102 protein-coding genes (1 of these 102 cut by a window edge) are annotated in these 115,343 nt (G+C 64.4%); 60 read left to right on the top strand and 42 right to left on the bottom strand.

Annotation, left to right across the window (positions count from 1 at the left end; all coding sequences use genetic code 11):
* The 10 genes from AC56LG_RS03675 to ftsZ all read left to right on the top strand — a co-directional run.
* On the top strand, positions 1–1,180 hold the 3' portion of the coding sequence (locus tag AC56LG_RS03675; RefSeq protein WP_497164772.1) for a UDP-N-acetylmuramoyl-tripeptide--D-alanyl-D-alanine ligase. 191 nt of this gene lie to the left of the window's left edge; 1,180 of the gene's 1,371 nt are visible here — the last part of the coding sequence; the start codon falls outside the window, past its left edge; it ends in the stop codon at positions 1,178–1,180.
* Positions 1,180–2,349, top strand: coding sequence for a phospho-N-acetylmuramoyl-pentapeptide-transferase (gene mraY / locus AC56LG_RS03670; protein WP_497164771.1), 1,170 nt, complete (start codon positions 1,180–1,182; stop codon positions 2,347–2,349). The genes AC56LG_RS03675 and mraY overlap by 1 nt, the downstream gene beginning before the upstream one ends.
* A complete protein-coding gene (murD, locus tag AC56LG_RS03665; RefSeq protein ID WP_497164770.1) occupies positions 2,349–3,845 on the top strand; it encodes a UDP-N-acetylmuramoyl-L-alanine--D-glutamate ligase in 1,497 nt (498 codons plus the stop codon). The genes mraY and murD overlap by 1 nt, the downstream gene beginning before the upstream one ends.
* Positions 3,845–5,065 (top strand): putative lipid II flippase FtsW, encoded by a 1,221-nt coding sequence (gene ftsW / locus AC56LG_RS03660; RefSeq protein WP_497164769.1) that lies wholly within the window; start codon positions 3,845–3,847, stop codon positions 5,063–5,065. The genes murD and ftsW overlap by 1 nt, the downstream gene beginning before the upstream one ends.
* Positions 5,062–6,144: an undecaprenyldiphospho-muramoylpentapeptide beta-N-acetylglucosaminyltransferase gene (gene murG / locus AC56LG_RS03655; protein WP_497164768.1), complete on the top strand. Its 1,083-nt coding sequence runs from the start codon at positions 5,062–5,064 to the stop codon at positions 6,142–6,144. The genes ftsW and murG overlap by 4 nt, the downstream gene beginning before the upstream one ends.
* 9 nt (positions 6,145–6,153) lie before the next feature.
* Positions 6,154–7,551: a UDP-N-acetylmuramate--L-alanine ligase gene (murC, locus tag AC56LG_RS03650; protein WP_497164767.1), complete on the top strand. Its 1,398-nt coding sequence runs from the start codon at positions 6,154–6,156 to the stop codon at positions 7,549–7,551.
* Positions 7,548–8,504 carry a D-alanine--D-alanine ligase gene (locus AC56LG_RS03645; protein WP_497164766.1) on the top strand — a complete coding sequence of 319 codons (957 nt, stop codon included), beginning with the start codon at positions 7,548–7,550 and terminating at the stop codon, positions 8,502–8,504. The genes murC and AC56LG_RS03645 overlap by 4 nt, the downstream gene beginning before the upstream one ends.
* A 3-nt stretch (positions 8,505–8,507) precedes the next feature.
* Entirely contained in the window at positions 8,508–9,335 is an 828-nt protein-coding gene (locus AC56LG_RS03640) for a cell division protein FtsQ/DivIB (protein WP_497164765.1), read from the top strand.
* An 11-nt stretch (positions 9,336–9,346) separates the two neighbouring features.
* On the top strand, positions 9,347–10,579 hold the full coding sequence (ftsA, locus tag AC56LG_RS03635; protein ID WP_192049809.1) for a cell division protein FtsA: 1,233 nt from the start codon (positions 9,347–9,349) through the stop codon (positions 10,577–10,579).
* Positions 10,580–10,726: 147 nt separating this feature from the next.
* Entirely contained in the window at positions 10,727–11,926 is a 1,200-nt protein-coding gene (ftsZ, locus tag AC56LG_RS03630) for a cell division protein FtsZ (RefSeq protein ID WP_497164764.1), read from the top strand.
* Positions 11,927–12,073: 147 nt separating this feature from the next.
* Here ftsZ and AC56LG_RS03625 read toward each other — a convergent pair whose 3' ends face one another.
* Positions 12,074–13,402: a class I SAM-dependent methyltransferase gene (locus AC56LG_RS03625; RefSeq protein ID WP_497164763.1), complete on the bottom strand. Its 1,329-nt coding sequence runs from the start codon at positions 13,400–13,402 to the stop codon at positions 12,074–12,076.
* Positions 13,403–13,521: 119 nt separating this feature from the next.
* Here AC56LG_RS03625 and AC56LG_RS03620 point away from each other — a divergent pair, with 119 nt between their 5' ends.
* The 3 genes from AC56LG_RS03620 (at position 13,522) to lpxC (ending at position 15,998) form a co-directional block, all read left to right on the top strand.
* A complete protein-coding gene (locus tag AC56LG_RS03620) occupies positions 13,522–14,025 on the top strand; it encodes a peroxiredoxin (RefSeq protein ID WP_497164762.1) in 504 nt (167 codons plus the stop codon).
* Positions 14,026–14,158: 133 nt separating this feature from the next.
* On the top strand, positions 14,159–15,001 hold the full coding sequence (locus AC56LG_RS03615; RefSeq protein ID WP_497165014.1) for a DMT family transporter: 843 nt from the start codon (positions 14,159–14,161) through the stop codon (positions 14,999–15,001).
* A gap of 61 nt (positions 15,002–15,062) precedes the next feature.
* Positions 15,063–15,998 (top strand): UDP-3-O-acyl-N-acetylglucosamine deacetylase, encoded by a 936-nt coding sequence (gene lpxC, locus AC56LG_RS03610; protein WP_497164761.1) that lies wholly within the window; start codon positions 15,063–15,065, stop codon positions 15,996–15,998.
* Positions 15,999–16,119: 121 nt separating this feature from the next.
* On the opposite strand, the gene AC56LG_RS03605 is transcribed toward lpxC, so the two are convergent.
* Positions 16,120–16,587 (bottom strand): DciA family protein, encoded by a 468-nt coding sequence (locus AC56LG_RS03605; protein ID WP_497164760.1) that lies wholly within the window; start codon positions 16,585–16,587, stop codon positions 16,120–16,122.
* A 320-nt stretch (positions 16,588–16,907) separates the two neighbouring features.
* Between AC56LG_RS03605 and secA the strand changes: the two genes are divergently transcribed.
* A complete protein-coding gene (gene secA, locus AC56LG_RS03600) occupies positions 16,908–19,688 on the top strand; it encodes a preprotein translocase subunit SecA (RefSeq protein ID WP_497164759.1) in 2,781 nt (926 codons plus the stop codon).
* A 45-nt stretch (positions 19,689–19,733) separates the two neighbouring features.
* On the opposite strand, the gene AC56LG_RS03595 is transcribed toward secA, so the two are convergent.
* Positions 19,734–19,913: a hypothetical protein gene (locus AC56LG_RS03595; RefSeq protein WP_497164758.1), complete on the bottom strand. Its 180-nt coding sequence runs from the start codon at positions 19,911–19,913 to the stop codon at positions 19,734–19,736.
* 1 nt (position 19,914) lies between these two features.
* Between AC56LG_RS03595 and AC56LG_RS03590 the strand changes: the two genes are divergently transcribed.
* A complete protein-coding gene (locus tag AC56LG_RS03590; RefSeq protein ID WP_497164757.1) occupies positions 19,915–20,838 on the top strand; it encodes an OmpA family protein in 924 nt (307 codons plus the stop codon).
* Between the two features lie 288 nt (positions 20,839–21,126).
* On the opposite strand, the gene AC56LG_RS03585 is transcribed toward AC56LG_RS03590, so the two are convergent.
* The 4 genes from AC56LG_RS03585 to AC56LG_RS03570 all read right to left on the bottom strand — a co-directional run bounded on the left by AC56LG_RS03585 (position 21,127) and on the right by AC56LG_RS03570 (position 25,520).
* Positions 21,127–22,149: a peptidoglycan recognition protein family protein gene (locus AC56LG_RS03585; protein ID WP_497164756.1), complete on the bottom strand. Its 1,023-nt coding sequence runs from the start codon at positions 22,147–22,149 to the stop codon at positions 21,127–21,129.
* Positions 22,150–22,160: 11 nt separating this feature from the next.
* Entirely contained in the window at positions 22,161–22,895 is a 735-nt protein-coding gene (locus AC56LG_RS03580; protein WP_497164755.1) for a hypothetical protein, read from the bottom strand.
* 202 nt (positions 22,896–23,097) lie between these two features.
* Positions 23,098–24,312 (bottom strand): glycosyltransferase family 87 protein, encoded by a 1,215-nt coding sequence (locus tag AC56LG_RS03575; protein ID WP_497164754.1) that lies wholly within the window; start codon positions 24,310–24,312, stop codon positions 23,098–23,100.
* Positions 24,309–25,520 (bottom strand): glycosyltransferase family 87 protein, encoded by a 1,212-nt coding sequence (locus tag AC56LG_RS03570; RefSeq protein WP_497164753.1) that lies wholly within the window; start codon positions 25,518–25,520, stop codon positions 24,309–24,311. The genes AC56LG_RS03575 and AC56LG_RS03570 overlap by 4 nt, the downstream gene beginning before the upstream one ends.
* 296 nt (positions 25,521–25,816) lie before the next feature.
* Between AC56LG_RS03570 and argJ the strand changes: the two genes are divergently transcribed.
* The 4 genes from argJ (at position 25,817) to AC56LG_RS03550 (ending at position 29,953) form a co-directional block, all read left to right on the top strand.
* Positions 25,817–27,055, top strand: coding sequence for a bifunctional glutamate N-acetyltransferase/amino-acid acetyltransferase ArgJ (gene argJ / locus AC56LG_RS03565; protein WP_497164752.1), 1,239 nt, complete (start codon positions 25,817–25,819; stop codon positions 27,053–27,055).
* A gap of 12 nt (positions 27,056–27,067) precedes the next feature.
* Positions 27,068–27,955 carry an ATP-binding protein gene (locus AC56LG_RS03560; RefSeq protein WP_497164751.1) on the top strand — a complete coding sequence of 296 codons (888 nt, stop codon included), beginning with the start codon at positions 27,068–27,070 and terminating at the stop codon, positions 27,953–27,955.
* A 252-nt stretch (positions 27,956–28,207) separates the two neighbouring features.
* Positions 28,208–28,618: an NUDIX domain-containing protein gene (locus AC56LG_RS03555; RefSeq protein WP_497164750.1), complete on the top strand. Its 411-nt coding sequence runs from the start codon at positions 28,208–28,210 to the stop codon at positions 28,616–28,618.
* A gap of 33 nt (positions 28,619–28,651) precedes the next feature.
* Positions 28,652–29,953: a D-amino acid dehydrogenase gene (locus AC56LG_RS03550; RefSeq protein WP_497164749.1), complete on the top strand. Its 1,302-nt coding sequence runs from the start codon at positions 28,652–28,654 to the stop codon at positions 29,951–29,953.
* 154 nt (positions 29,954–30,107) lie between these two features.
* Here the strand turns inward: AC56LG_RS03550 and AC56LG_RS03545 are convergent, their stop codons facing one another.
* From AC56LG_RS03545 to AC56LG_RS03520, 6 genes are all read right to left on the bottom strand, one after another.
* Entirely contained in the window at positions 30,108–30,296 is a 189-nt protein-coding gene (locus AC56LG_RS03545) for a DNA gyrase inhibitor YacG (RefSeq protein WP_497164748.1), read from the bottom strand.
* An 18-nt stretch (positions 30,297–30,314) separates the two neighbouring features.
* Positions 30,315–31,070, bottom strand: a complete 756-nt coding sequence (gene zapD / locus AC56LG_RS03540; protein ID WP_497164747.1) for a cell division protein ZapD — start codon at positions 31,068–31,070, stop codon at positions 30,315–30,317.
* Between the two features lie 64 nt (positions 31,071–31,134).
* Positions 31,135–31,782: a dephospho-CoA kinase gene (gene coaE, locus AC56LG_RS03535; RefSeq protein WP_497164746.1), complete on the bottom strand. Its 648-nt coding sequence runs from the start codon at positions 31,780–31,782 to the stop codon at positions 31,135–31,137.
* A gap of 4 nt (positions 31,783–31,786) precedes the next feature.
* Positions 31,787–32,653 carry a prepilin peptidase gene (locus AC56LG_RS03530; RefSeq protein WP_497164745.1) on the bottom strand — a complete coding sequence of 289 codons (867 nt, stop codon included), beginning with the start codon at positions 32,651–32,653 and terminating at the stop codon, positions 31,787–31,789.
* A 107-nt stretch (positions 32,654–32,760) separates the two neighbouring features.
* Complete coding sequence (locus AC56LG_RS03525) at positions 32,761–33,432, bottom strand: RES family NAD+ phosphorylase (protein ID WP_497164744.1); 672 nt, start codon at positions 33,430–33,432, stop codon at positions 32,761–32,763.
* Positions 33,425–34,147, bottom strand: a complete 723-nt coding sequence (locus AC56LG_RS03520) for a hypothetical protein (protein WP_497164743.1) — start codon at positions 34,145–34,147, stop codon at positions 33,425–33,427. The genes AC56LG_RS03525 and AC56LG_RS03520 overlap by 8 nt, the downstream gene beginning before the upstream one ends.
* 236 nt (positions 34,148–34,383) lie before the next feature.
* On the opposite strand from AC56LG_RS03520, the gene AC56LG_RS03515 reads away from it, so the two are divergent.
* Positions 34,384–35,058, top strand: a complete 675-nt coding sequence (locus AC56LG_RS03515) for a hypothetical protein (RefSeq protein ID WP_497164742.1) — start codon at positions 34,384–34,386, stop codon at positions 35,056–35,058.
* Complete coding sequence (locus AC56LG_RS03510) at positions 35,051–35,737, top strand: RES family NAD+ phosphorylase (RefSeq protein WP_497164741.1); 687 nt, start codon at positions 35,051–35,053, stop codon at positions 35,735–35,737. Before AC56LG_RS03515 ends, AC56LG_RS03510 begins: the two co-directional genes overlap by 8 nt.
* Positions 35,738–35,767: 30 nt before the next feature.
* Here AC56LG_RS03510 and AC56LG_RS03505 read toward each other — a convergent pair whose 3' ends face one another.
* Both AC56LG_RS03505 and AC56LG_RS03500 read right to left on the bottom strand, forming a co-directional pair.
* Positions 35,768–36,091, bottom strand: a complete 324-nt coding sequence (locus AC56LG_RS03505; RefSeq protein WP_497164740.1) for a helix-turn-helix domain-containing protein — start codon at positions 36,089–36,091, stop codon at positions 35,768–35,770.
* Positions 36,092–36,251: 160 nt separating this feature from the next.
* Positions 36,252–36,533, bottom strand: a complete 282-nt coding sequence (locus AC56LG_RS03500; protein WP_497164739.1) for a type II toxin-antitoxin system RelE/ParE family toxin — start codon at positions 36,531–36,533, stop codon at positions 36,252–36,254.
* 87 nt (positions 36,534–36,620) lie between these two features.
* On the opposite strand from AC56LG_RS03500, the gene AC56LG_RS03495 reads away from it, so the two are divergent.
* Positions 36,621–37,796, top strand: coding sequence for a pyridoxal phosphate-dependent aminotransferase (locus AC56LG_RS03495; protein ID WP_497164738.1), 1,176 nt, complete (start codon positions 36,621–36,623; stop codon positions 37,794–37,796).
* A gap of 10 nt (positions 37,797–37,806) precedes the next feature.
* On the opposite strand, the gene bdcA is transcribed toward AC56LG_RS03495, so the two are convergent.
* Positions 37,807–38,520: an SDR family oxidoreductase gene (bdcA, locus tag AC56LG_RS03490; RefSeq protein WP_497164737.1), complete on the bottom strand. Its 714-nt coding sequence runs from the start codon at positions 38,518–38,520 to the stop codon at positions 37,807–37,809.
* 75 nt (positions 38,521–38,595) lie between these two features.
* Between bdcA and AC56LG_RS03485 the strand changes: the two genes are divergently transcribed.
* Entirely contained in the window at positions 38,596–39,183 is a 588-nt protein-coding gene (locus AC56LG_RS03485; protein WP_497164736.1) for a TetR/AcrR family transcriptional regulator, read from the top strand.
* A 10-nt stretch (positions 39,184–39,193) separates the two neighbouring features.
* On the opposite strand, the gene AC56LG_RS03480 is transcribed toward AC56LG_RS03485, so the two are convergent.
* Positions 39,194–40,906 carry a M1 family metallopeptidase gene (locus AC56LG_RS03480; RefSeq protein ID WP_497164735.1) on the bottom strand — a complete coding sequence of 571 codons (1,713 nt, stop codon included), beginning with the start codon at positions 40,904–40,906 and terminating at the stop codon, positions 39,194–39,196.
* Positions 40,907–41,074: 168 nt separating this feature from the next.
* Between AC56LG_RS03480 and AC56LG_RS03475 the strand changes: the two genes are divergently transcribed.
* Together AC56LG_RS03475 and AC56LG_RS03470 are read left to right on the top strand one after the other, a co-directional pair.
* The gene (locus tag AC56LG_RS03475) at positions 41,075–42,052 is read left to right on the top strand and encodes a hypothetical protein (RefSeq protein ID WP_497164734.1); all 978 of its coding nucleotides are present in this window, start codon (positions 41,075–41,077) and stop codon (positions 42,050–42,052) included.
* 7 nt (positions 42,053–42,059) lie between these two features.
* A complete protein-coding gene (locus AC56LG_RS03470) occupies positions 42,060–42,458 on the top strand; it encodes an antibiotic biosynthesis monooxygenase family protein (RefSeq protein WP_497164733.1) in 399 nt (132 codons plus the stop codon).
* 61 nt (positions 42,459–42,519) lie between these two features.
* Here the strand turns inward: AC56LG_RS03470 and AC56LG_RS03465 are convergent, their stop codons facing one another.
* The 7 genes from AC56LG_RS03465 to uraH all read right to left on the bottom strand — a co-directional run bounded on the left by AC56LG_RS03465 (position 42,520) and on the right by uraH (position 50,395).
* The gene (locus AC56LG_RS03465; RefSeq protein ID WP_497164732.1) at positions 42,520–43,755 is read right to left on the bottom strand and encodes a type II secretion system F family protein; all 1,236 of its coding nucleotides are present in this window, start codon (positions 43,753–43,755) and stop codon (positions 42,520–42,522) included.
* Between the two features lie 10 nt (positions 43,756–43,765).
* Positions 43,766–45,451 carry a type IV-A pilus assembly ATPase PilB gene (gene pilB, locus AC56LG_RS03460; protein ID WP_497164731.1) on the bottom strand — a complete coding sequence of 562 codons (1,686 nt, stop codon included), beginning with the start codon at positions 45,449–45,451 and terminating at the stop codon, positions 43,766–43,768.
* Between the two features lie 372 nt (positions 45,452–45,823).
* On the bottom strand, positions 45,824–47,392 hold the full coding sequence (locus AC56LG_RS03455) for a methyl-accepting chemotaxis protein (protein ID WP_497164730.1): 1,569 nt from the start codon (positions 47,390–47,392) through the stop codon (positions 45,824–45,826).
* Positions 47,393–47,510: 118 nt separating this feature from the next.
* A complete protein-coding gene (locus AC56LG_RS03450; RefSeq protein WP_497164729.1) occupies positions 47,511–47,918 on the bottom strand; it encodes a hypothetical protein in 408 nt (135 codons plus the stop codon).
* A gap of 9 nt (positions 47,919–47,927) precedes the next feature.
* Entirely contained in the window at positions 47,928–49,181 is a 1,254-nt protein-coding gene (locus AC56LG_RS03445) for a porin (protein ID WP_497164728.1), read from the bottom strand.
* Positions 49,182–49,413: 232 nt separating this feature from the next.
* On the bottom strand, positions 49,414–49,971 hold the full coding sequence (locus AC56LG_RS03440) for a ClpP family protease (protein ID WP_497164727.1): 558 nt from the start codon (positions 49,969–49,971) through the stop codon (positions 49,414–49,416).
* A 70-nt stretch (positions 49,972–50,041) separates the two neighbouring features.
* Positions 50,042–50,395 carry a hydroxyisourate hydrolase gene (gene uraH / locus AC56LG_RS03435; protein ID WP_497164726.1) on the bottom strand — a complete coding sequence of 118 codons (354 nt, stop codon included), beginning with the start codon at positions 50,393–50,395 and terminating at the stop codon, positions 50,042–50,044.
* A 107-nt stretch (positions 50,396–50,502) separates the two neighbouring features.
* Between uraH and puuE the strand changes: the two genes are divergently transcribed.
* From puuE to AC56LG_RS03380, 11 genes are all read left to right on the top strand, one after another.
* Positions 50,503–51,450, top strand: a complete 948-nt coding sequence (gene puuE / locus AC56LG_RS03430; protein ID WP_497164725.1) for an allantoinase PuuE — start codon at positions 50,503–50,505, stop codon at positions 51,448–51,450.
* Between the two features lie 96 nt (positions 51,451–51,546).
* A complete protein-coding gene (gene xdhA / locus AC56LG_RS03425; protein ID WP_497164724.1) occupies positions 51,547–53,013 on the top strand; it encodes a xanthine dehydrogenase small subunit in 1,467 nt (488 codons plus the stop codon).
* A 10-nt stretch (positions 53,014–53,023) separates the two neighbouring features.
* Positions 53,024–55,363 (top strand): xanthine dehydrogenase molybdopterin binding subunit, encoded by a 2,340-nt coding sequence (gene xdhB, locus AC56LG_RS03420; RefSeq protein WP_497164723.1) that lies wholly within the window; start codon positions 53,024–53,026, stop codon positions 55,361–55,363.
* Positions 55,363–56,460 (top strand): xanthine dehydrogenase accessory protein XdhC, encoded by a 1,098-nt coding sequence (gene xdhC / locus AC56LG_RS03415; protein ID WP_497164722.1) that lies wholly within the window; start codon positions 55,363–55,365, stop codon positions 56,458–56,460. Before xdhB ends, xdhC begins: the two co-directional genes overlap by 1 nt.
* The gene (guaD, locus tag AC56LG_RS03410) at positions 56,460–57,767 is read left to right on the top strand and encodes a guanine deaminase (protein ID WP_497164721.1); all 1,308 of its coding nucleotides are present in this window, start codon (positions 56,460–56,462) and stop codon (positions 57,765–57,767) included. The genes xdhC and guaD overlap by 1 nt, the downstream gene beginning before the upstream one ends.
* A gap of 227 nt (positions 57,768–57,994) precedes the next feature.
* A complete protein-coding gene (locus tag AC56LG_RS03405; protein ID WP_497164720.1) occupies positions 57,995–59,512 on the top strand; it encodes an adenosine deaminase in 1,518 nt (505 codons plus the stop codon).
* Positions 59,513–60,049: 537 nt separating this feature from the next.
* Entirely contained in the window at positions 60,050–63,460 is a 3,411-nt protein-coding gene (locus AC56LG_RS03400; protein ID WP_497164719.1) for a TonB-dependent receptor, read from the top strand.
* 172 nt (positions 63,461–63,632) lie between these two features.
* Positions 63,633–65,336 (top strand): bifunctional metallophosphatase/5'-nucleotidase, encoded by a 1,704-nt coding sequence (locus AC56LG_RS03395; RefSeq protein ID WP_497164718.1) that lies wholly within the window; start codon positions 63,633–63,635, stop codon positions 65,334–65,336.
* Positions 65,337–65,379: 43 nt separating this feature from the next.
* The gene (locus tag AC56LG_RS03390) at positions 65,380–66,432 is read left to right on the top strand and encodes a S1/P1 nuclease (protein WP_497164717.1); all 1,053 of its coding nucleotides are present in this window, start codon (positions 65,380–65,382) and stop codon (positions 66,430–66,432) included.
* A gap of 173 nt (positions 66,433–66,605) precedes the next feature.
* Entirely contained in the window at positions 66,606–67,436 is an 831-nt protein-coding gene (locus tag AC56LG_RS03385) for a MipA/OmpV family protein (protein ID WP_497164716.1), read from the top strand.
* 289 nt (positions 67,437–67,725) lie between these two features.
* A complete protein-coding gene (locus AC56LG_RS03380; protein WP_497164715.1) occupies positions 67,726–69,099 on the top strand; it encodes a hypothetical protein in 1,374 nt (457 codons plus the stop codon).
* A gap of 466 nt (positions 69,100–69,565) precedes the next feature.
* Here the strand turns inward: AC56LG_RS03380 and AC56LG_RS03375 are convergent, their stop codons facing one another.
* The 5 genes from AC56LG_RS03375 to AC56LG_RS03355 form a co-directional block, all read right to left on the bottom strand.
* Positions 69,566–70,531, bottom strand: coding sequence for an ABC transporter permease (locus tag AC56LG_RS03375; RefSeq protein WP_497164714.1), 966 nt, complete (start codon positions 70,529–70,531; stop codon positions 69,566–69,568).
* A gap of 2 nt (positions 70,532–70,533) precedes the next feature.
* On the bottom strand, positions 70,534–71,619 hold the full coding sequence (locus AC56LG_RS03370) for an ABC transporter permease (RefSeq protein WP_497165013.1): 1,086 nt from the start codon (positions 71,617–71,619) through the stop codon (positions 70,534–70,536).
* Positions 71,620–71,624: 5 nt separating this feature from the next.
* Positions 71,625–73,154 (bottom strand): ABC transporter ATP-binding protein, encoded by a 1,530-nt coding sequence (locus AC56LG_RS03365; RefSeq protein WP_497164713.1) that lies wholly within the window; start codon positions 73,152–73,154, stop codon positions 71,625–71,627.
* Positions 73,155–73,244: 90 nt separating this feature from the next.
* Complete coding sequence (locus AC56LG_RS03360) at positions 73,245–74,252, bottom strand: BMP family lipoprotein (protein WP_497164712.1); 1,008 nt, start codon at positions 74,250–74,252, stop codon at positions 73,245–73,247.
* A gap of 379 nt (positions 74,253–74,631) precedes the next feature.
* Complete coding sequence (locus AC56LG_RS03355) at positions 74,632–75,501, bottom strand: alpha/beta hydrolase (protein WP_497164711.1); 870 nt, start codon at positions 75,499–75,501, stop codon at positions 74,632–74,634.
* A gap of 278 nt (positions 75,502–75,779) precedes the next feature.
* Between AC56LG_RS03355 and AC56LG_RS03350 the strand changes: the two genes are divergently transcribed.
* Positions 75,780–76,082 carry a YciI-like protein gene (locus tag AC56LG_RS03350; RefSeq protein WP_497164710.1) on the top strand — a complete coding sequence of 101 codons (303 nt, stop codon included), beginning with the start codon at positions 75,780–75,782 and terminating at the stop codon, positions 76,080–76,082.
* Positions 76,083–76,095: 13 nt separating this feature from the next.
* On the opposite strand, the gene AC56LG_RS03345 is transcribed toward AC56LG_RS03350, so the two are convergent.
* Positions 76,096–77,286 carry an NHL domain-containing protein gene (locus AC56LG_RS03345; protein WP_497164709.1) on the bottom strand — a complete coding sequence of 397 codons (1,191 nt, stop codon included), beginning with the start codon at positions 77,284–77,286 and terminating at the stop codon, positions 76,096–76,098.
* Between the two features lie 228 nt (positions 77,287–77,514).
* On the opposite strand from AC56LG_RS03345, the gene AC56LG_RS03340 reads away from it, so the two are divergent.
* The 3 genes from AC56LG_RS03340 to pcp are packed head-to-tail and all read left to right on the top strand — an operon-like array spanning position 77,515 to position 79,822.
* On the top strand, positions 77,515–78,207 hold the full coding sequence (locus AC56LG_RS03340) for a DUF969 domain-containing protein (protein WP_497164708.1): 693 nt from the start codon (positions 77,515–77,517) through the stop codon (positions 78,205–78,207).
* Positions 78,204–79,163, top strand: a complete 960-nt coding sequence (locus AC56LG_RS03335; protein ID WP_497164707.1) for a DUF979 domain-containing protein — start codon at positions 78,204–78,206, stop codon at positions 79,161–79,163. Before AC56LG_RS03340 ends, AC56LG_RS03335 begins: the two co-directional genes overlap by 4 nt.
* A 14-nt stretch (positions 79,164–79,177) precedes the next feature.
* A complete protein-coding gene (gene pcp / locus AC56LG_RS03330) occupies positions 79,178–79,822 on the top strand; it encodes a pyroglutamyl-peptidase I (protein ID WP_497164706.1) in 645 nt (214 codons plus the stop codon).
* 181 nt (positions 79,823–80,003) lie between these two features.
* Here pcp and AC56LG_RS03325 read toward each other — a convergent pair whose 3' ends face one another.
* The 3 genes from AC56LG_RS03325 to AC56LG_RS03315 are packed head-to-tail and all read right to left on the bottom strand — an operon-like array spanning position 80,004 to position 82,938.
* On the bottom strand, positions 80,004–80,909 hold the full coding sequence (locus AC56LG_RS03325; RefSeq protein ID WP_497164705.1) for a LysR family transcriptional regulator: 906 nt from the start codon (positions 80,907–80,909) through the stop codon (positions 80,004–80,006).
* An 11-nt stretch (positions 80,910–80,920) separates the two neighbouring features.
* Complete coding sequence (locus AC56LG_RS03320; RefSeq protein WP_497164704.1) at positions 80,921–81,829, bottom strand: pseudouridine-5'-phosphate glycosidase; 909 nt, start codon at positions 81,827–81,829, stop codon at positions 80,921–80,923.
* A gap of 11 nt (positions 81,830–81,840) precedes the next feature.
* Positions 81,841–82,938, bottom strand: coding sequence for a carbohydrate kinase (locus AC56LG_RS03315; RefSeq protein WP_497165012.1), 1,098 nt, complete (start codon positions 82,936–82,938; stop codon positions 81,841–81,843).
* Positions 82,939–83,227: 289 nt separating this feature from the next.
* Between AC56LG_RS03315 and xapA the strand changes: the two genes are divergently transcribed.
* From xapA to AC56LG_RS03265, 10 genes are all read left to right on the top strand, one after another.
* Positions 83,228–84,070, top strand: coding sequence for a xanthosine phosphorylase (xapA, locus tag AC56LG_RS03310; protein ID WP_497164703.1), 843 nt, complete (start codon positions 83,228–83,230; stop codon positions 84,068–84,070).
* 18 nt (positions 84,071–84,088) lie between these two features.
* Positions 84,089–85,282, top strand: coding sequence for a phosphopentomutase (locus AC56LG_RS03305; RefSeq protein WP_497164702.1), 1,194 nt, complete (start codon positions 84,089–84,091; stop codon positions 85,280–85,282).
* Positions 85,279–86,235, top strand: a complete 957-nt coding sequence (gene deoC, locus AC56LG_RS03300; RefSeq protein ID WP_497164701.1) for a deoxyribose-phosphate aldolase — start codon at positions 85,279–85,281, stop codon at positions 86,233–86,235. Before AC56LG_RS03305 ends, deoC begins: the two co-directional genes overlap by 4 nt.
* A gap of 18 nt (positions 86,236–86,253) precedes the next feature.
* On the top strand, positions 86,254–88,632 hold the full coding sequence (locus AC56LG_RS03295; RefSeq protein WP_497164700.1) for an aldehyde dehydrogenase family protein: 2,379 nt from the start codon (positions 86,254–86,256) through the stop codon (positions 88,630–88,632).
* A 181-nt stretch (positions 88,633–88,813) separates the two neighbouring features.
* A complete protein-coding gene (deoA, locus tag AC56LG_RS03290; protein ID WP_497164699.1) occupies positions 88,814–90,139 on the top strand; it encodes a thymidine phosphorylase in 1,326 nt (441 codons plus the stop codon).
* An 8-nt stretch (positions 90,140–90,147) separates the two neighbouring features.
* Positions 90,148–90,552, top strand: coding sequence for a cytidine deaminase (locus AC56LG_RS03285; protein ID WP_497164698.1), 405 nt, complete (start codon positions 90,148–90,150; stop codon positions 90,550–90,552).
* Positions 90,553–90,829: 277 nt separating this feature from the next.
* Positions 90,830–93,748 (top strand): type VI secretion system Vgr family protein, encoded by a 2,919-nt coding sequence (locus AC56LG_RS03280; protein ID WP_497164697.1) that lies wholly within the window; start codon positions 90,830–90,832, stop codon positions 93,746–93,748.
* Positions 93,749–93,759: 11 nt separating this feature from the next.
* A complete protein-coding gene (locus tag AC56LG_RS03275; RefSeq protein ID WP_497164696.1) occupies positions 93,760–94,575 on the top strand; it encodes a hypothetical protein in 816 nt (271 codons plus the stop codon).
* A gap of 117 nt (positions 94,576–94,692) precedes the next feature.
* Complete coding sequence (locus tag AC56LG_RS03270) at positions 94,693–95,169, top strand: hypothetical protein (protein ID WP_497164695.1); 477 nt, start codon at positions 94,693–94,695, stop codon at positions 95,167–95,169.
* Position 95,170: 1 nt separating this feature from the next.
* On the top strand, positions 95,171–95,902 hold the full coding sequence (locus tag AC56LG_RS03265) for a hypothetical protein (RefSeq protein ID WP_497164694.1): 732 nt from the start codon (positions 95,171–95,173) through the stop codon (positions 95,900–95,902).
* Between the two features lie 88 nt (positions 95,903–95,990).
* Here AC56LG_RS03265 and AC56LG_RS03260 read toward each other — a convergent pair whose 3' ends face one another.
* The 6 genes from AC56LG_RS03260 to AC56LG_RS03235 form a co-directional block, all read right to left on the bottom strand.
* Positions 95,991–96,377, bottom strand: coding sequence for a VOC family protein (locus AC56LG_RS03260; protein ID WP_497164693.1), 387 nt, complete (start codon positions 96,375–96,377; stop codon positions 95,991–95,993).
* 43 nt (positions 96,378–96,420) lie between these two features.
* Positions 96,421–96,840, bottom strand: coding sequence for a VOC family protein (locus AC56LG_RS03255; RefSeq protein WP_497164692.1), 420 nt, complete (start codon positions 96,838–96,840; stop codon positions 96,421–96,423).
* Positions 96,841–96,895: 55 nt separating this feature from the next.
* Positions 96,896–97,660, bottom strand: a complete 765-nt coding sequence (locus tag AC56LG_RS03250) for a LytR/AlgR family response regulator transcription factor (RefSeq protein WP_497164691.1) — start codon at positions 97,658–97,660, stop codon at positions 96,896–96,898.
* Positions 97,660–98,550 carry a sensor histidine kinase gene (locus AC56LG_RS03245; protein ID WP_497164690.1) on the bottom strand — a complete coding sequence of 297 codons (891 nt, stop codon included), beginning with the start codon at positions 98,548–98,550 and terminating at the stop codon, positions 97,660–97,662. The genes AC56LG_RS03250 and AC56LG_RS03245 overlap by 1 nt, the downstream gene beginning before the upstream one ends.
* A 2-nt stretch (positions 98,551–98,552) precedes the next feature.
* Positions 98,553–98,804 carry a hypothetical protein gene (locus AC56LG_RS03240; protein WP_497164689.1) on the bottom strand — a complete coding sequence of 84 codons (252 nt, stop codon included), beginning with the start codon at positions 98,802–98,804 and terminating at the stop codon, positions 98,553–98,555.
* Positions 98,805–98,897: 93 nt separating this feature from the next.
* The gene (locus AC56LG_RS03235) at positions 98,898–99,485 is read right to left on the bottom strand and encodes a GNAT family N-acetyltransferase (RefSeq protein ID WP_497164688.1); all 588 of its coding nucleotides are present in this window, start codon (positions 99,483–99,485) and stop codon (positions 98,898–98,900) included.
* A 315-nt stretch (positions 99,486–99,800) separates the two neighbouring features.
* Between AC56LG_RS03235 and aptA the strand changes: the two genes are divergently transcribed.
* From aptA to AC56LG_RS03190, 9 genes are all read left to right on the top strand, one after another.
* Complete coding sequence (gene aptA / locus AC56LG_RS03230; RefSeq protein WP_497164687.1) at positions 99,801–101,117, top strand: omega-aminotransferase AptA; 1,317 nt, start codon at positions 99,801–99,803, stop codon at positions 101,115–101,117.
* Between the two features lie 12 nt (positions 101,118–101,129).
* Positions 101,130–102,632, top strand: coding sequence for a CoA-acylating methylmalonate-semialdehyde dehydrogenase (locus AC56LG_RS03225; protein ID WP_497164686.1), 1,503 nt, complete (start codon positions 101,130–101,132; stop codon positions 102,630–102,632).
* A 227-nt stretch (positions 102,633–102,859) separates the two neighbouring features.
* Complete coding sequence (locus tag AC56LG_RS03220) at positions 102,860–104,230, top strand: NAD(P)-dependent oxidoreductase (protein ID WP_497164685.1); 1,371 nt, start codon at positions 102,860–102,862, stop codon at positions 104,228–104,230.
* On the top strand, positions 104,218–105,552 hold the full coding sequence (gene preA, locus AC56LG_RS03215; protein WP_497164684.1) for an NAD-dependent dihydropyrimidine dehydrogenase subunit PreA: 1,335 nt from the start codon (positions 104,218–104,220) through the stop codon (positions 105,550–105,552). Before AC56LG_RS03220 ends, preA begins: the two co-directional genes overlap by 13 nt.
* 107 nt (positions 105,553–105,659) lie before the next feature.
* Positions 105,660–107,147 (top strand): NCS1 family nucleobase:cation symporter-1, encoded by a 1,488-nt coding sequence (locus tag AC56LG_RS03210; RefSeq protein WP_497164683.1) that lies wholly within the window; start codon positions 105,660–105,662, stop codon positions 107,145–107,147.
* A 13-nt stretch (positions 107,148–107,160) separates the two neighbouring features.
* Entirely contained in the window at positions 107,161–108,552 is a 1,392-nt protein-coding gene (gene hydA / locus AC56LG_RS03205; protein ID WP_497164682.1) for a dihydropyrimidinase, read from the top strand.
* Between the two features lie 159 nt (positions 108,553–108,711).
* Entirely contained in the window at positions 108,712–109,998 is a 1,287-nt protein-coding gene (locus AC56LG_RS03200) for a Zn-dependent hydrolase (protein WP_497164681.1), read from the top strand.
* A 68-nt stretch (positions 109,999–110,066) separates the two neighbouring features.
* Positions 110,067–110,396: a hypothetical protein gene (locus AC56LG_RS03195; protein WP_497164680.1), complete on the top strand. Its 330-nt coding sequence runs from the start codon at positions 110,067–110,069 to the stop codon at positions 110,394–110,396.
* 59 nt (positions 110,397–110,455) lie between these two features.
* Positions 110,456–111,331 carry a DMT family transporter gene (locus AC56LG_RS03190; RefSeq protein WP_497164679.1) on the top strand — a complete coding sequence of 292 codons (876 nt, stop codon included), beginning with the start codon at positions 110,456–110,458 and terminating at the stop codon, positions 111,329–111,331.
* A gap of 322 nt (positions 111,332–111,653) precedes the next feature.
* Here the strand turns inward: AC56LG_RS03190 and AC56LG_RS03185 are convergent, their stop codons facing one another.
* Positions 111,654–112,124 (bottom strand): GNAT family N-acetyltransferase, encoded by a 471-nt coding sequence (locus AC56LG_RS03185; protein WP_497164678.1) that lies wholly within the window; start codon positions 112,122–112,124, stop codon positions 111,654–111,656.
* A gap of 92 nt (positions 112,125–112,216) precedes the next feature.
* Here AC56LG_RS03185 and AC56LG_RS03180 point away from each other — a divergent pair, with 92 nt between their 5' ends.
* Positions 112,217–112,495, top strand: coding sequence for a hypothetical protein (locus AC56LG_RS03180; protein WP_497164677.1), 279 nt, complete (start codon positions 112,217–112,219; stop codon positions 112,493–112,495).
* On the opposite strand, the gene AC56LG_RS03175 is transcribed toward AC56LG_RS03180, so the two are convergent.
* Positions 112,492–114,240 carry an allantoate amidohydrolase gene (locus AC56LG_RS03175; RefSeq protein ID WP_497164676.1) on the bottom strand — a complete coding sequence of 583 codons (1,749 nt, stop codon included), beginning with the start codon at positions 114,238–114,240 and terminating at the stop codon, positions 112,492–112,494. The two genes, AC56LG_RS03180 and AC56LG_RS03175, sit on opposite strands and share 4 nt — an antisense overlap.
* Before the next feature lie 85 nt (positions 114,241–114,325).
* Entirely contained in the window at positions 114,326–115,264 is a 939-nt protein-coding gene (locus AC56LG_RS03170) for a LysR substrate-binding domain-containing protein (protein ID WP_497164675.1), read from the bottom strand.
* Positions 115,265–115,343: the final 79 nt, after the last annotated feature.

Below are 115,343 nucleotides of genomic sequence, written 5' to 3'. Positions count from 1 at the left end.
GGTTGCCGAGCGCCTGCCGGAAGGCTGGACCCTGCCGGCGATCGTGGTGCCGGACACCCTGGTGGCCTTGGGCCAGATCGCCAACAGTTGGCGCCGGCAGTATGCGATTCCGGTGATCGGCGTCACCGGCAGCAACGGCAAGACGACCGTCAAGGAAATGATCGCGTCCATCCTGGCCGCCGTATTCGGCGAACAGGCGCGCCTGGCCACGCAGGGAAACCTGAACAACGAGATCGGCGTGCCGCTGACGCTGATGCGCCTGGACGCCGCGCACCGCGCCGCCGTGGTCGAACTGGGCATGAACCATCCGGGAGAAATCGCACGGCTGGCGGCGATCGCCCAGCCGACGGTCGCCATGGTCAACAACGCCCAGCGCGAGCACCAGGAATTCATGCACACGGTGGAAGCGGTGGCGCAGGAAAACGGTTCGGTGTTCGCCGCCTTGCCGGCGGACGGCGTCGCCGTCTATCCGGGCGACGACACGTATACGGCGCTGTGGCAGGGGCTAGCGTCGCACTGCCGCAGCATCACCTTCGGCCTGTCGGACGCCTGCGACGTGCGCGCGTTGTACGTCAGCAGCGGATTCGGTAACAATTTGAAAGTGACAGTCCCGGGCGGCGCGTTTGACCTGACACTGGCGGCGGCGGGCGAGCACAATGTGCGCAACGCGCTGGCGGCGATTGCCTGCGCGCTGGCGGCGGGCATCGAACACGGCACGATCGTGCGCGGCCTGGAAGCCTTTGCACCGGTGGGCGGCCGCCTGCAGCGCAAGCAGGCCGCCAACGGCGCGCTGGTAATCGACGACACCTATAACGCCAACCCGGATTCGATGCGCGCCGCGATCGACGTGCTGGCGAGTTATCCGGCGCCGCGCATCCTGGTGGTGGGCGACATGGGCGAAGTCGGCACGCAGGGACGCGAGTTCCACGAAGAGATTGGCGCGTATGCGCATAGCCGCGGCATCGAGACGGTGCTGGCGACGGGTGAACTGTCGCGCTACCTGACGGCGCACGGGGCACAACATTTTGAGCAGTTCGAGGACGTATTGGCAGCACTGGACAAGGCACTGGGCGGCAATTCTGATGCAACTGTGTTGGTGAAAGGCTCGCGCTTCATGAAGATGGAACGCGTCGTCGCTCACCTGATCGGATCCACACACACTGGCAAGGACGCCCACTAATGCTTCTCTGGCTCGCACAATACCTGCAGGACTACATCGGTCCGATGCGCGTCTTTAACTTCATTACCTTCCGCGCGGTGTTCGCCACGATCACCGCGACCGCGCTCGGCCTGTTTACGGGCCCGGCCGTCATCCGCAAGCTGACCGAGATGAAGGTCGGCCAGGCGGTGCGCACGCAAGGCCCGCAAACCCACCTGAAAAAACACGGCACCCCGACCATGGGCGGCGTGCTGATCCTCATTTCGATCGCGATTTCCACGCTCCTGTGGTGCGACCTGTCGAACCGCCTGATCTGGCCGGTGCTGATCGTCACGCTCGGCTTTGGCGCCGTCGGCTGGGTCGACGATTACCGCAAGGTGGTCTACCAGGACCCGGAAGGCATGCGCTCGCGCGAAAAATACTTCTGGATGTCGCTGATCGGCATCGCCGCCTCGCTGTACCTGGCGTTCTCGGTCTCGGCGCCGACGCCATGGCAGGTCGGCCAGCTGTTCTGGGCCTGGGTGCAGTCGGGCTTCTCGCTCGACCTGCCGCCCAAGGCCGACCTGATCGTCCCGTTCTTCAAGACCATCAGCTATCCGCTGGGCGTCTGGGGCTTCATCGCGCTGACTTATTGCGTGATCGTCGGCACCTCGAACGCTGTGAATTTCACCGACGGCCTCGATGGCCTGGCCATCATGCCGACCGTGATGGTGGGCGGCGCGCTGGGACTGTTCGCTTACCTCACCGGTAACGTCACCTATTCGAAGTACCTGTTCATCCCGCACATCGCCGGCGCCGGCGAACTCCTGATTTTCTGCGGCGCGATGGCAGGGGCGGGCCTGGCCTTCCTCTGGTATAACGCGCACCCGGCGCAGATGTTCATGGGCGACGTCGGCGCGCTGGCCCTGGGCGGCGCGCTCGGCACCATCGCCGTCATCGTGCGCCAGGAAATCGTCCTGTTCATCATGGGCGGCGTGTTCGTCGCCGAAACGCTGTCGGTGATCATCCAGGTCTCGTGGTTCAAGTTCACGAAAAAGCGCTACGGTACCGGACGCCGCGTGTTCCTGATGGCGCCGCTGCACCACCATTTCGAACAAAAGGGCTGGAAGGAGACCAAGGTCGTGGTCCGCTTCTGGATTATCACGATGGTGCTGGTCCTGGTCGGTCTGTCCACTTTGAAGCTGCGTTGATGAACTACGAAGGCAAACTCGCCCTGGTCTTGGGGCTCGGCGAATCCGGGCTCGCGATGGCGCAATGGTTATATCGTTGCGGCGCGCGCGTGCGCGTGGCCGATACGCGCGGCGAACCGCAGCGCTTGCCGGCCCTGCGCGCCGCCGTGGCGGATGCCGAATTTATTGGCGGCGAATTCACCGCCGCCTTGGTCGATGGCGTCGACTTCGTCGCCGTCAGCCCGGGCCTGGCGCCGAACAAGGAACTGGCCGCGATCGTGCCGGCCGCGCAGGCAGGGAACATCCCCGTCTGGGGCGAGATCGAACTGTTCGCGCAAGCGCTGGCCGCGCTGAAGGCGGAACGTGGCTATGCGCCGAAAGTCATCGCCATTACCGGCACCAACGGCAAGACCACGGTGACCAGTCTCACCGGCCTGCTGTGCCGCCGCGCCGGTTTCGACACGCGCGTGGCCGGCAACATCAGCCCGGCGGCGCTGGACGTGCTGCGCGAAGCCCTCGCCGAAGACAAACTGCCGCAAGCCTGGGTGCTGGAACTGTCCAGCTTCCAGCTGCACACGACCTTCAGCCTGAATGCCGATGCGGCGACGGTACTGAACATCACCCAGGACCACCTTGACTGGCATGGCGACATGACGGCGTACGCGGCGGACAAGGCGCGCATCTTCGGCCAGGACACCACCCGCGTGCTGAACCGCGACGACGCCATCGTCATGGGCATGGCCGCGCCGGGCGTCGCGCAGATCACTTTCGGCACCGGCGAACCGCAGGAGGCGGGCAGCTTCGGCCTCGTCAACGAGCGCGGCGTGCTGTGGCTGGCGAATGCGGTTGCCGGCGAGGCGAGCGAAAAGAAACTGAAAAAAGGGGAGATGGCGGAGCCGGTCGAGATCACGGTCAGCCGCCTGATGCCGGCTGATGCCCTGAAAATCCGCGGCCTGCACAACGCCTCCAACGCGCTGGCTGCGCTGGCCCTGTGCCGCGCCGCCGGCCTGCCGCTCGCGCCCTTGCTGCACGGCTTGCGCGACTACGCGGGCGAACCGCACCGCGTCGAATTGGTTGCGACCATCGACGGCATCGATTACTACGACGACAGCAAGGGTACCAACGTCGGCGCCACCGTCGCCGCGCTGCAGGGCCTCGGCAAAGCCTTCACGGGCGAAGACCAGCAGATCCTGCTGATCGCCGGCGGCGACGGCAAGGGCCAGGATTTCAGTCCGCTGGCCGAGCCGGTGTCGCGCTACGTGCGCGCCGTGCTGCTGATCGGGAAGGATGCGCCGGCCCTGAAAGCGGCGATCGAACCGTCCGGCGTGCCGTGCTTCGACCTCGATGACCTGCCGCGCGCCGTGCGCCGCGCGGCAGGCCTGGCGCGTGCCGGCGACAGCGTGCTGCTGTCGCCCGCCTGCGCCAGCCTCGACATGTTCACCAACTACGCGCACCGCGCGCAGGTGTTCGTCGACACCGTGCGCGAGATCGCATTGGATAAAGGGATGGAGCTCTGATGGCCTTCCAGATCCCTTTTAAATTTTCGCCATCGAAGGACAAGGACGCCGTCGCCGAGCGCGCGCGTCCCTCGAAGATGATGGACTACGACCAGCCGCTGGTCTGGGTCACGCTGATCCTGATGCTGTTCGGGATGGTGATGGTGTATTCGGCCTCGATCGCGCTGCCCGATTCGCCCAAGTTCTCTTACCTGGAAGGGCGCCACGAATACTTCCTGTTCCGCCAGATGGCCTTTATCGGCGCCGCGATCCTGGCCGGTTACGTCACCTTCCGCGTCCCCGTCGCCACGCTGCAAAAGCTGGCGCCGCTGATGTTCGTCGGCACCCTGATCCTGCTGATCCTGGTGCTGATTCCCGGCGTGGGCGTGGTGGTGAACGGCGCGCGGCGCTGGTTGTCTTTAAAGGTGTTCAACCTGCAGCCGTCCGAGATGATGAAGATCGTCGCGGTGCTGTACGCGGCCGACTTCACGGTGCGCAAGCAGCAGTACATGCACAAGCTGACCAAGGGCTTCATGCCGATGGCGGCGGCGATCGGCGTGGTCGGCATGCTGCTGCTGCTCGAACCCGACCTGGGCGCCTTCGGCGTCATCGTCTGCATCGCCATGGGCATCCTGTTCCTCGGCGGCTTCAACATGATCTGGTTCGGCGGCATCGGCGCGATCCTGGTGGTCATCTTCACTTCGATCATCGCGCTGTCGCCATTCCGCCGCGCGCGCATGTTCGCCTACCTCGACCCGTGGCAGGAAGACAATGCGCTGGACAAGGCCTACCAGTTGACGCACTCGCTGATCGCCTTTGGCCGCGGCGAGATCGCCGGCGTGGGACTGGGTAACAGCGTGGAAAAACTGCACTACCTGCCGGAAGCGCATACCGACTTCATCATGGCCGTGATCGGCGAGGAACTCGGCCTGGTCGGCGTGCTGGTGACGCTGGCGCTGTTCTACTGGCTCGTAAAACGCGCCTTTGATATCGGCCGCCAGGCCATCGCGCTCGACCAGTTCTTCGCCGGCCTCGCCGCCAAGGGCATCGGCATCTGGATCGGCGTGCAGACCTTCATCAACATGGGCGTGAACCTGGGCCTGCTGCCGACCAAGGGCCTGACCCTGCCGCTGATGAGCTATGGCGGTTCGGGCGTGGTCATCAACTGCATCGGCCTGGCGATCTTGCTGCGCATCGATTACGAGAACCGCATCCAGATGCGCGGAGGGCGGACCAAATGACGGCGCCAAAACAGCTGATGATCATGGCCGCCGGCACCGGCGGCCACATCTTCCCCGGCGTGGCGATCGCCCAGACCATGCGCGAGCGCGGCTGGACCGTCACCTGGCTCGGCACCGCGCACGGCATGGAGCGCGAGTTCGTGCCGAAACACGGCATCGAGATGGACACCATCGACTTCGCCGGCCTGCGCGGCAAGGGTATCAAGCACACGATCACCGGTGCCTTCAAGATGGCGGCCTCGTTCGCGGCCTGCCTGCGCTACCTCGGCAAGAGAAAGCCCGACGTCGTGCTGGGCATGGGCGGCTACGTCACGGTGCCGGGCGGGATGATGGCGCGCACGCGCGGCATTCCGCTGGCGCTGGTGAATGCCGACGCGGCGCTGCTGTTGTCGAACAAGACCTTGACCCCGCTGGCCAGCCGCGTGCTGTTCGGCTTCCCGGCCGACTTCGGCAATGCCGCGGGCAAGGCGGTCGTCACCGGCAATCCGGTGCGCCAGGCGATCCTCGACCTGCCGTTGCCCGCCGAGCGTTTCGCCGGCCGCAGCGGCCCCTTGCGGGTGCTGGTCGTGGGCGGCAGCCTGGGTGCGAAGGTGCTGAACGACAGCGTGCCGGCGGCATTGGCGCTGATCGATGCCAACGTGCGTCCAGTCGTGACGCACCAGTCGGGCAAGAAGAACATCGACGCCTTGCGCATGGCTTATAAGCAGGCCGGCGTGGAAGCGAACGTGGTCGACTTCATCGACGACATGGCGGCGGCGTATGCGCAGGCCGACCTGGTCATCTGCCGCGCCGGTGCGATCACCGTGTCGGAACTGACGGCGGCCGGCGTGGCCAGCGTGCTGGTGCCGTTCGTCGCCAGCACCACCAGTCACCAGCGCGACAACGCGGTCTGGATGGACAAACAACAAGCGGCGATCCACCTGGCGCAGGGCGAACTGTCGGCGCAGCGCGTGGCGCAGCTGCTGCAAACGACGAGCCGCGCCGATTGCCTGGCGATGGCGCAGGCGGCGCATGGCGTGGGCAAGCGCAACGCCAATCAGGAAATCGCGGACGTGCTCGAACAACTGGCAAAGAAATAAACAAGAACAATGAAACACAAGATCAAGCATATTCACTTCGTCGGCATCGGCGGCAGCGGCATGAGCGGCATCGCCGAGGTGCTGCTCAACCTCGGCTATAAAGTCTCGGGTTCGGACCTGGGCAGCAATGCGGCCAGCCACCGTTTGAAAGACCTGGGCGCGCGCGTCTATCTCGGCCACCATGCCGACAACATCCTCGGCGCCGACGCGGTCGTGACCTCGACCGCCGTCAATGAAGCGAATCCCGAAGTGATGGCCGCGCGGGGCGCGCAGATTCCGGTGGTGCCGCGCGCAATCATGCTGGGCGAACTGATGCGCCTGAAGCGCGGCATCGCGATCGCCGGCACCCACGGCAAGACCACCACCACCAGCCTGGTGGCGTCGGTGCTGGCCCAGGGCGGGCTGGACCCGACCTTCGTCATCGGCGGAAAACTCAACAGCGCCGGCGCGAATGCGAAGCTGGGCACCGGCGACTACATCGTGGCCGAAGCCGACGAGTCGGATGCATCGTTCCTGAACCTGACGCCGATGATCGAGGTGATCACCAACATCGACGCCGACCACATGGAAACCTACGAGCACGACTTCGAAAAGCTCAAGGCGGCGTTCGTCAATTTCACCCACCGCCTGCCGTTCTACGGCCGCGTGATGCTGTGCATCGACGACAAGCACGTGCGCTCGATCCTGCCGCAGGTGACGAAACCGGTCACCACCTACGGCTTCGCGGAAGACGCGCAAGTGCGCGCGCTGGACGCCTATGCCGACGGCGTGCACATGCATTTCACGGTGCGCCAGGATGGCTATCCGGACACCAAATTCGTGCTCAACCAGCCTGGCATGCACAACGTGTTGAATGCCTGTTCGGCGATTGCGATCGCACGCGAGATCGGCATCGACGACGCCGCCACCGCGCAGGGTTTATTGGAATTCCGCGGCGTCGGCCGCCGCTTCACGCGCTATGGCGAGGTGGCGATCGAGGGCGGGGGCAGCTTTACCCTGGTCGACGACTTCGGCCACCACCCGGTCGAGACCGAGGTCACGCTGGCGGCGGCGCGCGCTGCGTACCCGGGCCGGCGCCTGGTGCTGGCCTTCCAGCCGCACCGCTACAGCCGCACGCGCGACCTGTTCGAAGACTTCGTCAAGGTGCTCTCGAGCCCCGACGTGCTGCTGCTGGCCGAAGTCTATCCGGCCGGCGAAGCGCCGATCGTCGCCGCCGACGGCCGCGCACTGGCGCGTTCGTTGCGCGCCGGCGGCAAGATCGAACCGATTTTCGTGGAAACGATCGCCGAGATGCCGGCCGCGATCCTGCAGGCGGTCAAGGACGGCGACGTCGTGCTGACCATGGGTGCTGGCTCGATCAGCGGTGTACCAAATCTCCTGACATCTGAACAAAAGGTTCCATCGTGAGCGACACCATTACCAATTTCGGCAAGGTCGGCGTGCTGTTCGGCGGCCGTTCGGCCGAGCGCGACGTTTCCATCATGTCCGGCACCGGCGTGCTGCAAGCCCTCAAAAGCCGCGGCATCGACGCCCACGGTTTCGATCCGGCCGAACGTTCGCTGGCCGAGCTGGCCGCCGAAGAATTCGACTGCGTCTTCATCGCGCTGCACGGCCGCTACGGCGAAGACGGCAGCCTGCAGGGCGCCCTCGAACAGCTCGGCATTCCCTATACCGGCAGCGGCGTCATGGCCTCGTCGGTCGGCATGGACAAGATCACCACCAAGATCATCTGGCTGTCGAAAAATATCCCGACCCCGCGCTACGCCACCGTGACGCCGGGCGACGACCTCGACGCCATCGTGGCCGAACTCGGTCTGCCATTGATCGTCAAGCCGCCGCTCGAAGGCTCGACCATCGGCATCACCAAGGTGGAACAGGCGGAAGAGTTCGAAGCGGCTGTTGCCCTGGCCGCCGGTTTCGATGAGGTCATCCTGGCCGAGGAATTCGTCACCGGCCGCGAGTTCACCGTCGCCGTGCTCGGCAGCGGCAAGAATGCGCGCGCGCTGCCGATCGTCGAGATCGTCGCCCCGCAAGGCAACTACGACTACCAGAACAAGTATTTTACGGACGACACCCGGTACCACTGCCCGGCGGACTTGCCGGCCGAGCTGACGGCCGAAATCCAGAAGCACGCGGTGGACGCCTACCGCGCGCTCGGCTGCGAAGGCTGGGGAAGGGTCGACGTGCTGGTGCGCGAGCGCGACATGCGCCCGTTCCTGTTGGAGGTAAATACCTCGCCCGGCATGACGAGCCACTCGCTGGTGCCGATGGCGGCGCGCGCGGAAGGCATCAGCTACGAAGAACTGTGCGTCGAGATCCTGCGTTCGGCGCGCTGCAAGATGGTGAAGGCACAAGGCTGACCTATGTGGCATGACGCACGCGCCCTCAACGCCACCGCCAGCACGCTGCTGGCGGCGACGCTGCTCGCCGCTATTGCGTCGGGCGTGTGGTGGCTGTCGCAGCGGCCGATGTTCACCTTGCGCGAAGTGCGCATCGAGAGCATCTACCGTATCGACCTCAAGCACGTGAACGAACTGACGGTACGGAACAGCGTATTGGGCAAGATCCGCGGTAACTTCTTCACCACCGACCTGGAACAGGTGCGCAGCACCTTCGAGGCGGTGCCGTGGGTGCGCCGCGCAACGGTGCGGCGCGAGTGGCCCAACGGCCTGATCGTGGAAGTCGAAGAACACGAAGCGCTCGGCACCTGGAACGAAGGACGCCTGCTGTCCGTGAAAGGCGATGTCTTCACCGCCAACCTGGCCGAGGCCGACGACGACCACGAGCTGCCGGCCTTTGTCGGGCCGGCCGGCAGCGAGAAGGACGTGCTGGCGCGCTTCTCGGAACTGCGTTCCTGGTTCGCGCCGGTGAAGCTGGTGCCGCAGGAACTGCTGCTGTCCTCGCGCTATGCCTGGACCGTCAAGCTGGACAACGGCATGAGCGTGGAGCTCGGCCGCGAGCACGACAAACATGCGGTCAAGGCGCGCGTGCAGCGCCTGGTCGGGGTCTATCCGCAGCTGGTCGCCCGGTTGCAGGAAGGCCGCATCGATACGATCGACATGCGCTATCCGAACGGACTGGCGCTGTCTTCCGCGGCCTTGAGTGTGCCGGCGGACGCCACCAAGCCTGTGAAGGCGGCGGCAAAGAAGAAAACAAAAACTCCGACTAACAAGACAACAAAGAACATCTAAGCAGGCGAGCAATGACAAAAGACGCGAAAAACCTGATCGTCGGCCTCGACATCGGCACCTCGAAGGTGGTGGCGGTGGTGGCCGAAGTGATGTCCGACGGACGCCACGAGGTGATCGGCCTCGGTCAGCACGAGTCGAAGGGATTGAAGAAGGGCGTTGTGGTCAACATCGAGGCCACCGTCGAGTCGATCCAGCGCGCGCTCGAGGAGGCCGAGCTGATGGCCGACTGCAAGATCCGGAATGTCTACGCGGGCATCGCCGGCAGCCATATCCGCTCCTTCAACTCGAGCGGCATGGTCGCGATCAAGGACAAGGAAGTCACCGCCACCGACGTCGCGCGCGTGATCGAGACGGCCAAGGCGGTCAACATCCCGACCGACCAGCAGCTGCTGCACACGGTGCCGCAGGAGTTCATCGTCGACAACCAGGAAGACGTGCGCGAGCCGATCGGCATGAGCGGCATCCGCCTGGAAGTGCGCGTGCACATCGTCACCGGCGCGGTGTCGGCGGTGCAGAACATCGTCAAGTGCGTGCGCCGCTGCGGCCTGGAAGTGTCGGACCTGATCCTGCAGCCGATGGCCTCGGCCGACGCGGTGCTGACCAACGACGAAAAGGAACTCGGCGTCGTCATCATCGACATCGGCGGCGGCACCACCGACATCGCGGTGTTCTCCGACGGCGCGATCCGCCACACGGCGGTGATCCCGATCGCCGGCGACCAGATCACCAGCGACATCGCGATGGCGCTGCGCACCCCGACCGGCGAAGCCGAGGAAATCAAGCTGCGCTACGGCGTGGCCAAGCAGGTGCTGGCCGATCCGGGCGAAACGCTGGAAGTGCCGGGGCTGGGCGACCGCGGTCCGCGCGCATTGTCGCGCCAGTCGCTGGCCGCCGTCATCGAGCCGCGCGTGGAAGAGCTGTTCGCGATGGTGCACCAGGTGGTGCGCGAGTCCGGCTACGAAGGCGTGCTGTCGTCGGGCATCGTGCTGACCGGCGGCACCTCGATGATGCCGGGGATGATCGAGATGGCCGAAGACATGTTCCTGAAACCGACGCGCCTGGGCACGCCGGATTATCGCGGCCAGCTCGCCGACGTGGTGCGCAGCCCGCGCTACGCGACCGTGCTCGGCCTGTTGATGGAAGCGAAAAAGCAGTATTTGCGGGGCCATATCGTGACGCGTCAGGATGGCTCGGTAAAGGCAGTCTGGCAGCGAATGAAGGAATGGTTCTTAGGGAATTTCTGAGTAGCAACGAGCGCGTTCAATAAACGTCTTTGATTCGGTACAAAACACAATTTTTTATAAATACTTAGCAGTATCCAAGCGCCAGGCCTGATAACCTTGTGAGGTTTGGTGCATGGATAGTGCAATTTGAAAAATAGGAGTCACATCATGGAGTTCGATATGGTCGATAACGCAGCACTGGGAACGGTGATCAAGGTCGTCGGCGTGGGTGGTGCGGGCGGCAACGCGGTGCAGCACATGATCAACAAAGGCGTGTCGGGCGTCGAGTTCATCGCCGCCAACACCGATGCCCAGGCGCTTGCGGTATCGAGTGCGGACAACATCATCCAGATCGGCGAATCGGGCCTCGGCGCCGGCATGCGTCCTGAAGTCGGCCGCCAGCTGGCCGAGCAGACCCGTTCGCGCATCGAAGACTCGCTGCGCGGCGCGCACATGGTCTTCATCGCCGCCGGCATGGGCGGCGGCACCGGCACCGGCGCCGCACCGATCGTGGCCGAAGTGGCCAAGACGATGGGCGCGCTGACGGTGGCCGTGGTTTCCAAGCCGTTCTCGTACGAAGGCAAGAAGTGCATGGACGTGGCCGAAGCCGGCCTGGAAGAACTGTCGAAGCACGTCGACTCCCTGATCATCATCCTCAACGAAAAGCTCGAAGACATCTACGAAGACGAATCGATGCTCGACTGGATGAAGCACGCCGACGACGTCCTGAACAACGCCGTCGCCGGTATCGCCGAGATCATCAACGTCCCGGGCCACATTAACGTCGACTTCAACGACGTCAAGACGATCATGAGCGAGCAGGGCAAGGCCATGATGGGCACCGCGACCGCTTCCGGCGTGGACCGCGCGCGCCTGGCCGCCGAACAGGCCGTCGCCTCGCCGCTGCTCGACGGTATCGACCTGTCCGGCGCCAAGGGCGTGCTGGTCAACGTCACCGCATCGCGTGGCCTGAAGGGTAAGGAAATCAAGGAAGTCATGGCCGCCGTGCGCGCCTTTGCCGCCCCTGACGCATCGATCGCGCAAGGCATCGCCTACGACGACGCGATGGGCGACGAGATCCGCGTGACCGTGGTCGCGACCGGCCTGGGCAAGGCGCAGAAGATGCAGCTGGTGCAGCCGCAGCAGGTGCTGCGCACCGGTACCTACAATGCGCCGATGATGGCCGGCACCGCGGCGGTCACCGCCGGCGTCCACATGGGCCACGCCGCCACCACCGGCAACGACGTCGGCATGAAGCAGCCGGCCGTGTGGCGCCGCGAGCAGGCATCGGAGCAGGTGCAGGCCATGCAGCGCAACGGTGTCGAGACCTACGACATCCCGGCCTTCCTGCGCAAGCAAGCCGACTAAGTTTTATACGGTTTCGTTAAAAACCGGGACCGGAGCGCTGCTCCGGTCCCGGTTTTTTTTATGGGCCGACGCTACTCGTAGGATGAACGGCTCTGCCGTCCACGCGTTCAACGCACGGATGCAATCCAATGCACGATGCAGCAGGTTTCAGCGGCAGCTGACATGCCGCAGCAGCAGCCGCTCGATCGCATTGAGCAGCCCGTAGACCGGCGCGAAGTCGGCGAACAGGGTGGCGTCGTCCGGCACCGGTCCGTGCCCGGCCGCTTTGGCCACACTGGCCCGCACCAGCTCGAAAATCTCGCCGAAGCTGCGCATGCCGTCGATCAGGCCGAGCACCTGACCTGAATAGCTGCCGGCGTCGACCGCCGCCTTCAGGCCCAGGTGCGGATGGGCGAGCATGGTGGGCGCGCCGTTCTTCGGCGCGAACATCTGCGCCAGCATCTTCGGGTCGAGCGGCTCATGGAAGTAGAAGGGGATGAAGTCGGCCTGCCCGTAGGGCGCCCTGGCTTGCGCGCCGGGCGTCATGTACATGGTGTGGCGCGTGATGTCGCCCATCAGCAGTTCCGACATCGCGTGGCGCGCACGTTCGCTCATGGCCGGCAGGCGCGCGCGCAGCTGGCGTGCTTCGAGTCCCAGCGTCAGCTCGGGCAGGTAAGGGAAGCGCCCGCGACCCACGTCCGACAGTTCGATGGTGAAACCGTGGCCGTCGCCCAGCCAGGCGTGCAGCTCTTCGACCGTATAGGCGCGGTCCTGGGTGTGCAGGAGGGAGTCGTAAATGCCGGCGTCGGTGTCGTTGTCGCCGTACAGGTCGCCCGCGCGGCCGTACCAGTTGCCCTTGGGGAGCGCCCCCAGCACTTCCTTGGCCTGGCCGATCTTTTCCGCCTCGCTGCAGCCGCCGTTCGCCAGGCGCAGCAACTGCTGCATGTGGTACACGCCGGTGCGGCCGATGGCGCCGTACACCATCAATGCGATCGCGCCGTGCGGCAACAGCACGCTCTTCAAGGCGCGCAGGCCCGCATCCGGATCGGCCAGGTGATGCAGCACGCCGGAACAGTTGATGTAGTCGAAGCGGCCGAGGTCCAGCTGCGGGATGTTCAGGAGCGAATCATGTACCCAGCGGATGTTGGTCAGGCGCCGGATCTGCGCGCGCTGCTGCGCCAGCCTGATGCTGGCCATGCTGAGGTCAAGGTGAACGATTTCGGCATTCGTCGCGCGCAGCTGCTCGGCGAGGAAAATCGTGGCGTCGCCGGTGCCGCCGCCCGCCACCAGCACCCGGAAGCCCTGGTCGAAGCGCTGCCTGCCGCCGAAGCAGTAGTGGTTGATCATCGGCAGGTCTTCGAGCCAGGTACGCTGCAGGCGCCGGTGTTCGTCGAGCGGATCGACCGGCGGGTAGGGCAGCTGCTCGTATTGCGCCTTCACGTCGGGAAGGTAGTTCTGGTTGTTCATCTGGAAGCCGGGCAAAGAGATGCCCGCCATCTTGCAAGCAAACGTTTGAATATGCAAGATCAGAGGGCGGACCGGAAAAGGGGCTGTCAGCAGGAACCGTTCGTTTCCGGCATACTTGAGGTTTTGGCACGACCACACTAAGGAATTTCATGACCATCAAGATTGGCGACCGCCTGCCGGAAGGCACCCTGGCCGAATTCATCGAGACCGAAACCGAAGGCTGCGCGCTCGGTCCGAACACCTTCCAGGTCAGCGAACTGGCGCAAGGTAAAAAAATCGCGATCTTCGGCCTGCCGGGCGCATTCACGCCGACCTGCTCGGCCAAGCACGTGCCGGGCTATGTCCAGAACGCCGACGCCCTCAAGGCCAAGGGCATCGACGAAATCTGGTGCATCTCGGTGAACGACGCCTTTGTCATGGGCGCCTGGGGCCGCGACCAGAAATCGACCGGCATCGTGCGCATGATGGCCGACGGGAATGCCGCATTCTCGCAAGCGCTGGGCCTGGATGCCGATTTCTCCAAGCACGGCATGGGCACGCGCTCGCAGCGCTACTCGATGGTCGTCGAAGACGGCGTCGTCACGCAGCTGAACGTGGAGCAGGGCGGCTTCGACGTCTCGAGCGCCGAAACGATGCTGTCGCAACTGGGCTGATCGCAGCCTGCTCTAAACGAACGGCGCTGCGGCGCCGTTTTTTGTCTGTTCCCATGCATATTCTTTTTCATTCCGACAGCCGAACGGTGTGCCCATGAGGGGCGCCACCGGCAACCTGCGCAGCATCTACGCGATGCTGATCGCCGTCCTCATGTTCTCGCTGATGGACACGGCCATGAAACTGCTCGCCGCGCATTATCCGGCGATGCAGGTGGCGTCGCTGCGCGCGCTGTCCTCGCTGCCGCTGGTCTGCGCCTACGTGGCCTGGCGCGGCGGTTTCAAGACCATGCTGCAGGTGCGCCCCGGCCTGCACCTGCTGCGCGGCGCGCTCGGCATCGGCATGCTGGCGCTGTTTGCCTACGGGCTGAAACAGCTGAGTTTGGCCGAAGCGTATTCGATCTTCTTCATCGCGCCGGCGCTGATCACGGCGATGTCGGTGTTTTTCTTGAAGGAGACCGTCAACCTGGCGCGCTGGATCGCGATTGTTGTCGGCCTGCTGGGCGTGCTGGTCGTGCTGCGCCCGGAAGGCGAGGGCATGCTGACCCTGGGCGGGCTGGCGATCCTGGCCTCGGCCGTGTGCTATGCGGTGTCGGCGATCGCGGCGCGGGTGCAGGCGCGCACCAACAGCACGCGCCAGATGATGTTCTGGCTGATGCTCCTGATGGCGATCGGCGCCACCACGCTGGCGGCGCCGAACTGGGTGGCGCTCGACCCGGCCCATGCCTGGCTGCTGCTGGGGCTGGCCATTTCCGGCTTCTTCGGCCAGCTGGCGATCACCGAAGCGTTTAGTCATGGCGAAGCCTCGGTGGTGGCGCCATTCGAATATTCGGCGCTGGCCTGGGGCGTGGCGATCGACTGGCTGCTGTGGCAGACGCTGCCCGACCGGTACACGCTGATCGGCGCGACCATCATCATCGGCAGCGGCATCTACCTGATCCGGCACGAGAAAGTGCACGTCGACAGCGAGCATCCATGATATTGCTGAGCTGCAAGGGTCGGGTTCGGCAGCGATTTTCCAGCGGCGATATAATCGATCCATGCTCAAACAACGAACCATCAAAGAACTGGTGCGCACGACCGGCGTCGGGCTGCACTCGGGCCGCAAGGTCGAATTGACGCTGCGTCCGGCGGCGGTCGATACCGGCATCGTGTTCCGCCGCGTCGACCTCGATCCGGTCGTCGAATTCCCGTCCAGTGCCGACGTCGTCGGCGACACGCGCATGGCCTCGGTGCTGATCAAGGACAGCGCGCGCGTCTCGACCGTCGAACACCTGATGTCGGCCTGTGCCGGCCTCGGCATCGACAACCTGTACATCGAGGTCACGGCCGAGGAAATCCCGATCATGGACGGCTCGGCGTCTTCCTTCGTGTTCCTGCTGCAGCAAGCGGGCGTCGAGGACCAGGCTGCGCCGAAGAAATTTATTCGCGTGCTGAAGGAAGTCGAAGTGCGCCAGGGCAGCGGCCACAACGAGAAGTGGGCGCGGTTGAAACCGCACGACGGCTTCAAGCTCGATTTCTTTATTGAATTCAATCACCCGGCGGTGGACGGCACGATGCAGAACGCGACGGTCGATTTCGCCCACGTGTCCTACGTGCACGACGTGGCGCGCGCGCGCACCTTCGGCTTCATGCAGGACGTCGAAAGCCTGCGCGGCATGGGCCTGGCGCGCGGCGGCTCGCTGGAAAACGCGATCGTGATGGACGAGTACCGCATCCTCAACGCCGATGGCCTGCGCTACGACGACGAATTCGTGCGCCACAAGATTCTCGATGCGATCGGCGATTTGTACCTGGTCGGGCATCCGCTGCTGGCGGCCTACGAGGCGCACAAGTCAGGCCACGCGCTCAACAACGACCTGCTGCGCGCCTTGTTGGCGCGGCCGGATGCGTACGAGATCGTGTCGTTCGATGGAGCCGAGGGTGCGCCGGCATCGTACGTGAAGCAGATGCAGCAGGAGTGGGCGCAGACGTGATGATGTGATGCGGTCGGGAGTGCATACGCCCATCATGCCCGCCCTACGTTATACCGCGGCCAACAATACAATGATGACGGTGGCGCACCGTAGGGCGGGCATGCCCGCCTGCACCGGCTGATTATCCGCGCCGTTTCGCCGCCAAGCGTTTCACCGCCGCCACCAGCGCCGCATTCTGCGGCGTATCCGGCAAACTGTCGCCCAACTCCTCGAACGCATCGACCGCCGTCGGCGGCAATTCCAGCACCCGCGTTTGCACCTGCTGCGGCATGGCGCGCGTGACCTGCACCTTCAGCCGCATCGACGTCACCTGCCAGCCGCGCGCCAACAAAGTACTCTGCAGCTTCGGCAGGTTCTGCTTCAGGCGCGCCGCGACGGCCGAGCTCGGCACGGCGAGGGTCAGCACGCCGTCCTGGAACGACAGCACGTCGCAATTGCCGGCGATGGCCGGCAGGGCGAAACCGACGTCGCGCTGCAGGTCGGCCATGCGCAGCGCAGCCGGCAGCAGGCTCGCCATGCGGTCGTTCGAGCGCAGGAAGTCCGTGACGTCGAACGAGGTCTTGCGGTTGCGGGTGCCGTAGATATGCATCGGGGGTGGAAAAAGAGGTGGTTCTAAGGCCGCAACATACCATAACCACCTGCCGGATGTGGTAATCCGCCCCGGGCAAGGCAATTTGGCAACATTCTTTCAGGCACGACACTTGTTATCATGCCTATCATCCCCAAGTGTGGCCGCATCGCATGATAAAATCATTCGCTTTATGCCCCCCGTCAGCCTTTAGGGGGCCTCGAAAAACCGTAGCGACCGTCATGACAACGCGCAGTAGGTTTTTCAAGGTTCCCTTGAGTAGGTATCGCTTTTGATATCATCCCTGGCTCTTTTTGCGGCGTCTTTTTAAGAAACTTAGCATGTCATTACTGACCCAGATTTTCGGTAGCCGCAACCAGCGGCTGCTCAAGCAATATCAAAAAACCGTGCGTCAGATCAACGCGCTCGAGCCGCAGATGGAAGCGCTGTCGGACGCCGATCTCCAGGCCAAGACCCCGTATTTCAAGGACCGTGTCGCCAAGGGCGAGACGCTCGACGCCATCCTGCCGGAAGCCTTTGCCGTCTGCCGCGAAGCCGCCAAGCGCGTGCTCAAGATGCGCCATTTCGACGTGCAAATGATCGGCGGTATGGTCCTGCACGAAGGCAAGATCGCCGAGATGGGCACGGGTGAAGGCAAGACCTTGATGGCAACCCTGCCGGTCTACCTGAACGCGCTGTCGGGCAAGGGCGTGCACGTCATTACCGTCAACGATTACCTGGCGCAGCGCGATGCCGACTCGATGGGCCGCCTGTACGGCTGGCTCGGCCTGACCACCGGCGTGAACCTGTCGCAGATGGACCATGGCACCAAGCAGACCGCCTACGGTTCCGACATCACCTACGGTACGAATAACGAATTCGGTTTCGACTACCTGCGCGACAACATGGTCTACGAAGCGCGCGAACGCGTGCAGCGCGGCCTGAACTTCGCCGTGGTCGACGAGGTCGACTCGATCCTGATCGACGAAGCGCGTACGCCGCTGATCATTTCGGGCCAGGCGGAGAACCATACCGACCTGTACCACAGCATGAACGCGGTGCCGCCGCAGCTGGTCCAGCAAATCGGCGAAGAAACGCCGGACGGCAAGGGCAAGATCGAAGTCCCGGGCGACTACATCAAGGACGAGAAAGCGCACACCGTGCTGCTGACCGAGGCCGGCCACGAGAACGCCGAAGCCATCCTCACCAAGATGGGCCTGCTGCCGGAAGGCGCCTCGCTGTACGACGCGGCCAACATCACGCTGATCCACCACCTGTATGCGGCGCTGCGCGCCCACGTCCTGTACCACAAGGACCAGCACTACGTGGTGCAGAACAACGAAGTGACCATCGTCGACGAATTCACCGGCCGCCTGATGACGGGCCGGCGCTGGTCCGACGGCCTGCACCAGGCGGTGGAGGCCAAGGAAGGCGTGCGCATCCAGAACGAGAACCAGACCCTGGCCTCGATCACCTTCCAGAACTACTTCCGCATGTACACCAAGCTGTCCGGCATGACCGGTACGGCCGACACCGAAGCCTACGAGTTCCAGGAAATCTACGGCCTCGAGACCGTCGTCATCCCGCCGAACCGTCCGTCGCAGCGCAAGGACCGCCAGGACCAGGTCTATAAATCGGCGCAGGAAAAGTACAACGCGATGTTGATGGACATCCAGGATTGCTACGAGCGCGGCCAGCCCGTGCTGGTGGGTACGACCTCGATCGAGAACTCGGAACTGCTGTCCGGCATCCTCACCAAGGCCGGCTTGCCGCACAACGTCCTGAACGCCAAGCAGCACGCCCGTGAAGCGGAAATCATCGCCCAGGCGGGCCGTCCGAAGATGATCACCATCGCCACCAACATGGCTGGCCGCGGTACCGACATCGTCCTCGGCGGTAACGTCGAGAAGCAGATCCAGATCATCGAAGCGAACAACGACCTGTCAGAAGCCGAGAAAGCCGCGCAAGCCAGGCAGCTGCGCGACGAATGGCAGTCGCTGCACGACCACGTGGTGAATGCCGGCGGCCTGCACATCATCGGCACCGAGCGCCACGAATCGCGCCGCGTCGACAACCAGCTGCGCGGCCGTTCGGGCCGCCAGGGCGATCCGGGTTCCTCGCGCTTCTACCTGTGCCTGGACGACACGCTGCTGCGCATCTTCGCCGGCGACCGCGTGCGCGCGATCATGGAACGCCTGAAAATGCCGGAAGGCGAGCCGATCGAGGCGGGCATCGTCACGCGTTCGATCGAGACCGCCCAGCGCAAGGTCGAAGCGCGCAACTTCGACATCCGCAAGCAGTTGCTCGAATACGACGACGTCGCCAACGACCAGCGCAAGGTGATCTACACCCAGCGTAACGAGCTGCTGGAAGCGGCCGACATCTCGGAACTGATCGCCTCGCTGCGCGCCGGCACCTACACCGACATCGTGCGCACCCACGTGCCGGCCGAATCGGTCGAAGAGCAGTGGGACATCAAGGCGCTGCAGTCGACCCTGGCGGCCGAATGGGCGTTGGACGTGCCGCTCGAGCAGATGCTGGTGGACGAGCCGAACCTGAACGACGACGACATCCTGGAACGGGTGCTGGCCGCGGCCGACGCTTCGTACAACAGCAAGATCGCCATCGTCGGCAAGGAATCCTTCGGCGGCTTCGAGCGCAACGTCATGCTGCAAAGCGTCGACACCCACTGGCGCGAACACCTGTCGGCGCTCGACCACCTGCGCCAGGGCATCCACCTGCGCGGCTACGCGCAGAAGAACCCGAAGCAGGAATACAAGCGCGAAGCCTTCGAGCTGTTCGGCAGCATGCTCGACCAGATCAAGAATGAAGTCATCCGCACCGTGATGACCGTGCGCATCCAGTCGCGCGAAGAAGTCGAGGCGGCGGAAGCGGCCATGGCCGCGCAGGCGGCGCACCTGGAAAACCTGAACTTCCAGCACTCGGAGTTCAACCCGTCGGCCGCGCCGGAAGAGTTGCTGGCGCCGATCGCGACGCCGGGCACCACGCCGCAAACGGCCGAAGACCACAACAGCTACATGGGTGTGAAGGTCGGCCGCAACGATCCATGCCCTTGCGGCAGCGGCAAGAAGTTCAAGGCTTGCCACGGCAAGCTGGCGTAAAGCCTGCGTTGCTGGCATGACGAGGCGCCCTGCGGGGCGCCTTTTTTATTTGGCGTCGGCCTTATGCAATACGGGTGTTTTTTGTGATTTTGTTGTGCGCAGGGAAAACGCTCTTAAAATACTTGCTATTTCAACCATTGCCTGTCCCAGGCCATCGACGATGAAGCCCGTTTCCGCCCCGCGTTCCCGCTCCATTGCAGTTGCCGCACTGACCGTCGCTACCACGTTGAGTGCATTCGCCGCCGCGCCGCTGAAAGACAAGGCGGGCGGAAAAGACCATCCATTGCTGTCGCGGTATGCCGGGTCGGTGCTGTACACCTACGGCGCCAGCTCGCTCGCCCAGGTCGAGCTGGTCGAGCGCAGCAAGGACGAGCCGGTCAAGCGCGAGGTCGAAGGCCGGATCAGCAACCGCCTCTACTGGGGACCGCAGGGCACCAGCGCGCTGGAAGTGTTCCGCAATTACCAGCAGGCGCTGCAGGCGGCCGGATTCGAGACGATGTTCAGCTGCGAGACCCGCCAATGCGAAAAGCTGCGCGTCCAGAAGCTGGTGCAGGATTTTCCCCGCGACGCGAAATGGGCGGAGAGTAACGCCATCGTGAATTCGACCTTCAACAGCGGCAACCAGCCCGGTTTTCATTACCTGAGCGCGCGCAAGCAGGCCGGCGCAGGCACCACCTACGTGCAGGTCGCCCTGGCCGAACGCGACGATGGACGGGCCAGCCAGTTCGTCCAGATCGTCGAGCCGGCCCAGGCGGCGCTGGGCAAGGTCACGGTCGATGCGAAAGCGATCGGCGCCGGCCTGCAGCGCGACGGCAAGATCGCGCTGTACGGCGTGAACTTCGATACCAACAAGGCCGTGCTGCGCGAGGATTCCGCCACCCAGCTGCAAAGCATGGCCGAGGCCCTGAAAGCCGCGCCGGCGATGAAGGTGCTGATCGTCGGCCACACCGACAACCAGGGCGAGATCGAGGCCAACCTGGCGCTGTCGCAAAAGCGCGCCCAGGCCGTGGTCGAGGCACTCAGCGGCAAGTACGGCATCCCCGCCGCCCGCCTGAGCGCGCGCGGCGTCGCCAGTTTTGCGCCGGTGTCGACGAATGCGACGGAAGAGGGGCGCGGGCGTAATCGCCGGGTGGAACTGGTGGTGCGCTGACGGGAAGCATCGGGCGCTGGACCGTAGAGGTTGTGAAAAAATCGTCAGGGCAAGGCGCCGAGTCGAAGACAGTACGAGGGTACGGCGAGACGAGGCAACGCAGCCATGGCGATTTTTTCACAACCTCGTAGGGTGGGCGCCCCGAGCCCACGCGGAAATGTGCACTGTGTTGGCACCAATCGCGGCGTAATGGTTCGCGTCGGTTTGACACATTAATCAAGCCAACATTGACCATCGGTCCGCGTGGGCACGGGGCGCCCACCCTACGTCAACGGCGCGGGCCGTCCATCACCAGGCCATCTTGCTCCAGGTGTTGTCACCGACGATGCCATCCACGCCCAGTCCCTTCGACGACTGGAAGCTGCGCACCGCGGTATTCGTGCCGGCGCCGAAGATGCCGTCGACCACCAGGCCATAACCGCTTTCGTTCAGCTGGCTCTGCACGGCGCGCACCTTGGCGCCCGAGTCGCCCTGCTGGGTGACGACGGTCAGCGCCGGCCAGGTGGCGTTGCCGACGGCGCCGTCGGCGCCCAGGCCCTGCGAGGTCTGGAAGTTCTTCACCGCGTTCTGGGTGGCGGTATCGAAGCTGCCGTTCACCGTGAGCGAATAGCCCCATTGCTGCAGCAGGTACTGGATGGTGCGCACGCGTTCGCCGGTGGCGCCGTACTGGACCAGCGGCCAGGTGAGTCCCGCATCGCTGCCGCCACCGCCGCCGGTACCGCCCGCCACCAGCGCCTTGTAGCGCGGCCAGTCCCAGCCCGAACCCGGGTCGGTATGGCTCTGGCTGGCGAAGTTGACGTGGCCCTTGACGTTGTAGACCGAATCGGACGGCACCGCGTTCCAGCCGCCGCTGCCATCAAAGACCTTTTGCGACAGCCCGCGCGAAGCGAGGATGTCGCGCGTCAGCGCGGCCGAGGCGTTGTACATGGCGCTGGTGTACCAGGTGGCGGGGGCGTTGATGTAGCCCTCGTGCTCGATGCCGATCGTGTAGCCGTTCGAGTTACCGACGTGCCAGGCCTTGTCGGTTTCGCGCACCATCTGCGTCACTTGCCCGTCCGAGGAGCGCACCACGTAGTGGGCGCTGACGCCGGCCTGGCAGTTCTGGAACCAGGAGATGGAACCGGCGTACGAGCCCTGCGTGGTGTGGACGGTCACGTGGCTGATCGCCGCCGTGCGCGCCGAGTAATTGCAGCTGGCGGCCGGATTCCAGATCGCCGGCGGATAGTCAGTGGAGGCGGCGGCGGGCAGCGCTTGCAGGGCGAGGGCGGCCAACGCCAGACCTGCCAGCAGGCCATTCATGTTCTTCTTCATGGAGTGTCTCCTTATTTGTTCTTGGCGGGCGCGTCGACGAAGTCCGGTACCGAAATCTTCGGATCCGGGACACCGGTTTCGACCGTGATGCGGCGCGCGGACAATTTTCTGAGCTTGTCCCTGCCATAGACTTTTTCCATCTCCACGTGGCGCTGGTTGACCTTGAAACCGGCGCCTTCGCGGCCCTGGCGGATCGCGGTCAGGATTTCATAGGTGTAGATCTGGGCGATCTCGGGTTGCGGAATGCCGCTGTAGCGCGCCACCGCGCCTTCCCAGTCCTCGAGCGGGAAGTTCCTGGTCTTGCGCGCGCCGTATTGCGAGAGGAGGGCAGCGGCGGCGCGGATGTTGCTGCGCACGTCCGTCATGACGACGTCGGGCGACACACGGATCAGCGCCGCGCCCTGGGTCAGCGAGGTGCCGAAATAGGTATCGTTGCGCAAGCCCATGATGCCGTAGCTGGGCGGCATGCCGTGGTGCGGATCGGGTTCGATCTCGATCTCCGGCTCGCCGTTCTTTTTCAGGCGGCCTTTTGGCACGTGCGAGGTCCAGCGCGTTTCGGCATAGGCGATCGATTCGAGCAGTTCAACCGGCACGTCGAATTCCTTTGCCGCTTCCTGGAAGTAGTGTTTATACAGCTTGGCGGACGCCGTCAGCTGGCGCGCCTGGCCATCGGCGAACGCGGCGGGCGCGGCGGCGAGGCCGGCGCACAGCACGGCAATCAGCCGCGCCTGGGTAGTGAATGTCATTTCCGTCTCCATTTATACATGTTGTAAGCCCGCGGACAGCACGGGCAGGAACCTGGGTGAGCAGGTCCTGTTCAGTATATGTATGTTGCCCTCGCGCACGATTGAGCCGATGTATTTATTACCTGGCTACACCGCTAATTGACAAGGCGCGGCAATGGTGCTTGCCGCGAGACGCGCAGGCGCTGGAGACGAACGCAAGGAACTAGCCGTTGCGCCCCGCATGCGCGCGCCGTACCAGCATCGTCAGCAGCAGCACGATGACCAGCGGGGCGACCTGGAGCCGGAGGGTGTGGGCGAACAGGCTGGCCAGGATCGGGGCCGCCCAGGCCAGCAGCAGCAGGCGCCGCTCGCCGCGCTCCCAGCCATGCTCGAGCGCGTGCACGGTGAGCCAGGCAATCGGCCACGCCAGCCACACGAGGTCGTAGTCGAACAGGTGCGGGCTGATCAGGAGCGAGCCGAGCACGAGCGCCGCCTTGCGCAGGTAGGGCGGGGCCGGCCGCGCCCAGAGCCAGCCGACGGCGCCCGCCGCCGCCAGCGCCACCGCGGCATGCACCCAGTTGGCGGCGCCGACGCCGAGTCCGAGCAGGCGCATGGCGGCGAACACCGTCGGCATTTTCTCCATCGGCATCAATCCCTGCTCGGCAAACGACTTGGCCACCTGCACCTGGCTGAAAAACGTGAGCATCGACTGCGGCGTGAACACCAGCACGCTCGCACCGAGCAGGCCGAGTGCGGTGAGCGCCGCCCAGCACAAGGTGCGCCAGGCCTTGCCGGCGACCAGGGCGACGGCGAACAGGAGTGCCAGGTGCGGCTTGATCGCCAGCAGGCCGATCAGGACGCCGGCCAGGGCGGGGCGGCGTTCGAGCAGGGTCAGCCCCAGGCCGGCAAGGCTTGCCGTGAACAGGGAATTCTGGCCGTTGGCCACCGTGAACAGGATCGCCGGCGCCGCGAGCGCGGCCAGGGGGGCGGTGCGGTGCGGGATGATGAAACGCAGCACCCGAAGAAACAGGCACAGGCCCGCCGCATTGAAGACCAGGAACGACAGGAAACAGGGGAGCAGCGCCAGCGGCAGCACGGCAAGCAGAAAAGTCGGCGGATAGAACCAGTGCTGCCAGGGCTTGGCCTCGGCGAGCCCCGGCGCCACCGACTGCTGCAGCGGGAACAGGCGTCCGATGTCGTAGGCATCGAGGCCGTGGCCGTCGAGTCCGAGCCGTGACGCGGCCCAGAATACCCGGAAGTCGTTGCCGGAGAAGGGCGTCGCGCGCTCGCCGAGGAGGTCGAGCAGTATGAAGCCGGCGAGGACCGCCAGATGGGCCACCAGCATCGCGCTGGCGTACAGCCTGACGCGCTCGGCTGTGAGCAAGTCGCGCCAGGGGCGGCGCCCCACGGCGATGTCCGGGTTGTCGGCGCGGCTCATGAGGTACTCCCCTGCGTAGCGTCTTCCTGCCACGCGCGGTGCACGATCATGACAAAGAGCGCGAGCGTCACCAGCGGGGCCGCCTGCACCCCGGTGCCCCATGCGATCGGCGCGACCAGCATCGGCGTGAGCCAGGCGGCAGCGAGCACTTCGCGCTCCCAGGGCAGCCAGCCGTGCTCGAGCGCATGGGCCGCGTACCAGGCGACCGGAAAGGCCAGCCAGACGAGGTCGTAGTCGAACAGGTAGGGACTGATCAGGAGCGTGCCCGTCATCAGCGCCGCGGCGCGCAAGCGCGGCGAAGGACAGCGGCGCCAGGTGCGGACCAGGGCCAGCGTCACCAGCACGGCAAGGGTGGCGTGCACGGCATAGGCCGCGCCGGTGCCGAGGCCGAGCAGGCGCGCCAGGGCGAACACCGTCGGCATCTTGTGCCAGGGCAGGGCGCCCGCTTCCAGCGCCGTGCGGGCCAGCACGATGCTGTGCACAAAGGCCTGCGCCGCTTCCGGCGAGACGACCAGGATGCTGGCGGCCACGAACAGGCAGGCGCTAAGCGCAGCCGCGAGCGCCGCGCGATAGTGGCCGGCGGCCAGCAGCGCCACCGGAAACAGGACGGCCAGGTGCGGCTTGATCGCCAGCAGGCCGACGCAGACGCCGGCGGCGACGGGGCGGCGCTCGAGCAGCAGCAGCGCGGCGGCCGCCAGCGCGGCCGTCAGGAAGCCGTTCTGGCCTTGCAGGAAGTTGATGACGATGCCGGGAAAGGCCAGCGCCAGCAGGGGCGCGCCGGGATGGCGGACGACCCGCCGCAGCAGCACGAGGAAGGCGCACAGGGTGGCGCCCGTGAACAGCGCGAACGCCAGCGCATACGGCAGCAGCGCAAGCGGCAGGACGATCAGATAAAACGTCGGCGGATAGAACCAGGCGTAGACGCTGGTCGACGCGGGAACCGCGATGCGCTGCGTGACGGCCAGCTTGGCCACGTCGTAGGCGTCGGCGGCGGCGCCGTGCAGCCAGGTGTGCGAGGCGCTCCAGAAGGCGATGAAATCGGTGCCGAGGGGCTTGCCCTGCGCATCGACGCCGTCGTGGGAACCCGCCAGCAGCCAGATTCCGGTCAGCACGTACATGAAGAGGAAAACGCGGGGATAGGTTTTCAGCCGGTCCTGGTTGAGCCAGTGGGGCGCCGGGAGAGCGTCAAGAGGGTGTGCGGGTGGCATGGGTGCGCTGAATCCTGTGGAAACCTGCGTTATTCGTGAAAGACGGGAGACGCCGTGCGCAGCCGCAGAGCAGCCTCGGATGCGTTCCGCGCAACCATGAATTGTAGTAAGGCAATTTTAATGAAATTTGTTCCGCGTCGATGCCGTTCCTGTTGAACGACCGCGTGCCGCTACGCTGCGGCGCGAAAGACACACTTCAAGCGATGGCGGCAACAGGACAGCGCGAAACGGTACGCGGCGTCCTGCCGGCGCGCGCAGTACAATATTGAATTCGAAATCTTTCCAATGAGACCACCATGGCCGTGAATTCCCCTCTGCCCGTCGCCGCCGACCTGAAACCGGTTGCCGGCATCGACATCGGTTTTGCCCAAGCCGGCATCAAGAAGCCCAACCGCAAGGACGTCCTCGTGATGCGCCTGGCCGACGGCGCCACCGTCGCCGGCGTGTTCACCCTGAACCGCTTCTGCGCGGCGCCGGTGCAGGTCAGCAAGGCGAACCTGGCAGCGGTGAACAACGGCGGCAAGCCGATCCGCGCGCTGGTGGTCAATACTGGCAACGCCAACGCCGGCACCGGCGAAGCGGGCCTGGCCAATGCCCAGGCTACCTGCGCCGAAGTGGCGAAACTGCTCGGCTGCGATGCGCAGCAGGTGCTGCCGTTCTCGACCGGCGTGATCCTGGAGCCGCTGCCGGTCGCCAAAATCGTCGCCGGCCTGCCGGCCGCGATCGAGAACCTCACCGCGGACAACTGGTTCAACGCCGCCGAGGCGATCATGACCACCGACACCCAGCCGAAGGCGGCGTCGCGTACCGTCACCATCGGTGGCCACACCGTCACCATGACCGGCATCAGCAAGGGCGCCGGCATGATCAAGCCGAACATGGCGACCATGCTCGGCTACCTCGCGTTCGACGCGAAAGTGGCGCAGCCGGTGCTGGACGAACTGGTGAAATACGCGGCCGACCGCTCGTTCAACAGCATCACCATCGACGGCGACACCTCGACCAACGATTCCTTCATGCTGATCGCCACCGGCGCCGGCAGCCTGGTCGTGAACGAAGCGTCGGGCGCCGACTACGAAGCCTTGAAAGAAGCCGTCACCGACATCTCGCGCAACCTGGCGCAGCAGATCATCCGCGACGGCGAAGGCGCCACCAAGTTCATCACCATCACCGTCGAAGAAGGCCGCTCGCTCGAGGAGTGCCGCAAGATCGCCTACGCGATCGCCCACTCGCCGCTGGTGAAGACCGCCTTCTTCGCCTCGGACCCGAACCTGGGCCGCATCCTGGCCGCCGTCGGCTATGCCGGCGTCGACGACCTCGACGTGACCAAGCTCGATCTGTACCTGGACGACGTCTGGGTCGCGAAAGCGGGCGGGCGCAATCCGGATTACCAGGAAGCGGATGGCCAGCGCGTGATGAAGCAGGCCGAGATCCTGGTGCGCGTCACCCTGGGACGCGGCGATGCCAGCGCCACCGTCTGGACCTGCGACCTGTCGCACGACTACGTCAGCATCAACGCCGACTACCGCTCGTAAGCAGGGAAGCGCATGACGCCGCTCGAACAGTTCCTGCACCGCGCCGAAGGCTTGTTGGCCCGGGTCGAGGCGATCCTGCCACCGGCGCCGCGCGAGCCGGATTTCAGGCGCGCGTTCGCCTTTCGCTGGCGCCGCCGCGCGGGCGGCGGCGGCTGTTACCTGCAGCCGGTGCTGCACGCCTCGACCATCCGCTTCGAGGACCTGCAGCACGTCGATGCGCAAAAGCGCCAGATCGAACAGAACACGCGCCAGTTCGTGGCGCGCCGGCCGGCCAACAACGTCCTGCTGACGGGTGCGCGCGGCACCGGCAAATCGTCGCTCATCAAGGCTTGCCTGAACGGCTTTGCCGACCAGGGCCTGCGCCTGATCGAGGTCGACAAGGCCGATCTCGCCGACCTGCCCGACATCGTCGACCTGGTGGCGGCGCGTCCCGAACGCTTCGTGATCTTTTGCGACGACCTCTCGTTCGAGGAAGGGGAGGCCGGCTACAAGGCGCTGAAGGTGGCGCTCGACGGCAGCGTGGCGACCCAGTCGGACAACGTCCTGATCTACGCCACCTCGAACCGGCGCCACCTGATGCCGGAAAAGATGGCGGACAACACGGGCTACAAACACGGCGACGATGGCGAGCTGCATCCGGGCGAGGCGGTGGAAGAAAAGATTTCGCTGTCGGAGCGCTTCGGCTTGTGGCTGTCGTTCTACCCGTTCCGCCAGGACGACTATCTGGAAATCGTGGCGCACTGGTTAAGCAGTTTCGGCTGCACGCCGGCGCAGATCGAGTCCGCGCGGGGCGAGGCGCTGCAATGGGCCCTGGGCCGCGGTTCGCGTTCCGGGCGCGTGGCCTGGCAGTTCGCCAAGGATTACGCCGGCAAGCTCGCCACGGAGCCAGATCAGCAATGAACGTAGGGTGGACTTCGTCCACGCGTGATACGCGACGGCTCCGTTATCGTGCTCGACGATCTCGCTGCCACGTATCACCGCGTGGACGGAGTCCACCCTACGAACCCCAAATCAGCGTTTCGATATCGCCGCCGTAAAACCCCATTCCCGCCGGTTATCCCACCCCGCTTTTTTGTACCGATCCCTGCAACACTGCCAATGCTTTAAGCATCAGGCTGGCGTACAATATCGGCTTTTCCGGATGGACCACCGATGCAGCAAGCGACAACCCGGCCGATCGATGTGGCGGTCGGCATCCTGATGCGCCCGAACGGCGACGTGCTGCTCGGTCAGCGCCCGGACGGTAAACCCTATGCGGGCTACTGGGAATTCCCCGGCGGTAAAGTCGAGCGGGACGAAGACATCTTCACCGCCCTGCAGCGCGAATTCGTCGAGGAACTGGGCGTGCACATCGTCAGTGCCGAGCAATGGTGCTGTGTCGAACATGTCTACGAGCACGCCCATGTGCGGCTTCATTTTTATATCAGCCGCGACTGGCGCGGCGAACCGCAAAGCCTGGAAGGCCAGGCCTTTGCGTGGCAAGGGACAGTCGGCCTTACCCCGCTGCTGCCCGCTACCATCCCCCTGCTGGCGTGGCTCGATCAGCTGCGTTATGCCGGGTAAAAACGCAGTCAACCAATCTGTTCAAGGATCCCTGTGAAAATCATCGTCTTGGGTAGTGGTGTCATCGGCACCACCACGGCGTATTACCTGGCCCAGTCGGGGCACGACGTCACGGTCATCGACCGCCAGCCGGCCGCCGGCATGGAAACGAGTTACGGCAACGCCGGCGAAATCTCGCCCGGCTACGCCTCGCCGTGGGCTGGTCCCGGCGTGCCGGCGAAGGCCGTCAAGTGGCTGATGATGCAGCACAGCCCGCTGGTGGTGCGTCCCAAGCTCGACCCGAATCAGTGGCGCTGGATGCTGTCGATGCTGGCCAACTGCAATCACAAGAGCTACGCCATCAACAAGGGCCGCATGGTGCGCCTGGCCGAGTACAGCCGCGACGTGATGGTGCAGCTGCGCGCCGACACCGGCATCGCCTACGACGAGCGCACCCAGGGCACCCTGCAACTGTTCCGCACCCAGAAGCAACTGGATGGCGCCGCCACCGACATCGCCGTGCTGCAGCAGTATGGCGTGCCTTATAAGGTGCTCGATCCGGCCGGCTGCGAAGCCTATGAACCGGCATTGAAAAACGTGCGCGGCAAATTCGTCGGCGGCCTGCTGCTGCCGAACGACGAAACCGGCGACTGCTTCAAGTTCACCCAGAAGCTGGCCGAGATGGCCAAGGAACTGGGCGTGAAATTCCGCCACGGCGTCGAGATCAAGCGCCTCTCGGTCGAAGGCGACAAGGTGGTCGGCGTGGTCACCTCGCAGGGCGAACTGAAGGCCGATTCCTTCGTGCTGGCGCTGGGCAGCTATTCGCCCTTCGTGCTGAAACAGATCGGTATCCACATCCCGGTGTATCCGGTGAAGGGCTATTCGATCACGGTGCCGATCACGAACGCCGCCGGCGCGCCGGAATCGACCATCATGGACGAAACCTACAAGGTCGCGATCACGCGCCTGGGCGACCGCATCCGCGTCGGCGGTACGGCCGAACTGGCCGGCTTCGACCTGAGCCTGCACAAGGCGCGCCGCGACACGCTGGAACACTCGGTGACCGACCTGTTCCCGCAGGGCGGCGACGTGAGCAAGGCCGAGTTCTGGTGCGGCCTGCGCCCGATGACGCCGGACGGCACGCCGGTGGTCGGCCCGACCCCGTACCGCAACCTGTTCCTCAATACCGGCCACGGCACGCTCGGCTGGACCATGGCCTGCGGCTCCGGCCGCGTGCTGGCCGACATGGTCTCGGGGCGCCAGCCGGAGATCGGCCTGGAAGGCTTGTTCATGGATCGTTATGGCCGCCGCAACAAGCCGGTGCTGGTGCCGGGCGGGATCAGCGTTACCGCGTAAGTTGTTGTAGGGTGGGCCGGGCGGCGATCCGCTCTCGTGCCCACGCGGTACCACGCGTGATCATCGAAACGTATCACCAGGATGCCGAGTCGATGATCAACAACCGTACCGCGTGCGCACAAGTGCGCACCCTACGGTGCGCCAGCGCTCCGGTTCAGTGCTTGTCGTCGTCCAGCGGGTCGTGCTGCGGCTCGTTCGGCGCAGCGGCGGGGATGGTGTACTTTTCTTCGGCCCAGGCGCCGAGGTCGATCTGTTTGCAGCGCTCGGAGCAGAACGGACGGTACTTGTTTTCAGGCGTCCATTCGACTTTTTTGGCGCAGGTGGGGCAGGCTACAACGGTCATGGCGGTACGTGTCAGGCTTCAGAAATTACAGAGGGTGAGCTCGAATGGTACATCTTCTTCCAGCGACTTCGGTTTCAGGTCGCCGCCCTGGGTGGTGAAGCGTACCCACAGCATATACTTGTTGGCCGAGATTTCGGGAATCGCACCGAGCGATTCGTCCAGGCCGAGGCGCAGCATGTGGTACACCTTCCCCTGCAGCATTTGCTGGTAGCTGCCGGCGGCGGCGATCATCTTGGTCGGGCGGCCCGAATCGCGCAGCAGGCGCAGCACCAGGGCGAGGGCGTCGCACAGCGGCGTCAGCGGACCGAACCAGCCCATGATGTCGGCATGGCGCTGGTCATACGGACGTTTCTGCCAGGCGTAGTACGAGGGCAGGTCGAATTCGCAGGCGCCGCCGGGAATGATGGTGCGGCCGCGGATGCTCATCAGCCATTCATTGTCGCGCACGTTCTGGCCGGTCTTGCCCTGGCTCGCCACGAGGGCGCTGCTGACCTGGTCGAGTTCGGCGAGGATGGCGTCGAGCGCTTCCGGCGCCACGTTGGGGTTGCTGCGGTAGGCCAGCAGGCTTTGCTTCTGGCGCTCGAGTTCCTGCAGCAGGTCGGACTTCAGGTCGGCGCGGCCGGCCACTTCCAGCATGTCGAAGATCGTCGAGAGCGCCACGTGGTGCTGCATCGGGTGCTCCTGACGTACAAAGAACTTGAATTTCTCGTACAGGTCCTCCAGCCGCAACAACGTGCGAATGCGCTCGTTGAAAGGATATTCGTAGACGATCAAAGTGACATTCCCCTGAATGTGGGCTGGCGAGCAACTCCGTGATTCTGAACCATGCGGAGCAAAATTACAAACCCTGCATTGTAGCAGCGGCCAGGCGCGCGCTTTCCGCCATGTAGAACGCATGCAGGCGCTCGACCTGGGGCCGCAAGGTGTCCAGGCCGTCGTCATTGACGACCACGTCGTCGGCCGCGGCGAGGCGCTGTTCGCGCGTGACCTGGGCCGCCATGATGGCGCGCACCTGCGCCTCAAGCAGGTTGTTGCGAGCCATGACGCGCGCGACTTGGGTCTCCTCTTTGCAATCAATTGCAAGAACGCGCGTCACGCGCTCGCGCCAGGTACCGGACTCGATCAGGAGCGGCACCACGAAGATCACATAGGGGCCGGTGGCGACGGCCGCCGCGGCGGCGGTCGCTTCGCGGATGCGCGGATGCAGGATCGCTTCCAGGCGCGTACGGGCACCGGGATCGGTGAACACGAGTTCGCGCATTTTGGCGCGGTCCATGGCGCCGTCCGGCGTGGCGAAGCCGGCGCCGAATTCGGCCAGGATGGCCGGCATGGCGGCGCCGTGCGGCGCGGTGAGGGCGTGGGCGATGGCGTCGGTGTCGACCAGCGAAGCGCCGAGCGCGCCGAACATGTCGGCGACAGTCGTCTTGCCGCAGCCGATGCCGCCGGTCAGGCCGACGGAGAATGCGTGTTTTTGGCCGCTCTCCATGGTCTTACCCGAACACGCCCTGGAAGATGCCGCCGAGCTGGTCGCCGTAGAACAGCGCGATCATGCCGGCCGCGGCAAGGTAGGGACCGAACGGGATCGGCTTGTCGCGCCCGCGCTTGGCGAACACGATCAGGCTGACGCCCACTAACGCGCCCACCACCGAAGACAGCAAAATGATCGTCGGCAGCATCGCCCAGCCGAGCCAGGCGCCCAGCGCCGCCAGCAGCTTGAAGTCGCCGTAGCCCATGCCTTCCTTGCCGGTGGCGAGCTTGAATAGCCAGTACACGGCCCACAGCACCAGGTAGCCGGCCACCGCGCCGATCACGGCGTCGTGCAGCGGAACGAAGGTACCGTTCAGGTTGATCAGCAGACCCGCCCACAGCAGCGGGAAGGTCAAATCGTCGGGCAGCAGCTGGGTATCGACATCGATGAAGGTCATCGCGATCAGCAGCCAGGCGAACAGCAGGGTCGCCATGCCGGCGGCGCCGCTGCCGAATGTCCACACCAGAGCGGCCGACAGCAGGCCGGTCAGCAGTTCGACCGCCGGATAGCGCGCCGAGATCGGCGCCTTGCACTTGCGGCACTTGCCGCGCAGCGCCAGCCAGCTGATCACGGGAATGTTTTCCAGCGCCGTGATCTGGTGGCCGCAATGAGGACAGGCGGAACGGGGCACCATCAGGTTGTAGCGGTCGGTATGCGGCAATTCCTTGCCGCTTTCGTGGGCCACGTAATTGTCGGATTCGCGCTGCATCATCTTCGGGATGCGGTGGATCACCACGTTCAGGAAACTGCCGATGAGCAAGCCGAGCAGGCCGGCGACGAGGGTGGGACCGAGCAAGCCAGGGGCGGCGAAGAGAAGAGTTTCCAACACAGGTTTTCCGATAGGTGAGCGCGTTAATTCCGCAGATCAACCTATTCTAGGGGTTTTCCCTTTTTCTTGAAATGCGCGACCGGATCGCGCGTCGAATTTACGCCGCATCAACTGAAAGCCAAGCCACAGCCGAGGCGATCGAGGATGGTCAGCACGGTCGCTTCGTACTGGGCAATCGGCGCCGGCTTCATGGTTACCGTGATTGCGCCGGGCGCTACCCGGTCGCCGAACAACATCAAGGCCGCGCCTTCGTTCGCGCGCTTCGACATCCAGATGAGGCCCGCCGCATCGGGCATGGTTTTCCAGATATACAAGGCCCACCTGCGTGTACGCGGATAGTCCGGCTTGTTGGTTCCGAACAGTTCCCATTGTTCCAGCCCAGCCGCCTGCAAGCCCTGTTGCAGGTCCACCAGTTGCAGGTCGGGAAGATGAATCTTGCTCAGGTGCTGCTTGCCCGCCTTGTCGCGGTCCCAGTCGTGCAAGTAGCCGGTCGATGGGGTCGGTATGTCGTGCAGGATCACTTCGGAAATCGCACCTGCCTCGGTTTCGGCGGCGTAGATAGTCGGAATGACTTTGTTCGTATCGGGATCGATGAGCGGGCTAAAGCGGGCGTTGCCGTTCGTGGTGTCGTTGAAAGCGTCCGGCTGGAAGTGGCCGGTCGCCGGATCGAAGTTGTGGACGCGGCACCATTCGGATGCCGCCTGCCGGCGCAGGCGGAACAGACAGGGCGGCGGCGGTTCGGGCAGGTAGGGCAGTTTCTCCGCGGGGCCATCAACCATGCGTGGCTCCGCGCACGTGGGCGGCAGCCGCTTCGATCACCGCCGCCGGGTTATCGGCAAGTACTTCGCGGGGGCGGCGCCCGCCGAGTTCGGAACTGGTCGACTCGAACCACGATGCGATACGAAATGGCGTGTAGCCCTGGAAGATCTCGAGCACCCTGGCGACCGCGTCGATCGGTTGTCCGAGCGGGTCGAACTGGTAGCGGGGAAACTCTTTCTGATTGCGCCGATTGATGGCAAACACGCGCCGCTGGCCCAGCAGGCGGTGGGCCAGCGCATGCTTGTTCTTTGCCGCCGGATCGACCTGGTCGCTGACTTCCTTCGACGTCAGCCAGGTTGTTCCGTTCAATACTTGCTCCACCGCGCGTTGCTGCAATTTTTCGATGAGCGGGTCGGCGCGGCGAATCGGTGACTGGTCGACCATATCCTGCACCGGCATCGGTGCACGCTCCGGGGCGGTGGCTGGCGCGAGCGTTTCGACACCGATGGGGGCAGGCGTCCGGCCCCTACCTTTTATTTTGACAATGTACTTGCGCACGTGTTCCTGCGCGTGTTCCTGCGGAGCGGCTACGACACCGAACTCGGCCAATGCGCTGCTGACCGCTTCCTTGGTGATTTGGGTCAGCAAATCATTCAGGTCTTGCAGACCGGATGACTTGCGTCCGCGCCGTGCAGACTTTGGGATAAAGCTGGAATAATGCGCTGTCAGTCCCATGTTGTCCTCCGTTGCTGGATATGTGCGATTTTTGCGAGCTCTGCGAGTAAAGAATAGTATAGCAAGATATCGCAAAAATCGCAGGTGCGTGCGCAATGTACGTGCTTTTAATAAAGAACAGCTGAAATCTTCCTGAAAGCCCGTCTTGATCGGCGCCAGCACCGCATCTGGCACGAAGCGGTTATATGGGTTAGTATGAAGTCATGCCGTTCAATCTAATCTCAGCAGGAGGCAGCATGCGCGTACTGGAATACGGAGTGTCCGGTATTTCAACCCTTGCGGGCAAGCCTGGCGAGGTCAGCCGGGGCCTCGACGGGGTCGATGCCGAACAGGTCGTGGCAGTGGCAATCGCCCATGCGACACCACGCGAGGCGGCGGCGATGGCGGAAACCTTTGCGAATATTGCCGACCTCGTCAAAACCATCGTCGGCAACCACCACCGGCAATCGCTCGAAGCAATCGTCGAGGCGCTGGTACCCAAGGCGCCGCCCACGCCGAACGAACTCAAGGAAGCCGCCATGCTGGCGCGCGCCCGCACCGCCGTGATCGATAGCGGCGACTGGATGACGGCGGCCCAGATCGCGGTGGCAGCAGGATTCAGCGCCAGCAATCCGAGCGCACAGCCCAACAAGTGGAAGCGCGACGGCACTATCTTCGCCATCCGCCACAACGGCATCGATTATTTTCCCAGCTACGGCCTCGACCCACAAGCCGGCTACCGGCCGCGCAAGGCGCTGGCCGACGTCATCAGATTGTTCGGCGACGCCAAGGACAGCTGGGGCTTGTCCTACTGGTTCATGTCCGCCAACAGCTACCTCGGCGGCAAAACGCCGCGCGACCTGCTGGCGCGCGAGCCCGAGCGCGTACTGGCCGCGGCCGCCGACGAATGCGAAGGCGTGCTGCATGGTTAAGACGGCCGCCAGGCCGGACGCACCCTCCATCCCCGGCGCGGCCATCGCGCCACCACCCATCCTGCATGTCACCACCGCCACCTGGCCGCGCGCTACCGTCATCCACCGCGTCCATCACCGCGACTACGGCGCGGTCCAGTTCAATCCCGGCATCAAAGGCAATGCCCGCTTCAGTCCCATCGTGGATGCCGGCGGAGCACGCATCCCCACGCTCTACGGCGGCGCCAGCTTCGCCTGCGCCGCCATGGAAAGCGTGTTCCACGACGTGCCCTTCACGGCCGGCTTCAAGACCTACGACAAGTACAAGCTGGCAGGGCAGGGGCATTCGCAATTCATGGCCGCCCAGGACCTGCTGCTGGCCGACCTCGGCAGCCGCGCGCTGCGCAAACTCGGCGTCGAACGCAAGCAGCTGATCGATACCGAAAAAGACCAGTACCCGACCACCCGCCAATGGGCGGTGGCGATCCACGCCGCGCTGCCGCAGGTGCAGGGCCTGCTCTGGATTTCGCGCCAGGACGACAGCGCGCGGGCGCTGGTGCTGTTCGGCGACCGCATCGCCGATGGCGTGCTGCAGCCGGGCGCGCCGACGCGCAGCCTGGTGGAGGATGCGGCAGCGTATGGGGAATTGCTGGCGCTGGCGGAGCAGATCGGCGTGGATATCGTGCCGGGCCGGCGCTGAAGAGCCGCTGTCGAGCGGTAGCGAATGAGATCAGGCTCCTTTTACTTCTCGCAGCGAGCGCTTGAACGCCTTCAGGTCTGCTGTCGCGAACATGTCGCTTCGACCGATTTGCGATGTGGCCCGAATCTTGTTGGCACTGACATAACGCCGGAATGTCGACATCGAAACGTCCAGATACTGTGCAGCTTCCGCGGCAGTGAATTCAGCGCCACTCAGGTGGCCGAAGACTTGCTCGTGTGAGAGGTCCTCGTCGCTCAAGCTGTTCTCGCCAAGTAACTCGTAAAAACGCGCGCGTTCCTTCTTCGTGAGCTTTCGAAAGTCCTGGAAGACAGCATCGGCAGTTGGGTGGTTCATGGTTGACCTCTCATGATTTCAGGTATTTTTTCAAATCTGCATAAAAATTTTCGTGTGTTCCTGCCTGGTAAAAATCGATAAATAACAGATCAACTTTTACATTCTCAGCTGCTATCTCTTCATCGGTCGGCGGCCGGTATGCGACCAAGTACTCCTGCTTTTAATGCACGAACTTAAAAACGCGTATGCCTTGCAAATCACCGGTCTTTGCCTCTCCAATAGCCGGACTCTCGCAGATTTCCTCTACCGCGTCCTCGATCGCGAGCTGAAGCGGCTTGTGTTGCTTCTTGACGAATCTCGAGAACGGAGGCTTGAAATGGCTTGCATGGAGTGAGTTGTTTTGCGGTCTAAATTGAGTATATATGATGTCACTTTGGGCTGCAATGCGTGAGCATAAAGTACGCAAGTGATGTGTCAACGGAGAGCCATATCTGCAGTTCACTCTGTATAGGTGCCAATGCCGGCCCTGAGCAAGCAAAGCGCCCCACCTGTAGAATCGCAGCGCACAGTCTCACATCGAAAAACCACCATGAAAATCTCCCAACGCGCCCAGTCGATCGATCCCTTCTTCGCCATGGAATTCGGCAAACGCGCCGCCGCCCTCGAATCGGAAGGGCATCAGGTCATCAAGCTCAGCCTGGGCGAGCCCGACTTCGGCCCGCCGCCGGCCGTGCTGGAAGCGGCGCGCAAAGCCGTCGACGGGCCGTTGCCCTACACCGGCGCGCTCGGCACGGCGGCCCTGCGCGAGGCGATCGCCGCCTTTTATCTGCACGAGCATGGCGTTACGATTGCGCCGAGCCGGATCATCGTCACCGCCGGCGCCTCCGCCGCGCTGCTGCTGGTGACCGCGGCGCTGGTCGATACGGGCGACGAAGTGATCGTGGGTGATCCATCCTACCCCTGCAATCGCCAGTTCCTCAGCAGCTTCGGCGCGCAGGTGAAACTGGTCGGCACCGATGCGGGCAGCCGCTTCCAGCTCGATGCGGACAGCGTACGCGCCAACTGGACGGCCGCTACCAGGGGGCTGATGATCGCGACGCCCTCGAATCCGACCGGCACCTCGGTGCCGCCGGACGAGTTGCGCGCCATCTGCGACTGGGCGCGCGAACACGGCGCCTGGCGCCTGGTCGACGAGATTTATTTGAACCTGGGCGACCGCGATGCAGATGGCAGGCCGCCGCAAACGGTGCTGGCCTTTGACGACGGCGCCATTGTCATCAACAGTTTTTCCAAGTATTTCGGGATGACCGGCTGGCGCCTGGGCTGGGCGGTCGTGCCGGAAGCGCTGGTGCCGACCATGGAGCGCCTGGCCCAGAATTACTATATCTGCGCCTCCAACCTGTCGCAGCAGGCGGCGCTGGCCTGCTTCACGCCGGACTCGCTGGCTGTCTGCGAAGCGCGGCGCGTCGAGTTCGGGCGCCGGCGCGCGCTGGTGCTGGCCGGCCTTGCGGGAATTGATTTGCCGGTGCCGGTGCCGCCGGACGGCGCCTTCTACGTGTATTTCGACGTCAGCGGCACCGGCCTCACGTCCTGGCAGTTCTGCGAGCGCGCGCTGGACGAAGTGCACGTCGCGCTCACTCCGGGGAAGGATTTCGGCCACTGCGGCGCCGACCGGTACGTGCGCCTGTCGTATGCCGCCAGCGCCGACCACCTGAACGAGGCGATCCGTCGCCTCGGCATATTGATGGCGCGCCTGGCCGGCTGACGCCGGCAGGTCAGGCACCAAATGCGCCGTCGATGGTGTGCATCGCGCCGGTGACGAAACCCGCCTCCGGACCGGCCAGCCAGGCCACCATGGCCGCGACTTCTTCCGGGCGGCCATGGCGCTTGAGCGCCATGAAGCCGTGCATCAGGTCTCGCATCGGTCCGTCGGCCGGATTGGCGTCCGTATCGATCGGGCCGGGCTGGACGACGTTGACCGTGATCCCGCGTGGCCCGAAATCGCGCGCCAGGCCGCGTGCCATGCCCTGCAGTGCCGACTTGCTCAGCGCATAGGCCGCCATGCCCGGAACCGGCATCCGGTCGCCATTGACCGAACCGATCACGATGATGCGGCCACCCGGCAGCATCCGACGCGCCGCCTCCACCGCGGCGTGATAGGGCGCATGCACGTTGATCCGCAACAGGCGGTCGACCGCATCCGGATCGAGTTCGAGTGCGTCGCCGAAGAGGGCGATCCCCGCGTTCACGACCAGTACGTCGAGTTGGCCGCTGCTGCGTACCACCTCGATGACCGCATCGCGGTCGGCACTGTCGGCCATGAGCGCCGTGCTTCCGGTCTCGGCGGCCAGTGCCTGCGCCGCCGCCGGCGACCCCGAGTAGGTAAAAATGACCCTGGCGCCGTCGGCGACGAAGCGCCGCACGATCGCCGCGCCGATGCCACGGCTGCCACCCAGTACCAGCACAGATTTATTCTCGAAAGTACCCATTGTGCGCCTCTATGCGATTAGTTTAGGAGTTGCTACAATAATCGATCCAGTTTTCCTGTCAAGGTTTTTGTAGTCATGACTAAAGAAATAGCCCGTCCCCGTGGCCGGCCACGCAAATTCGATCCCGACCATGCGACCGCGGTCGCCCAGGATTTGTTCCATGCGCGTGGCTACGACGATGTGAGCGTGGCGGACGTGACCGACGCCCTCGGCATTAACACGCCCAGCTTTTATTCCGCCTTCGGCAGCAAGCTGGGCCTGTACAACCGGGTCATCGAACGCTACGGCGCCAATGGCGCCATTCCGCTGGCCGACCTGCTGCGCGCCGACCGTCCGGTCGTCGAGATCCTTGGCGCTTTGCTCGAGGACGCTGCCCGCCGCTACTCGGCCGATCCGGCGGCGACCGGTTGCATCGTCCTCGAAGGGTGCGGCAGCAGCGACGAAGAAGCGCGCACGGCGGCGCGCGCCGCCCATGCGGCGGCCGAACAGGTGATATTCGACTACATCGCCAGGCGCCACCCGGCGCAGGCGGCGGACGTGTCGGCGTATGTCAGCACGGTGATGAACGGCCTGTCGGCCAAGGCCAGGATGGGGCAAAGCCAGGAACGCCTGCTGGCCAGTGCCCGGCTGGCCAGCCTCGCGCTGGCCCAGGCCCTCGGCTGAGCGGCGCCCGTCAGGCGGCCTTGTTCTTCCGCTGCTCTTCCCGGTACTGCTGGAAGCGCTCGATGCGCAACTCGCGGCGCAGGATCTTCGAGCGCGGGTCGAGCGTATAGTCCGCGCCCGCGGCGGCGCCCGCCGGCAGCTCGACGCTGCCGCGCCCGTCCGCCATCGGAACGGTGACGATGCGGCTGCCGATGCGCACCTCGACCGGCATCGGGAACGGCGTGTTCTTTTCCGTTTTCCAGGCCAGCTGCAGGGTAGTGCCGCTTTTCGTCGCCTGCAGCTCCGGCAGCGCCGCCTGGTACAGGTAGGCCTGGAAGAACCAGTCCAGGTCGCGGCCGCTGGCGCGCTGGGCGATGGCGATGAATTCCGCCGTGGTGCCGTAGCGCGGCGCAAAGTTGCCCGGACGCGGCGTGTCGGTTCCGTAGACGATTTCGCGCACCGAGCGGAAGAAAGCCTCGTCGCCGATCAGGCCGCGCAGCGTGTGCAGCAGCAGTGCGCCCTTGTTGTAGATGTCCTGGCCCGGACCGCCGCGTTTCGGGTCGTATACCTCTTCGCCCAGCTTCGGCTTGCCCGAGACGATCGGCGCCTTGTTCTGGATACTCGAGCGCAGCTGCATCAGCGAGGCAAAATATTCCTGCTCGCCATGCAGGTATTGCACGTACAGCGGCTGCATGTAGGTGCCGAAGCCTTCGTGCAGCCACATGTCGTCCCAGTTGGCATTGGTGAGCTGGTTGCCGAACCATTCGTGGGCGAATTCATGTTGCAGCAGGTCGTCGTAGCCATACGGCGTCTTGGCGTACCCGTTGCCATAGGCGTTGACGGTCTGGTGCTCCATGCCCTTGTGCGGCGTCTCGACCACGCCCATCTTTTCGTCGCCGAAAGGGTAGGGGCCGATCACGGTCTCGAAGAAGTCGAGCAGCTGCGGGAATTCCGCGAACAGTTCGTTCGCCCCCTTTTCGCTCTGCGGCAGATACCACAGGCGCAGCGGAATCGAGTTGCCGTAGCGGCTGCGGTAGGTGCCGGTGAGTTCCTTGTAGGGGCCGACGTTGACCGAGATGCCGTAGGTACTCGGATTCTTCGTGCGCCAGTGATAAGTACGCCAGCCGTCGGCTTCATCCATCCCCATGGCGATGCCATTGCCGGCGACGACCAGCGGCGCCGGCACGCTGATGTGCTCATCGACCACCCTGGCCTTGCCGGTCGGGTGGTCGATGCAGGGCCAGAACAGGTCGCAGCCTTCGCCTTGCACGGCGCTGGCGACCCAGGGTTGGCCGTCGGGCGTCTGCGACCAGACGAAGCCGCCATCCCAGGGCGCTTTTTTCGCCACGTGCGGCTTGCCGTGGTAGCGCACGCGCACGGCCGTTTGCTTGCCGGGTTCGAGCGGGCGCGGCAAGGTGATGGTCAGCTTGCCTTCCGGATTGCGCCAGTCGGCGGCGCCCAGGCGCTGGCCGTCGACCTCGATCGCGTCGATTGGCAGGTTGCGGTCCAGGTCCAGCTCGATCTGGCGCAGCGGCGCGCGCGTGCCGAAGGTCAGCAGCACGTCGCCGCGGATGCTGCGGCTGGCCGGTTCGATGCGCAGGCGGATGTCGGCTTTTTCGAAGTCGAGCGATTTCTGCTCGGTGCTGCGTTCGGCGCCAGTGCCGGTGGTATATGCGGTCAGCGGCGGCTGGGTGGCGCAGGCCGCCAGCAGGAGGGGGAGGCTGGCGGTGGCGATTCTTTTCATGTTGTGCGCAGGGGGAGGCTGTTGATGTGATCTCGGGGAAGATATCACATGGGCAACCGTTGCGCACTTGCAAGTTTCGCCAGGCGCAGGTGACAAAGCACGCATTTTCTACTTCTATAAACCGCTATCCTTAGGAAGTTTCCAACTGCCACCCAAGGACAACGATTCATGCTTCCTCTGCGCCAGACGATCAACCGCCTGTTTCTTGGAGCGCTGCTGGCAACAGCGTGCGCTGCAGCCTGTGCCGCAGCAAGCTCCCGGCAACTGCAGGATGCCTGCAAGCCAGATAGCGCGCCAGGCACCGTGCTGCACGGCGTGCAGGTTCGTAAAATCGAAGCCAGTCCCAACGACCTGTCTTACTACGAAGCGCGCTCGGACGCGACCGGCAGCAGCATCCGCATTTATCATGAGCCGGACTTGACCAATGCCGCCGCATCGAAGGCGGCGTGCCTGATGGGCATGCTGGACCTGCTGTCGACAGGGCTTCTGCATCTGCGTGGTCCGGTTCGCTGGTCGCCGATTGTCCTGACTCACAACACTAATTACATTCCACCCAAACGTGACGGCGAGCTGCGCTGGAGCACTGTCTTCAAGTCGACGACATGGGAGCCGGAAAACCTGCGCTTTCTTCTCGTCGTGATGCCGCACGAAGAAACGCATTTCAGTCAGAGCATGGGCGGTCCGCGCATGCCGCGCTGGTTTCAAGAAGGCCATGCAGAGTGGAGCGGTTTGCAGGTAAGCGAACTGGTCTCTCCCGTTCTGGCGGCAACCGAGCGTTCCAGGCGCGCCGAGGAGTTCCGCAAGCTGGGTGCGGCCCACCTCGGCGCCTGGGGCGGTATCAGCGTCAAACCCGAAGCCATCGAACGCCAGCTGAGCGCCGAAGACCGTGAGCGGCGCAAAAAGGATCCTGCCTTTACTCCACCCGGACCGTTCAGTTTTGGTCCCGACGACATGGTCGAGGACAATGGCAATGAGGCCGGCCGTTACGGCGCTGCGCTCGCCCTGTTTGCCGGACTCGAGCAGCGACATGGCCGGGCTGCCGTGCAAATGTGGGTACGCGCCGTTCTGGAGGCTAAGGACGCTACCCAGATCGTTCCGCTCGCGCGTCGAATGCTTGGCGAAGACCTGGTCCCATTGCTGCGCTAAGCCGGCCTTGGGTGGCAAAGCCGCCCAAGCCATCAACGGCAAGCTGATATCCACTTACTACTGGAAGGGCTCGCCACAACACGACAGGACCCTTATGTACGCGATTTACTTTAGATGGAAAGTAAGTACTGGTCATGAGCGAGACTTCGAGCACGCCTGGCGGGAACTCACCGAACTGATACGCGATGAACACGGCGGTCTGGGGTCGCGTTTGCATCGGTGCACCGACGGCTACTATTTTGCGTATGCCCAATGGCCGTCCGAACGCTTCTGGACGACACAACCCGAGCCTACTGCACGCATGGTCGAGCTGCGCAACCAGATGCGCGAATACGCTGAACTTGTGGACGGCCCCATCCGGGGTGACGTCGTTGCCGACCTTCTGATATCGGCAGCGCCTGACTAAGGGAACAGGCTAGCGATAGCTCTACATCAGATAGATGTCGAGCTACCGCGAACCTGTGTTCTTACACCACCGACCCCAACTTAAAGATCGGCAAATACATCGCCACCACCAGCCCGCCGATCAGCACGCCGAGAATCACCATGATCATCGGCTCCATCAGCGACGACAGCGCGGCCACCGCTTCATCGACCTCGTCTTCGAAGAAATCCGCGACCTTGCCGAGCATGCCGTCGAGCGCGCCGGATTCTTCGCCGATGGCGACCATCTGCGTCACCAGGCTGGGGAACACGTTCACGTTCTGCATCGCCACCGTCAGGCTGGTGCCGGTGCTGACTTCGGTCTGGATGCGGCGGGTGGCGTCGAGGTAGACGGCGTTGCCGGAGGCCCCGCCGACCGAGTCGAGCGCTTCGACCAGCGGCACGCCGGCGGCGAACATGGTCGCCAGGGTGCGCGTCCAGCGCGCGATGGTGGCCTTGCGGATGACGTCGCCGAAGACCGGCAGGCGCAGCAGCAGGCGGTCCATGGCTTGCTGCATTTTCAGCGAGCGGCGCCAGGACTGGAAGAAGAAGTAAATGGAGCCGAAGAGCGAGCCGAAGATCAGGTACCACCACTCGACGAAGAATTCCGACATGCCCATCACGATCATGGTCGGGGCCGGCAGGTCGGCGCCGAAGCTGGCGAACACGGATTTGAAGGCCGGGACCACCCAGATCATGATCACGGCGACCACGATAAAGGCGACCGCCAGGATGGCGATCGGGTAGGTGAGGGCGGACTTGATCTTGCTTTTCAATGCCAGCGTCTTTTCCTTGTAGACGGCGAGGCGGTGCAGCAGGTCTTCCAGGATACCGGCCTGTTCGCCGGCGCCGACCAGGTTGCAGAACAGCGGGTCGAAGTAACGCGGGTACTTGCGGAAGGCGTTGTTCAGGCTGGTGCCAGTCTCGATGTCGCCGCGGATGTCGAGGATGAGCTTCGACATCGACGGGTTCGCATGGCCCTTGCCGACGATATCGAAGGCCTGCAGCAGCGGGACGCCGGCCTTCATCATCGTCGCCAGCTGGCGCGTGAACATGGTCAGGTCCTTGTCGGTGATCTTCTTGCCGCTGCGGTAGACGCGCTTCTTGACCTTGGTGACCATGATGCCCTGGCGCCGCAGCGTGACATTCACGATCGCCTCGCCGCCCGCGCGCAGTTCGCCGCGCACGGTCTTGCCGGACTTGTCCTTGCCTTCCCAGGCGTAGACCGCTTCCTTGATTTGCGCGCCGCCGCGGCTGCGGGTGCTGAGGGAGGTTGCCATCTTCTGAATCCTATTCGTTGGTGCAGCCGAGCACTTCTTCGAGGCTGGTCAGCCCCTGTTTCACTTTCAGCAAGCCCGAGCGGCGCAGCGAGTTGACGCCATCCTTCTCGGCCTGGGCGGCAATCTGCATCGAGTTGCCGCTGGCCAGGATCAGTGCTTCGATGGCCGGCGAGATCGGCATGATCTGGTAGATGCCGACGCGGCCCTTGTAGCCGGAGCCGAGGCAGCGTTCGCAGCCGACCGGGCCATAGGGCTTCCAGTCGTCCTGCAGGTCGCTCTCGCGGTAGCCGGCCGCCAGCAGCGCTTCGCGCGACATCTCGAGCGGCTGCTTGCAGGTGCACAGGCGGCGCGCCAGGCGCTGGGCGGTAATCAGGATCACCGAAGAGGCGATGTTAAAGCCGGCCACGCCCATGTTCATCAGGCGCGTCAGCGTCGAGGGCGCGTCGTTGGTGTGCAGGGTACTGAACACCATGTGGCCGGTCTGCGCGGCCTTGATCGCGATGTCCGCCGTCTCCAGGTCGCGGATCTCGCCGACCATGATGATGTCCGGATCCTGGCGCAGGAACGACTTCAGCGCGACCGGGAAGGTGAGGCCGGCGCGGTCGTTGACGTTGACCTGGTTCACGCCCGGCAGGTTGATCTCGGCCGGGTCCTCCGCGGTCGAGATGTTGATGCCGGGCTTGTTCAGCACGTTCAGGCAGCTGTACAGCGAGACCGTCTTGCCGGAGCCGGTCGGCCCCGTCACCAGCACCATGCCGTAGGGGCGGGTGATGGCGCTCAGCAGCAAATCGCGCTGGTCGGGATCGTAGCCGAGCGAGTCGATGCCCATCTGCGCCTGGGTCGCGTCCAGGATACGCATGACGGTCTTTTCGCCGAACAGGGTCGGCAGGGTGCTGACGCGGAAATCGATGGTGCGCGTGGCGGACAGGATCAGGCGCATGCGGCCATCCTGCGGCACGCGCTTTTCCGAGATGTCGAGCTTGGCCAGCACCTTGATGCGCGAAACGAGCTTGTCGCGGATCGACAGCGGCGGCATCGCGTGGTCGCGCAGCACGCCGTCGACGCGCATGCGGATCCGGTAGTATTTTTCGTAGGGCTCGAAGTGGATGTCCGAGGCGCCCAGTTGCACCGCGTCCATCAGGATCTTGTTCAGGAAGCGCACGATCGGTGCGTCCTCGACCTCGTTGGTCGCTTCCAGCGGCACCGCCGCCTGTTCTTCCTCGGCGAACTCGATCTCGGCGTCGTCGCCCACCATGTCGTTCAGGCTTTGCTCGGCACCCTTGCTCAGGCTGGCCAGCAGCGCCAGCAGGGTGTCGTGGGCGACGATCACCGGCTCCACCGCCGCTTCGCTCTGGAACTTGATCTGGTCCAGCGCCTGCGTGTTGGTCGGATCGGAAATCGCCACCGACAGCCGGTTGCCGCGCTTGGCCAGGGCGACCACGCGCTGCGCCGCCATCAGCTTGGCGTCGATGGCGCCTTCGGGCAGCGCCTCGACGCTGAAGGTACTCAGGTCGAGCAGCGGGTAGCCGAAGGTCTCGGCGCAAAAGGCGGCCAGGGCAGCCGCGTCGATGGTGCGCTCGGCCAGGATGGCGTCGATAAAGGCGGTGCGCTCGAGCGTCGCCTTCTTTTGCAAGCCGTCGGCCTGCTGCGCGCTCAGGCGGCCAGCTTGTACCAGCGCGCGCGCAAGTCCGGACATCGGAGTGCCTGGGGTCGCGTGCGGGAGGACTGCTGCCATATGAGCCGTAAAGTAGGGGGAAGGACAAGAGGGCCGCGCGAGGCTGTTCCGAGGCGGCAGACTCCTCGGATGATGCCTACAGGCATCAAATTTGTAAAGCGTTTCAACGGTGTGGAGATGCGTGCGCGCCACGTAGACGAAATGCCATGACGCCCCGCGCACGGGAGTTTGTTGGCGTTTCGATTACGGGTGTTGGCGGTACGTCAACCAAGTTGAACATTGTAGGGTGGGCGCCCCGTGCCCACGCGTGAAACCGGCACCGTGTTAGCGGGGTCTTTTATAAAACGAAGCCAACACCTTGCAATGTTTACGCGTGGGCACGGGGCGCCCACCCTACCGCAGCGCCAGCCGCGCCGTCCGGCCAGCCGGCGCCGGTGCATCCGCCTGCGCGGCCAGCTTGAACACCGACAGCGCCCCATTCAACTGCCCGGTCTGCTCGGTCAGCGATTCGGCCGCCGCCGAGGCTTCCTCGACCAGGGCCGAGTTCTGTTGCGTCATTTCGTCCATGCTGTCGATCGCGCGGCCGATGTCTTCGATGCCTTCGCTCTGGCGCTGGCCGGCCAGGGTGATCTCGGCCATGATGTCGTGCACCTTTTTCACCGAGTCGACGATCTGGCCCATCGTCACGCCGGCCTGGTCGACCAGCGCGCTGCCGGCGTTGACCTTGGCCACCGAGTCGCCGATCAGTTCCTTGATTTCCCTGGCCGCCGCCGCGCTGCGCTGGGCCAGGTTGCGCACTTCTCCCGCCACGACCGCGAAGCCGCGGCCCTGTTCGCCGGCGCGCGCCGCCTCGACGGCCGCGTTCAGCGCCAGGATGTTGGTCTGGAAGGCGATGCCGTCGATGACGGCGATGATCTCGACGATCTTCTTGGCCGAGCTGTTGATGTCGCCCATCGTGCTGACCACGCCGCCCACCACTTGCCCGCCGCGGCTGGCGATGTCGCTGGCCGACACCACCAGCGCATTCGCTTCATTGGCGTTCGCGGCGTTCTGGCGCACGGCGCCGGTCAGTTCGTCCATCGCGCGCGCGGTGCGCTCCAGGTTCGATGCCTGCGACTCGGTGCGGCCGGCCAGGTCGGCATTGCCGCTGGCGATTTCGGCGCTGGCGACGGCGATCGTCTCGGCCGAGGTCTTGATCTCGGCGACCATCGTCGCCAGGCGCGTGCGCATGTCCTTCAGCGACGCCAGCAGGCTGGTTGTGTCGTGGGCGCCGGTGTGGATTTCCATGGCCAGGTCGCCCGCGGCGACGGCGCCGGCGATCTGGCGCGCATATTCGGGTTCGCCGCCGAGCTGCTGCCAGATGGCGCGCACCACGATCCACGACACCAGCACGAGGCTGGCGACGACGACCAGCGCGGTCAGGATCATGGTCCACAGCACGCGGCGCACGTTCGCTTCGCTGCTGGCGATGCCGGCCTTGAACTGCGCCTTCGCGCTGGCCTGGGTCTGCTCCAGGTCTTTGGTCAGCGTGGCGAGCGTGGTCTGCATCTTGGGCACCACGGTTTGCGGGTCGCCTTCTTCGAGTTCGAGCATGATGCGCGCGGCCGACAGCGCCGGCGCATAGTAGTCGTTGAATTCGGTGAGCAGGCGGGCGCCGTTGGCGGCCTGGCCGTCGATGCGGCCGAACTGCTGCAAGTGGGTGCGGACCGCCTCGGCCTGCTTGCCGACCGCGTCGATGCGCTCCTTGTCGCCTTCGCTGACCGCTTCCATCAAGCCGTCGGTGATGTCCTTGACCTCGAGCGTGAGCGCCTTCGCGGCGTCGAGCACCGGGTAGTCGACCTGTTCGGTGGAGTTGATCGACTCCAGGGCCTGGTTGGCGATGGTCGCGGAGATGCCGACGCCGAGGCCGAAGATCAGGGTCGAAATGACCGGCAATGCCCAGATCCTGCGTTTGATGCTCATGTTCTTGTCTCTTTCAACGTGCGGCTGACAATGGATGGCGCAAGCTCCCTGCGCTTTCAGGCAGAAAGCCCTGCCGGCTGGGGAGCGGGCAGGGCTGGCTTTTTAATAAAGCGCGTTGTTACGGCGCGCTGAAGACCACCTTGACGCTGGCGTCGACGGCGCTCTTTTCGATATAGCCGATCGCCTTCGGGTTGGCGGCAACGGCAGCCTTGACGGCGGCGCTGTTGGCGGCCTCCTTCGGCAGCGTGGCCTTGCCGGTGAAGACCAGCTTCGACCACAGCGCCTTGGCCTGCGAGGCTTCCTTGTCGGTTACCTTCTTGTAGAACTCGGCGCGGATGGGCGCATCCTCGGGCTGGTCGATCGGCGTCATGCTGCTCGATTTACCGAGGAAGAACTGGGCGATCTGCTCCTTCGACAGCGTGGCCTCGGCTGCCTTCGGGTTGACCACGACGACGACTTCGGCGAATGCAGGCACGGTCGCGGCGAGCACGGTTGCGGCGATGGCCGCTTTCAATAGGGTGTGCATGGCGGCTCCTTAGAAGACGAAGTCGATGGCGACGGCGCCGACGGTCACGTCGCGGTTGAAGCCGGGCGCGGCGTTCAGCAGCAGGCCGCTGCCGGCGGCCGGCTTGACGCGGTCGACCTGCGCCTTGAAGGCGAGCGAACGGTAGAAGTCCCAGCGCACGCCGATCGAGGTCGTGCTCTGCTCGCCCTGGCCAAGGCCCGAGTACGGTACGCGGTTCGCGCCGGCGCTCAGTGCCATCATGGTTGGCGTACAGGCGGCCGGGTAGCCTGCCGGGCAGGTGGCCGGTACGACGTTGGCCGGATGGCCATCGATCGAGACCTTGCTCTGGATGAAGTACGGCAGCACCTTGCCGAAGCGGTAGCCGCCCATCACGTACCACGAGGTGGTGTCGTTGACGTAGCTCTCGGTCTTGCGCTTGGCGAACTCGCTCTGGACGACGACGTCGTTCCAGTCCATACCCAGGCCAACCGAGGTAAATGAGGCTTTCTTGTCGGTCGGGTCGATCTGGTCCGCCATTGCATTGAGCTGCGGGAAACGGTAGCCGGTGCCGGCGGCGCGCAGGCCGCCGATCAGGGTCGTCAGGCTGGTCGAGCCGGTGACCGTGATCTTGGCGTCGACGCGGCTGATGCGCCCCGTGAACGGGCCATGCTCGGCCACGAGGTTCAGGGCGGTGATGTCCTTGCCCTTGCCGGTGACATCGCCAGCGACCTTGACTTCGGAACGGCCGAACGCCAGCTGGCCAGTGAGTGTGGTGTCACCCACAGTTTGCTGCCAGGTGGCGTCGATGCCATCGATATTGTTGTACGGTACCTGCGAGTACAGTTCGCTCGGCGGGCGCAGGAAGGTATTGACGTAGCCGACGTTGCGGTAATCGGAAATCATGAATGTCGGCATGCCGATACGGCCCACGCGGACGTTCAAGTGGTCGTTGATGCGGGCCTTGGCGAATGCCCAGGACAACTCTGCGCCGAAGTCGTCTTCGGCATCGCGGCGCACCAGGCCCTGCGCCGTCAACGAGAGCCAGCTGTTGACGCCGACGTCGGCTTGCAGGCCGAGGTTCGAATCGACGCCGGTGCGCGGACTTTTACGCGCGCCGGTGGCCTGGTTGGGACGGCCGAATTCGGCCTGGTCGGTATTGGTCCAGGTGAGGGCGCCGGTACCGAAGCCGCTGATCTTGACCGTCGGGCTTTGCGCTTCCTGCGCGAAGGCCGACGACAGCGCCAGCGGCAGGGCCAGCACGGCAGTAATAAATTGCTTGTTCATGAGACGACCTGTAACAGATGCTGCGTTTATAAGGACTCTTGTTAGGGAAACATCCATGCCGAGGCATGAAGTGACGGAAATGATTGTATCCACACGGCAAAACAATAAACAAGAAAAAAGCGCGTTGATGTACGACAAAAATCGTCAATACATCACGCGCTGTTGTTTTGTCGAAACGAAAATCTTGAACAGTAAATTTTCGATAACTTTTGATGGATATAAAAGATATAAACTAATTCCACCAGTGCGAGGTCGCCCCCATCTCCGGCAGGCGCGCCTGCACCGCTTCATGGATCAGCCCGGCGCGCACGGCCTGCTCGGCCGTGTAGATGCGCGCATTGCCGAACAGGTGAGGGCGGATGTCGTGCGCTTCGGCCGCGCCGCGCGTGGCCTCGTCGTAGATGGCGGCATAGCGTTCGGCATCGAAGTCGAGGCATTCGCGCCATTCCGACACGCGCGAGTGGTCGGCCGCCACCAGGTTGCCGAAGCCCCAGTGCAGCGGGTGCACCAGGAAGCGCGCCCCCGGGCAGGCGTAGCGCTTGGCCCCGGCCAGGAAGATGACGACGCCGACCGATTCGACGCTACCGATGTTGAAGGTGGTCAGCGGGATCGGCAGCGATTTCAGGAAGAAATACAGGGCGAAGCCGGAGGTCATGTTGCCGCCCTCGCTCGACATGTGCAGTTCGATCTCGGTGGCCCCGTTCTGCAGCGCCTGCAGGCACATGTTGCGCACGCTGCAGGCCGACTGGTGGTTGATCGGTCCGATGAAATGAACAATGTGCAAAGCCATTGGTCCCTCCTGTCCTGAACGCTCAGGATAGCAATGTTTTGCGGGAAATGGCGACGACTGTTGTACGGATTCAACTACCCCGATACGTCGAATACGACCAGGGCGTCACCACCAGCGGCACGTGGTAATTCTGCCCCGGATCGGCCACGCCAAACGCGATCGTCACCCGGTCGACGAAGCGCGGTTCCGGCAAGTCCACGCCTTGCGCCGCAAAATAGTCGCCGGCGGCGAACACGAGTTCGTAGCGGCCGGCCTGCAAGGCGTCGCAGGCGAGCAGGGGCGCGTCGCAGCGCCCATCCGCATTGGTCGTCGCCTGCACCAGCAGGCGGCGGCTGTCGCCGTCGACGGCATACAGCGCGACCGCGACGCCCGCGGCCGGGCGGCCGTGCGCGGTATCGAGCACGTGGGTGCTGAGTTTGCCCATCGGTTCTCCTATATGAAGGTGCTGAAAGTGTGTATCTGGCCGATCATATACCGATGCCGTCCTGTCAATATATGATCGGCGATATACCTCTCATCCCCGGCTTACCCATGCATCCAGATTATCCGCGCGACATGACCGGCTACGGCCGCACGCCACCGCACGCCCAATGGCCGGGCGGGGCGCGCATCGCGCTGCAGTTCGTGCTCAACTATGAAGAGGGCGGCGAAAACTCGACCCTGCACGGCGATCCGAATTCGGAGACTTTTTTATCCGAAATCATAGGGGCGCAAGCTTTCCCAATGCGCCATATGAGCATGGAGTCGCTCTACGAATACGGCTCGCGTGCGGGGTTGTGGCGCCTGCTGCGCATGTTCGAAGAGCGAAAGCTGCCGCTGACGGTGTTCGGCGTGGCGATGGCGCTGCAGCGCCATCCGGAAGCGGTGGCTGCTTTCCGCGAACTCGGCCACGAAATCGCCTGCCACGGCTTGCGCTGGATTTCGTACCAGAACGTCGACGAAGCCACCGAGCGCGCCCACATGGTCGAAGCCGTTGCCATCCTGCGCGCGTTGACGGGCGAGGCGCCGCTCGGCTGGTACACCGGGCGCGATTCGCCGAACACGCGCCGCCTGGTGGTCGAACACGGCGGCTTTGCCTACGATGCCGATTACTATGGCGACGACTTGCCGTTCTGGCAGCAGGTGGCGCACACCGGGCCCGACGGCGCCGCGCGCACGACGCCGCACCTTGTCGTGCCCTACACGCTCGACACCAACGACATGCGCTTTGCCGCGATGCAGGGCTTTAATTCCGGCACCCAGTTCTTCGATTACCTGAAGGACGCCTTCGACGTGCTGTATGCGGAAGGCGACCCGCAAGGCCTGAACGCGCCTAAAATGCTCTCGATCGGCCTGCATTGCCGGATCGCCGGACGGCCGGCGCGTGCCGCCGCGCTGGCGCGTTTCCTCGATTATGTGTTGCAGCACGAACAGGTATGGATCACGCGCCGCATCGACATTGCCGAGCATTGGAAACGCACCCATCCGTTCATTGGTTGATATATTGGTTTGATGATAATTAACATCAGTAATTGGGTATAGTTGCACGAGGTCCGGACAGAGTATCCTGCACGCTGCTACCAATCCGAGGCAAGCATGGCCGAACCGATCCGCTTTTATTTCCGCAACGCCGTCCACGAAGTGACCGGCGTGGCGCCGACGCAAACCATCCTGCAGCACCTGCGGGAGGACTTGCGCTGCACCGGCACCAAGGAAGGCTGCGCCGAAGGCGACTGCGGCGCCTGCACCGTGGTGGTCGGTTCGCTGGAAAACGGTGCGCTGGAACTGAAGGCGGTTAATTCCTGCATCCAGTTCACGCCCACGCTCGACGGCAAGGCGCTGTTCACGGTCGAAGACCTGCAACTGCCCGACGGCCGCCTGCACCCGGTGCAGCAGGCGCTGGTCGAGTGTCACGGCTCGCAATGCGGCTTTTGCACGCCGGGGTTTGCCATGTCGCTGTGGGGCATGTATTTAAAACAGGAAGGACAGAAGCCGTCGCGCTGCCAGGTCGACGACGCCCTGTCCGGCAACCTGTGCCGCTGCACCGGTTATCGCCCGATCATCGAGGCGGCCGGACGCATGCTGGAATTGCCGCGCGCCGAATTCGACCGCGCCGCGGTGGCCGACCAGTTGCGTGCGCTCGAACGCGGCGAAGGAACGACCTACACCTACGAAGGCCGCAGCTTCCATGCGCCGCGCACGCTGGCTGAACTCGTCGCCCTGCGCGCCGCCAATCCGCAAGCGCTGATCCTGGCCGGCTCGACCGACGTCGGCCTGTGGGTCACGAAACAGATGCGCGAGCTGAACGACATCATCTATATCGGTAACGTCGCCGAGCTGAAATCGGTGGTCGAAGCGGACGGCATGCTCGAAATCGGCGCCGGCGTCACGCTGCAGGATGCCTACGCGGCCGTGTGCCGCCACTATCCGGCCGAGCTGTCGGAGATGTGGCAGCGCTTCGCTTCGCTGCCGATCCGCAATGCCGGCACCCTGGGCGGCAACGTCGCCAACGGCTCGCCGATCGGCGATTCGATGCCGTGGATGATTGCGCTCGGCGCGCGCCTGGTGCTGCGCGGTGGCGCCGGCGAGCGCGAACTGGCGCTGGAAGATTTTTATCTCGGCTACCAGCAAAAGGATTTGCGGCCTGACGAATTCGTCGCCGCATTGCGCGTGCCGCTGCCGCGCACGGACGTGCGCTTCCGGACCTATAAGCTGGCCAAGCGCTTCGACCAGGACATCTCGGCCGTCTGCGCCGCATTTGCATTGACGCTCGATGGCGAGATCGTCACGGAAGCGCGCATCGCCTTTGGCGGCATGGCGGCGACACCGAAGCGCGCCGCCAGCGCCGAAGCGCTGTTGACGGGCCGCGCCTGGAGCGAGGCGGCCTTGAAAGAAGCGATGGCCGCGCTGGCCCAGGATTACGCACCGCTGTCCGACATGCGCGCATCGGGCAGCTATCGCATGAAGACCGCGCAAAACCTGCTGCGCCGCTTTTGGCTGGAAACCCGCCTCGACAATCCGCTGCCGCCAAGCGCGGTCAACGCATTCGCTGCCACGGCGTAAGGAGAATCACATGAACGACGCAGGCGCACCAGCATTGAAAGCGGCGGCGTGGGCAGCGGTCGGCCGCGCCCGGCCGCACGAATCCGCGACCTTGCACGTGCTCGGCCAGGCCACCTATACCGACGACATCGCCGAAGTGGCGGGCACGCTGCATGCCGCCTTTGGCTTGTCGGGCAAGCCGCACGCCAACATCGTCGCGCTCGATCTCGCGCCCGTACGCGCCGCGCGCGGCGTGGTGGCGGTGCTCACCGTGAAAGACATCCCCGGCACCAACGATTGCGGGCCGATCATCCACGACGATCCAATCCTCGCCGACGGCAAGGTCGAATACGTCGGCCAGCCGCTCTTCATCGTCGTCGCCGACAGCCACGACAACGCGCGCCGCGCCGCGCGCCTGGCGAAGGTCGACTACGAAGAGCTGCCGGCCATCCTCACGCCGCAGGAAGCGCATGCTGCCCAGTCGTATGTCGTGCCGCCGATGCGCCTGGCGCGCGGCGACGCCGCAACCGCCTTCGCGCATGCGCCGCACAAGGTCGCCGGCAAGCTGTACGTCGGCGGCCAGGAACAGTTTTACCTGGAAGGGCAGATTGCCTACGCGATTCCCGGTGAAGACAATGGCATGCTGGTGCAATGCTCGACCCAGCACCCGAGCGAGATGCAGCACGTCGTTGCGCACGCGCTCGGCCTGCATTCGCACCACGTCGTGGTCGAATGCCGGCGCATGGGCGGCGGCTTCGGCGGCAAGGAATCGCAATCGGCACTGTGGGCCGCCGGCGCCGCGATCGCAGCGCACCGGCTGAAGCGGCCAGTCAAACTGCGCGCCGACCGCGACGACGACATGCTCGTCACCGGCAAGCGTCACTGCTTTTATTACGAATACGAAGTCGGCCACGACGAGCAGGGGCGCATCCTGGCCGCGAAAGTCGACATGGTCTCGCGCGCCGGCTTCTCGGCCGACCTGTCCGGCCCGGTCGCCACGCGCGCGGTCTGCCACTACGACAACGCCTATTATTTGTCCGACGTCGACATCCGCGCCGCTTGCGGCAAGACCAATACCCAGTCGAACACCGCCTTCCGCGGCTTCGGCGGCCCGCAAGGCGCGATCGCGATGGAATACGTGCTCGATGAAATCGCGCGCAACCTGAAGGTCGACCCGCTCGACATCCGCAAGCGCAATTTTTACGGCAAAACCGAGCGCAACGTCACGCCCTACGGCCAGGCCGTCGTCGACAACGTCATCCACGAACTGGTGGCCGAGTTGGAGACATCGAGCGAATACCGCGCGCGCCGGGAAGCCATCGATGCGTTCAACGCCGCGAGTCCCGTGCTGAAGAAGGGCCTGGCGCTCACACCGGTCAAATTCGGCATCGCCTTCAACGTCACCCACCTGAACCAGGCCGGCGCACTGGTGCACGTGTATGTCGACGGGTCGATCATGGTCAACCATGGCGGCACCGAGATGGGGCAGGGCATCAACACCAAGGTGATGCAGGTCGTCGCGCACGAACTCGGCGTCGACATGGACCACGTGCGCGCCACCGCCACCAATACCAGCAAGGTCGCGAATACCTCGGCCACGGCGGCATCGACCGGCGCCGACTTGAACGGCAAGGCGGCGCAGGACGCGGCGCGCCAGATCAAGGAACGACTGGCGGCGTTTGCGGCGAAAGAGTACGGCGGCGCTGCGGCGGACGTGCGCTTCGCCGCCGATACCGTGTTCGTCAACGCGATGGAAGTGCCGTTTCCGCACCTGGTGCAAAAGGCCTACCTGGCGCGGGTGCAGCTGTGGTCGGACGGCTTCTATGCGACGCCCGGCCTGTCGTGGGATGCGAAAACCATGAACGGCCGGCCGTTCTCCTACTTTGCTTACGGCGCGGCGACCGCCGAAGTCGTGGTCGATACGCTCACCGGCGAATGGAAACTGCTGCGCGCCGATGCGCTCTACGACGCCGGCAATTCGCTCAATCCCGCCATCGACATCGGCCAGGTCGAAGGCGCCTTCATCCAGGGCATGGGCTGGCTGACCACCGAGGAACTGTGGTGGAACCCGGGGGGCAAGCTGATGACGCATGCGCCGTCGACCTACAAGATTCCGGGTGTGTCGGACTGCCCGCAAGACTTCCGCGTGCGTCTGTTCGAGAACCGGAATGTCGAAGACAGCATCCACCGCTCGAAAGCCGTGGGCGAGCCGCCGCTGTTGCTGCCATTCTCGGTCTTCTTTGCGATTCGCGATGCGGTCTCCGCGGTCGGCGGCCACCAGGTCAATCCGCCCTTGAATGCGCCGGCGACGAGCGAGGCGATTCTCGATGCGATCGCCGCGGTTGAAGCCGCAGTTCAGCAGCGCGCGTGATGGACGATTGGCTCACCGCCGCGCTCAGGGCGCCGGCCGTGCTGGTCACGGTCGCCATCGTCGAAGGCTCCGTGCCGCGCGAGCCGGGGGCGAAGATGCTGGTCACGGCCGGCGGCTTTGCCGGGACGATCGGCGGCGGGCACCTGGAGCACCGCGCGATCGAGATGGCGCGCGCCATGCTGCAGGAGGGCGGGGCGCCGCGGCTGGAGCGCTTTGCGCTGGGGCCGAGCCTGGGGCAGTGCTGCGGCGGGATTGCGCATTTGGCGTTCGAACGCGTCGACCGTGATCAGATGGCATTGCTCGACAAACGCCGCCAGGAAGATACATGGCGAGTCATACCCGTAAGGTGGGCGGCTTCGCCGCCCACGCGTTCAGCCAGCGGTAGCATGGACGCAGAATCGGATGTTCATCCGGACGTTGAACGCGTGGGCGGGAGACCCGCCCACCTTACGTGGGCTCTGTTTGACACTGATGGCATGCATCTGGCCGGTGCTACCGTGCCAGCCTTCGACCGCAGTCTCGGCACCCACGTCTTCACCGACCCCAGCGGCCACCGCTGGCTCGCCGACACCGTCTTCGCCCCGCGCGCCCACCTGATGCTGTTCGGCGCCGGCCACGTCGGCGCGGCCATCGTGCGGGCGCTGGCCGAGCTGCCGTGCCGCGTTACCTGGGTCGACGAGCGCGACGACCTGTTCCCGGCCGAAGTACCCGCCAACGTCACGGTCGAAGCCACCGACATCCCCGAGGCACTGGCCGAACAGGCCGCGCCCGGCACCACCTTCCTGGTGATGACACACAGTCATGCACTTGACCTGCGCCTGTCGAACGCGATACTGTCGCGTCGCAGCCATTCGTGGCCCGGCCAGGATTGGTTCGGCCTGATCGGCTCCGATACCAAGCGCCGCCAGTTCGAACACCGCCTGCGCGAGCGCGGCATCGCCGACGAGCGCATCGACGCCATGGTCTGCCCGATCGGCTTGTCCGGCATTGCCGGCAAGGCGCCGGCCGTGATTGCCGCCTCGGTCGCGGCGCAATTGCTCACCGTCTGGGAGGCCGCGGCCACCAGCCAACTTCAAGCTCCTTCGGAATCCACCTGATGTCCACCGCACCCCATATAGTGCAAGCCTACCGTGCGAGCTTGCTGCATTTTCACGCCGACCCGGCCTTTACCGAGGACGCGTATGCCTGGCACGAGGATGGCCTGCTGATCGTCGAAGATGGCCGTGTCAAGGCCGCCGGCGACTATGCCGCGCTTAGCGCGACGCTGCCGGCCGGCCTGGTGCCGCACGACTACCGCGGCCAGATCATCACGCCTGGCTTCATCGACACCCACCTGCATTATCCGCAGACGGACATGATCGCCTCGCCGGCGCCGGGCCTGCTGCCCTGGCTGGAAACCTATACCTTCCCGACCGAACGCCAGTTCGCCGACCCGGTCCACGCGCGCGCCACCGCCGAATTCTTCCTCGACGAGCTAACCCGCTGCGGCACCACCACGGCCGTGGTCTACTGCACCGTGCACAGGGAATCGGTCGACGCCTTTTTCGAGGCGAGCGAAGCGCGCAACCTGCGCATGGTGGCCGGCAAGGTGCTGATGGACCGGAATTGCCCGGACTTCCTGCGCGATTCAGAGGGCAGCATCGGCGAGAGCGAAGCGCTGATCAACAAGTGGCACAAGCACGCGCGCTCGCTGTACGCGATCACGCCGCGCTTCGCGCCCACCTCCAGCCCGGCCCAGCTTGGCGCGATCGCCGAACTGGCCAAGGCCTATCCGGACACGTTCATCCAGACCCACGTCTCGGAAAACCAGGACGAAGTGAACTGGGTGCGCGAACTGTATCCGGAAGCGCGCAGCTACCTCGGCGTGTACGACGGCTACGGCCTGATGCGCCCGCGCGCGCTGTTCGGCCACTGCATCTGGCTCGACGATGAAGACTTCGCGCGCATGGCGGCGACCGGTTCGGCGGCTTCGGTGTGCCCGACCTCGAACCTGTTCCTCGGCAGCGGCCTGTTCGACTTCGAAAAGGCCGACGGCGCCGGCGCCCTGGTCACGCTCGGCACCGACGTCGGCGCCGGCACGTCGTTCTCGATGCTGCAGACGATGAACGAAGCGTATAAGGTGGCGCGCCTGAAGGGCAGCTACCTGCCGGCGCTGCGCATGTTCTATCTCGCCACCCTGGGCGCGGCGCGCGCGATGGACCTCGAAGGGACGATCGGCAGTTTCGCGGTTGGGGCGGAAGCCGATTTCATTGTGCTCGACCCGACCTCGACGCCGCTGCTGGCGCGGCGCAGTGCGCACTGCAATTCGCTGGAAGAGCAGCTGTTCGCGCTGGCGCTGCTGGGAGACGACCGGGCGATCCGTGCGACATATGCGGCCGGGGTGAAGGTGCACGAGCGCGGCTGATACGGTATCGGGTTTTTGGGTCTGCTGGCGGGCATGCCTGCCCTACGTTACACAACGGCCACCAATTTTTGGCGTTGGTGGCAATGCACCGTAGGGCGGGCATGCCCGCCAAGACTCTGCGCCCCGATATCGTCACGCCCTCCCACTGCATTGCCAATCCGGAACGAAGCCGTTACAGTTGCGCAGCCGCGCCGGCGGCCACGTCAACCCAACACGAAAGTCCTTTCATGCAGAACCTATTGCGCCGCAGCCTGCTGGTCGCCCTGGCTGTCGCCGCCGCGCCAGCCGCCATGGCGAAAGAGCCGGCGACCGCATCGCGCCAGGCCAACGAAGCGGCCACCAGCCGCCATTACGCCGCACTGATCGCCGGCGCCGAGCCCAAGCTGGCCGAGCTGACCATGTTCTTTACGCAGATGCCCAAGGGCGGCGACCTGCACCACCATTACTCCGGTTCGATCTATGTCGAGCAATACCTCGACTTCCTCGACCGCCAGGGCCTGTGCGTCAACAAGCAGACCTACCGCGTCGAAACCGACAAGGCCAAGGTCGCCGCCGAGCGCGCCAAGATGCCCAAGGAGCGCAACTGCCTCAACAGTACCGAAGTCTATGCCGACGACTACACCTGGCGCGAGCTGGTGCAGCGCTGGTCGAACAAGGACTTCGACAACCACGGCGTGATCAACCCGCCGCCGGACCGCCTGTTCTTCCAGACCTTCGGCTACTTCGGCCCGGTCTCGAACGCGAATTTCGCCGAAGGCTTGCAGGAACTGAAAAAGCGCGCGATCGCCGAAAACGTCAGCTATATCGAAACCATGTTCAAGATGGCGCCGGCCATCGCCAACGCCGAGTTCGACGACAAGGCCTGGCAATTGGTCAACGACGACGCCGGGCTGAACGCCGAACTGCAGAAAGCCCTGGAAGGCTTCGAGCGCGATCCGGCCTTCGCCAAATCGGTCGCCGACTTCGTCGCCAGGATCGACCAGGCCGCAGCGGGCATCGACGACGAGCGCTTCACGATGCGCTACCAGACCTACGTGCTGCGTTTGCTGAATCCGTCGCAGGTGTTTTCCTCGATGGTGGCGTCCTTCAAGTCGGCTTCGATGGGCGGCAAGGTGGTTGGCGTGAACATCGTCGGCCAGGAAAGCACGCACGTCTCGATGCGCGACTATGCGCTGCACATGAAGATGTTCGGCTTCCTGAAAAAGGCCTATCCGCAGGTCAAGGTGGCCATGCACGCCGGCGAACTGGGCCTGGGCGAAGTGCCGCCGGAAGGCTTGAAGTTCCACATCGACCAGGCCCTGATGGTGGCCGGGGCCGACCGTATCGGCCACGGCATCGACCTCGCGCACGAAGCAAATGCGCCGGCCATCCTGCGCACCATGCGCGAGAAGGACATCCCGGTCGAAATCAACCTGACCTCGAACGGGTTCATCAGCGGCATCAAGGGCGAGAATCATCCGGTCACCATGTACCGCAAGTACGGCGTGCCGTATGTGATCTCGACCGACGACGCCGGCGTCACGCGCCACACGCTGTCGCAGGAATACGTGCTGTTCGCCAGCCGCTACAAGCCGGACTATGCGGAACTGAAGAAGACCTCGTACAACAGCGTGCGCTATGCCTTCCTGCCGGCCGCCGACAAGACCCGCCTGACGCGCCAGCTCGACGCCCGCTTCGCCGCTTTCGAAGCGACGATCGCGGACCTGGCAAAAACCGTTGTGCCGCCGCGACGCACGACGAAATAATGAGGTTGAAGAACAACGGCAGCGCGGCTGCCGTTGTTACTACTTTGCCACGATTGCACCATGCGCTGCACCATCGTGGACACGGCAAAAGTTAGCGCAAAGCTAACAGATGTGGCGAGGTCGCCACAGAATCCTGCAGCCCAGGTCGGGAATGTCGAAAATATTTATCAAAATATTTCAGTGAAGAATGCCTTCCGTATAATCCCGCCTGTGATTTGCGCGGGGAAATCCCCTTGTAGTACGGCACAAAGCACGGTTTTGGGGCGATTCAGAGGCTGGCGCTATAAATACGGAAGAAAAAACGTATTTGTCCGGTCCATGACACTCATGCATATTCGGTTACTTGATAAATATGCTTGTTGTTATTTCAAGGGCGGTAACGGAGATGACATATTTCCTCCTTACAATCCGCCCGTCTTCACCGATGACCGTTTGTGCCACTGCGGGCTCGCAGCAACCAGGGTTGCAGTACTTGTAAAGAGGGAAGCCGTACCACGGCGTCCACATAACTATTAAGTCTATTTTGGGGTTTTAATAATGATCACTCAACAACAGATCCGGCTGACCAAGCTGGCGCTGGCTTTGTCGATTGCGTTGTCGGCAGCGCCGACCTTCGCGCAGAACACCACCTCGGCCATCGGCGGCCGGGTTTCGGGTGCGGATGGTGCGCCGGCGGCTGGTGCGGCGGTGCAGATCGTCCACACCGAGTCGGGTTCTGTCAGCAACGTCACCACCGACGCCGAAGGCCGTTACATCGCCCGCGGCCTGCGCGTCGGCGGTCCGTACACGATCATTATCACCAAGAACGGCGCCTCGGAAAAACGCGAGAACGTGTTCATCGAGCTGGCGGAGACCGCGTCGATCGACGCGACCCTGGGCCAGCAGATGCAGACCGTGTCCGTGACCACGAACCGCGCCCGCAACGAGATCTTCTCGAACAGCTCGATGGGTTCGGTCACCACGCTGACCCGCGCCGACCTGGAAACCCAGGCATCGATCAACCGCAACCTGCAGGACTTCGCACGCCTCGACCCACGCGTGTCGCAGACCGACAAGGAACGCGGCGAAATGTCGGTGGCCGGCCAGAACTCGCGCTACAACTCGATGACCATCGACGGCGTCGCCATCAACGACACCTTCGGCCTGGAAGCCAACGGCAGCCCGACCTCGCGCCAGCCGATCTCGATGGAAGCCATCCAGTCGGTGCAGGTCAACGTCGCCAACTACGACGTGACCCAGCGCGGCTACACCGGCGCCAACGTCAACGCCGTCACCAAGTCGGGTACCAACGTGTACCACGGCGGCGCCTACTACATCACCCGTAGCGACAAGCTGGTCGGCGACCGTTTCAATGCCACCACCGGCGACTACACCGAAGCCCCGTCGTTCAAGGAAAACACCAAGGGCCTGTGGGTCAGCGGCCCGCTGATCCAGGACAAGCTGTTCTTCTTCGCCCTGGCTGAAAACCACGAAAGCAGCCGCAGCTCGCCGGACTTCGGCGCCATCGGCTCGGGCACCGGCACCACCGTCGGCATCAGCCCGACCCAGATCGCCGCCCTGCAGGACATCGCCAAGAACACCTACAACATCGACCTCGGCAGCACCGAAGTGCCGGCCGGCACCAAGATGAAGTCGGAAGAGCGCATGTTCAAGGTCGACTGGAACATCAACGACGACCACCGCGCCAACTTCCGTTACTCGAAGACCTCGCAGAACGAGCCGATCTTCCCGGGCTTCTCGCAGACCGGCGTGTCGCTGAGCTCGCAGTTCTACAAGCAGGACAAGACCATCGAGACGGCCGTTGCCCAGGTCTTCTCGGACTGGAGCGAGAACTTCTCGACCGAGTTCAAGGCCTCGACCCGCGACTACGATTCGGTGCCGATCAACAACGCGCAACTGCCGACCATGTCGTTCTCGTTCAGCGGCCCGCTGCCGTCGGACGCGCCGAGCGGCACCCGTACCGGCAGCCGTTTCCTGAACACCGGTACCGAAAACAGCCGCCACAACAACGTGCTGGGCACCAAGACCCTCGACCTGTACGCGGGCGGTAACTACAAGTGGGGCGACCACGAGTTCAAGTTCGGCGCCGACTACACCTCGAACGAGGTCTACAACGCCTTCCTGCAGAACATCTACGGTAACTACACGTTCCAATGCGATAATAACTTCACGTACACCTTCGGTACGATCAACTGCGCGAACGCCAATGCCGCCCAGATCAACGCCGCGATCTACGAGAACTTCCGTCGCGGCCGTCCATCGTCGTACACCGTGCAGCTGCCGGCCGTCGGTGGTTCGCTGAGCAACGCGATCGCCCAGTTCGAGATGAAGAGCACCGGTCTGTTCCTGCAGGATAACTGGAGCGTCAACAAGAACCTGACCGTCAGCGCCGGCGTGCGCGTCGACATGACCGACGTCGAAGGCCGTCCGCTGCAGAACGCCGCCGTGGCCGCAGCGACCGTCAACGGCGCCGGCCAGTTCGGCCGCCAGACCGGTGGTTACGGCCTGGACAACCAGCAGACCTTCGACGGCGACAAGCTGTGGCAGCCACGCGTCGGCTTCAACTACAAGTTCGATTCGGCACGTCCGATGCAATTGCGCGGTGGCGCCGGCCTGTTCCAGGGCGCCGCGGCAACCGTCTGGATGTCGAACCCGTTCTCGAACCCGGGCGTCGCTACCCGCATCATCACCTGCTCGGGCTCGGGCGCAACCCGTTGCCCAACCACCGACGGCACCTTCACGCCTGACGTGACCGCGCAGCGTACCGTTGCCGGCGCCACCCCGGCCGCCAACGTCGACATCCTGTCGCCGGACCTGAAGCAGCCGTCGATCTGGAAAGCCAACCTGGCATTCGAGCACGAACTGCCATGGTACGGCCTGGTGTTCGGCGCCGAACTGCTGGCGACCCAGAACAAGAACGCGATCTTCTACCAGAACCTGAACGTCGGCGCGGCGACCGCGACCGGTACCGATGGCCGCGCACTGTACTACAACGCGAACGGCCTGTCGGCAGGCTGCTATGGGTTTAGCAACAACTCGGTGACGACCCCGACCAATTGCCAGAACACCGCCAAGGCGCGTTCGAACCTGAGCTACGGCAACGTGCTGCTGGCCAAGGGCACCGACAAGGGCGACGCCCAGCTGGTGACCGTCTCCCTGACGAGCCCGACCCGCCAGGGCTTCGGCTGGTCGGTGGCCTACACCCACACCAACGCGACCGAAGTCTCGCCGCTGACCTCGTCGACCTCGAACTCGAACTGGTCGGGCCGTTCGGTCTTCAACCCGAACGAAGAAGTCGCCGCGAACTCGTCGTACCTGGTGAAAGACCGTATCAATGCGCGTCTGTCGTGGGAAAAGCGTTTCTTCGGTAACTACCGCACCCGTCTCGGCGTCTTCTATGAAGGCCGTGAAGGCAAGCCGTACAGCTGGACGGTCAACAACGACCTGAACGGTGACGGCCTGGCAGGCAACGACCTGATGTACATCCCGTCGGGTCCGGGTTCGGGTGAAGTCGCCTTCTACGGCACGACCGCCGCAGCACGCGCAACTGCCGAAGCGCGCTTCTGGGACATCGTCAACAGTAACAAGGTCCTGAGCAAAGCCAAGGGCGGCGTGGTCGAGCGTAACAGCGACTTCTCGCCATGGACCAACAGCTTCGACGTGAAGATCACCCAGGAAATCCCTGGCTTCGCCGCCAAGCACAAGGCCAGCTTCTCGCTCGACATCCTGAACTTCGGCAACCTGCTGAACAAGAAGTGGGGCCGTATCGAAGAAGTGGGCTTCCAGTCCGCCGGCGCGCAGGCACGCAGCTTCGTCGACTACGTCGGCCTGGATGCACAGGGCCGTTACACGTACGCAGTGCGTGACAACGTCGAAGACCTGAACGTGCGCCAAGCCAAGGGCGAATCGCAGTGGGCCGTCCAGGCAACCCTCAAGTACGAGTTCTAATACTTGATCCGATGCCTGTAAGGTGATGAACGGCCGGTGGCGACACCGGCCGTTTTTTTATGGTGGGGCAGGGCGCGACGGGATTGTAAAGATAGTCGCGCTCTGGCCTACGTGCAATAATTCCGTCTGCCCACGCGGGGCCTCTCCCGCCTTCAATCTGTAAAGGTAAGTCATGTCCGTTTTCCCGCGCGCGCGCGCCGGTTTGTCCCTGCTGGCGCTGGCCCTGCTCGCCGCCGGCTGCACCACGGTTCCGCAAGGTCCCATCACCTTGAACCTGGTCGCCATCAACGATTTCCACGGCAACCTCGAGCCGAGCAAGTACACCTACACCAGCGCCGCCACCGGCAAAAGCACAACCCTGCGCGCCGGCGGCATCGAAGCCCTGAGCGGCGCGCTGGCGGCCTGGCGCAAAGAGGATAAAGACCTGCTGTTCATCGGCGCGGGCGACCTGATCGGCGCCAGCCCGGCGCTGTCCTCGATGTGGGCCGACGAGCCGAGCATCGAGGCGATGAACCTGCTCGGCCTGCGCCTGTCGTCGGTAGGCAACCATGAATTCGACCAGGGCCGCAAGGAATTGCTGCGCCAGCAAGCCGGTGGTTGCGATTCGCCGCGTCCGGCCAAGGCCTGCCGCCTGAGCCCGAACTACCGCGGCGCGCAGTTCACTTATCTCGCCGCGAACGTGCTCGACAGCAGCACCGGCAAGCCCTTCATGCCCGGCTACCGGATTGAGGACGTCAAGGGCGTCAAAGTCGGCGTGGTCGGCGCCGTGCTGCAGGGCACCGCTTCGGTCGCGGTCGCCTCGGCGATTGCCGGCCTCGACTTCATCGACGAAGCCGACGCCATCAACAAGTCGCTGACGCAGATGCGCGCCGATGGCGCCAAGGTCTTCATCGCCCTGATTCATGAAGGAGGCCGCACCGACGAGTCGCCCGACCAGCCCGGCTGCAAGGGGCTGACCGGCGGCGTGGTCGACATCGTCAAGCGCCTCGATCCGGCGATCCGCCTGGTCATTACCGGCCACTCGCACCAGGGTTACCTGTGCACGGTCGATGGCCGTGTCGTGACCCAGGCCGATGCGGCCGGGCACCTGCTGTCGCGCATTGCGCTGAAGGTCGATCCTGCCAGCGGCGCGATCGCCGATATCGACGTCAAGAACGTCGTGATGAATCCCGAACTGTTCCCGGCCGACCCGAAGGTGTCCGCCTATCTCGCCAGCGTGAAGGAACGCAGCCGCGCGGCGCTGGCGCGTCCGCTCGGCAAACTCGGCACGGCGACCGTGGCGCGCAAGGCCAGCGATGCCGGCGAGTCCCCGCTGGGCAACCTGATCGCCGACGCCGTGCTGGCGGCCACCCGCACCCATGGCGCCCAGATCGGCTTCATGAACAATGGCGGCATCCGCAAGGACCTGGAAACCTCGGATGCCGCGCTGACCACCAATTTCGGTCACGCCCAGGCGGTGCTGCCGTTCGGGAATACGCTGGTGGTGCTGGACCTGAGCGGCGCGCAGTTGAAGCGCTTGCTGGAACAGCAGTGGCAGCGTCCGAGCGCGTCCGGCGCCACGGTACTGCAAGTGTCGCAAGGCCTCACGTATACCTGGGACGCGGCGCGTCCGCTCGGCCAGCGCCTGGTGCCGGGCAGCCTGAAGTTCAATGGCGTGCCGGTCGACGATGCCAAAACCTACCGCGTGGTGGCCAACAATTTCCTGGCCGAAGGCGGAGACAATTTCCCGGAATTTGCCAAGGGCATCAACCGCGTCGATACGCAGATCGTCGACCTCGACGCGCTGAGCGACTACATCGCCAAAAATCCTGGGGCAGGCGGCGCGGCTGCCGGCATGGCCCCGACGGTGCGCATCGACAAAGTGCGCGCTCAGTAACCAATACCGCAATAATGCAGTAACGCTCTACAACGGAGAATCCATGAAGAAATTAGCCTGTGTCCTCGCGCTTGCCGGCGCCTTCGCTTCGAACGCTGCCCTGGCCTGGGGCGGCGACGGCCACCGCGCGGTCGGCGCCATCGCCGATAAACTGCTCAAGGGCACGAATGCGCAAAAGCAGATCGCCGCCTTGCTGCTGCCGGGCGAGACGCTCGAATCGATCGCCAACTGGCCGGATTGCGTGAAGGGCACCTATTGCGGCCCGCAATCGCCGGAAATGGTCGAGTACACCACCGCCAATCCGAAGCACAGCGAATACCACTACACCGACGTGCCGTTCCAGCTCGAGCATTACCATGACCATGGCGTCGGCACCAGCGAGGTCGACATCGTGCAAACCCTGAAGCAGGCCATCGCCGTGCTGCAAGGTAAGACCGATCCGGCCCTGAACCCGCACAAGTTCACCAAGCGCCAGGCGCTGATCCTGCTGACCCACATGACCGGCGACATCCACCAGCCGCTGCACGTGGGCGCGGCGTTTGTCAGCAAGGATGGCAGGTTCGTGGTGCCGAAGACCCATGCCGAAGTCGACGAAGCCGCGATCTTCGATTCGCGCGGCGGCAACAACCTGCTGCTGGACGACGAAAAGCTGACCCAGCTGAGCGCCAACCTGATCCCGCCGGGCGAGCCGAAGCCGATCCGCGAAGGCGTGCCCAAGTCGCTCACTAAGCCGTTCCACTCGTACTGGGACAGCACCACGGTCGACTACGCCTTCCGCCGCGTGCAAACCAAAACCCCGGGCCAGTTCGCCCAGTTTGCCATCGACAGCAAGCCGGCCATCAAGGCCAACAGCGGCGACCCGGTCACCTGGCCGTACCAGTGGGCAGACGACGCGCTGGTGGTGTCGAAATTCGCCTATGCCGACGTGGTGCCGGGCAAGATCACGCCGCAGACCAGCAAGAAGGGCGACACCTATTACACCTTCGCGCTGGAAGTGCCGGCCAACTACCCGGTGCCGAGCTCGCAGATCGCCAAGGAGCAATTGATCAAGGGCGGTTACAAACTGGCTGAAGTGTTGAAGGCGATTTACGGCTAATACTGTTACGCTGGATCGAACGGGGCCGCAGCGGATCGCTGCCGGCCCCGTTTTTTGTCCAGAGCCGTTGTGCTGCCCGGGATGGCATATTCACCATAAAGTACGGCCGGGCTGTCCCGGCGGACGCTAAAATGGCGGTTTCGGCGCGCCGCGCCCTTACTTCCGGATACCGCATGAACCGTTCCCTTCTTGCCGGCGCAGTCCTTGCCTGCTTCGCCGCCACCGCCCACGCCCAGGTCTCGGGCGCACCCGCCCAGCCGCTCTGGGAAATCGGCCTGGCCGGCGGCGTCGTCAGCACGCCTTCGTATCCGGGCGCCGACGACCGCGAGACGCGCGGCCTGGCGCTGCCGACCATCATGTATCGCGGCAAGATCTTCCGCGCCGACCAGGGTGGCATCGGCGCGCGCCTGTTCAAGAGCGACACCGCCGAACTCGACGTCGGCCTGGCCGCGTCGCTGCCGGCGCGCTCGGACGACGTCGCCGCCCGTGCCGGCATGCCCAACCTGGGCGCACTGGCCGAATTCGGCCCGCGCCTGAAGGTGCGTCTGGCACGCTTCGATGCGCAAAGCGGCCTGCGCGCCGACCTGCCGCTGCGCGCGGTGATGGAAGTGCGCGGCGGCGTGCGCCACCAGGGCTATACGTTCGAACCGCGCCTGGTCTACGAACGGCGCAGCCTCGACGGCAAATGGGTGTTCGACACCCAGCTGTCCGCGGTGGTCGGCGACGCCAAGATCAACCGTTATTTCTATGAAGTGCGTCCCGAATACGCCACCGCGTCGCGCGCCGCCTACAGCGCCGACGCCGGCCTGATCCTGGTCCGCGCCGGCGTGTTCGCAGCGCGTTCGATCAACCCCGACCTGCGCGCCTACGCCTTCCTGCGCGCCGAGAACTACGGCGCCGGCGCCAACAAGGACAGCCCGCTGCACCTGCGCGACAACGGCGTCTCGGCCGGCTTCGGCCTGTCGTGGACTTTCAAACGCTCGGCGCGCCTGGCAAGCGATTAACCACGGACCATGTAGAGGTTGTGAAAAAATTGTCAGGGCAAGGGATACGGCCGCCCGGCGCCGAGTCGAAGACAGTACGAGGGTACGGCGAGACGAGGCAACGCAGCCATGGCGATTTTTTCACAACCTCGTAGGGTGGGCACTTGTGCCCACCCGGTCGAACTCATGCGTGTCGAAATGCATCCCGTAGGCCGCATACGCTGACTTCTCGCAGGATCTTGTTCCTGCGCAAGCCACCCTGATCGCCACACGGAAGAATGGTTGTCTTACGTCCTTCCCAGGAGCGATCATGCGCCTCCGCACCCTCTATCTCTGCTACTGCCTGTCCGTGGTCGGCCTGCTCCTCGCGCTGCCCGCCGCGGCCGCTACCCCCGACCCCTGGCTCGACCACAACGGCCACCTTCCCGCGCGCGCCGACCATGCCGGCCCGCTCTTCAAGCTCAGCCACGACTACCCGGCCGGCTTGCCGGCACCCGCCATGCCCTGGCGCAGCGCCATCGGCAACCTGCCGATCAACAGCGCGAACGCCGCCGCCTACACCCAATCCCTGAAAGACCATGTGGCGCGCGACATGGTGGCGCTGCTGGCCGGCGACGCCGACTGGGATGCCGGCCGGCGCGGCTGGTACAACGATCCCTGGCTGGGCTTGCAGCGCGAAGCGATCAAGGGCATGCTGGTCGGCGGCGAACGGATCGACGACAGCCTGTTCCCGAAGAGCGGCCTGAGCAAGCCCTTCACGACCTATGTGATCACCTATTACAACCGCATCGGGGCGCAAACGCTGGGCGCCATCTGGCGCGATCCGCATGCGCCGCAACTGGGTGCGAACGCCACCCAGTATGCCGAAGGCTCGGTGACCATCAAGCTCGCCTTCGTCACCGCCGGTCCGGCCGAATGGCCCGCCATGCGTGGCGCCCTGAGCTGGCCGATGATGATGACAGCCAACGCCACCACTGGCCAGTTCGACCGGCCGACGCTGGGCAGGGGTTACCTGATGCAGGTCGACATCGTGGTCAAGGACACGCAATCGGCGCCGCAGACCGGCTGGGTGTTCACGACCCTGGTCTACGACCGCGCGACGCGCCCGGGCAGCCGCGGCATCTGGGACCAGATGGTGCCGCTGGGCGCGCAATGGGGCAATGACCCGCGCGTGGACAGCGCCGCCAACCCGCGCGCGCCTCTGCAGGAAACCTGGATCAACCCGAACGCGCCGCTGTACGCCACCGAGACGCTCGGCTGGGGAGGGCGCCTGTCGGGACCGAACGACCATGGCGTGAACGATATCTCGGTCGTCACGCAAGGCCGCCGTAGCCTGGTACGGCGCGCGCCGAATTCGTCCTGCCTCAGCTGCCATGGCGCTTCGCAATGGAACGCGGCCAATCCGGCGAAAGGGATGGCGTCGTTCCTGATGCCGCTGACGCCGCCCGAGCCAGGCGGCGCACCGAATGCCGGCGCTCCCTACCTGAACTCGCCCGCACCGGGTTCCGCCGCCTGGCTGCGCTGGTTCCAGAACCGCCGTGGTGACGAGCCGATGGACACCGGCAGCGTCGCCGGCGACTACGACCTGGCGCTGACCTTCCGCGTGCTGCCGGCCTGGCACCAGGCCAGGAGCGGCAAGAAGCACGTGCTGCAAAAGCTCGACGCCGGCGGGACTACGCTGTAGCGCGAGTAATTGGCGCACACGCCAACGCATGCAGCAGGCCGTAGGGTGGGCGGCTCCACCCGGCACGATGAACGGACACGCCGCATGCGCCGCCCACGCGTTCAACGGTCGTATGCGTTGTCGCGAGGTTTCCAGGGCCGGTTGAACGCGTGGGCGGCGCCGGCGTCGTCGATGTTCACGCCACCAGGTATAGCCGCCCACCCTACGGGTATGCAGCAGGACGTAAGGTGGGCGGCTCCACCGACACGATGCGCAGACACACCGGATGCGCCGCCCACGCGTTCAACGGTCATATGCGTTTACGCGACGTTTCCGGGCTGGTTGAACGCGTGGGCGGCGCATGCGTTACCGATGATCGGGCACCCGGGTGGAGCCGTCCACCCTACGGGTATACCAGACGAGGTCGGACATTCAAACAAAAAAAAGGACGGCCCGCAGGCCGCCCTCGATCATCACCGAACGCGAATCAACGCGATTTGACGAACGGCTTGCCCACCGCCTTCGGCGCCACCGACTTTGCCATCAACCCGGCCAGCACGATCACGGTCACGACGTACGGAATCATCTGGATCAGCGAGCCCGGGATGCGGCCCACGACCGGCAGGTCGACGCCTTCGATCTGGATCTGTACGGCCGAGAAGAAGCCGAACATCAGGCAGCCGAGCACGGTCTGCACCGGGCGCCAGTTGCCGAACACCAGGGCGGTCAGGGCCAGGTAGCCGGCGCCGGCCGACATGTCGCGCAAGAAGAAGCCGCTCTGGACGATCGACAGGTAGGCGCCCGAGAACGAGCACAGCACGCCGGCGACCAGCATCGCCAGGTAGCGCGTGCGTTCGACCGAGACGCCGGCGGCGTCGGCCGCGTGCGGATTCTCGCCGCAGGCGCGCAGGCGCAGGCCGAAGCGGCTGTGGTAGACCACCCAGTGCACCAGCGGCAGCAGCAGGAAGGCCAGGTAGACCAGCGGCGAATGGCCGCCGAGCAGGCTGTTCCAGATCCAGCCCAGCACCGGCACGCCGGCCAAGGCTTCCGCGCCCGGCAGCACCACGTTCGACAGGCGCGCCGCGCCCAGGTCGGGCGTGCGGCCGCCCTGCTGGAAGATGTACTGGGCGACGACGAAAGTCAGGCCGCTCATGGCGATGTTGATCGCGATGCCGGCCACCAGCTGGTTGCCTTTCTGGGTGATCGACACGAATGCCTGCACCATGGCCAGGGCCACCGAGACGGCGATGCCGGCGGCAATGCCGGCCCACGGGTTTTGCGTCGTGTAGCCGACTGCTGCCGAGACAAAGGCCGAGGCGAGGATCTTGCCCTCGAGGCCGATGTCGACGACGCCGCTGCGTTCGGCGAACAGGCCGGCCAGCGCGGCGAACATCAGCACCGGCGCGTTACGAATCGTCGAGACGACGATATTGGCGATATCAAAGCCTTCCATGTTTATCCCTTGCGTGTTGCGTTGATCAGTTTCAGGACTGCCGGGGCGTAGAAATTCTCCATCGCGCCGCAGAACAGGATGATCAGGCCCTGGATGAAGACGAAGGTCTCGACCGGGATGTTCGGTTTTTCCAGCGACAGATCGAAACCGCCCTGGATAAGCGCGCCGAACAGCACCGACGACAGGAAGATGCCGACCGGATGCTGGCGCCCCATCAGGGCAATGGCGATGCCGACGAAACCGGCGCCGGCCGGGAAGTTCAGGCTCAGGTAGTGGGTCGAGCCCATGATCGAATTCACCGCGGCGAGGCCGGCGAGGGCGCCCGAGATCAGCATCGCGACGATGATCATGCGGCTGATGCGCACGCCGGCGTAATGGGCCGCGTGCTGGTTCAAGCCGGTGGCGCGCAGCTGGTAACCCCAGCTCGAGCGCGAGACCATCACGCCGTAAATCACTAGCGCCACGATCGCGATCGGGAAGCCGATGTTCAGCGGCGTGTCGCCGAAGACCGGGAACCAGGTGTTCAGGGTCGGCAGCGCGGCCGCTTCCGAGAACACGCGGCTGGCCGGATTCTGCTCGCCTTCGGGAATCAGGTATTTGACGATGATGAAGTTCATCAGGCTGGCGGCAATGAAGTTGAACATGATGGTCGTGACCACCACGTGGCTGCCGCGCTTGGCCTGCAGGTAGCCCGGCAGGAAGGCCCAGAGGGCGCCGAAGATCGCGCTGCCGAGCATCGCCAGCGGGATCAGGAGCCAGGGCGACAGCGTCGCATCGAAACTCAGCACGGCCAGGGTCAGGCCCAGGCCGCCGAAATACATCTGGCCTTCGGCGCCGATGTTGAACAGGCCCGCCTTCATGGCGATCGATACCGCCAGACCGGTGAAGATGAAGGTGCTGGCGTAGAACAGGGTGTAGGCCAGGCCTTCCGGATTGATGACGGCCGAGTCGATCAGGATCTTCATCGATTCGACCGGGCTCTCGCCGAGCAGGTGGATGACCAGCGCGGCGACGAGCAGCGCCGACAGCAAATTCAACAGCGGCAGGACGATCCCTGTCGCCCAGCGTGGCAGTTCGGTGGTTTTCATCTGTTTCATGACTTGTGCATCCCGCCCATCAGGAGGCCGATGCGGGTGGTGTCGAATTCGTCGATATTGAGTTCGCCGGTGACGCGGCCACCCGACATGACGACGATGCGGTCGGCCAGGGCGCGCACTTCTTCCAGCTCCACCGACACCAGCAGGATCGCCACGCCTTCGTCGCGCAGGCGCAGCAGCTGGGTGTGGATCGATTCGATGGTGCCGATGTCGACGCCGCGGGTCGGCTGGCCGACCAGCATCAGTTTTGGCTGGGCCGACACTTCGCGCGCGATCACGACCTTTTGCTGGTTGCCGCCCGAGAGCAGGCCGATGCGCAGGTCCGGATTATTCGGGCGCACGTCGAAGGCTTGCAGCAGGTGCGCGCAGCGCTTGGTGATCTTGTCGAAGTCGAACAGGCCCCAGCGGTTTTTCACGCGTTCCTGGTAGCCGAACACGGTGTTCTGCATCACCGAGAAATCCTTGATGACGCCATCGCGCAGGCGGTCTTCCGGTACGTGGCCGATGCCGAGGTTGCGGAAGGTGGCGGGCAGGCCGTCGGCATTCGTGCGGCGGCCAAAGGGCAGGGCCTTGCCTTCCAGCTCGACCTGGCCGGAGGTCGGCAGGCGCATGCCGGCCAGGATTTCCATCAGTTCGCTCTGGCCGTTGCCCGAGACGCCGGCGATGGCGACGATCTCGCCGGCACGCACGTTCAGGTCGATGTCGGCCAGCAGCTGGACGCCATTGGCATCTTTCAGCTGCAGGTTTTTCACGTTCAGCACCGGCGCACCGGGATTGAATGGTTTGCGCGGCAGGTTGCCTTCGATCGGACGGCCGACCATCATGTTGGCCAGCTGCTCCTTCGAAGTTGCGGCGGTGGCGACCGCGCCCGACACGCGGCCGGCGCGCAGCACCGTTACCTGGTCGGTGATGTCCATGATCTCCTGCAGCTTGTGGGTGATCAGGATGATGGTCTTGCCTTGCTCCTTGAACAGGCGCAGGATTTCGAACAGCGAAGCCGTTTCCTGGGCCGTCAGCACGGCGGTCGGCTCGTCCAGGATGAGGATGTTGGCGCTGCGGTAGATCTGTTTCAGGATCTCGACGCGCTGCTGGGCGCCCACGGACAGATCGTGGATGGTCGCGAGCGGATCGACGTCGAGGCGGTAACGGCTGCAGATCTCGCGCAGCTTCGCTTCGACTTCGGCGCGCTTGGTGGCGAGCTTGAAGCCGCCTTCGGCGCCGAGCATCACGTTATCGAGCACGGTCATGTTCTCGACCAGCATGAAGTGCTGGTGCACCATGCCGATGCCGAGGTCGATGGCTTCCTGGCTGGTGCGGATCAAGCGCGCCTGGCCGTCGATTAACAGCTGGCCACTGTCGGCATGATAGTAGCCGTACAGGATGCTCATCAGGGTGGATTTGCCGGCGCCGTTTTCTCCGATGACGCCGTGGATGGAACCCTTGACGATCGTGAAGCTGACGTCAGCGTTCGCTTGCACCGGCCCGAAGGCCTTGCTTATGTTGCGAAATTCTACGGCTGGCTGCATAGCGATAGTAGTGAAAAGTAAATGCTTGTATTCAAAAGCGCGCCGGACCGGAAACCCGGTGCGGCGCGCCTCTTGTAAAACCGAAAAAAATCAGACCGGGCAGCTGCTGCCGGCGCGGTAGTCGATGACCTTGATCTTGCCGTTGACGATGTCGGCCTTGACGCCATTCACGCGCTTTTCGATCTCGGGCGAGACCACCTTGCGGTTGTCCTTGTCCAGCACCCAGTCGACGCCGCCTTCTTTCAGGCCTTTATAGGTCGTGCCACCCTTCCAGGTATTGTTCTTGACCTGCATGAACGAGTCGTAGATCGCCAGGTCGACGCGCTTGACCATCGAGGTCAGCATCGAACCCGGGTGCAGGTAGTTCTGGTTCGAATCGACGCCGATCGCCAGCTTGCCTTTTTCCTTGGCCATCTGCAGCGCGCCCATGCCCGAACCGCCGGCAACGGCGAAGACGACGTCGGCGCCGCGGTCGAATTGCTGGCGTGCCAGCTCGCCGCCCTTGGCCGGGTCGTTCCAGGCGGCGCTGGTGGTGCCGACCATGTTCGACATGATCTCGATTTTCGGCGCTTGCGCCTTGGCGCCCTGGCTGTAGCCGCAGGCAAAGGCACGGATCAGCGGGATGTCCATGCCGCCGACGAAACCGATTTTCTTGGATTTGGAAGCCATGGCGGCGGCGACGCCGACCAGGTAGGAGCCTTCCTGTTCCTTGAACATGATCGAGTTCACGTTCGCGCCGGGCGCGATCGAGTCGATCAGGACGAATTTGACTTTCGGGAATTCCTTGGCGACCTTGGCGACGGCCTGGGTCTGCGAGAAGCCGATCGCGGCGATCATGTCGAGCTTCTTGCGCGCGAGGCCGCGCATCACCTGCTCAGCCTGGGTATCGCTGTTGGCCTGGACTTCGATGTAGGGGATGTTCGTTTCTTTCTTGAAGCGCTCGGCGCCTTCGAAAGCGGACTGGTTGAACGACTTGTCGAACTTGCCGCCGGCATCGTAGACGATGCCCAGCTTTGGTGCACCGGCAGGGGCGGCTGCGCTCGCGCTGGCGGTGATGCACAGCGCCGCAATCGTCATGCTGAGTTGCTTGAATTTCATGAATGAGCTCCTGGAATTTCGATATTGTACCCGGCGCAACGGCTGCGTTGGGAGGGACTGCCTAGAGGCAAGACTCTTGGCGCGGCATGCCACCGTGCGGACGCCGTGCCGATTCTGTCAGTCCCGGACATTTCATGTGGTTACGATTTGTATCGCAGACCTTTTCCCCGCAACGCTGCGTGCGCGAATGTCGCGCCATCACAACAGCTGAGTGTTAGGGAGGGACGGCCATGCGCCGCGTGATCCCGGGTACAGATAATCGGGCGCAGCTCAACCTGTCAAATATGCATCAGCCTGCCGATGCAAGGCAAATACGATTTTACTTGGCAATTTATTCGATGGAAATATAAATGCCGACAACTTTCGGCATTTTTTTCCACTACGCCACAGTTTGGATGAGATCGGAGGAGGGCAGGGGCTGGCTGAAGCGCCCCGCGAGGAAACCGGCGATGCGGCCTTGCGTGGCCTCCAGGTAGGGAATGTTCATGTGGTCGGAGCCGGGCACGACGTCGTCGAGGATCAGGTTGGCGAGCTTCTCGCACAGCTGGTCGGTATGCGAATGCGGCACGACGTCGTCGTTCTCGGCGCGCAGCACATAGGTCGGCACCTTCAGCGCGGGCGCATGCTTGATCGACTCGAAGCGGTGGCGCAGCATGTACTCGATCGGCATCGCGCGGAACTTGCGCTTGGCGATCGCCAAGATCGAATCGTAGGGCGTGATCAAGACCACCGAGTGGGCCGCGCGTTCCTTCGCCACCTGCACCGCCACGCCGGAACCGAGGCTGCGTCCGACGACGGCGATGCGGCGCGCGTCGACCTGGCCCAGGGCGGCCAGCCAGTCGAACAGGGTGCAGCCGTCTTCGACCAGCAGGGTTTCGTCGGGAATGCCGTGCGAATTGCCGTAGCCGCGATAGTTCAGCGCCAGCACCGTCATGTTCGGGAACAGGTTGCCGGCGTCGCGCACGACCCAGGACACTTCCTCGGAGCGGCCGCCGAAATACAGCACCGCAGGATGGATGCCGGGCGTGCGCGGCGTCATCAGCCAGCCGCACAGGCGGGTGCCGTCCTTCGCGCGCAACACGACCGGCCGGGTCCGGTGGCCGCTGCTGCGCGGGCTGCTTACTTCGGGGACGATGGTCGGGTTGAACACCAGCCGGCGCTGGTTCGCGGCGACCGCAGCCGTGAGCCCGAGCCACAACACGCTGGCAAACCCCGCCATCCCCGCCGCCATTTTTTTCGATGTGTTCATGGGTTCAGTCTACCTCGTCGGTAGCGAACGTTCTGTGCGCCATGTCGCCATGCATTGCAGCATGAATGTTAGTCGTCGGGGAAGTGTGCTTTTCGCTACACAAGGTCGCGGGAGTGCTGGCGTGGGTTGAACGCATGGGCGGCGTTGATGTTTCCTCGCTCACCTGCTCAGTGGAGCCGTCCGCCCTACGTCCACGCGCCACGATTGTTGCAGGGGCTCTCGCGGCATCGGGTAACATGGACAGACCCCCTTGCCACTCCCACCATGAAGGAATTCCCGTGCATTTCCTGCTGACCTATGACCTCGCGCCCGACTACCTGGAGCGCCGCGCCGAATTTCGCAATGCCCACCTGAAGCTGGCTTGGGACGCGCAGGAACGCGGAGAACTGGTGCTGGCCGGTGCGCTCGACGAACCGGCCGACACCGCGTTGCTGGTGTTCAGTTGCGAGTCGCCCGAAATCCCCCAACTCTTCGCCGCCACCGATCCGTATGTCACCAACGGCCTGGTACGCGCCTTCCACGTGCGGCCGTGGCGGACGGTCGTCGGCGACCTGGCGGCCACGCCTGTCCATCCCGAGTAAATCCCGACAGGACTCAGCGCGGCACCGTCTTCAGCACCAGGTTCTGCGCCGTCACCGCCAGCGCGCCGGCGCCAAAGACGGCGATGCCGCGCGGCGCATTCAGGCCGCCCGGCAGCGGTCCCAGCACATTGTTCTGGTTGCCCGCCACCCCGATCACGGTGCTGACCGTGTTGGAGATGGTGATGCGGCGGATCGTGCCGTTGCCGGTATCGGCCACGAACAGGCTGCCGGCGCCGTCGAGCGCGAGGCCGGCGGCGCGGCACAGGCGCGCATTGCTTTCCACGCCATCGGCGCTGCCGCATTGTCCCGCTGCCCCGGCGATCGTGCGCACCTCGCCCGCGGGCGAGATTTCGCGGATGGTCGAATTGGCGGTATCGGCGACGTACACATAGCCGGCCGAATCGACCTCGATGTCCTGCGGCTCGCAAAATCTTGCTGCGCCGCCGCGCCCATCGCTGCTGCCGCAGGCGCCCGCCGCCCCGGCGATGGTGGTGACCACGTTGGCGCGGTCGATGCGCCGGATCGTGTGGTTCAGTGTGTCGGCCACGTACAGGATGCCCTGGCGGTCGATAGCGATGCCTTGCGGCGAGCAAAAGCGCGCCGTGCGTGCGTCGCCGTCGGCACTGCCGCATTCGCCGGCGGCGCCGGCCAGCGTGGTGACGGCGCCCGCCGCGCTGATGCGGCGGATGGTCGAATTGCCGGTATCGGTCACATACAGGTTGCCGTCGGCGTCGGCTTCGATGCGGGTCGGTGCGTTGAAGCGCGCGCCGCTGCCGGCGCCATCCTGGCTGCCGGGCGCGCCGACGCTGCCGGCAAAGGTCACGGCGACGCTTTGCGGCGAGATCCGGCGGATCGTGCCGCTGTTCTTTTCGGCCACGTACAGGTTGCCGTCGGGGGCGGTGACGATGCCTTCGGGGCCGTCGAAGCGTGCGGTCGAGCCGGAACCGTCGAGCGAGCCGCCGCAATTGGGACACAGGCCGCCGGCGACCAGGAAGATGCCGGGTTCGCCCGTGGGCTGCGGCGGGCGATCCGGCCTGTCGTGATGGTCGTCGTCGTAGTCCGAATAGCCGAAGCCGACCGCGATGCCACCGCCGCAGGCGGCGAGCGCGCCGCACAGTGCGAGGGGAGCCAGGCGCCCGGCACAGCGGCGGAAAGCCTGCACACAGGCTTGAAGGGTAGCGTGCACAACATCGGGCAGGCGCATGGTGTCTCCTTGTGGATGGCAGGATCCCCGCCGTTCGTGCCCCGAGATTAATGGCGGGATGTGCGTCATGTATGAGGCTAATCAAGCGTGCGCGGGTGCGCAACGCGATGCGGGTGAGTTGCGGCGGCGAAGCCACACGGGGTCCATCTTTTACGAACGCATCGTCCCAGGATGTTTCGCCTACGCAAACCGGGGTCAGTTACACTCGTGCGCCTAAAAGGAGAATGCATGCACGCTGCCGTCAACCTGTGGCCACTGCTGGGCGTGGCCGTCATCGCCGCCGGCTTCCTGCTGCGCGCCAATCCCGTGCTGGTGGTGGTGGCCGCCTGCGGCGTCACCGGGGCCGCCGCCGCCATGCCGGTCATGCACTTGCTCGAATCGCTCGGCACGGCCTTCCTGAAGACGCGCAACCTGCCGCTGGTGCTGCTGCTGCCGCTGGCGGCGATCGGGCTGCTCGAGCGCTTCGGACTCAAGGAACATGCGATGGCGAGCATCGCCAGGATCCGTTCGGCGACGTCCGGGCGCCTCCTGATCGTCTACCTGTTCCTGCGCGAAGTGTCGGCCGCGGCCGGGCTGACCAGCCTGGGCGGGCAGCCGTCGATGGTGCGGCCGCTGGTGGCGCCCCTGGCCGAAGGCGCTGCCGAAGCGCGCAACGGCACGCTCTCCGATCCACTGCGCTACCGCATTCGCGCCATGGCGGCGGCCACCGACAACGTCGGCCTGTTCTTTGGCGAGGACATTTTTGTCGCCTTTGGCGCGATCGTGCTGATGCAGACGATCCTGCGCGCAGAGGGCATCGAGGTCGATCCGTTGCACATGGCCTTGTGGGGCATTCCGACCGCGGTATGCGCCTTCGTCATCCACAGCTGGAATTTGCGCCGCCTGGACGCCGCCATCCGCCGCGAAGGAGCGGCCAAGTGATTTTTTCCCTGTCGCTGCTGTATTTGCTGGTCGGCCTGCTGCTGGCCTTTGTCGCGCTGCTCACGGCGATCGACCGCGATCACCCGCGCCGCGTCACGTCCGCGCTGTTCTGGGGGCTGTATGCGGCGGTGTACCTGGTCGGCGACTTCATGCCGGCGGCGCTGGCCGGCGCCGTCATGATCGCGATGGCGCTGCTGGCCGGCTGCGGCCTGGTGAAACCGGGCCGGCACGGGACCCTGGAAGAGGGCGAGCGCCGCGCCAGTGCCGCGCGCCTGGGCAACCGCCTGTTCCTGCCGGCCCTGGTGATCCCACTGGTGACGGTGCTCGGCGCAACGCTGCTGAAGGATGTGCACGTCGGCGCATTCGCCCTGTTCGACCAGGCGCACCTGACTCTGGCCAGCCTGGGCCTGGGTGCCTTGCTGGCGCTGGGCGCTGCCTGCTGGCTGACCCGCGCCAGTCCGCTGCAGGGGGTGCGCGAAGGGCGCCGCCTGGTCGACGCCATGAGCTGGGCGGTGACGCTGCCGCACATGCTGGCCGTGCTCGGCCTGCTGTTTGCCGAAGCCGGCGTCGGCAAGGCGGTGGCGCAGGTGACGACCGCCTGGTTCGCCGTCGATTCGCGCTTCGCCGCCGTGGCCCTGTATTGCATCGGCATGGCGCTGTTCACCATCATCATGGGCAATGGCTTTGCCGCCTTCCCCGTGATTGCCGGCGGCATCGGCATACCCGTGCTGGTTGGACAATACGATGCCAATCCTGCTGTAATGGCTGCCATCGGCATGTTCAGCGCGTATTGCGGCACATTAATGACGCCAATGGCGGCGAATTTTAATATCGTCCCCGCGGCCTTGTTGGAGTTGCCTGACAAAAATGCCGTGATCAAGGCGCAAATCCCGACGGCACTGCCCTTATTGGCGGCAAACATCGTCCTCCTCTACTTCCTGATGCATTTTTCCTGACTAAGCGATAAGCCATGAAAAAAATTGTGCTGCTCACTGGTTTCGAACCTTTCAACGGCGCCACGATCAATCCGGCCTGGGAGGCGGTGCGTTCGTTCAAGGGCTGGATCGACGAGGATTACATGGTCGAGATCCTGCAACTGCCCTGCGTTTTCGGCCAGGCCAACCGGGTGCTGTGCGGCGCCGTCGACGAGATCCGGCCCGACATCGTGCTCTGCGTCGGCCAGGCCGGCGGGCGCGCCGACCTGACGGTCGAGCGGGTGGCGATCAACGTCGACGATGCGCCGATCGTCGACAACGACGGCCAGCAGCCGATCGACGCGCCGATCGCGCCCGATGGTCCCGCCGCGTATTTCGCGACGCTGCCGGTGAAAGCGATCGTCGCCGCGATGCGCGAACGCGCGCTGCGCGCCTCGGTGTCACAGACCGCGGGCACCTTCGTGTGCAACCACGTCTTTTATGGGTTGATGCATCACCTGCAGGGCAAAGCGGTGACCGGCGGGTTCATTCACGTGCCGTATCTGCCGGAGCAGGCGGTATCCATCGAGGGCGCGCCGTCGATGGCGTTGGCCGACATCATCGCCGGGTTGAAAGTGGCGATGGAGGTCGCGGTTCGGGGTGGCGAGGCCGTCGTCGACGTAGCTGGAGCTACCCACTAACCGTAGGGTGGGCCGGGCGGCGAACCGCTCTGCCCACGCGGTACGGCGTGGGAGATGTGGCGGCGTTGTTGGATGGCGCCCCATATCGAACGGTGATACCGCGTGGGCGGAGCCCACCCTACAACGCCCGTCCGGCTGCAGTACGGCGTTGTTCATGGGTGTCACACATCGAGCGGTGATGTCACGAACCCCCGTCCGGCTGCAGGATCTTCAAAAACGCCCGCACCACTGGCGCATCGTCCTGGCTGGTATAGGTAATGTACAAATTCGCCGACGGCGCATCCGCCCGGATCGGCACGAACACCACCCCCGGCCAGCCGATGCGGCTGGTCGTCTCCGGCATCAGCGCCACGCCGAGCCCCGCGCCGACCATCGCCAGCAAGGTCTGCGGTTCGGCCGCTTCCTGGAAGATGGTCGGCTGGAAGCCGGCGTTGATGCAGCACTGGATCAGGTAGCGCGGTTCGGCCGACTGGCTCAGGTGCAGGGTCAGCATCGGCTCGTTGGCGATGTCGACTAGGTCGATCGCCGCGCGTCCCGCCAGCGCGTGGCCCTTGTGCACGGCCACGCACACGTTCTCGCGAAAACACAGTTCCTGGTGCAGGTGCGCGCTTTTGAGGGCTTCTTCTTCGAGGCGCGGCTCGCGCCAGAAGCCGACGTCGATCTGCTTGGTGCGCAGCGCCTCGAACTGTTCGTCTGGCCCCAGTTCGTGGATGGTCCAGGTCACCTTCGGGAATTCGCTCTGGAAGCGTTCCAACAGACTCGGGATCGGTCCCCACATTGCCGAACCGACGATGCCCACGCGCAGGCGGCCGACTTCGCCGCGGTCGATCTGGCGGATGGTGTCGATCGTCATGCGCATCCGCCCCAGCAGGTCCGACGCTTCCGCCATCAGCGCCTTGCCGGCCACGGTCAGCTCGAAGCTGCGCGTGGTGCGCGCGAACAGGCGCACGCCGAGTTCGGACTCGAGCTTCATGATCTGCTGCGAGAGCGGCGGCTGCGAGATGTGCAGGCGCTCGGCGGCGCGGCTGAAGCTTTTTTCCTCGGCCACGGCGAGGAAGTATTTCAGCTGTTTCAGGTCGATCGACATGGTTTATACGATTATGCGTTCAGCGCCACGGCCAGGCGGGCGCCGACGAGGGCGTTGTGTTCGACCAGCGCGATGTTGGTCGCCAGGCTGCGTCCTTCGGTCAGTTCCTTGATGCGCGCCAGCAGGAAGGGCGTGACCTTCTTGCCCGTCACGCCCTGTTGACCGGCTTCCTGCAAGGCCTGTTCGGTGATGCGGTCGATTTCTTCCTTCGGCATTGCGAACTGCTGCGGCACCGGGTTGCTGACGACGACGCCGCCGTTCAAACCCAACTGCCACTTGGTGCGGATGAAGTTCGCCTGCTGTTCCGCGCTGTCGAGCTGGAAGTCGGCATGGAAGCCGGATTCGCGCGTGAAGAAGGCGGGGAAGCCGGGCTGGCCGACGCTGACCACCGGCACGCCATGCGTTTCCAGGTATTCGAGCGTGAGGCCGATGTCGAGGATCGATTTGACGCCGGCGCAGACCACGGCCACGCTCGTTTGCGCCAGCTCCTGCAGGTCGGCCGAAATATCGAAACTGGTCTCGGCGCCGCGGTGCACGCCGCCGATGCCGCCGGTGACGAAGACTTCGATGCCGGCCAGCTGCGCGCAGATCATGGTGGCGGCGACGGTGGTCGCGCCCAGCAGGCGCTGCGACAGCACGTAGGCCAGGTCGCGCCGGCTGACTTTGATCGCATCAAGCGCGGTGCCCAGCTGCTCGAGCTGTTCATCGGACAGGCCGATGCAGATCTTGCCGTCCATGATGGCGATCGTGGCCGGCACGGCGCCGGCGTCGCGGATGATCTGTTCCACTTTGCGCGCGGTCTGCACGTTCTGCGGGTAGGGCATGCCGTGCGAGATGATGGTCGACTCGAGCGCGACGATGGGACGGCCGGCGCTGCGGGCGGCGGCGACTTCCGGGGAAAACAGGAGGAATGCGTGCATGGTAAATCCAATCAATCTTGGGTGAGGGTGCCGAAGGTTTCGGGCGTCAGTTGCGGGCAGACCGTCTCGCGGCAGCCGATGGTCAGTTTCGCCAGTTGCAAGCCGCGGCGGCAAGCCAGCGCCAGGTCGGTGGCGCCGTCCTGCAGCGACAGGCAAACGGCGGCGGCAAAGGCGTCGCCGGCGCCGGTGACGTCGACCACCCCGGCCGGCGGCGCCGCCAAGCGGTCGACGCCGGCGGACGTGGTGAACAGCACGCCGCGCGCGCCGAGGGTGACGACAATGTCGCGCGCGCCTTGCGCCTGCAGTTCGGCGCAGGCGCCGGCCAGGTCGGCGTCGCCGTTTAACGCGCGGCCGAGGCGCGCGCCCAGTTCGCCTTCGTTCAGGATCAGCAGGCGCACGCCAGCCAGCGAGGCGGGCAGCCGGTTCATCTTCGGCTCCGACACCGCGACGATGACGAGGTCGACGCCGTCGCGCGCCGCATCCTGCTGCAGCGTTGCGATGGCATCGTGCGGCAGGTTCAGGTCGGCCACGATCAGCGCGGCGGTGGCGCGCTGCTGCTGGCGCAGGGCGAGGAAGGCCGGCGTGATGCGGTCGTACAGCGCCATGTCGGCCAGGGCGACGGCCATCTGGCCGTCGGCGTCGAGTACCGCGGTATAGGTGCCGCTGCCGGCGTCGTCGAGGCGCAAGGCGCCGCGCGTGTCGATGCCGGTTTCCTGGGCGTGGGCGAGCAGGGCGCGTCCGGCCGTGTCGTTGCCGACAGCCGTGATCAGGCTGACGGCCGCGCCCAGGCGCGCCAGGTTCTCGGCGATGTTGCGCGCCACCCCGCCGAAGGATTCGATGGCGCTGGCCGGGTTCGAGGTACCTATCGCCAGTGCGCCGAGGGCGCGCAGCTTGCGGTCGAGATTGGCCGCGCCGACGCAGACGATCGGCCGGTCGTCGGGCAGCACGTAGGCGCGCCCGAGCAGGCGCCGCTCGCGCACCAGGCTGGCGATGTAACCGGCCACCGCCGACCGCGACAGCTTCAGTTCGGCGGCGATCTCCTGCTGGGCGATGAACGGGTTCGCGCGGATCAACGCATACAGCTGTTCTTTTTTCGAGAGTTCGGTCACGGTGAGAGGCGCGCTATTCAACAAATGTTTGTCAATGCTAGACAAATGTTTGTCGCGAGTCAACTGCCATGTATCGACGAGACGGAAACTGAATACCCGTCGATTTAGTCGTTCACGATATAAATGAGCAAGAGAAATGGTATTTGCCATACATATCCACGATAATGCATAGTTATACTAATTTCTGGCACCACTGCGCCCCTTTCTGCGGCGCCGGGCCCACCTCTTCCGCAAGCCCGCAGTGCCGACACAGCCTCCCTCACTTTAAGATTCTCGACAAGGAAACCTCATGTCCAGCAATACCCCATTCGAAGCCGCCGAGATCATTCGCGCCCGCAAACCAGGGTTCGAGCCGCGCGTGGCGATGATCCTCGGTTCCGGCCTCGGCGTGCTCGCCGAACAGATGCTGGACGCGGTCTCGATCAGCTACAGCGAACTGCCGGGTTTCCCGATCAGCACCGTGCACGGCCACGCCGGCGAACTGGTGCTGGGTACCCTGGCCGGCGTGCCGGTCGTCTGCATGAAGGGCCGCGGCCATTTCTACGAAGGCTATGGCGCCAACGTCATGACCTCGGCCGTGCGCACCTTCAAGCTGCTCGGCTGCGAGATGCTGCTGGTGACGAATGCCGCAGGTTCCTTGCGCACCGAAGTCGATGCCGGCAGCGTCGTCGTCCTGACCGACCACATCAACCTGCTGCCTGGCAGCCCGATGGCCGGCCCGAACGACGACCGCTTCGGCCCGCGCTTCTTCAGCATGGCCAATGCCTACGACGCCGACCTGCGCGCGCTGGTCAAGGAAACCGCGCTTGCTAAAAACATCACCATCGCCGAAGGCGTGTACCTGGCCGCGCCGGGTCCGAACTTCGAAACCGCCGCCGAAATCCGCGCCTTCAAAACGCTGGGCGCCGACGTGGTCGGCATGTCGGTGGTGCCGGAAGTGATCTCGGCGCGCCACTGCGGCCTGAAAGTGGTCGGCATCTCGGCCATCACCAACCTGGCCGAAGGCCTGTCGCCGTTCCCGCTGTCGCACGAGCAGACCCTGAAGTACGCGGCGATCGCGGCGAAAGACCTGGTCACCCTGATCCATTCGTTCACCGAGCGCCTGGGCACCATCCCGCGCGTTGAAGCCTAATCACTGTCGAGGACATCCATGTCACGCGCATTCATCCTCCTGCTTGACTCCTTCGGCCTGGGCGCACTGCCCGACGCCGACAAATACGGCGATCTTGGTGCCAACACCTTCGGCCACATCGCCGCGTGGGCGGCGAAAGAGGGCAAGCCGATGTCGCTGCCGAACCTCGAGCGCCTCGGCCTGGCCGCCGCTGCCCACAAGGCGAGCGGCGAATGGGCCGCCGGTTTCGACCAGCGCGACGGTTTCACCGGCGCCTGGGGCGTCGCGCGCGAGCAGTCGACCGGCAAGGACACGCAGAGCGGGCACTGGGAAATCGCCGGCGTGCCGGTGCTGTTTGACTGGGGCTACTTCCCGAAGACGGTGCCGTCGTTCCCGCAAGAGTTGACCGATAAACTGCAGGAGCTGACCGGCGTGCCCGGCTGGCTCGGCAACTGCCACGCCTCGGGCACCACCATCATCGACGAACTCGGCGACGAACACGTCGCCAGCGGCAAGCCGATTTTGTACACCTCGGCCGACTCGGTGCTGCAGATCGCCGCGCACGAAGAAAGCTTCGGCCTCGAGCGCCTGTACGAAGTCTGCGAAGCGGCCTATGAACTGGTCAAGCCCTACAACATCGGCCGCGTGATCGCGCGTCCGTTCCTGGGCGCGAACGGCAAGTACAAGCGCACCAGCAACCGCCACGACTACGCCGTGCCGCCGACCGCGCCGACGTTGCTGGATCACGTGAAAAACGACGGTGGCGAAGTCATCGCCCTCGGCAAGATCAGCGACATCTTCGCGGCGCAAGGCGTCACGCGTCTGGTGAAAGGCCCGGACAACATGGCGCTGTTCGACCGCCTGCTGGAAGTGGCGGACGAGGCCCCGGAAAAGTCGCTATCGTTCGTGAACTTCGTCGACTTCGACATGCACTTCGGCCACCGCCGCGACGTCGCCGGTTACTCGAACGCGCTGCACGAACTCGATGCGCGCCTGCCCGAATTCATGGCCAAACTGAAGGATGGCGACCTGGTCGTGATTACCGCCGACCACGGCTGCGATCCGACCGCGCCGGGCTCGGACCACACCCGCGAACACATCCCGATGATCTTCTTCGGCCCGAACGTGCCGGCACAGGAACTGCCGACCGCGTCGACCTTCTCCGACATCGGCGCCACGCTGGCCAAGCACCTTGGCGTCAAACCTCTCTCCAACGGAACCGCACTGCTATGACCCAGAACCTGGACTTCAAACGTAACACCGCCGTCGGCCTCGACCTCGGCTGGGTGAACAGCATCAAGGTCAACCGCAATGCGGCCGACCGCCGCGCCGCCAGCCTGGCGAACCGCCGCACGGTGAAAAAGGAATACCAGGCCGCCTGGCTGATCCGCGCCGTGCAGTGCATGGACTTGACCACCCTCGGTGGCGACGACACCCCGGGCCGCGTCGAGCGCCTGTGCATGAAGGCGATGCGCCCGCTGCGCGCCGACCTGATGCAGGCACTGGGCCTCGAATCGCTCACCACCGGCGCCGTCTGCGTGTACCACGAGATGATCACGCCGGCCGTCAGAATCCTGCAGGGCCGCTTGCCGATCGCCGCCGTGTCGACCGCCTTCCCGGCCGGCCTGTCGAGCCTCGAGACCAAGCTGCGCGAAATCGAACTGAGTGTCGCCGCCGGCGCCACCGAGATCGACATCGTCATCACGCGCCAGCACGTCCTGACCGGTAACTGGCAGGCGCTGTACGACGAGATGGTCGCCTACCGCGCCGCCTGCGGCGAAGCGCACGTCAAGGCGATTCTCGCCACCGGCGACCTGGTCACGCTGGACAACGTGGCGAAAGCCTCGTGGGTCTGCATGATGGCCGGCGCCGACTTCATCAAGACCTCGACCGGCAAGGAAGGCGTCAACGCCACCATCCCGGTATCGCTGGTGATGACGCGCGCGATCCGCGACTACTACGAGCAGACTGGTTTCCAGGTCGGCTACAAGCCGGCCGGCGGCGTCTCGTCCGCGAAATCGGCGCTGCAGTACCTGACCGTCATGAAGGAAGAGCTGGGCAACGACTGGCTGCAGCCGCACCTGTTCCGCATCGGCGCGTCGAGCCTGATGACCGACATCGAGCGCCAGCTCGAGCACTACGTGACCGGCGCCTACTCGGCCGCACATCGCCACGCGCAACCTTAAATACCGAACGGATTCGTCATGCCAACAATTAACGAGATTTTGCAAACTATGGATTACGGCCCCGCACCTGAAAGCACCAAAGAAGCACAGGCGTGGCTGGACCAGCATGGACGCCGTTTCGGCCTCTTTATCGACAACGCGTGGAGCGAGGGTGTCGAGACCTTCGCATCGAACAACCCGGCCGATGGTTCGGAGCTGGCACAGGTAACGCAGGCTACTTCGGTCGACGTGAACCGCGCCGTCGAAGCCGCGCGCCGCGCGCAGCCGGACTGGGTCGCGCTGGGTGGCCACGGCCGCGCGAAAATCATGTATTCGATCGCGCGCCTGCTGCAAAAGCATTCGCGCCTGTTCGCGGTGCTGGAAACCCTCGACAACGGCAAGACCATCCGCGAAACGCGCGATGCCGACTTGCCGTTAGCAAGCAGGCACTTCTACCATCACGCCGGCTGGGCCCAGCTGCAGTCGGAAGAATTCGCCGACTACCGCGCCGTTGGTGTCGTTGGCCAGATCGTTCCCTGGAACTTCCCGGTCCTGATGCTGGCCTGGAAAATCGCGCCGGCGCTGGCCGCCGGTAATACCATCGTCTTCAAGCCGGCCGAGTACACGTCCTTGACCGCGCTGCTGTTCGCCGAGATCTGCCAGCAGGCCGGCGTGCCAGCGGGCGTCGTCAACATCGTCACCGGCGACGGCCGCGTGGGCGAAGCGATCGTCAACCACCCGGGCATCGACAAGCTGGCCTTCACCGGTTCGACCGAAGTCGGCCGCATCATCCGCAAGGCCACCGCCGGCAGCGGCAAGAAGCTGTCGCTGGAGTTGGGCGGCAAATCTCCCTTCATCGTCTTCGACGACGCCGACCTCGACGCCGCCGTCGAAGGCCTGGTCGATTCGATCTGGTTCAACCAGGGTCAAGTGTGCTGCGCCGGTTCGCGCCTGCTGGTGCAGGAATCGGTCTACGACCGCTTCATCGCCAAGGTCAAAACCCGCATGCAGAACCTGCGCGTCGGCTCGCCGCTGGATAAGTCGAACGATATCGGCGCCCTGGTCGACCCGGTCCAGCAGCAGCGCATCCACGGCCTGGTGGAAGCCGCCCGTGCCGAGGGCTGCGAGATCTGGCAACCGTCGTGCGCAGCGCCTGCCGCCGGCGCGTGGTACCTGCCGACCCTGATCACCGGCGCCTCGACCTCGGCCGCCGTGGCCCAGACCGAAATCTTCGGACCGGTGCTGGTCGCCATGAGCTTCCGCACCCCGGGCGAAGCCGTCCAGCTGGCCAACAACACCGTCTACGGCCTGGCCGCCTGCGTGTGGTCGGAATCGATCTCGCTGGCGCTGGACGTCGCGCCGCAGATCAAGGCCGGTGTCGTGTGGATCAACACGGCGAACCAGTTCGACGCGGCCTGCGGCTTCGGCGGCTACAAGGAATCGGGCTTCGGCCGCGAAGGCGGCAAGGAAGGCATGTACGAGTACCTGACGCCGCTGGCGGAAGACGCACGTCCTGCTGCACCGATCAAGCCTGAGCAGGGTAAAGTGCGCGCTGCGGAAGGCGGTAGCCCGTTCGCCGTCGACCGCACCGCCAAGATGTACATCGGCGGCAAGCAGGCCCGCCCCGACGGCGCCTACAGCCGCGCCATCAACGGCGCGAATGGCGCCTTCCTGGCCGACGTCGGCGAAGGCAGCCGCAAGGACATCCGCAACGCCGTCGAAGCAGCGCACAAGGCCGCCGGCTGGTCCAAGGCGACCGCGCACAACCGCGCGCAAGTCCTGTACTACATCGCCGAGAACCTGGCGATCCGCGCCGAGGAATTCGCCGCGCGCCTGGCCGCCATGACCGGCGTGCGCGATCCGCAGCGCGAAGTCGCCGCCTCGATCGAGCGCCTGTTCTACTGGGCCGCGTGGTGCGACAAGTTCGACGGCGCCGCCCACCAGCCGCCGATGCACGGCATCACCGTCGCCCTGAACGAACCGGTCGGCGTGATCGGCGTCATCTGCCCGAACGAGAACGCGCTGCTGGGCTTCATCTCGCTGGTCGCACCGGCACTGGCGCTGGGCAACCGCGTCGTCGCCGTACCGTCGGAAGCGCATCCATTGTCCGCGCTTGATCTGTACCAGGTGCTGGACACCTCCGACCTGCCGGGCGGCGCCCTGAACATCGTCACCGGTTCCGCCGACGAACTGGCGCGCACGCTGGCCACCCACGGCGACATCGATGCCGTCTGGCGCCACGACGGTTCGGCGGAAGGTTGCGCCGAAGTCGAGCGCCTGTCGTCCGAGACGCTGAAGCGCACCTGGGTCGGCGGCGCCAAGGGCCGCGACTGGTTCGATGCCAAGCAAGCCTGCGGCCGCACGGTCCTGCAGCACGCGAGCCAGGTGAAAAACGTCTGGATTCCTTACGGCGTTTAATCGTTTTTGTAGGGTGGGCACTTGTGCCCACGCGGTGATACGTAACGGTTCCGAATTCGCGATCGGGCCGGCATATGTTAACGATCACCGCGTGGGCACGGGGCGCCCACCCTACGTCGTTTTTCGGCGTGACTGATACGGTCGCGTCTAACACTGAACAACATTGAGAGGCGAAAGCATCATGTTCCTCCCCCAAGAAATCATCCGCAAAAAACGCGACGGCGGCACCCTGAGCGCCGAAGAAATCCAGTTCTTCGTGCGCGGCATCCCTGACAACACCGTCACCGAAGGCCAGATCGCCGCCCTCGCCATGGCCGTCTACTTCAACGACATGAGCATGGACGAGCGCGTCGCCTTTACGCTGGCCATGCGCGATTCCGGCCAGGTACTGGAATGGAAATCGATGAACCTGCCCGGTCCCGTGGTCGACAAGCACTCGACCGGCGGCGTCGGCGACGTCGTTTCCCTCATGCTCGGACCGATGATCGCCGCCTGCGGCGGCTTCGTGCCGATGATCTCCGGCCGCGGCCTCGGACACACCGGCGGCACGCTCGACAAATTCGACTCGATTCCCGGCTACAGCACCGTGCCCGATCCGGAACTGTTCCGCAAGGTCGTCAAGGATGTCGGCGTCGCCATCATCGGCCAGACCGCCCAGCTGGCCCCGGCCGACAAGCGTTTCTACAGCATCCGCGACACCACCGCGACCGTCGAATCGGTGGCGATGATCACCGGCTCGATCCTCTCGAAGAAGCTGTCGGCCGGCCTCGACGCGCTGGTGATGGACGTGAAAGTCGGCAGCGGCGCCTTCATGCCGACCCCTGCCAAATCGCTGGAACTGGCCGAGAGCATCGTCAGCGTCGGCAACGGCGCGGGAACGCGCACCTCGGCCATCCTCACCGGCATGGACGAGTCGCTGTGCCACGCCGCCGGCAACGCGGTCGAAGTGCGCGTCGCCATCGACTACCTGAGCGGCAAATCGCGTCCGGCACGCCTGCACGAAGTGACGATGGCGCTGTGCGCCGAAATGCTCGTCATCTCGGGCCTGGCGTCGAACGACCTCGAGGCCCGCGCCAAACTGCAGGCGGCGCTCGACTCGGGCGAAGCCGCCGAACGCTTCGCGCGCATGGTCACCGCCCTGGGCGGCCCGGCCGACCTGATGGACAAGCCGGACGCCTACCTCGAAACCGCCCCCGTCATCGTGCCGGCGCCAAGCCTGCAAGCCGGCTATGCCACCGCCGTCGACACCCGCGGCCTGGGCCTGGCCGTGGTCGCGCTGGGTGGCGGGCGTGTGCGTCCGCAGGATGCGATCGACTTCGCCGTCGGCCTCACCGGCCTGATCGAACTCGGCGACAAGATCGAGGTCGGCCAGCCGCTGGCCATGGTCCATGCCCGCACCCAGGAAGCAGCCGAACAGGCCGTGCGCCAGGTGCAGGCCGCCTACCAGTTCGGTGCCGAGAAAGCAGCTAACGCGCCGATGATCCACCGCACCATTCGTCCAGCGTAAGGAACATCATGCGCTACGAAAAACTGATCGACGAAGCGCGCGCCGCACGCGAACTGGCCTATACGCCGTACTCGAAATTCCAGGTCGGCGCCGCCCTCGAATGCAAGGACGGCCGCATCTTCCGCGGCTGCAACATCGAAAACGCCTCCTACGGTCTGTGCAATTGCGCCGAACGCACCGCCTTCTTCAGCGCCATCGCCCACGGCTACAAGCCGGGCGACTTCACGGCCCTGGCCGTGATCGGCCAGACCGACGGCCCGATCGCCCCCTGTGGCGCCTGCCGCCAGGTCGTGCTGGAACTGGGCGGCAATGAGCTGCCGGTGGTGCTGACCAACCTGAAGGGCGACATCCTCGAGACGACGGCGGCGGCCCAGTTGCCGAATGCGTTCGGCGGGTGGGATTTGAACAAGTAATTGCTGGTGCGCGGATGCCTTGACAGGCATGCGGGTTCATCGTCAGTAAAAGCGCTGCCACGGATTGCCCGTCGCAGCGCTTTTTATTTTGAAAATCGGACCATTCCGAACGGCTGACTTCGGTCTTCCCGACACCGCTGTGGCGTGCATGACGCACTGAATGCCTGTAGGCAAACGGCCTGATCTTCCTCAACTGCAAACGCACGATCCCGACGTGTAATCGCTGGGTTCGTTTGTGCGTGCGCATGCTCAGTTGCAGCATTCATGGGAGAGATCAATGCCGGACAAATTCGACGCCGCCGGTCTGCTCGCGTCGTTCAATCGTTATACGCAAGACACACGCCTGCTCAGGCTGACGACACGTGCTGGGGCCGATCTATTTGCGGAATGCGTACGAGGGGAAGAGGGCATCAGCAGCGGCTACACCTTCAGGATTGACGCCCTGTCGCCTGACGCCCACATTCCCCTGAAAAGCCTGCTCGGCCAGCCAGCGCTGCTGCAATTGCTGACCGCCACCAGCCATGACGCGCTACGGCCCTTTCACGGCCACATCACGGCAGCCGAGATAACCGGCGCAAATGGTGGCTTTGCGCGCTACGTGCTGACGCTCGAACCCTGGACCCGCTTCCTCGCCCTCGGCCGCGACAGCCGCATCTTCCAGGACATGACGGTCCCCGACATTCTCGACGTCGTCTTCAAGAGCTATGCAGGCCGCGGCACGCTCGTGCCTGCCTGGCGCTTCGAACTCGCCGACCGCAGCGTGTACCTGCAACGCAGCTTGACGACCCAGTACCAGGAAAGCGACCTGGCCTTCGTCGAACGCCTCATGCACGAAGAAGGGATGTTTTACTTCTTCGAACACAGCGGGGCGCCCAACAACGCATCGCTCGGCAGCCACACGCTGGTCATCGCCGACCACAATCGCGCCTTCAAACCGAATGCCCAGTCCTCGGTCGCATTCACGCAGCCGGGCGCGGTGATGAAAGCCGACAGCATCGACCGCTGGCGCTTCACATCGCGCCTGTCGACCAATGCAATCGAACTCGGCAGCTGGGACTACCGCACGGTACGCCAGCGTCAGGCAAGCATGGCCGCGGCGGATTCCGATGCGCCTGTACTCAGCAGCCGCGATGCGCCCGGTGTGTATGCCTGGCCGAACCGCGAACAGGCGCAACGCATCGCGCGCAACCAGATCGAGGCGCTGGAAGCGGCGCAGCAGGTGCACACTGCCGCCGGCACGGTCCGCAGCTTCGCACCCGGCACGACGTTTACGATCCGCGGCCACGCACTGCTTGATGAGTTGGACCACGACGACGCCCGCACGTTCGCGATCGTGCGTACGGTTCATCTGATGCATAACAACCTGGGTGCCGATGTACTGAGTAGCGTCGCCAGACTGCTGGGCCAGGGTGTCGTGGCACAGGCCGCTGCTGACGAACCCGGCATGCGTCCGGCGCGGCCATCCGGCGAAGACCGGCCCCTGTACCGCAACCGGATCGACGCCATTCCGGCCAGCAAGCCGTACCGCAGCAGCGGCACCGACGCGCACGGCCGCCTGTTGCATCCGCGTCCCACCGTGCAGGGACAGCAGACGGCGATCGTGGTCGGCCCGCCGGGTGCGACCATCCACACCGACCGCGATCATCGCATCAAGGTCCAGTTCCACTGGCAGCGCGGCCACACCAGCCACAGCCGCGCCCTCCACCCGCATCCCGACGGGCACAGCGGTGCACCGGGAACCGACGGCGCCGGCACCTGGGTGCGCGTCGCCACGCCGCTCGCCGGCGCGAACTGGGGCAGCCATATGGTGCCGCGCGTCGGACAGGAGGTGCTGGTCGATTTCCTCGACGGCGACATCGACCGGCCCGTCGTGATCGGCAGCCTCTACAACGGCCTCGGCCAGCCCGATGCCCAGCACAACCAGGTGGCGTATGGAGGAGGCGCCGCAACCAGCAATGCCATGCCGTGGTTCCCCGGCGAGAGCGGCGGCAATGCACATCCGGCCGTGCTGTCCGGAATTAAAACGCAGGCGATGCAGACCAGCCAGGACGGTACCGGCGCCTACAGCCAACTGGTCTTCGACGACAGCGCCGGCAAATCGCGCCTGGCCCTGCAGCGGCATGCCAAGGCGCACGACGGCATGGCCGAACTGAACCTGGGACAGTTGCGCCACCAGAGCGACAACGCACTGTTAGGTGCTATTGGATTCGGCGCGGAACTGAAGACCGCGCATAGCGCAGCCGTGCGGGCAGGGCAGGGCTTGCTGCTGTCGTCGGACGCGCGTAATGGCGGCAGCGGCAGCCAGCTCGACGCGCGCGAAGCGCTGGCACAGATCGAAGAAAGCCTGCAACTGCAGACCGGCCTGGCGACCCAGGCGCAGAAGCACAATGCCAGGCTGAAGAATGAGCCTGAACCGGCTGAACTCCTCGCTCTCAAGCAGATGGGCCACAGCGTCGAGGTCGTCAACGCGGTCGATGGCGGCGATCAAGGGAAAGTGGCTGCCTACAGCGAGCCGCACCTGCAACTGTCGAGTCCGGCCGGCATCGTCGCCAGCACGCCGGCCGACGTCATCCTTTCGGCAAGCACCACCGGCAGCATAGGTGCTGGGCAGGACATCAACTTCGCAGCACAAGGCGGATCGTCGACACTCGTAGTTAGCGGGATCAGCCTGTTCACCTATGGGAAAGCCTCGAACAAAACCAAGCCCAACCAGGAGGTCGGCCTCAAGCTGCACGCGGCGAGCGGGAAGGTGAGCAGCCAGAGCCAGTCCGGCACAACGTCCCTGGTGGCGGACAAGACGGTGACTGTCGCGAGCGTCAACAAGTCAGTGGCGATCTCAGCGCCGAAGAAGCATGTGCTGCTGACTGCGCAAGGAGCCTACATCAAGCTCGAGGGCGGGAATATCGAGGTGCATGCGCCGGGGAAGGTGGATTTCAAGGCGAGTGCGAAGGAGTTGGCGGGGCCGGTAAGTGCGTCAAGTGCGGAGATTGCGATGAAGATCTCAGAGATAAACATCAAGCGCGATCTTGAAATCGAGTATGTGGATGCGGACGGAAATTTGCTTACGGATGAGCCTATTGATATTTCGTTCTCTGGCGGGAGCAGCAAGACAGTCACGCTCGACAGCAACGGGAAGGCGACGCTTAAGAATGTTCCGATGGGACCCTTGCGCTCAAAGCAACCTAAGCGTAAGTAAAAGGAGAAAGTATGGTTACGACGAACGCGAAGCAAAAAGCTCCTCCAACACAACAGAAGATCTGCATCGATCTCCCTGGTGAGCAAGTGCAGTGCTGGCGTTCAAGCGACAATATTCAGGTGATCCTTCGGAAACATCGTGACGTCGTTTTCGACATAAATTTTCAAACAGGCGCCACTTATACGGTTGAGTCCAAAGCCGACTTCTATTGCCCTGCGCTTAAAAAGCTTCTTAGAAAGGTTGAAGTCTTTGATGGCGTTCCTTGCCATGTCTGGGTCGGTCGCGATTTTAAAGAGCAACTCGTTCTGCAGTCGAACGGTCGAGTTCTTGGATCCTATCGACCGAATCAACTCGATACAACAAGCTATGGGACCGACCCAAAGACTAAGCCAGAGCCGCTGATGGTGATCATGGGGAAAAAAGAATCAACGTTTCCACTCACGTGTACACCTGGCGACCCGTTCGGTCTTGGCAGCGCACAAACTGCTGTAATGTCGAACTACGAGCCCACACTTTCTGTTCTGAAGAACATCGGAACGAAATTTGATTATACCTTTTTGCATCAGTCTCCTGATCTCAGAGAGTACGTTGCGATCACTGAGGCGGTGCCGACCGATATTCAGCCAAAGATGTTAGCCCAGTTGCGCAAAGACGGTTTTATCGAGGGAAAGCCAAGCCAAATTTTTCTTCCGCCGAAGGATAAGCAGCATTCCATCGTGTATGCAGCGATGGCCACGGCAGCAGGGTTCATATCTGGCAGCCAGTTCTTGACGTCAAATTTTTTAAAGAAGGCGTTGGCTATATTGCAGAGTATTTTAGAGATCTAGATCAAATGTTGATGAAGGTACGTATCGAGGACAAAGCTAAGGGAAACTATAAGGTAGCCTTGAAAGGGTATTTGGTTTCCGACGTGATCGGAACGCTGACAGGAAAAAATAAAAAAATTGGAGCTTTCTCATCCAAATTTCAGGCTAGGTTCTGAAGAGGCCAGATTCATTGGTGGTGGTTTTGGAAGAACTGGAAAGGCTGGATATGGCGGTTTCAAACGGATTATGATAACGAATGCTGAAAATTTTAAGAGTGGTGTAAAAATCCAGGCAATCGGCACTGTGATTGACTTGATTGTCGATGTCAACACTGTATATCTCGATGAAAAAGGAAGCCGCGACCTTTCCGAATTTCTTGGGCGCGCCGGTGTCTCAGTTTGCAAAGCCGGAGCGACGGCAGTGCTTGGGAGCCTGTTCGCTGCTGCAGCGACGGCAATGGTGACCGCTGCTGCTGCTGCAGTAGGACTAGCATCAGCCCCTTTACTTGCGGTGGTCGCAGTCGTAATTGGAGGCTATTACCTTGCAGCCACAATTGTCGACTATGTTGATGATACGGTCGGAATTAAGCAGGCAGTGGCTAATATGGCTCGCTAAAATGGCAAATCTCTCGTTCCAACATGTACTGTTGTCTCTTTTCGTCACCTCCGGCGGCACGATCGGCGGATGGGTTTTGACTGCCAAATTCGCTGGGGAGAAAGCTGCACTATCGTTTTTGCAAATAGGCTTAACCGCAGTTATGGTAATTGCATGTACACAAACGATATTTTTTTTGTTAGGTAAAAAAAGACTAATTTACCGGATTCTATTTAATGTTTCATTTGCATTAGGTATCGTTTGGTTTATGTTATGCATGTTGCTTCCAGTGTTATGGGTCCAATCCCTAACCAATGGCAGTAAAATTGCGCTGTTTTTGTTCTTGTTTATTCTTTGTGCCGACAATATATTGGCGGCAAGAAGCCAGTTTGAATCAAAATGGAAAAAGGGAGGAAAGCATTTTCTTAATAAGTATTATGACGAGAATTGCAGAGCTATAGACTGGTCAGAAATCCTAACTGAAATGAAGTTCTCCATAAGCTTGCAGGTTTGGGGAGTTCCAAAATCTCTTTATCCTGCAATTTCATTTATTTCTGTTTTTTCAATGGTGGCTGGATTGTCGTTTAGAAATGTTTATCCAACGTTTAGTTTTTTTGCCTGGGGAATTCCATCCTGCTTGGTAATTTCTATATTCGTGCAAATGATTGGGTTGGGAATCGCTCAGTTCTTGAAGGTATCTTTCCTTGAAAAACAATATGGTGTACCGATTGCTCTAAATGATGCGAAGGAATGATCGGGAAGATATGGTGTCAGCTTCACCATATTCTACTTTGCAGCCAAATTCGCGCTTGTCATAACTTCGCTCGCTTAATAGTGCGTGATCAAGCCGCGCTTCCATCCATCTCCATCATCCCAAATATATTCCCATCCGGATCCTTGAAATACGCCAGCCACCCAACCCCGGCAATCGCCATTTTCGGCACACACAGCATCCCGCCGCCACCTTGCGCCTTCGCCATCGACGCATCCAGGTTGTCGACGTCGACCGTGATCACAAACGCATTCGGCGACGCCATCGGCCCCGGCGCCGGCCCGGGACGCGGCAGCAGGCCGCCGTTGATGCCCGGCTGGCTGTCCGGTCCCGTATTGATCATCCAGTATTCGCCCGCCGGGAATTTGGTGAAGGACCAGCCGAACAGGTTGGTATAAAAATCGATCAGCAGTTGCGGCTGGTTGGCGTGGATTTCGAAATGCACTGCGCGTGACATGACAGCTCCTTTCAGGCAACGATTCCGGTATCGCGTCGAAGATTCAGGATGACCCGCTGGGCTGCCACGGATCATAGGTGCCAATGCTCCAGACATACCCCTCGGGATCGCGACAAGTGAAGCCGCGCCCGCCGTAGTCCTCGTCGACCAGCGGGATGATGATGGCAGCGCCCGCATGCAGCGCGCGTGCATGGACGGCGTCGGCATCTGGGACGACTAGATAAATGGTTTGGGTCTGGCGTCCGCCGATCTCGTCGGGCTGGACGAGCATGTCGCCGTAGGCGGAACCGCCGCGTACCGAGCCGAGCATGATCATGGCGCCATCGAGCGCTAATTCCGCGTGGGCGACGGTGCCGTTGTCGCCGTCGACAACCAGGTGCTGTTCAAAGCCGAAGACTTCGCACAGCCAGGCGATCGCCTTGTGGGCGTCGCGGTAACGCAAGCAGGGAACGACAGCGGCCATTGCAATCTCCGGTAGCGAATCGTTAACCGATAGTACACCCGCCTGCGAGCAATAATTACATCTGTTGGAACAGATGCGAATGATTGCGGCTGACCTCGAGCTCCTGCGGGTAATTGCGTACGCGCAGCATCTGGCGCCCGCGCAGGTCGCGCGAGACTTCGGCGATCGCGTCCACCCGCACCAGCGTCGAGCGGTGGATGCGCCAGAATTCGTCGGGGTCGAGTTCGTCGGCCAGTTCTTTGAGCGTTTTACGGATCAGAAGTTCGGCCGTGGCCGTTTGCACGCGCGTGTATTTTTCGTCGGACTGGAAAAACAGGATTTCGCGCGTGCTCACCATGCGCAGGCTGCCGCCCACTTGCGCCTGGATCCAGCGCAGGTAGGACGGCTTCGGCTTGGTCCCTTGCTGTTGCAGCAGGCTGCCCAACTGCGCCAATTGGGCGCCAATGTCCTGCGGCGTTTTCTGCAGGCGCTGGCGCAGGCGCTCGCAGGTGGTGGCGAGACGCTCGGCGCTGACGGGTTTCAGCAGGTAGTCGATGGCGCCGTGCTCGAAAGCGTCGACCGCGTACTGGTCGTAGGCGGTGGCGAACACGATATGGCAGCGGTCGTACAGCTGGCGCGCCGCTTCGATGCCGCCCATGCCGGGCATGCGGATGTCGAGGAAGGCAATCTGCGGCTGATACTTGTTGGCCATTTCCACGGCTTCGATGCCGTTCGAGGCGAGGGCGACGACGTCGAGTTCGGGCCAGACTTCCAGCAGGCGCGCACGCAATTGTTCGCGCATCGCGGCTTCGTCGTCGGCGATCAGGGCGGTTGCTCTCATTATGCTCCCTCCATCATCTGATAAGGAATGCGCACCGAGGCGCAGGCGCCGCCGCCGGGCGGGGCTTCGATCACCAGCTCGGCGCGGGTGCCGTACAGCAGGTGCAGGCGTTCGCGGATGTTGGCGAGACCGACGCCGTCGTCCGCATGCAGGTCGATGCCGACGCCATCGTCGCACACGTCGACGATCAGGATGGCGCCGTCGACGCGGGCGCGGACAAGGATGGTGCCGCCCGCGATCTTCGGTTCCAGTCCGTGCTTGATCGCGTTTTCGATCAGGGTTTGCAGCATCATCGGCGGGAAGGGCGCGCTACCGAGGAAGTCGGGCACCTCGAAGCGCAGCGCGAGCCGTTCCTTCATGCGCGCCTGCATGATGGCGAGATAGGCGCGCGACAGTTCCAGCTGCTTGCCAAGGGTGGCGCCGCCGTTCGAGCGCATCTGCGGCAGGCTCGAACGCAGGTAGGCAATCAGGTGGGCGTGCACCTTGGCCGCTTCCGGCGGATCGGTCTCGATCAGGCGCCCGATCAGGGCCAGCGTGTTGAACAGGAAGTGCGGCTCGACCTGGGCCTGCAGGGCCGCCATCTGCGCCTCGGTCAGGCGCCGCTCGAGAGTGGCGACTTCGGCTTTCAAGGTTGCGTCCTTGGCCACCAGTTCGGCGCGGCGCTTGCCGCCGGCCAGCACCTTGATGCCGAACGAGATGACGAAATACCAGAGCGCCGGCTCAGGCGTGTTCAGCATGCCGAACAAGACGAGCGTGAGCAGCCAGGTCACGGCCAGCTTGCGCCAGTCGACCACCGCGACCCAGTCGAAAAACGCCCACCAAAGCTTGCTCACTTCAGTGAGGGTTTCGCGCATGAGGTCGAGGGCGCGGTTGATCTGGCTTGCTTGCATGGTCAGTCCTCGAGCAGGGTGGTCTTGTCGCCGTTAATCGCCAGCACCGCGTACTTGATCGCCAGGAAGATCGCGAACAGCACCAGCGCGGTCGGGATGACGGCAATGGCGCAGGCGGTCAGGAAGGCCGCCAGCAGCAGCGCCGGCCAGGGCAGGGCGGAGAAGGTGCGCAGGCCGCCGCGCAGCAGGCGCAGGCCGCGCTCGGCGGCATCTTCGAGTTCGGCGGCGAAGGATTGGAAGGTGGTCGTTTTCATGGAGTGCTCCTCGTGGTGAAGGTTGATGGAGGCACTGTAACCCCGCCGGCATAGGGCGGCGAGCCCCATCCGACGAAGTGCCGGTTCCGCGGGCTAACCGGTAGCGCCGGGCGACGAACGGGACAGCACGCATTCGTCCCAGTAGCGTCTGAGCAGGCCATAAAAGGCGGTATCGGCGAACTCGCCATGCACGAACCAGCGCTCCGGCATGGTGCCCTCGTAGCGGAAACCGAGGCGCTCCAGCAGGCGCGCCGAGGCGGTGTTGCGCGGATCGATGTCGGCCTCGATGCGGTTCATGTCGAGACTTGTAAAGGCATGGCCGAGCAGGGCGTCGAGTGCCTCGTAGGCATAGCCGCGGCCCCAGTGGGCGCTGCCCAGCGCATAGCCGAGTTCACAGCGCCGGTTCTGCGCGAAAAAGCCGCGCAGGTTGCAGATGCCGATCAATTCGTCCGTGCCGGCGAGCGCGATCGCATACCGGCTCAGTCCGCCTTCGCGGTAGGCCTGCATGGCTTCCTCGATCATTTGGTCAGCCTGGGCCAGCTCGGTCCAGGCGCCGGTCGACCAGAAGCGCACGACCTCGGCGTCGGAAAACACCCGGAACAGCGCCGCGGCGTCGTCATGGGTGAAGGGACGCAGCCGCAGGCGCGCGGTCGTGAGAACGGGTGGCAGGATGTCGGGCATGATTTTTCTCCATCGGCCTCGCGATTTGCTTATCCGCGATGGCTGAGTTTGCGTTAGATCAAAGGCATTGGCATTCTCATACTGGCGGCATGCCAGGTGATTTAGCATGCACCTTCGTTGCCGTTGACTTCGCATATATCCAAATGGATATGACCGCATCAAGGCGCGCGTTTATATTACCGGATCGGCAGGATCTTTTGCATTTTTGCAACGACGCATGCCTGGCCCGGGGAGTCCGGGCCTTTACATTCGCGGCGCCGGCGTGCATTGTTAAGATTGCCTCATCGTTTTGACCAAAAACAAGGGAGAGCCTGCATGAACGAGTCCAGACCCGAATCGATGTCCGCCTTCTGGATGCCATTCACGAACAACCGCGACTTCAAGGCCAATCCGCGCCTGCTGGTCTCGGCCGAAGGCATGTATTACAAGGATGTGGACGGCAACCAGATCCTCGACGGCACCGCCGGTTTGTGGTGCGTGCCCTGCGGCCATGCCCAGCCGAAGATCGTCGCCGCGGTGCGCGAGATGATCGGCCAGCTCGATTTCGCGCCCACCTTCCAGATGGGGCATCCGGCCGCCTTCGACCTGGCCGAGCGGCTGATGGACTACACCGGGCACAAGTTCGGGCATGTGTTCTACACCAACTCCGGTTCCGAAGCGGTCGATACCGCGCTGAAGATCGCACTGGCCTATCACAAGGCGCGTGGCGAGGGCGGGCGCACCCGCCTGATCGGGCGCGAGCGCGGTTATCACGGCGTCGGGTTCGGCGGCCTGTCGGTGGGCGGCATCGGCCCCAACCGCAAGCATTTCGGCCCCTTGCTGCCCGGCGTCGACCACTTGCCGCACACGCACAACCTGCTGAAAAACGCCTTTTCGCGCGGCGAGCCGGACTTCGGTGTCGAACTGGCGGACGAACTCGAACGCCTGGTCGCGCTGCACGATGCCTCGACGATTGCCGCCGTGATCATCGAACCGGTCTCCGGCTCCACCGGCGTGCTGGTGCCGCCGAAGGGTTACCTGAAGCGCCTGCGCGAGATCTGCACCAAACACGGCATCCTGCTGATTTTCGACGAAGTCATTACCGGCTTCGGCCGCCTGACGACGCCGTTCGCGGCCGACTATTTCGAGGTCGAGCCGGACATGATGACGACCGCAAAGGGGCTGACCAATGGCGTGATCCCGATGGGCGCGGTGTTCAGCAAGCAGTTCATCCACGACGCTTTCATGGACGCCCCCGCTGGCATCGAACTGTTCCACGGCTATACCTATTCCGGCCACCCGGTCGCCTGCGCTGCTTCCCTGGCCACGCTCGAGGTGTTCAAGGACCAGCAAATACTGGAACACGCCAAGGGCATGCAAGCCTATTGGGAAGACGCGGTGCATGCCCTGAAAGGGCTGCCGCACGTGATCGACCTGCGCACCATCGGCCTGATCGCCGGCATCGAGCTCGAACCGATTGCCGGCAAGCCCGGTGCGCGCGCCTTCCAGGCGTTCAAGAAGGCTTTTGCCGACGGCATCCTGATCCGCACCACGGGCGACATCATCGCGCTGTCGCCGCCCCTCATCTTAGAGAAACAGCATATCGACGAATTGTTCGGCAAGCTGGCTACCGTATTGAAGAACCTGGACTAGAAGAGACAACACATGAATCAACTTGAGGTGATTGGCCACTTTATTGGCGGCCACGTCGTCGACACGGCGGGCGACCGTTACGCCGACGTGTTCAATCCGGCACGGGGCGAACCCTGCGCCCGCGTGACGCTGGCCGGCGTCGACGAAGTCAACGCCGCCGTCTTCGCTGCGCAGGCGGCATTCCCGGCCTGGGCCGCCACGCCGCCGCTGGCGCGCTCGCGCATCCTGTTCAAATACCTGCAGCTGTGCCAGCAGCACACCGACGAATTCGCGGCGATGATCACGCGCGAACACGGCAAGACCTTCAGTGACGCCCAAGGGGAAGTGGCGCGCGGGATCGAAGTCGTGGAATTCGCCTGCGGGATTCCGCAACTCTTAAAAGGCGAATTCACCGACCAGATCGCGCGCGGCATCGACGCCTGGTCGATGCGCCAGCCGCTCGGTGTGGTGGCCGGCATCACGCCGTTTAATTTCCCGGTGATGGTGCCGATGTGGATGTTCCCGGTGGCGATCGCCTGCGGCAATACCTTCGTGCTGAAACCGTCGGAACGCGACCCGTCGCCGTCGCTGCTGCATGCGCGCCTGCTGAAGGAAGCCGGGTTGCCGGACGGCGTCTTCAACGTGGTGCAGGGAGATAAAGTGGCGGTCGACGCGCTGCTCGACAACCGCGACGTGCAAGCCATCAGCTTCGTCGGCTCGACGCCGATCGCCGAATACATCTATGCCCGAGGCAGCGCCAACGGCAAGCGCGTGCAGGCTCTGGGCGGCGCCAAGAACCACATGGTGGTCATGCCCGACGCGGACATGGAGATGGCAGTCGACGCCCTGATCGGCGCCGCCTACGGTTCCGCGGGCGAACGCTGCATGGCGATCTCGGTGGCGGTGGCCATCGGCGACGCCGGCGACAAGCTGGTGGCCACGCTGGCCGAACGCACAAAAAACCTCAAAATTGGCGACGGCATGAGCGCCGGCGCCGAGATGGGGCCGGTCGTGACCCAAACGGCGCGCCAGCGCATCGAACGCCTGATCGGAGAGGGCGTGGAGCAGGGCGCGACGCTGGTCGTCGATGGCCGCGGGCACCAGGTTGCCGGTTTCGAAAACGGCTTTTTTGTGGGCGGCACCCTGTTCGATCACGTCAAACCCGAGATGAGCATCTATCAGGAAGAGATCTTCGGCCCGGTGCTGTGCGTGGTGCGCCTGCCGGACGTCGGCAGCGCGGTCGAACTGATCAACGCCAACGAGTACGGCAACGGCGTCGCCGTCTTTACCCGCGACGGCGGCGTGGCGCGCGAATTCGTACGCCAGATCCAGGTCGGCATGGTGGGCGTGAACGTGCCGCTGCCGGTGCCGATGGCCTTCAACAGCTTCGGCGGCTGGAAGCGCAGCATGTTCGGCGACCACCACGCCTACGGCCCTGAAGGCGTGCGTTTTTACACGCGCCACAAGGCGGTGATGCAGCGCTGGCCGAATACCGCCAGCGCCGGCGTCGAGTTCGCGTTCCCGCAGATGAAATAACCGGTGTCGACCGTAGGGTGGGCGCCCCGTGCCCACGCGGACCGATGCGTCATGTTGGCCGCAGTACGGGCGACCCGATAACGCAAAACGAAGGAACGTAAGGTGGGCGGGTCTCCCGCCCACGCGGTGATAGTTATCGCAAGATCAGCCGCACGAGCAAAACAGCACCCGCAGCACCGCATGAAGCAGTCGAACACCAGCACTCCAACAATAAAACAGGGATGCACATGATCGAGACTCTCCAGCACCTGCCAGCGGCCGCCGATTCGCACGGCGCGCTCGCGGCGCAATTCACGGACCTGGCGCCGCCCCTGACAGCCCGCCAGGCGGCCATCGAGGCGGCCCGCTGCCTGTACTGTTACGACGCTCCCTGCATGCGCGCCTGTCCCACCGGCATCGACGTCGCCAGCTTTATCCGCAACATCCACGACCAGAACATCAACGGCGCTGCTATCGGCATCCTCAAGGCCAACATTTTCGGCGGCAGTTGCGCGCGCGTTTGCCCGACCGAGATCCTGTGCGAGGATGCCTGCGTGCGCAACCACTATGCCGAACGCGAGCCGGTGAAAATCGGCCTGCTGCAGCGCCACGCGATCGACAATGCCCGCTTCGCCGGCCACCCGTTCGCGCGCGCACCCGCGACCGGCAAGACGATCGCCGTGGTCGGCGCCGGTCCCGCCGGCCTGTCCTGCGCGCACCGCCTCGCCATGCTCGGCCACGACGTCGTCGTGTTCGAAGCGAAGCCGAAAGCCGGCGGCCTGAACGAATACGGCATCGCCAAATACAAGCTGCCCGGCGAGTTCGCCCAGCAGGAAGTCGATTTCCTGCTGTCGATCGGCGGCATCGACATCCAGTACGGCCAGGCGCTGGGCGACAACCTGCAACTGCAGGACCTGCACGCCCGTTTCGACGCCGTCTTCCTCGGCCTCGGCCTGGGCGCCAGCCGCCGCCTCGGCCTCACCGGCGAAGAGGCGCCGGGACTGATGGCGGCCACCGACTACATTGCCGCACTGCGCCAGGCGAGCGATCTCTCGACCCTGCCGGTGCCGCGCCGCGCCATCGTCATCGGTGCCGGCAATACGGCGATCGACATGGCGGTGCAACTGAAACGTCTGGGTGCCGACGAAGTGACGCTGGTCTACCGGCGCGGCTTCGACGCCATGAGTGCCACCGGCCACGAGATCGAGATCGCCAAAACCAACTTCGTGCGCATCAAGACCTGGGCTTCGCCGCTGGAAGTGCTGGTCGACGAGGGCGGCCGCGTGGCCGGCATGCGCTTCGAGGAAACGCGCATGGACGAGGGACGGCTGGCGCGTACCGGCGCCTTTATCGAGATCGCGGCCGACGCCGTCTTCAAGGCCATCGGCCAGGCGATGGCGCCGCCGCCGGAACTCGACGCCTTGGCTCAGGACCTGTGGCGCGATGGCGAGCGCATCGCCGTCGACGCCGCGCTGCGCACCAAAGTCCCCGGCATCTACGCCGGCGGCGACTGCGTCGCGCTGGGCCAGGACCTGACGGTGCAGGCGGTCCAGCACGGCAAACTGGCCGCTCTGGCCATTCATGACGACATCGCAGCGGGGGCAGCATGGCCGACCTGAGCATCGATTTTTGCGGCATCAAGAGCCCGAATCCGTTCTGGCTGGCTTCGGCGCCGCCGACCGACAAGGCGTACAACGTGGTGCGCGCCTTCGAAGCGGGCTGGGGCGGCGTGGTGTGGAAGACGCTGGGCGAAGATCCGCCGGCCGTCAACGTATCGTCGCGCTACTCGGCCCATTACGGCAAGAACCGCGAAGTCATCGGCTTCAACAACATCGAGTTGATCACCGACCGCAGCCTGGAAATCAACCTGCGCGAAATCACGGCCGTGAAAAAGGCCTGGCCCGACCGCGCGATGGTCGTCTCGCTGATGCTGCCGTGCGAGGAAGCGCTGTGGGCGGCCATCTTGCCGCTGGTGGAAGCGACCGGCGCCGACGGTATCGAACTGAACTTCGGCTGCCCGCACGGCATGCCCGAGCGCGGCATGGGCGCGGCCGTGGGACAGGTGCCCGAATACGTGCAGATGGTCACCAGCTGGTGCAAGAAGCACACGCGCCTGCCCGTGATCGTCAAACTTACGCCCAACATCACCGACGTGCGCGCGCCGGCACGGGCGGCGCTGGCCGGCGGGGCCGATGCGGTCTCGCTGATCAACACGGTCAATTCGATCACCCATCTCGACCTCGACCGCATGATCGCGTTCCCGGCAGTCGGGAATGCCAGCACCCACGGCGGCTATTGCGGCTCGGCCGTAAAACCGATCGCCCTGAACATGGTGGCCGAGATCGCGCGCGATCCGATCACGGCCGGCTTGCCGATTTCCGGCATCGGCGGCATCGGCAACTGGCGCGATGCGGCCGAATTTATCGCCCTCGGCGCCGGCTCGGTGCAAGTCTGCACGGCGGCGATGCTGCACGGTTTCCGCATCGTCGAAGAGATGAAGGATGGCTTGTCGCGCTGGATGGACGAGAAGGGCTACGCCAACATCGCCGCCTTTTCGCGCAAGGCCGTGCCGAACACAACCGACTGGAAATACCTGGACATGAATTACCAGGTGATCGCCCAAATCGACCAGGACAAGTGCATTGGCTGCGGCAAGTGTTTCGTTGCCTGCGAAGATACCTCGCACCAGGCCATCGCGCAGCTGGTGCTGGAAAACGGCGCGCGCCGCTACGAGGTGATCGAGGGCGAATGCGTCGGCTGCAACCTGTGCGAAATCACTTGTCCGGTCGTGGCTTGCATCGCCATGGTGGCGCAGGAGACGGATAAACCGTACATGAACTGGACGCAGGATCCGCGCAACCCGCGGGCGGAGATCCGGCCGCCGGCAGGCATGACGGAAGCGGTCGCAGCGACTGAGCCGGCCTGGGTTGAGCCGGCCTGAACGGGGGCAGGCGCGGGCGGCTAGCCGCTCGCGCCTGCATAAATGTTTGCGCTACACTGGGTTGAACCCGCAACCTGTTTGGAGAGACCCGTTTGAAAGAGCCTACTGTGACGCAACACCCTGTCAGCAACGAACTCTGGAACCACGACCTGGCGCCGACCAGCGCCGCCCAGCGCACCTGGCGCTGGTATCACTTCGCCGCGCTCTGGGTCGGCATGGTGATCAGCATTCCGGCCTACATGCTGGCCTCGAGCCTGATCGAAAGCGGAATGTCGGCCTGGCAGGCCGTGGTGACCGTGTTCCTCGCCAACGTGATCGTGCTGCTGCCGATGCTCCTGATCGGCCACGCCGGCACCAAATACGGCATTCCCTACGCGGTGCTGGCGCGCGCTTCCTTCGGCACGCGCGGCGCGCGCCTGCCGGCGCTGATGCGCGCAATCGTCGCCTGCGGCTGGTACGGCATCCAGACCTGGTTCGGCGGCAGCATGATCTATACGCTGCTGGGCGTGCTGCTGGGCAGTCCGATCGGCGGCGACAACCTGCCGGGCCTGGGGATCAACGGCGGCCAGCTGGCCTGCTTCCTGGCCTTCTGGGCGATCCAGATGTATTTCGTCGTGCACGGCATGGAATCGATCCGCAAGCTGGAAACCTATACCGCGCCGCTGAAGATCGCGATCTGCTTCGTACTGCTCTGGTGGGTCTACGACAAGGTCGGCGGCTTCGGGCCGCTGCTCGGCCAGCCCTCGCAGTTCGTCGAAGGCGGATCGAAAGCGGGCCTGTTCTGGTCCGTGTTCTGGCCTTCGCTTACCGCCATGATCGGCTACTGGGCCACGCTGGCGCTGAACATCCCCGACTTCACCCGCTTCGCCAGGACCCAGCGCGACCAGGTGGTCGGCCAGTCGCTCGGCCTGCCGCTGCCGATGGCGCTGCTGGCGGCGCTGGCCGTCACCGTCACCTCGGCCACGATCGTCCTCTACGGCAAAGCCTTGTGGGACCCGGTCGACGTCGCCAGCCGCATGACGGGCGTGGCGGTGCTGGTGGCGCTATTGATCTTGCTGATCGATACCGCCAGCGTCAACCTGGCGGCCAACCTGGTCGGGCCGGCCTACGATTTTTCGGCGCTGTCGCCGCAGCGCATCTCCTACCGCGTCGGCGGCTACATCACGGCCGGCATCGCGCTGGCGATGATGCCCTGGAAAATCCTCGAGTCTTCGCAGAACTACATCTTCATCTGGCTGACCGGCTATTCGGCGCTGCTCGGGCCGATCGCCGGCATCATGATCATCGACTACTACTTCATCCGCAAGACCGAACTCGACGTCGGCCAGCTGTACCGCGACGAGGGTGCCTACACCTACCGCGGCGGCTGGAACATCGCCGCGATCGTCGCCTTTGCCGCGGGCGTGCTGCCCAACCTGCCTGGCTTCCTGAATGCGGCCTTGCCCGCTTCGTTCCCGCACGTGAGCGAGGCGTTCAAGTCGATCTATACCTATGCCTGGTTCGTCGGCGTCGTCATCGCCGCCATCGTGTATGGCCTGATGATGAAGGGCCGCACGGCGCAGCCGGTGCGCACGGCAGCAAATTCCCCAACCTGACAATGGAGTGTCCATGACGACGATCATCCGTGGCGGTACCATCGTGAACGCCGACCGCGCCTTTCGCGGCGACGTGCTCTGTTTCGGCGACAAGATCGTCGCCGTCGGCGAGAGCATCGACGCGCCCGCGAACGCCACCGTGATCGACGCGGGCGGCCAGTACGTGATGCCGGGCGGGATCGACACCCACACGCACATGCAGCTGCCCTTCATGGGCACTGTCACCGCCGACGATTTCTTTACCGGCACCGCGGCGGGGCTGGCCGGCGGCACCACGACGATCATGGATTTCGTGATTCCCGACCCCAAGCAGCCGCTGATGGAAGCCTGGCGTAACTGGCGCGGCTGGGCGCGGAAAGCGGCTGGCGACTATACCTTCCACGTGGCCGTGACCTGGTGGGACGACTCGGTGCATGCCGACATGGGCACGCTGGTGCGCGAGCATGGCGTCAACAGTTTCAAGCACTTCATGGCGTACAAAAACGCGATCATGGCCGACGACGAAACGCTCGTGAAGAGTTTCAGGCGCGCGCTGGAACTGGGCGCGATCCCGACCGTGCACGCCGAGAACGGCGAACTGGTCTTCCAGTTGCAGCAGGAACTGCTGGCACGCGGCATCACCGGCGCGAAGGCGCACCCGCTGTCGCGCCCGCCCGAAGTCGAGGCCGAGGCGGCGAACCGCGCGATCGCAATCGCCAACGTGCTCGGCACGCCGGTGTACATCGTGCACGTATCCTGCGCCGAGTCGCTGGAGGCCATTTCCCGTGCCCGCGCCAGGGGCCAGCGCGTCTACGGCGAAGCGCTGGCCGGGCACCTGGTCATCGACGACAGCGTGTACGCCAGCGAAGACGAAGACTTTGCCCGCGGCCACGTGATGAGCCCGCCGTTTCGCGGCAAGCATCACCAGGCGGCGCTGTGGCAGGGCCTGCGCGGCGGCAACCTGCATACGACGGCGACCGACCATTGCACCTTCTGCGCCGAGCAAAAAGCGGTCGGCGCCGGCAACTTCACACGCATCCCGAACGGCTGCGGCGGCGTCGAAGAGCGCATGGCGGTGGTCTGGGATGCGGGCGTGAATTCCGGCACCCTGACGCCATCGGAATTCGTGCGCGTCACCTCGACCAACGCCGCACAAATTTTCAATATGTACCCGCGCAAGGGCGTAATCGCGGTTGGCGCCGATGCCGACATCGTCGTCTGGGACCCGCACGGCAGCCGCACGATTTCCAGTAAAACCCAGTTCGCGAAAGGCGGCTTCAACGTCTTCGAAGGCCGCACCGTGCGCGGCATCCCGACCCACACCGTCGCTGCCGGCAAGCTCGTCTTCGAGCGCGGCGACCTGCGCGCCGAAGAGGGCGCCGGCCGACACATCGACCGGCCAGCGTTCGCCCCGACCCAAGCCTAGACCCGTAAGGTGGGCGGGTCCTCCCGCCCACGCGTTCAACGCACGCCCGCATATCACACCGCGATTCAGCACCGCTATTTGGAGTTCAACGCACGCTCGCACGCCGTACCGCTCGATGGCGCACGTCCACCGCGGATCGGTCACTATCTGGAGAATCAAATGCCCGACACCCTGCGCATCAACGGCCAACGCCTGTGGAACTCCCTGATGGAACTGGCGCAAATCGGCGCCACCCCGAAAGGCGGCGTCAAGCGCCTCACCCTGACCGACCTCGACCGCCAGGGCCGCGACCTCGTCGTCGGCTGGGCCAGGGAAGCCGGCATGTCGGTCACGGTCGACAAGATCGGCAACGTCTTCATGCGCCGCCCCGGCCGCAACGACAACCTGCCGCCGATCGTCACCGGCAGCCACGTCGACACCCAGCCGACCGGCGGCAAGTTCGACGGCAATTACGGCGTGCTGGCCGGCATCGAGGTGGTGCGCACGCTGAACGACCATGGCATCGTCACCAACGCCCCCATCGAGGTCGCATTCTGGACCAACGAAGAGGGTTCGCGATTCGTGCCGGTGATGATGGGTTCCGGCGTTTTCTGCGGCGCGTTCAGCCTCGAGTCCGCCTACGCCGCGAAGGACGTCGACGGCAAGACGGTGCGCGAAGAACTGGAACGCATCGGCTACCTCGGCGAGGAAGAGCCTGGCCGGCACCCGATCGGCGCCTATTTCGAAGCGCACATCGAGCAGGGGCCGGTGCTGGAAGACGCCGACAAGGTGATCGGCGTGGTGCCGGCCGTAATGGGCTTGTCCTGGTACGACTGCACGGTCAGCGGCATGGAAGCGCACGCCGGCCCAACCCCGATGGGCTTGCGCCGCGACGCACTGCAGGTAGCCACCACCATCATGCAGGAGGTGGTGGCGATCGCGCATCGCTATCCACCTTACGGGCGTGGCACAGTCGGCATGGTGCAGGTATTCCCCAACAGCCGCAACGTGATTCCCGGCCAGGTGAAATTCAGCATCGACCTGCGCAACGTGAACGACGAACTCTTGAACACCATGCACGAAGAGATGCTCGCCTTTGTCGCAAGGACACGCGCGGAGACGGGACTCGGTATCGAGATCGAACGCGTTTCGTATTACCCACCATGCCCCTTCCACCCCGATTGCGTCGAGGCCGTGCGCGCCGCCACCGACAAGCTCGGCTATTCGACGATGGACGTGGTCTCGGGCGCCGGCCATGATGCGATCTATACGGCGCGGGTGGCGCCCTCGGGCATGATTTTCGTGCCCTGCAAGGATGGCATCAGCCATAACGAGATCGAGGATGCGCAGCCGGCGCATCTGGAAGCGGGCTGCAACGTGCTGCTGCACGCGATGCTGCATCGCGCCGGCGTACCGGAGCAGGCGGCATTGGCCGGGAACGAAGCGGACGCGGGACTGGCAGCCTGAGGGCCCGGACTGCGGAGGGCGGCATGCCGGCGTGCACTAGCCGTGTGAAAACGCGGCTACAATCCCCCATGCCGAGCAAAACCCCTACCTTTCCCGGTCCGCAGACGGCGCGTGGCGCCGTGCTGGCCGTGCTGCTGTCCGACCAGGACCAGACCGGCGCCGAGCCGCTGCGCGGCCGCGTCACGCTGGCCGCCATCGTGCGTACCCTGAAGCGCAAGTACAACTGGCCGATCGAGACCACCAGTTTCCCGTCCAACGGCGCCGATGGCCGCGCCACCTGGGCCACCGTGTACAGCCTACCGCCGGCGGTGGTGGCGCGCGCCCTGAACGCGGGCGGACGCGACTGGCTCAAGAGCCGTACGGGCGCCAGGCGCGCGCCGCCGCCCGAAGTCGAGTAACACGTCGCCGGCGCTGATCCAGGGTTTACACTGAACGTCCACCTTGCCGGAGGGATGCCATGCGCGACCGCGCCGCTGCACCGCCGCACTGGACAACGCTGGCCCTGACCGCGGCGTCGATGCTTGCCTTTGCCGCCAATTCGCTACTGTGCCGGCTGGCGCTGGCCGGCGGCGGCATCGATCCGGCCAGCTTCGGCGCCATCCGCATCGTTTCCGGGGCATTGGCGCTGGCACTGATCGTGCGCCTCCATGTCGGCAGCCAAAGCGGACCCGGCACAGGCACCGGCGGTGACTGGATCTCGGCGGCAGTGCTGTTCGCGTATGTCGCCTTCTTTTCGTTCGCCTACGTCGGCCTGGCGGCGGGGACCGGCGCGCTGATCCTGTTCGGCGCCGTCCAGTTGACCATGTTCGGCTGGGCGCTGCGCGGCGGTGAGCGTTTTACGGCGCCGGCCTGGTGCGGCCTGGCGCTGGCGGCGGCGGGCCTGGTCTACCTGATGCTGCCGGGCGTGAGCGCGCCGCCCTTGCCGGGTGCGGCGTCGATGGCGCTGGCCGGCGCTGCCTGGGGCGTGTATTCGCTGCGCGGGCGCGGCTCCGCCGACCCGCTGCGCGCCACCGCCGGCAATTTCCTGCGCGCGGCGCCGCTGGCGCTGGTGCTGTGGCTGCCGTTTGCCGGCGTGGCGCATGCCGACAGGATGGGCATCGTGCTGGCGGTCGTCTCGGGCGCCGTCACCTCGGGCGTTGGCTACGCGCTCTGGTACAGCGCGCTGCGCGCCTTGACGGCGATGCGGGCGGCAACGGTGCAGTTGTCGGTGCCGGTGATCACGGCGTTCGGGGCGGTGCTGGTGCTGGGGGAGGCGGTGACGCTGCGGCTGGTGCTGGCCTCGGTGGCGATCCTCGGCGGGATCGCGCTGGTGCTGGCGCGGCGGGCAACATAACACGTACGGTGCGCAACTGTTGGCAGCATCGTAGAGGTTGTGAAAAAATCGTCAGGGCAAGGGATACGGCCGCCTGGCGCCGAGTCGAAGACAGTACGAGTGTACGGCGAGACGAGGCAACGCAGCCATGGCGACTTTTTCACAACCTCGTAGGGTGGACTCCTGAGTCCACGCGTTACGGCACGTGCATATCTACTGCTCTGCGTGAAGCTACCGGTTCGAACATAAAGGTGTCGTCTAATAGCAGGCGTTGCAGACGCGTGGACTCGGGAGCGGTTCGCCGCCCGGTCCACCCTACGGTTCGCCACTGTTGGCAGTAGTATCAGCCGAGCCATTTCTCCATGAACACCGATGGGATCTCGACACCCGACCGATGTGGATACATCTCCTCGCGCACGGCCACGAAGCCTGCGCGCCGGTAAAACGGCACCGCATTGAGCGACGCCGACAGGAACAACCGATCGCGGCCCGCGGCACGCGCCGCATCCTCGACGGCGCCCAGCAGCAGCGCCCCGATCCCGCGCCCATGCTGCGCCGGTTCGACGAACACCGCGTCCACTTCGCCGGCGGCAGCATCCAGCACGGCGTAGCCGAGCATCTGTCCCGCTTCCTCGGCGACCAGGCCGCCGCCTTGCGCCAGCAAACGCTGCAGGGAATCGGGCGCCGGCGCGGCCAGCCAGGCCGCCAGTACGTCCGAGCTGTAATGCGCAGCGCAGGCGGCGGCCACCGCGCGCGTGCGCAAATTCCAGAGGAGGGCAAGTTCACCGGTGTGCGCCGGCCGCAATGCGATCATGTGTGTTCCTTGACAGCGGCATCGATGTCTTTAAGCTGAAGGTGACAGCAATCACGGCCTCGCGCATGTGCCTCAACGATGGAGGAGCGACCATGGAAATGATCCACTGCCCGGGCTGTGCCAGCGGCGCCGGGCATGGCAGCCCGGCCTGTCCGGTGTGCGGCGCACCGCGCGCGGCCAGCGCCGCCACCGCCGCGCCGCGCAATCCTTTCAAACTGATCGCATGCTGCGTCGTATGGGCGTTGGCGTTCTGGTTCATTTGCCTGTTCCTGGCCGGCGCGCGCCTGGGCGGGTTATTCCTGCTCGTCTCCATCGGCCTGTCCATTGCACTCACGGTGGGCGGCAAGCTGCCCGGCACCGCCCGCCTTTAAGTCCCGAACCGGCGCAGGAAATCGAGCAGCACCTGCGCCGCCACCTCGGCATCGTCCGCCGTCATCGTCTCCAGCGGATTGTGGCTGATGCCGCCATTGCCGCAGCGCGTGAACAGCATGGCGACTTCGGTCAGCTGCGCCATCTGCATGGCGTCGTGGCCGGCGCCGGAGAGCAGGTCGAAGCGCGGCAAGCCCTGGCGTTCGACGGCGGCGCCCAGCATGTCCATCAGGCGCGGCGCACACGGTGCGGCATCGGCCTCGACGATCTTCCACAGCTTTTCCTCGATCCCGCGCCGGGCGCAGATGGCGCGAATGCCGGCCAGGATGTCGTCCACGGCCGCCAGGCGCACGGGGTCGCTTGCTGCGCGGATGTCGAGCGACAGGCGGCAGGCGCCGGGGATCACGTTCACCGAACCGGCCGGCACCTCGAGCTGGCCGACGGTGCCGACCAGTGCCGGCGTGCCGCTGCAACGCGCTTCCACCAGCAGCACGATCTCGGCGGCGGCCGCGGCGGCGTCGCGGCGCATGCCCATCGGCGTGGTGCCGGCATGGCTGGCCACGCCGCTCAGTTCGACCAGGTAGCGCGAGCTGCCGGCAATCGCCGTCACCACGCCGACGGGCAGGCCGCGCTCGAGCAGCACCGGTCCCTGTTCGATGTGGACTTCGACGAAGCCGAGCAGGTCGTCAGCGTTACGCGCGATGGCGCCGATCGCGTCCGGGTCCTGGCCGGCGGTGCGGATCGCCTCGCGCAGCGCGATGCCCTCGGCATCGACGGCGTCCAGCAGCGCCGGGTCGAACTGTCCGGTGAGCGCGCTGCTGCCGAGGAAGGTGCTGCGAAAGCGCACGCCTTCTTCTTCGGCGAAGCCGATCACGTCCAGGTGGAAGGGCAGGCGCTCGCCGCGCGCGTGCAGGTGGGCGACGATGGCGATCGGCAGCAGGATGCCGAGTCGGCCGTCGTACTTGCCGCCGTTGCGCACGGTGTCGTAGTGCGAGCCCGTCATCAGCGTCCTGGCCTGCGGGTCGTGCGATGCGTAGCGGCCGACCACGTTGCCGACCGCATCGACGTGCGCGTCCATGCCCGCCTCGCGCATCCAGGCGGCGAGCTGCGCAGCCGTCCGGCGGTGCGCCGGCGTCAGGTAGGCGCAGGTGAGGCCAGTGTCGGCGTCGCTCCAGGCGCCGATGGTTTCGCACCAGTCCATGATGCGTTCGCCCAGTTCGGGCCGCACGCCGAGCAGGGCGTTCAGGCGGATCTCGGCGATGCGGTGCACCTGGCGCAGCGCTTCGGCCAGCTCGTCGGCGCGCGTGTTCTTCAGGCGCCGGGCAAAGGTGTCGATGATGGCGGTGCGCGTCAGGCCGCGCCCGGTCGGACCCTTGACCGCGAGGATGAAGGGAAAGCCGAACTTGTCGTTGTAGTCGCGGTTCAACCGGTGCAGGCGCGCGTATTCGTCGGCGCTGCACAGGTTCAGGCCGGATGCCGCCTGTTCGCTGGTGGATTCCTGCGTCAGTTCGCCGGCGATCGCCGCCTTGCCCGCCAGTTCCGGGTGGGCGCGCAGCAGCGCCAGTCGTTCATCGGCGCTGGCGGCGTCGACGACTTCCTGCAAGGCACGTTTCAACGCATAAATCGTAACTAACGGACGCATGCGGGCGGCGTGGGCGGCGATCCAGGGCGAGTGTTCGTAGATGCCGTTCAGCGCCGCGACAAAGCCGGCATCGTCCATCGTGTTCAGGCTTGCAAGCGTGGTCATGGTTGGCCTCGGGTGGTCAAGCGGTCGATGATAAATCCTCCGTGTGCTTCAGTCATAAGGCGCTGCATATAGTGCTCAATCGCGCCTACTTCGACACCAGCGCCCGCGCCGCCTGGCCCACCAGGTCGCGCAGCCACTTGTGTTCCGACGACTGGTGCACGCGCTGGTGCCACAGCTGGTAAAAGCGCATCGGCGGGAATTTCAGCGGCATCGTAAACGTCTTCAGCGGCAGCGTCTTTTCATAGGAACGCATGAACTGGCGGCCGGTAGTCAGCACCAGGTCGGTCTGGGTCAGCATGTAGGGGATCAAGCCGAAATAGGGCGATTCGACCGCGATTTTCCTGTGCATGCCCTGGCGTGCGAGGAAGGAGTCGATCACGCCGTGGTAGCCCGGCAGCGTCTGCGACGGCGCCACGTGCGGCAAACTGAGGTAGTCTTCGATGGTCATCGCGTCGGCCGCCGTGCGTCGCGCATACGGGCTGTCGGCGCGCATGGTGCAGACGATCGGGTCTTCGAACAGTTTCGAAATGTGCAGGTGCGCCGGCGGCTCGTCCCAGTTGGCGATCACCAGGTCCATCTCGCCGTCGGACAGCATGCGCAGGTAGTCGGCGCCGGCGCCCATGCCATGGATCGCCACCCGGCTGTTGGGCGAGCCGCGCCGCACCGCCGCGACGACGTTCGGCAGGAACTGGGTGTCGAGGTAATCGGGGGCGGCAATGTGAAAAGTGCGCGCTGCTTCTTCCGGCACGAAGGCGGACTTCTTGACGAACAGGCTTTCGGTTTCGTCGAGGATGCGTTTGGCCGGCTTCAACAGGCTTTCGCCATGCTGGGTCGGCACCATGCCGCGCGCGCCGCGTACCAGCAGCGGGTCGCCGGTCAGTTCGCGCAGCTTGCGCAGCGAGGCCGAGATCGAGGGCTGCGGCTGGTTCAGTTTGAGGGCGACGCGCGAGACGTTTTTCTCGACCAGCAGCAGGTAGAGGATACGGATCAGGTGGATATCCAGGTGCTGGGGCAGGGCGGACATGGGCGTTGGCCTGTTGTATACGAAATCGGGTATGTCGAATATACGCCACCTTTCATGTTGTGCAAAAAGAAATCGGTTT

Source organism: Telluria sp. ZB2R32 (genome assembly GCF_059685715.1).
Note: the sequence above shows the minus strand (reverse complement) of the source record. Positions and strands in the feature narration are given on the sequence as shown.

Excerpts from the sequence above, each read along its gene's own strand:
- mraY (WP_497164771.1), top strand. The coding sequence starts at position 1,180 with ATGCTTCTCTGGCTCGCACAATACCTGCAGGACTACATCGGTCCGATG.
- murD (WP_497164770.1), top strand. The coding sequence starts at position 2,349 with ATGAACTACGAAGGCAAACTCGCCCTGGTCTTGGGGCTCGGCGAATCC.
- ftsW (WP_497164769.1), top strand. The coding sequence starts at position 3,845 with ATGGCCTTCCAGATCCCTTTTAAATTTTCGCCATCGAAGGACAAGGAC.
- murG (WP_497164768.1), top strand. The coding sequence starts at position 5,062 with ATGACGGCGCCAAAACAGCTGATGATCATGGCCGCCGGCACCGGCGGC.
- murC (WP_497164767.1), top strand. The coding sequence starts at position 6,154 with ATGAAACACAAGATCAAGCATATTCACTTCGTCGGCATCGGCGGCAGC.
- AC56LG_RS03640 (WP_497164765.1), top strand. The coding sequence starts at position 8,508 with ATGTGGCATGACGCACGCGCCCTCAACGCCACCGCCAGCACGCTGCTG.
- ftsA (WP_192049809.1), top strand. The coding sequence starts at position 9,347 with ATGACAAAAGACGCGAAAAACCTGATCGTCGGCCTCGACATCGGCACC.
- ftsZ (WP_497164764.1), top strand. The coding sequence starts at position 10,727 with ATGGAGTTCGATATGGTCGATAACGCAGCACTGGGAACGGTGATCAAG.
- AC56LG_RS03625 (WP_497164763.1), bottom strand. The coding sequence starts at position 13,402 with ATGGCGGGCATCTCTTTGCCCGGCTTCCAGATGAACAACCAGAACTAC.
- AC56LG_RS03620 (WP_497164762.1), top strand. The coding sequence starts at position 13,522 with ATGACCATCAAGATTGGCGACCGCCTGCCGGAAGGCACCCTGGCCGAA.
- AC56LG_RS03615 (WP_497165014.1), top strand. The coding sequence starts at position 14,159 with ATGCTGATCGCCGTCCTCATGTTCTCGCTGATGGACACGGCCATGAAA.
- lpxC (WP_497164761.1), top strand. The coding sequence starts at position 15,063 with ATGCTCAAACAACGAACCATCAAAGAACTGGTGCGCACGACCGGCGTC.
- AC56LG_RS03605 (WP_497164760.1), bottom strand. The coding sequence starts at position 16,587 with ATGCATATCTACGGCACCCGCAACCGCAAGACCTCGTTCGACGTCACG.
- secA (WP_497164759.1), top strand. The coding sequence starts at position 16,908 with ATGTCATTACTGACCCAGATTTTCGGTAGCCGCAACCAGCGGCTGCTC.
- AC56LG_RS03585 (WP_497164756.1), bottom strand. The coding sequence starts at position 22,149 with ATGAAGAAGAACATGAATGGCCTGCTGGCAGGTCTGGCGTTGGCCGCC.
- AC56LG_RS03580 (WP_497164755.1), bottom strand. The coding sequence starts at position 22,895 with ATGACATTCACTACCCAGGCGCGGCTGATTGCCGTGCTGTGCGCCGGC.
- AC56LG_RS03575 (WP_497164754.1), bottom strand. The coding sequence starts at position 24,312 with ATGAGCCGCGCCGACAACCCGGACATCGCCGTGGGGCGCCGCCCCTGG.
- AC56LG_RS03570 (WP_497164753.1), bottom strand. The coding sequence starts at position 25,520 with ATGCCACCCGCACACCCTCTTGACGCTCTCCCGGCGCCCCACTGGCTC.
- argJ (WP_497164752.1), top strand. The coding sequence starts at position 25,817 with ATGGCCGTGAATTCCCCTCTGCCCGTCGCCGCCGACCTGAAACCGGTT.
- AC56LG_RS03560 (WP_497164751.1), top strand. The coding sequence starts at position 27,068 with ATGACGCCGCTCGAACAGTTCCTGCACCGCGCCGAAGGCTTGTTGGCC.
- AC56LG_RS03555 (WP_497164750.1), top strand. The coding sequence starts at position 28,208 with ATGCAGCAAGCGACAACCCGGCCGATCGATGTGGCGGTCGGCATCCTG.
- AC56LG_RS03545 (WP_497164748.1), bottom strand. The coding sequence starts at position 30,296 with ATGACCGTTGTAGCCTGCCCCACCTGCGCCAAAAAAGTCGAATGGACG.
- coaE (WP_497164746.1), bottom strand. The coding sequence starts at position 31,782 with ATGGAGAGCGGCCAAAAACACGCATTCTCCGTCGGCCTGACCGGCGGC.
- AC56LG_RS03525 (WP_497164744.1), bottom strand. The coding sequence starts at position 33,432 with ATGGTTGATGGCCCCGCGGAGAAACTGCCCTACCTGCCCGAACCGCCG.
- AC56LG_RS03520 (WP_497164743.1), bottom strand. The coding sequence starts at position 34,147 with ATGGGACTGACAGCGCATTATTCCAGCTTTATCCCAAAGTCTGCACGG.
- AC56LG_RS03515 (WP_497164742.1), top strand. The coding sequence starts at position 34,384 with ATGCGCGTACTGGAATACGGAGTGTCCGGTATTTCAACCCTTGCGGGC.
- AC56LG_RS03510 (WP_497164741.1), top strand. The coding sequence starts at position 35,051 with ATGGTTAAGACGGCCGCCAGGCCGGACGCACCCTCCATCCCCGGCGCG.
- AC56LG_RS03505 (WP_497164740.1), bottom strand. The coding sequence starts at position 36,091 with ATGAACCACCCAACTGCCGATGCTGTCTTCCAGGACTTTCGAAAGCTC.
- AC56LG_RS03495 (WP_497164738.1), top strand. The coding sequence starts at position 36,621 with ATGAAAATCTCCCAACGCGCCCAGTCGATCGATCCCTTCTTCGCCATG.
- bdcA (WP_497164737.1), bottom strand. The coding sequence starts at position 38,520 with ATGGGTACTTTCGAGAATAAATCTGTGCTGGTACTGGGTGGCAGCCGT.
- AC56LG_RS03485 (WP_497164736.1), top strand. The coding sequence starts at position 38,596 with ATGACTAAAGAAATAGCCCGTCCCCGTGGCCGGCCACGCAAATTCGAT.
- AC56LG_RS03480 (WP_497164735.1), bottom strand. The coding sequence starts at position 40,906 with ATGAAAAGAATCGCCACCGCCAGCCTCCCCCTCCTGCTGGCGGCCTGC.
- AC56LG_RS03475 (WP_497164734.1), top strand. The coding sequence starts at position 41,075 with ATGCTTCCTCTGCGCCAGACGATCAACCGCCTGTTTCTTGGAGCGCTG.
- AC56LG_RS03465 (WP_497164732.1), bottom strand. The coding sequence starts at position 43,755 with ATGGCAACCTCCCTCAGCACCCGCAGCCGCGGCGGCGCGCAAATCAAG.
- pilB (WP_497164731.1), bottom strand. The coding sequence starts at position 45,451 with ATGTCCGGACTTGCGCGCGCGCTGGTACAAGCTGGCCGCCTGAGCGCG.
- AC56LG_RS03455 (WP_497164730.1), bottom strand. The coding sequence starts at position 47,392 with ATGAGCATCAAACGCAGGATCTGGGCATTGCCGGTCATTTCGACCCTG.
- AC56LG_RS03450 (WP_497164729.1), bottom strand. The coding sequence starts at position 47,918 with ATGCACACCCTATTGAAAGCGGCCATCGCCGCAACCGTGCTCGCCGCG.
- AC56LG_RS03445 (WP_497164728.1), bottom strand. The coding sequence starts at position 49,181 with ATGAACAAGCAATTTATTACTGCCGTGCTGGCCCTGCCGCTGGCGCTG.
- AC56LG_RS03440 (WP_497164727.1), bottom strand. The coding sequence starts at position 49,971 with ATGGCTTTGCACATTGTTCATTTCATCGGACCGATCAACCACCAGTCG.
- uraH (WP_497164726.1), bottom strand. The coding sequence starts at position 50,395 with ATGGGCAAACTCAGCACCCACGTGCTCGATACCGCGCACGGCCGCCCG.
- puuE (WP_497164725.1), top strand. The coding sequence starts at position 50,503 with ATGCATCCAGATTATCCGCGCGACATGACCGGCTACGGCCGCACGCCA.
- xdhA (WP_497164724.1), top strand. The coding sequence starts at position 51,547 with ATGGCCGAACCGATCCGCTTTTATTTCCGCAACGCCGTCCACGAAGTG.
- xdhB (WP_497164723.1), top strand. The coding sequence starts at position 53,024 with ATGAACGACGCAGGCGCACCAGCATTGAAAGCGGCGGCGTGGGCAGCG.
- xdhC (WP_497164722.1), top strand. The coding sequence starts at position 55,363 with ATGGACGATTGGCTCACCGCCGCGCTCAGGGCGCCGGCCGTGCTGGTC.
- guaD (WP_497164721.1), top strand. The coding sequence starts at position 56,460 with ATGTCCACCGCACCCCATATAGTGCAAGCCTACCGTGCGAGCTTGCTG.
- AC56LG_RS03405 (WP_497164720.1), top strand. The coding sequence starts at position 57,995 with ATGCAGAACCTATTGCGCCGCAGCCTGCTGGTCGCCCTGGCTGTCGCC.
- AC56LG_RS03400 (WP_497164719.1), top strand. The coding sequence starts at position 60,050 with ATGATCACTCAACAACAGATCCGGCTGACCAAGCTGGCGCTGGCTTTG.
- AC56LG_RS03395 (WP_497164718.1), top strand. The coding sequence starts at position 63,633 with ATGTCCGTTTTCCCGCGCGCGCGCGCCGGTTTGTCCCTGCTGGCGCTG.
- AC56LG_RS03390 (WP_497164717.1), top strand. The coding sequence starts at position 65,380 with ATGAAGAAATTAGCCTGTGTCCTCGCGCTTGCCGGCGCCTTCGCTTCG.
- AC56LG_RS03385 (WP_497164716.1), top strand. The coding sequence starts at position 66,606 with ATGAACCGTTCCCTTCTTGCCGGCGCAGTCCTTGCCTGCTTCGCCGCC.
- AC56LG_RS03380 (WP_497164715.1), top strand. The coding sequence starts at position 67,726 with ATGCGCCTCCGCACCCTCTATCTCTGCTACTGCCTGTCCGTGGTCGGC.
- AC56LG_RS03375 (WP_497164714.1), bottom strand. The coding sequence starts at position 70,531 with ATGGAAGGCTTTGATATCGCCAATATCGTCGTCTCGACGATTCGTAAC.
- AC56LG_RS03370 (WP_497165013.1), bottom strand. The coding sequence starts at position 71,619 with ATGAAAACCACCGAACTGCCACGCTGGGCGACAGGGATCGTCCTGCCG.
- AC56LG_RS03365 (WP_497164713.1), bottom strand. The coding sequence starts at position 73,154 with ATGCAGCCAGCCGTAGAATTTCGCAACATAAGCAAGGCCTTCGGGCCG.
- AC56LG_RS03360 (WP_497164712.1), bottom strand. The coding sequence starts at position 74,252 with ATGAAATTCAAGCAACTCAGCATGACGATTGCGGCGCTGTGCATCACC.
- AC56LG_RS03355 (WP_497164711.1), bottom strand. The coding sequence starts at position 75,501 with ATGAACACATCGAAAAAAATGGCGGCGGGGATGGCGGGGTTTGCCAGC.
- AC56LG_RS03345 (WP_497164709.1), bottom strand. The coding sequence starts at position 77,286 with ATGCGCCTGCCCGATGTTGTGCACGCTACCCTTCAAGCCTGTGTGCAG.
- AC56LG_RS03340 (WP_497164708.1), top strand. The coding sequence starts at position 77,515 with ATGCACGCTGCCGTCAACCTGTGGCCACTGCTGGGCGTGGCCGTCATC.
- pcp (WP_497164706.1), top strand. The coding sequence starts at position 79,178 with ATGAAAAAAATTGTGCTGCTCACTGGTTTCGAACCTTTCAACGGCGCC.
- AC56LG_RS03325 (WP_497164705.1), bottom strand. The coding sequence starts at position 80,909 with ATGTCGATCGACCTGAAACAGCTGAAATACTTCCTCGCCGTGGCCGAG.
- AC56LG_RS03320 (WP_497164704.1), bottom strand. The coding sequence starts at position 81,829 with ATGCACGCATTCCTCCTGTTTTCCCCGGAAGTCGCCGCCGCCCGCAGC.
- xapA (WP_497164703.1), top strand. The coding sequence starts at position 83,228 with ATGTCCAGCAATACCCCATTCGAAGCCGCCGAGATCATTCGCGCCCGC.
- AC56LG_RS03305 (WP_497164702.1), top strand. The coding sequence starts at position 84,089 with ATGTCACGCGCATTCATCCTCCTGCTTGACTCCTTCGGCCTGGGCGCA.
- deoC (WP_497164701.1), top strand. The coding sequence starts at position 85,279 with ATGACCCAGAACCTGGACTTCAAACGTAACACCGCCGTCGGCCTCGAC.
- AC56LG_RS03295 (WP_497164700.1), top strand. The coding sequence starts at position 86,254 with ATGCCAACAATTAACGAGATTTTGCAAACTATGGATTACGGCCCCGCA.
- deoA (WP_497164699.1), top strand. The coding sequence starts at position 88,814 with ATGTTCCTCCCCCAAGAAATCATCCGCAAAAAACGCGACGGCGGCACC.
- AC56LG_RS03285 (WP_497164698.1), top strand. The coding sequence starts at position 90,148 with ATGCGCTACGAAAAACTGATCGACGAAGCGCGCGCCGCACGCGAACTG.
- AC56LG_RS03280 (WP_497164697.1), top strand. The coding sequence starts at position 90,830 with ATGCCGGACAAATTCGACGCCGCCGGTCTGCTCGCGTCGTTCAATCGT.
- AC56LG_RS03275 (WP_497164696.1), top strand. The coding sequence starts at position 93,760 with ATGGTTACGACGAACGCGAAGCAAAAAGCTCCTCCAACACAACAGAAG.
- AC56LG_RS03265 (WP_497164694.1), top strand. The coding sequence starts at position 95,171 with ATGGCAAATCTCTCGTTCCAACATGTACTGTTGTCTCTTTTCGTCACC.
- AC56LG_RS03260 (WP_497164693.1), bottom strand. The coding sequence starts at position 96,377 with ATGTCACGCGCAGTGCATTTCGAAATCCACGCCAACCAGCCGCAACTG.
- AC56LG_RS03255 (WP_497164692.1), bottom strand. The coding sequence starts at position 96,840 with ATGGCCGCTGTCGTTCCCTGCTTGCGTTACCGCGACGCCCACAAGGCG.
- AC56LG_RS03250 (WP_497164691.1), bottom strand. The coding sequence starts at position 97,660 with ATGAGAGCAACCGCCCTGATCGCCGACGACGAAGCCGCGATGCGCGAA.
- AC56LG_RS03245 (WP_497164690.1), bottom strand. The coding sequence starts at position 98,550 with ATGCAAGCAAGCCAGATCAACCGCGCCCTCGACCTCATGCGCGAAACC.
- AC56LG_RS03240 (WP_497164689.1), bottom strand. The coding sequence starts at position 98,804 with ATGAAAACGACCACCTTCCAATCCTTCGCCGCCGAACTCGAAGATGCC.
- AC56LG_RS03235 (WP_497164688.1), bottom strand. The coding sequence starts at position 99,485 with ATGCCCGACATCCTGCCACCCGTTCTCACGACCGCGCGCCTGCGGCTG.
- aptA (WP_497164687.1), top strand. The coding sequence starts at position 99,801 with ATGAACGAGTCCAGACCCGAATCGATGTCCGCCTTCTGGATGCCATTC.
- AC56LG_RS03225 (WP_497164686.1), top strand. The coding sequence starts at position 101,130 with ATGAATCAACTTGAGGTGATTGGCCACTTTATTGGCGGCCACGTCGTC.
- AC56LG_RS03220 (WP_497164685.1), top strand. The coding sequence starts at position 102,860 with ATGATCGAGACTCTCCAGCACCTGCCAGCGGCCGCCGATTCGCACGGC.
- preA (WP_497164684.1), top strand. The coding sequence starts at position 104,218 with ATGGCCGACCTGAGCATCGATTTTTGCGGCATCAAGAGCCCGAATCCG.
- hydA (WP_497164682.1), top strand. The coding sequence starts at position 107,161 with ATGACGACGATCATCCGTGGCGGTACCATCGTGAACGCCGACCGCGCC.
- AC56LG_RS03200 (WP_497164681.1), top strand. The coding sequence starts at position 108,712 with ATGCCCGACACCCTGCGCATCAACGGCCAACGCCTGTGGAACTCCCTG.
- AC56LG_RS03195 (WP_497164680.1), top strand. The coding sequence starts at position 110,067 with ATGCCGAGCAAAACCCCTACCTTTCCCGGTCCGCAGACGGCGCGTGGC.
- AC56LG_RS03190 (WP_497164679.1), top strand. The coding sequence starts at position 110,456 with ATGCGCGACCGCGCCGCTGCACCGCCGCACTGGACAACGCTGGCCCTG.
- AC56LG_RS03185 (WP_497164678.1), bottom strand. The coding sequence starts at position 112,124 with ATGATCGCATTGCGGCCGGCGCACACCGGTGAACTTGCCCTCCTCTGG.
- AC56LG_RS03180 (WP_497164677.1), top strand. The coding sequence starts at position 112,217 with ATGGAAATGATCCACTGCCCGGGCTGTGCCAGCGGCGCCGGGCATGGC.
- AC56LG_RS03175 (WP_497164676.1), bottom strand. The coding sequence starts at position 114,240 with ATGACCACGCTTGCAAGCCTGAACACGATGGACGATGCCGGCTTTGTC.
- AC56LG_RS03170 (WP_497164675.1), bottom strand. The coding sequence starts at position 115,264 with ATGTCCGCCCTGCCCCAGCACCTGGATATCCACCTGATCCGTATCCTC.